Source organism: Enterobacter cloacae complex sp. 677-3DZ2D5B (assembly GCF_004136695.1).
Classification (GTDB): Bacteria; Pseudomonadota; Gammaproteobacteria; order Enterobacterales; family Enterobacteriaceae; genus Enterobacter; species Enterobacter hormaechei_C.
Genome location: NZ_QFLS01000016.1, coordinates 1 through 115,343, shown reverse-complemented (window position 1 = coordinate 115,343; position 115,343 = coordinate 1). Strand labels below are relative to the sequence as shown.

The window sequence follows — 115,343 nt, the reverse complement described above, 5'->3', positions numbered from 1 at the left end:
CCTACGGTGGGCGCACTTCAGATTTCATCGAATCCCGCGAATATGAGCAGCCGCTGAACGTCTACGGTTACTCCAAATTCCTGTTTGATGAGTACGTGCGTCAGATCCTGCCTGAAGCGAACTCGCAAATTGTCGGCTTCCGCTACTTCAACGTCTACGGGCCGCGCGAAGGCCACAAAGGCAGCATGGCGAGCGTGGCGTTCCACCTGAACACCCAGTTAAATAACGGCGAAAGCCCGAAACTGTTCGAAGGCAGCGACGGCTTCAAGCGTGACTTCGTCTACGTGGGCGACGTGGCGGCAGTGAACCTGTGGTTCCTGGAAAATGGCGTGTCCGGCATTTTCAACCTGGGCACCGGCCGCGCGGAATCCTTCCAGGCGGTGGCAGACGCGACGCTGGCGTACCATAAGAAAGGCAGCATCGAGTACATTCCATTCCCGGATAAGCTGAAAGGCCGCTACCAGGCATTCACTCAGGCGGATCTGACTAACCTGCGCGCCGCAGGCTATGACAAGCCGTTCAAGACCGTTGCCGAAGGCGTAACGGAATATATGGCCTGGCTGAATCGCGACGCATAAGTATGAAAATTCTGGTGATCGGCCCGTCATGGGTGGGCGACATGATGATGTCGCAAAGTCTCTATCGCACGCTCAAGGCGCGTTATCCCCAGGCGATAATCGACGTGATGGCACCCGCATGGTGCCGTCCGCTGTTATCGCGTATGCCGGAAGTGAACGAGGCGATCCCGATGCCGCTCGGCCACGGGGCGCTGGAAATCGGTGAACGCCGCAAACTCGGCCACAGCCTGCGCGAGAAACGCTATGACCGCGCCTACGTGCTGCCTAACTCCTTCAAATCTGCCCTTGTGCCCTTCTTTGCGGGCATCCCGCATCGTACCGGCTGGCGCGGTGAAATGCGCTACGGCCTGCTGAACGATGCCCGTGTGCTGGATAAAGAGGCCTGGCCACTGATGGTCGAGCGCTACGTGGCGCTGGCCTACGACAAAGGCGTGATGCGCAGCGCGAAAGATCTGCCGCAGCCGCTGCTGTGGCCGCAGCTCCAGGTAAGCGATGGGGAGAAATCCCACACCTGCAACGCATTTGGCATTTCGTCCGAACGCCCGATGATTGGGTTCTGCCCTGGCGCGGAGTTTGGTCCGGCAAAACGCTGGCCGCACTATCACTATGCAGAGCTGGCGAAACAGCTTATCGATGAAGGCTATCAGATTGTGCTGTTTGGCTCGGCGAAAGATCATGAGGCGGGCAATGAAATTCTCGCCACGCTCAGTACCGAGCAACAGGCCTGGTGCCGAAACCTGGCCGGGGAAACGCAGCTCGAGCAGGCGGTTATTTTGATTGCCGCCTGTAAAGCCGTGGTGACGAACGACTCCGGTTTAATGCACGTCGCCGCCGCGCTGGATCGTCCCCTGGTTGCGCTGTATGGCCCAAGCAGCCCGGACTTCACGCCGCCGCTGTCGCACAAGGCGCGCGTGATCCGTTTAATCACCGGCTACCACAAGGTGCGTAAAGGCGATGCCGCAGAAGGCTATCATCAGAGCCTGATCGACATCACGCCGCAGCGCGTCCTTGAAGAACTCAACGCATTGCTGTTGAGCGAAGAAGGATAACGGATGCGGGTATTGATCGTTAAAACCTCCTCAATGGGTGATGTTCTGCATACGCTGCCGTCGCTGACGGACGCCATGCGGGCCATTCCTGGCATCCGTTTTGACTGGGTGGTGGAAGAAGGCTTCGCGCAGATCCCCACCTGGCATGAAGCGGTTGATCGCGTGATCCCGGTGGCCATTCGCCGCTGGCGCAAAGCGTGGTTCTCCGCACCGATTAAAGCCGAACGCAAAGCCTTCCGCGAAGCGGTGCAGGCCCGGCGTTACGACGCGATCGTCGACGCCCAGGGGCTGGTGAAAAGCGCCGCGCTGGTCACGCGTCTGGCGCACGGCGTAAAGCACGGCATGGACTGGCAAACCGCCCGCGAACCGCTGGCGAGCCTGTTCTATAACCGTCGACACCATATTGCGAAACAACAGCACGCCGTGGAGCGCACCCGCGAGCTGTTCGCGAAAAGCCTGGGCTATGCAAAACCTGAAGCCCAGGGTGACTACGCTATTGCACAGCATTTTTTGCGCGAGACGGAGGAGCATGCCGAGCCGTATCTGGTGTTCCTGCATGCCACAACGCGCGACGATAAGCACTGGCCGGAAACGCACTGGCGAAGGCTGATTGAACTAATGCAACCTTGCGGTATCCATATTAAACTCCCGTGGGGCGCTGAACATGAGCGTCAGCGTGCGGAGCGTCTGGCAGCCGGTTTTTCCCATGTCGAGGTGTTACCCAAACTCACGCTGGCGCAAGTTGCCGCACAGCTGGCGGGCGCAAACGCCGTCGTTTCTGTGGATACAGGGTTAAGCCATTTAACCGCCGCACTGGATCGACCTAATATCACGATTTTCGGCCCGACCGATCCGGGGTTGATCGGGGGTTACGGTAAAAACCAGCATCAGATGGTCAGCCCTACGCAACAAACGAAGGATATTAGCGCAGATGCTATTTTTTCATTTTTACAGGGCAGCCATCGGCTTTCCAACAGGGATATTTAACCCATGAGTTATGTATTTCTGCTGATTTTACTCTTTCCGGTGAAACTCATCCGGAAGCTGTTTCGAAAGGACACGGGCAAGAACCTTGTCATTCAAACAGCCAAAATCGGTGACTTTATTAATGCGACGCCTCTTCTGGCCTGGCTGCAAAAAAGCGATGTGTTGATCAGTCGCAGCGTTGGCGCGCTGGCGAAGCATGATGAGACTATCGAGCAGATCTATTTTATTGAGCAGCATAAGCGCAACCTGTGGCGTAAACTGTGCTTCGCGTGCAGGATCATGAACCGCTACGACAACGTCTACCTGCTACAGCCCAACAGCGTGAACCTCTTTTTTGCCGCCGTCTGCAATGCCAAAAACAAACAATTTTTAAGCATTTACACGCGCAGGTGGTATCACGGGATTTTCTATCTCGCGGCCGACGGTACCGTTGAGCATGGCAAAAAAACGCTTTCGGTGACGAACTACCTGAAACTGGCCGACCGCTCGCTCACATGGCAAGACTCTCCCAAGCACGCCACAAAGCCGCTCTTCAAGCCGACGACCTGGCCGGCTATTCTTGATAAACCTGACGTTATCCGCATCGGCATCAGTATTGCGGCAGGCAATAAAGCCAAAACCGTCCCTCCGGTTATCTGGAAGCGGATTGTTGATCAACTCGCTGATTTACCCTGCGAGTTTTATGTCTTCGGCGCGCCAAACGAACAGTCGTGGATGGATGATATCACCCGCCTTTACGGTGAAATCCCTAATTTTATTAATCTTATTGGCAAAATTTCGCTAGAAGAGCTTCCCTGGGCCATTTCAAAGATGGACTGCTATATCGCGTCTGACTCGGGGAATGTCTATATCGCAGACGCCGTCGGCGTGCCGGTGGTCCTGCTGTTTGGACCGTGTTGTCATTACGAACAGCGTCCGCTTGGCAATGTGATGCTGATCGGGAATGACGACAACATTTGTTCTTATGTGTTTGAAACGCGCTATTACTTCCCGCAAGAACGGGAAGCGCTATTCTCTGTCACTGACTCCGCGTTACACGATCTTCAGCAGTTTGTCCGTACATTACCCAAAGCCCGCTCACTGGCTAGCGCTACCGACGCTCAAGGAAACTAATTTTTATGGCTTTTTTAAGCGTCATTATTGCTGCGCATAACGCTGAAGCTACGCTGCACGCCACGCTTTCAAGCCTGCTGGCAGCAATCGGTCAGGACACTGAAGTCATTATTTTCAATGACAGTTCTGAGGATGCCACGCAGGCAATAATTGAAGAGTGGTCGCCGAAATTTCCTCAGATCATCACGCGCACCGTGAACTTTCGTAACGTAGGCCGGGTACGAAACAGCGCTGTCGCGCTGGCATCGGGAGAGTATATTACGATGCTCGACAGTGACGATTGCTTAAAGCCGGGCAGCCTCGGGGACGCAATAGCCTTCCTGAAAGCGCAACGTCCGGATATGTTACTGACACGTTTGCTTGAGATTCGCGATCCCCGGAAAATGACTTCAGACTGGCAGGGATTTAATCCTGTGCCATTGCCACAACATGAAGCAGTCGCTCGTTTCTTGCGCCATAAAGACTTTCAGGCGCATCTCATTGGCCAGTTTATTCATCGTAGCCTGTACGAGAGTAACCCTATTCCTCCGATGTTATGTTATGAGGATTTCGCTGTCTTCCCTGGAATGCTGATGCAATCGAACAAAATAGTCTATCAACGCCAGGGGCATTATTATTACATCAAGCGTCGCGACAGTTTGTCGAGCACTCTGGACGCCAGCAAAATTTCAACGCTTGTCGAATGCACGTTACAGATGGAAAGAACATTTCCGTCAAGCTACAAGCATCTCGTCAATTGCCACTGGTTTGATATTTACAGCAACCATCGGTCCTGTCTTACAGACCAACAATTGCAGCTCGTGAAACAACGCGTAAAGGCCATGTATACATTGTCTTTTTTCCTCTCCACCGATGTTCGTTTTAGCTATAAAAAAAGGGTTATTGAGGCATTATGGAAAAAATAAAACCACGGCTCTATCAACTGACGATCGCTTTGAGCCTCATCTCTTTGATACTGGCTTTAGTCAGTTCAGGGAAGCAAAGAGAGTTTTTCTATATTGCTATTTACGTCAGTATTATTGGCCTGGCTTTCGAATATAAAAAAATCACTCTGCGACCTTTTACTATAGCGCTGCCCATTCTGCTGATTGGATTACTTAACCTCGGCTGGTATTTACTCTATGAGTATCATAACGAGGGACTCAACCTTTACAGCGACTATCTCGGTGCCAGCAAAAAATTAATTTTAGCGAGTGTCCTGATTTTCTATATTGACCGCTTTAAGTTTTATATCGATAAGGACACCTTCAGGAAATTTTTCTTCTTCGCAACGGCCTTAGGGTTTGTGCTCGCCACAGGGTATGGCTTGTGGCAGGCCTCACAAGGTATGACTCGCGTTGAGATGGCAATTAACCGTGCCACCGTTTCAGCCTATGTTTATTCTGTCCTGTCACTGGCTTTCGTATACAGTCTTTACCTTCAACAGAACGTGAAGCTGTATGTTGTTGCGGGCTTCACTATATTAATCTCTTACTTCGTCATACTGTTGACGGGGACCCGTGCTGCGATGGGTTTATATCTGCTTCTGGCAATTGTGCTCACGCTTTATCATTTCAGAAAGATTCATCTTAAATCCGCCCTCATCTTTCTATGCATTGTTGCAGGCGTTGTAATCGTTAGCTACAAACCATTGATTTCGCCGAAAATAAAACAAACCCAACGTGAGGTTGAACGTTATCAACAAGGTTTTGACCGCACGTCATTGGGCGCACGTTTTTCGATGTGGACTGTCGGGATCGAGAATGGTCTTGCGCATCCGTTAGGGCAATCGCTGGAACAGCGTGAAGCGTGGACGCGGCAGTATATTAAAGACGGACATCCGCACCTTGGCAGTGCACTCGAATACATCAAAGTTCATCTGCATAATGAATTTATTGAGAAATACTCTTTGCAGGGGATCCCCGGCGTAGCGGTAATGCTCTTTTTCTTCGTTTCGATGATTGCGTATGCCCTACGAAACAGAAACGCGCTGCTGCTAACGTCAATGCTTCTTTTGCTTTTGTATGGACTGACGGATGTCATACTGCTCAGTTCAGAAGCCTTAATCTTCTTTATGATTTTGTTTGCGTTAAGTACACCTTTCTCACAAACAAAGCAGCAATAACAAATATGCCCGCCTGGCGGGCATAACTATTTTTTGTACTGGTAAAACTCCGCAAGCGTCATCCCCACGGTCTTATCTGATAACCAGGTAAAGAGCTGCTCCAGATCCTGATACAGTCCCTCAATCGCGGCCTGGTCTTTAAAAGTAGGGCTGCCGCCAGGCATAAATTCCGACGAATGCAGCATGAACTCTACGTAGTCATTCCCCTGAGCCAGGCACTGCTGCGCAACCTTAATCATCTCCTGCGCGTTACCTCCGGACGGGCGTAACCAGTTAACTGACGGAGAACGGTATTTACCGCGCAGACGATCGTAACCCTGCTTCAGGGAATTCAGCCATGCCGGGTGTTTATACTGGATACTCATCGGCACTTCGAGGAGAGGGCTGTTTCCCGGCCGGGAAATGTCGTCTACGTCCAAAAAATAGGCGCGATCGGGAAAATGCTGGTAATTCGTTCCGCCATTACCCTGCGGGGCACCTTTCGCGTTGCGCCAGTTCACGCGCGGCGTAACGGAACAATCTACCTGATACCCCAGCTCAATCAGCAACCGGGCGTAACGGCTGTCGAATGCCCAGCGCCCGGCGCGATGGCTGAGCATTTTTGTCTGGAAAGTCTCTTCCAGTAAGCGGGTCATGAACAGCACTTTCTCACGCATGACCTCGTCTGAAAACTCAATCAGATAAGGCTGCCAGCGCCAGTCATCACCGGTCAGATCGTGCTCCGGAGGGCTATTCCAGGCATGGAGATGCATTCCCACCTCACCCTGGCCGCGGGCTATGACCTCTTTCACGAACTCAATGAATACCGGTTCGACGGCCATCTCGTAGTTGGTCAGCCAGACGGGCTTAAAGCCGAAGCGTTCACAAAGCGCCTGAAACCGCGCCAGGTAGCGCGCGTTTTCCGTTTTGATCACCCGGTGGTTCTGCCAGAGATTATCCCCTTCGGTATCGATCGTGATGATAAACGCTGGTTTTTTCATAATAAGTCCGCAAGACAAAATAGTTAGCGCTATGTTACGCACGCCCGAAAGCAGGAGTAAACCCTTCCAGGGAAATTCCTGACATTATGGAGAAAGAGTGCAAGTCGTTACCAGGTCTATTAGAATTGCCAATAGTACAACGCCGATAAGATGATGATGAATAACTTACCTGACACGCCTGATTTGCGCATTTTACTGATCAAACTTCGCCATCATGGCGACATGTTACTCACCACCCCCGTCATCAATTCATTACGCCAGAAATGGCCTGAAGCCCAAATCGACGTGCTTCTCTATGAAGAGACGCGAGACATGCTCGCCGCGCATCCGGCAATCGGGACGATCTATGGTATCGATCGTAAATGGAAGCAGCTGGGGACGCTGAAGCACCTGCAAAAAGAGTGGCAGTTGCTTCGTGCTTTACGCGCTCAGCATTATCATCTGGTGATCAATCTTGCCGATCAGTGGCGCAGCGCGATTGTTACCCGCTTCACCGGCGCACCGGTTCGGCTCGGGTTCGCTTTTAACAAGCGCAAGAATGCCTTCTGGCGTTTTTGTCACAGTGAACTGGTCTCGGTCGCCAGCCATCAGTCGCTGCACACCGTTGAACAAAATCTCTCCATACTGTCAGCGCTGCCGGTAATGGCCAACCCTACCGTCACCATGGCTTACAGCGCGGATGACTGGCGCCATGCTCACCAAAAGCTGACACAAAAGGGCGTGGGAGACCGCTACATCGTTATTCAACCCACGTCACGCTGGTTCTTTAAGTGCTGGGACGAAGGCAAAATGGCGCAAACTATCGCCGCGTTGCAGCAGGACGGCCACACTATCGTCCTTACGGCGGGACCGGATAAGAAAGAGCTGGCGATGATTGACCGCATTCTTGCCGCCTCCCCGCAGACGGGTGTTGTATCGCTGGCAGGGCAGTTAACCCTGCGCCAGCTGGCCTCGCTAATCGATCACGCGATCCTGTTCATTGGCGTTGACTCCGTACCCATGCACATGGCCGCCGCCCTTCAGACGCCCTGCGTGGCGCTGTTTGGCCCGTCAAAATTGACGTTCTGGTCGCCATGGCAGGTTAACGGCGAGGTCATCTGGGCAGGTAACTACGGCCCGCTTCCCAACCCTGACGCCATTGATACAAAAACGACGGAACGTTATCTCGACGCCATCCCCGTTGATGCTGTCGTCTCCGCCGCAAGGAGATACCTGCAATGAAGCTTCATCGTCTGGCCATTGTGCGCCAAAAATATCGTCCGGATGGAGGAGCAGAACGTTTTGTCTCCAGGGCACTTACCGCGCTGAGCAATCAAAATCTTGAGCTCAACGTCATCACCCGCGAGTGGCAGGGCGAAAAGCAGGACGACTGGCATATTCATATTTGCGATCCACGAAAGTGGGGCCGCATCAGCCGTGAGCGCGGCTTTGCACACGCCGCACGCGCGCTGTGGCAGCAACAGCAGTTTGATATTGTCCAGAGCCACGAACGTATTCCGGGCTGCGATATTTACCGCGCCGGGGATGGTGTACATCGACGCTGGCTGCTACAGCGTACGCGTATTCTTCCCGCCTGGCGTGCGAAGCTGCTTATGCACGATCGTTATCACCGCTACGTGATGAACGCAGAATGTGAAATGTACCAGGCTCCCGAGTTGAAAGCCGTTATCTGTAATGCGGAGATGATCAAACGCGAAATCGTCGAAGACTTTGATATTGACGCAAAAAAGATACATGTGATTTATAATTCAATAGATTCCAGCCGCTTCGTTCCGGCAGAAGAGAGACAACGCGCTGTACTGCGTCAGCAATTTGGCTTACCCGCTGATGCCGTCATTTTCTGCTTCGTGGGTTCAGGGTTTGAACGCAAGGGGCTGGCAAGCGCTATTCGGGCTATAGCAGGAACATCGGCATGGCTGGTTGTGGTCGGTCAGGATAAAGCGGAAAGCCGTTATCGCGACCTCGCCCGTTCATTAGGCTGTGAGGGGCAAATCCGTTTCCTGGGGATGCAAAAAGAGACGCTGCCATTTTATCAGCTTTCTGATGGTTTACTGCTGCCGACGCTGTATGATCCTTTCCCTAACGTCATACTTGAAGCAATGGCCTGTGGATTGCCCGTCATTACGTCAGAGAGTTGCGGTGGTTCAGAATTTATTGAGCAAGGCCAGAACGGGTTTTACTGTGATGCACTTGATATCCACACATTGAAGGAGGCCGTCATGTCCATCCCTTCACTGGAAAAAAATAATAATATGGGGCTTGCGGCGCGTGAACGCGTCAGAGAAGCAACCCCTGAAAAACTATCAAGTCAGCTTATTTCGCTTTATCAAAAATTACTGGATTAATAATGCGCATCCTAATGATTATTGATGGTTTACCCGGTGGAGGAGCCGAAAAAACGGTTCTCACCCTCTCCAGCGGACTGACAGAACTGGGGCATCAGGTCACCCTTTTCTCCTTACGGAAGGTGTGCGACTACGCCATTCCGGAAGGCATCGATTTTCAGATTGTGCAGGATACCTGTAAAAAACCCTGGCGGAAGCTGACCGAGATCCCGCGTCGCGCCCGTTTGCTGGATCGCGCCATCGAGAATGCAGAACGCAGCGGTAAATTTGACGTCGTGTTCTCGCATCTGCATAAAACCGACCGTATCGTGGCGCACAGCCGCGTGCTGGATCGGGATAAGGTCTGGTTCTGCGTTCACGGGATGTTCTCCTTCTCCTATTTGCGCCATCGCAGCGGGCTTTCTCGCTGGTTTAAGCATTATAAAATTCGGCATACCTATGAAAACCGCAACGTGGTGGCGGTTTCCGGCGCCGTGCTGCACGACCTCTCTCAAGTACTCGCGATCCCCCTGCGGCGCAAAGCGGTTATCCATAACCCCTTTGATATCCCTGAAATTCAGCGTCTGGCGGAAGCGCCCTTTGAGATGCAGGGGCAGGATTACATTATCCACGTTGGCCGTTTTCATGAACACAAACGTCACGACCGGCTGCTGCGGGCGTTTGCGCTGAGCAAGATCGACGCATCGCTGGTGTTGATGGGCAAAGGTTCTGACGCGAAAATAAACCAGCTCAAACAGCTTGCCGCTAAGCTGGGAATTGAAAACAAGATCGTCTTCCGCCCGTTCGAAACCAACCCCTACCCGTGGATCAAAGGGGCACGCCTTTTAGTGTTAAGTTCCGACTGCGAAGGTTTTGGTAATGTACTGGTAGAGTCCATTATCTGTCAGACCCCACCGGTGAGTACAAACTGCCCTGGCGGTCCTGCTGAGATCCTTACTGGCCCCCTGGCGCGAGGTCTGACAGCGTTAACCGACGAATCACTGGCGAAAACACTGGCAGAATTGTATGCCTCTCCGCCAGTTGTTGATCGCGAAACGATCGCATCGTTCGGTATTAACGCCATTTGCCAGCAATACATTGCTTTGGTCGACAACCAAAAATAATCAGGTTTCATATGCAAAATTCAGCGCCTTTATTAAGCGTGGTGGTTGCCGTTTATAACGGTGAAGCTTTTCTCGATCAGTTCTTTACCTGCCTTGTAAATCAACACATCGACAGTATGGAAGTCATCATCGTGAATGACGGCTCCACTGACCGCTCGATGCAGATTGTCGAAAAATGGCGCGAAAAGCTGCCACAGATGCGGGTTATTGAACAACCTAATCAGGGCGTGTCTATCGCGCGTAATACCGGCCTGGCGGTTGCGACCGGGCAGTATCTCTCTTTCCCGGATATTGATGATGTCTTCAAACCCGGCATGTACCAGCGTCTGCTGGATATGGCCGTCACGCAGAACCTGGATGTCGCCACCTGCAATGGCAACTACGTCTGGGAAAATAACAAAAAACCGTCTCGCCCTATCTTCCCTGAAGATAAGCTCGCCTCGACGGGCGTCATGAATGGTGCGGTATGGTTAAAAAAGGCGCTAGATTCACGTAAGTTCCTGCATGTGACCTGGCTGAATATCTATCGTCACGATTTTATTCGTCAGCACGGCTTCCGTTTCGAGCCTGGCCTGCGCCATCAGGATATTCCGTGGACGACTGAGGTGCTGCTTGCCGCGGAACGCGTTCAGTACACCAGCGAACGCTTTTACGACTACTACATTCACTCCGCCTCGGTATCGCACACCCCGGATAATGACGACACGCTGATTCGCTCTGCGCGCCATTACATGAAGATACTGAAGATGCTTGATGCCATTAACCAGCGCTACCCGGATAAAGTGAAAAATATCCCGGCCTGCCACTGGCAAATCGCCAAAGAGGGTCTGGGAATTATTCATACCTTCGACAACATGAAGGATGAGGCGAAGAAAGCAATGATAATCAAAGAGTTCTTCGACACCGGGATCTGGAAGCTCATCTGGAAAAGTGCCAAAAGCCCGCGTTTGCGCTGGCGCCTGGGTCGACGCTACTTCCGTTTAAAACGGTATCTGGCATAAGAGATAGCTTTAGCACGCTTAAATGCTTAGAATTTCCCGGCCGAAACTAAAAAAACGGATAATCGCTTGGAATTGTTGTATACCGCCCTGCTCTACATCATTCAGCCACTGGTGTGGCTGCGACTGTTGCTTCGTAGCCGTAAAGCGCCTGCGTACCGTAAACGCTGGGCCGAACGCTATGGCTACTGCCGCAATAAAGTGGCGCCGGACGGTATTCTGCTGCATTCCGTGTCAGTCGGGGAAACGCTGGCCGCCATTCCACTGGTGCGTGCCCTGCGCCACCGTTATCCGTCACTGCCCATCACCGTCACCACGATGACGCCAACCGGCTCAGAGCGCGTGATGTCTGCCTTCGGTAAAGACGTGCATCACGTCTACCTGCCGTACGATCTCCCCTGCGCCATGAACCGTTTCCTGAATACCGTGCGCCCTAAACTGGTGATCGTCATGGAAACCGAACTGTGGCCGAATATGATTTCCGCCCTGCATGCCCGTAAAATTCCTTTGGTTATCGCCAACGCGCGTCTGTCGGAACGCTCGGCTAAAGGGTACGGCAAGCTGGGTAAATTTATGCGTCGCCTGCTCAGCAAAATCACGCTGATCGCCGCGCAGAACGAAGAAGATGCCGCGCGTTTTATCGCCCTAGGCCTGAAGCGCAACCAGCTTGCGGTCACGGGTAGCCTGAAGTTCGATATTTCCGTCACCCCTGAACTCGCCGCCCGTGCGGTAACGCTGCGTCGTCAGTGGGCGCCGCGTCGCCAGGTCTGGATTGCCACCAGCACCCATGACGGCGAAGAAGCCATTATCCTTCAGGCTCACCGCCAGCTGCTGGAAAAATTCCCTGATTTACTGCTGATTCTGGTTCCTCGCCATCCGGAGCGTTTTAAAGATGCCCGCGAGATGGTGCAAAAAGGCGGTTTCAGCTTTACCCTGCGCAGCAGCGGCGAAATCCCCTCTGGCAGCACGCAGGTGGTGATTGGCGATACGATGGGCGAACTGATGCTGCTGTACGGCATTGCAGACCTCGCCTTTGTTGGAGGTAGCCTGGTGGAGCGAGGTGGTCATAACCCGCTGGAGCCGGCAGCCCACGCCATTCCCGTGCTGATGGGTCCACACACGTTTAACTTCAAAGATATCTGCGCGAAATTGCAGCAAGCCGATGGCTTAATCACCGTGACCGATGCGGACTCGGTGGTCAAAGAGGTCTCAACCCTTCTGACTGACGAAGATTACCGCCTGTGGTACGGTCGTCACGCCGTTGAAGTCCTGCATCAGAACCAGGGCGCACTGACCCGTCTGCTGCAACTTCTGCAACCTTACCTGCCGCAGCGGAGCCACTAATGTCAACGCGTCTGTCGGTCGTGATGATCGCCAAAAACGCCGCCGACCTGCTTCCGGATTGCCTGGCCTCTGTTGCCTGGGCTGACGAAATCGTCATTCTCGACTCCGGAAGTACGGACAATACGGCGGACGTTGCCCGTGCAGCCGGGGCAAAAGTCTTTACCGACACCGACTGGCAGGGCTACGGTATTCAGCGTCAGCGTGCGCAGGGTTACGCCACGGGCGATTACGTGTTGATGATCGATACCGATGAGCGCGTCACCCCGGAACTCCGACAGGCCATTCAAACGGTGCTTGCCGCGCCACAGCCTGGCGCGGTCTACAGTATCGCGCGTCGTAACTATTTCCTGGGCCGCTTTATGCGCCACAGCGGCTGGTACCCCGACCGCGTGATGCGCCTCTATGCCCGCGAGCGTTATCAGTACAACGATAACCTGGTCCATGAGTCTCTGGCCTGCGATAACGCTCAGGTCATCCCCCTGACGGGCGATCTGCTTCATCTGACCTGCCGCGATTTCGCCAGCTTCCAGCGTAAACAGCTGAACTATGCCACCGCCTGGGCACAGGAGCGGCATACGCGCGGCAAGAAGGCCACGCTGACCGGCATCTTCACCCACACGCTGGGCGCGTTTCTGAAAACGCTGCTGCTGCGTGGCGGCGTGCTGGACGGCAAACAGGGCTGGTTACTGGCCGTAGTGAATGCCCAGTATACTTTTAACAAATACACCGAGCTGTGGGCGCTGAACCGCGGCTACTCAGAGAAAACGTGAGCCATGAGCACAAAAGCGATTTATCCGGGTACCTTCGATCCGATCACTAACGGTCATCTTGATATCATCACCCGTGCGGCGTGTATGTTCGACAAGGTGATTCTGGCCATTGCCGCCAGCCCGAGCAAAAAGCCGATGTTCGACCTGAACGAACGCGTGCAGCTTGCCACCGATGCGATTTCGCATCTGTCGAATGTTGAGGTCGTCGGATTCAGCGACTTGATGGCAAACTTTGCCCGTGACCGGCAGGCCAATATCCTGATCCGCGGTCTTCGCGCGGTAGCAGACTTCGAATATGAGATGCAGCTGGCACACATGAACCGCCATCTGATGCCGGAGCTGGAGAGCGTATTCCTGATGCCCTCCAAAGAGTGGTCCTTCATCTCTTCTTCGCTGGTGAAAGAGGTGGCGCGCCATCACGGGGACGTTACCCACTTCCTGCCGGTTAACGTCCACCAGGCGTTGATGGAAAAGCTAAAGTAACCCTACTTCTGGCACTGACGGCAGTAAAACGTGGCGCGCTGAGCGTGCTTCGTGGCAATAATCGGCGTCCCGCAGGCTCTGCACGGCTCACCCTTACGGCCATAAACCTGCAACTCCTGCGCAAAATAACCCGGCTTCCCGTCGCTTTGCAGGAAATCCTTCAGCGTCGTCCCGCCCTGCTCAATTGAGCGCAGCAGTACCGCTTTAATAACTCTGACCAGCAGCTCGCACTCCTGCGCCGACAGCGAGGAGGCCAGCCGATCGGGATGGATCCCGGCGGCAAACAACGATTCGCTGGCGTAGATATTCCCCACGCCCACCACCAGCTTGTTATCCATCAGCCAGGGTTTAATCGGGGTTTTCTTTTTCGCGCACTTCTCTTTGAGATAATCTGCGTTAAACGCCTCTGAGAGCGGCTCAGGTCCGAGATGCGCCAGCACGTTGTGTCCTTCCAGCTCTTTGGTCCACAGCCATGCGCCAAAGCGACGCGGGTCGGTGTAACGCAGCACTTTGCCGTTACTCATCACCAGATCAACGTGGTCGTGCTTTTCCGCAGGCAACTCTTCGGTAAGAATACGCAGGCTTCCCGACATGCCCAGATGGATAATGATCCAGCCGTCAGGCAGCTCCAGCAGCAGGTATTTCGCGCGGCGCTGCACGCTCAGGACGGGTTTGTCACTTAACGCGTGGATCTCATCGGACACCGGCCAGCGCAGACGCCCGTTGCGAACGACAGCATGAAGAATAGTCGCGCCAACCAGATGGGGCTCAATGCCGCGGCGGCTGGTCTCTACCTCAGGTAATTCAGGCATGGTTCCTCCGTTGAGATGCAGAATGCAAAAAACCCCGCAGTTGCGGGGTTTTTCAATACAAGGAGACTAAAATTATTTGATTTTAGCTTCTTTGTACAGTACGTGCTGGCGTACAACTGGATCGAATTTTTTCAGTTCCAGTTTTTCCGGCTTAGTACGTTTGTTCTTCGTGGTGGTGTAGAAGTGACCTGTACCAGCAGAAGAAACCAGCTTGATTTTCTCGCGAATACCTTTAGCCATGATTTATTTCCTCTTTAAGTACTTAGTACTTTTCGCCACGGGCACGCAGTTCGGACAGAACTGTATCGATGCCTTTCTTATCGATTACACGCATACCTTTAGCAGATACGCGCAGGGTGACAAAACGCTTCTCGCTCTCAACCCAGAAACGGTGAGAGTGCAGGTTCGGCAGGAAACGGCGTTTAGTCGCGTTCAGTGCGTGGGAACGGTTGTTACCGGTCACCGGACGCTTGCCAGTAACTTGGCAGACTCGGGACATGTCTATTCTCCAAAAATCAAATTAGCTCGAGCTTCGTATGGGGTATCGGCGCCTCGTCAGGCTTTACAGCCCGGTCATCGCATAGTTCTATTGAACTCTCGATTGCCAGGCCCAAATGCCAAACCCGAGATTCTCAAAGGTGGCGTAGTATACGCTGACTCGGCGGTGTGCTCAAGTCCCGAACAGACAAAGATCCCGATGGATCGCGAGAAAAGGCCTAAATCCAGCCACGTTCGGCAAAAGAAATGTACTCTCCGCGGCCAATTATCAGATGGTCCAGCACACGAATGTCCATGAATTGACAGCATTTGATAATACGTTCGGTAATTGCTTTGTCAGCTCTGCTTGGTTCTGCACAGCCAGAGGGGTGATTATGCGCGAGGATCACGCCGGCTGCATTCACTTTTATCGCTTCCCGCACAATTTCACGCGGATGCACCTCAACATGGCTCAATGTTCCCGAAAAAAGGCGGGTATGTTTCAGTACCCGGTTTTTGTTGTCGAGAAAGATCACCATAAAGATCTCCCGCTCCAGATCGGAGAGCTGGCTTTGCAGAAATTCGCGGGTCATGTCGGGGGTGAGGATCGGGTCTTCTTCCTCCATACGCACGTTGTAAAATCGCCGGGCCAGCTCGGCAATGCCCCGCAACTGGGCATATTTCGCCACGCCAATGCCCTCAACGTGCGTAAACGCCTCCAGCTCAGCGGTCAGCAATCCATACAGTGAACCGAAATGGTCTATCAGTTCTTTCGCCAGCGTAAATACCGTTTTCCCCGGCGTGCCTGTGCGTAAAAAGAGCGCCAGCAGCTCGTCGTCCTTTAACAACGTGACGCCATGACGCAGCATTTTTTCACGCGGTAGCAGCAGTTCAGTCTCTTCCATGCCTGGCCTCCTTCTGTTTGCCATTATGCTGCCACAGGCAAATTCGGGGTTCGATGCTGGCATTTCGTTCTTGCGTAACGCCTCGCAAAGTGAATTAAGGACATCATCACCCCGTTTTAGGGATTGTGATAAAATGCCCGCTCTCTGGTGAAACCCAACAGGAAAGAATCATGATGAGCCTGGCCGGTAAAAAAATCGTTCTTGGCGTCAGCGGCGGTATTGCTGCCTATAAAACGCCAGACCTGGTGCGCCGTTTGCGCGAGCGCGGGGCCGACGTACGGGTCGCGATCACCGAAGGCGGCAAAGCCTTTATCACCCCACTGAGCCTGCAAGCCGTCTCGGGATACCCGGTATCCGACAGCCTTCTCGATCCGGCGGCCGAAGCCGCAATGGGCCACATTGAGCTGGGGAAATGGGCCGATCTGGTTATCCTTGCCCCCGCCACGGCAGATTTAATTGCCCGCCTGGCAGCCGGTATGGCGAACGATCTGGTAACGACCATTTGCCTCGCCACGCCTGCGCCCGTCGCGGTTGTGCCCGCAATGAACCAGCAGATGTACCGCAACGCCGCTACCCAGCACAATCTGGACACGCTGGCCTCGCGCGGCCTGCTGATTTGGGGACCGGACAGCGGCAGCCAGGCCTGCGGCGACGTGGGGCCAGGGCGTATGCTCGACCCATTAACGATTGTTGATATGGCCGCCGCCCATTTCTCGCCTGTCAACGATCTGCAACATCTCAACATCATGATTACCGCGGGCCCCACGCGCGAGCCGCTGGATCCGGTGCGTTACATCACCAACCACAGCTCCGGCAAAATGGGCTTTGCGATTGCTGCCGCGGCAGCCAAACGCGGCGCGAACGTCACGCTGGTGAGCGGCCCGGTGTCGCTTACCACACCAGCGTTTGTGCAGCGTATTGATGTGACGACCGCGCTGGAAATGAACGCCGCCGTACTGGCGCATGCTCAACAGCAGCATATTTTTATCGGCTGTGCGGCCGTCGCTGATTACCGCGCCGAAACTATTGCTGACGCCAAAATTAAAAAGCAAGGCGATGAATTAACAATAAAAATGGTGAAGAACCCGGATATCGTTGCCGGTGTCGCCGCACTGAAAACTCATCGTCCTTACGTTGTTGGGTTTGCCGCAGAAACGAATAATGTGGAAGAATATGCCCGGCAAAAACGTACCCGCAAAAACCTCGATTTAATTTGCGCGAACGACGTATCGCTGTCCACGCAAGGATTTAACAGCGACAGCAACGCATTGCACCTTTTCTGGCAGGATGGAGATAAAGTCTTACCGCTTGAGCGCAAAGAACTCCTGGGCCAACACTTACTGGACGAGATCGTTACCCGTTATGATGAAAAAAATCGACGTTAAGATTCTGGACCCGCGCGTTGGCGAGCAATTTCCGCTGCCAACGTATGCCACCTCCGGCTCTGCCGGTCTTGACCTGCGCGCCTGTCTCGATGACGCCGTAGAACTGGCGCCGGGTGCAACGACCCTGATCCCGACCGGGCTGGCGATTCACATTGCTGACCCGTCACTGGCAGCGGTGATCCTGCCGCGCTCTGGCCTGGGCCATAAGCATGGCGTCGTGCTGGGTAACCTGGTCGGCCTGATCGACTCTGACTATCAGGGTCAGCTGATGGTATCCGTATGGAACCGTGGCCAGGACAGCTTCACCATTGAGCCGGGCGAGCGTATCGCGCAGATGGTGTTTGTACCGGTGGTGCAGGCAGAATTTAACCTGGTGGCAGACTTCGACGCTACCGACCGTGGCGAAGGCGGCTTCGGCCATTCCGGGCGCAAATAACCGCCCGACAAACACGCATCTCACAGCGCCATAATGCAATAACAAACCGCAAACGTCAGTTTGCGGGTCGCTGTGTGGTTGCCAGCCTGACAAGTGCTTATTTTCAGGGGTATTTTGTAACATGGCAGAAAAACAAACCGCGAAAAGGAATCGTCGCGAAGAAATACTTCAATCTCTGGCTCTGATGCTTGAATCCAGCGACGGCAGTCAACGCATCACCACCGCAAAACTGGCGGCCTCTGTGGGCGTGTCAGAGGCGGCGCTGTATCGTCATTTCCCGAGCAAAACCCGGATGTTTGACAGCCTGATCGAGTTTATCGAAGACAGCCTGATCACGCGCATCAACCTGATTCTGAAGGATGAAAAAGACACCAGCACGCGTCTGCGTCTGATTGTGCTGCTGATTCTGGGCTTTGGTGAACGTAACCCGGGTCTGACCCGTATTCTGACCGGCCACGCGCTGATGTTTGAACAGGATCGTCTGCAAGGCCGTATAAACCAGCTTTTTGAGCGTATCGAAGCCCAGCTGCGTCAGGTTCTGCGCGAGAAGAAAATGCGGGAAGGCGAGGGATATAATACGGATGAAACCCTGCTGGCAAGCCAGATCCTGGCATTCTGCGAAGGGATGCTCTCCCGGTTTGTGCGCAGCGAGTTTAAATATCGACCAACGGACGATTTTGACGCCCGCTGGCCGTTAGTGGCTGCTCAGTTACAGTAACGCCATCGCCGGATGGCGGCTTCGCCTTATCCGGCCTACGAACGGGTAGGCCCGGTAAGCGCAGCGCCACCGGGCAATTGAATTAAACGCCAAACTCTTCGCGGTATTGACGCACCGCCGCCAGATGATCAGCCATCTCAGGCTTCTCTTCCAGATACGCAATCAGATCTTTCAGGGTGATAATCGACGTCACTTTGCAGTTGTAGTCGTGCTCCACTTCCTGAATAGCAGAGATGTCGCCGCGCCCACGCTCCTGACGATCGAGCGAAATCAGCACGCCCGCAAGCGTTGCACCGTTAGCCTGGATTATCTCCATCGATTCACGGATCGCGGTACCTGCGGTGATCACGTCATCCACCAGCATCACGCGGCCCTGCAACGCGCTGCCTACCAGGTTGCCGCCTTCACCGTGGGTTTTGGCTTCTTTACGGTTAAAGCAGTACGGTACGTCGCGGTCATGGTGCTCCGCCAGCGCCACCGCCGTGGTGGTTGCGATTGGAATGCCTTTGTACGCGGGGCCAAACAGCAGGTCGAAATCAATCCCGGAATCCACCAGCGCTTCGGCATAGAAGCGGCCTAACAGTGCCAGGTCGCGCCCGGTATTAAACAGCCCGGCGTTGAAGAAATACGGGCTTTTACGCCCGGATTTCAGCGTGAACTCGCCAAACTTAAGTACCTGCTTGTTAAGCGCAAACTCAATAAACTGGCGCTGATACGATTTCATGGATTTGCTCCTTTGTCTTTTCAGTCTTACAGGCAAAAAAAAGGCGACTCATTGGTCGCCTTAAAATCAATTTTCTAACGCCGCTTTCTGCGTCGCTACAATAGATTCGATTCCCCCTCGGGCCAACGCCAGCAAGGTGAGCAGTTCTTCGTGGGTGAATGGCTCGCCTTCTGCCGTACCCTGCACTTCAATGATGCGACCATCTTCGGTCATCACCACGTTCATGTCGGTTTCTGCGGCAGAATCTTCAACGTATTCCAGATCGCAAAGCGCTTCGCCGTTAACGATACCAACGGAGACAGCAGCAACCATCCCTTTCATTGGGTTGGTTTTCAGCTTACCGGCGGCAACCAGCTTGTTCAGGGCGTCTGCCAGCGCCACACAGGCACCGGTAATAGAGGCCGTACGCGTGCCACCATCGGCCTGGATCACGTCGCAGTCCAGCGTGATGGTGAACTCACCCAACGTTTTCAGGTCAACCGCGGCGCGGAGCGCACGCGCGATCAGGCGCTGAATCTCCATAGTACGGCCGCCCTGCTTACCTTTTGCCGCTTCACGGGCATTACGGGTATGGGTTGCGCGCGGCAACATACCGTATTCGGCGGTGATCCACCCCTGGCCCTGACCTTTCAGGAAGCGAGGCACGCCCTCTTCAATGGACGCGGTGCAAAGCACCTTGGTGTCACCAAACTCAACCAGCACGGAGCCTTCAGCGTGTTTTGTATAGTTACGGGTCAGGGTGACGGGACGCACCTGGTTGGCGCTACGACCTGCTGGACGCATGATGGATTCTCCGGCTTGAAACGAATGTGGCTGCGCATTATACGGATAAAGGACGCTTATTCCTATCCTGAGAAGCCCCTGAAAGCTATAATCCCCCCATCTCTCCTTTAAAAACGGGAATGTCTATGATCCGCAGTATGACCGCCTACGCCCGGCGTGAAATCAAGGGTAGCTGGGGTAGCGCTACCTGGGAAATGCGCTCGGTAAACCAGCGCTATCTGGAAACGTATTTCCGTATGCCGGAACAGTTCCGCAGCCTGGAGCCTGTGGTGCGTGAGCGTATCCGTACGCGTCTGACCCGCGGGAAAGTGGAATGTAATTTGCGTTTTGAGCCTGATGCCAGTGCACAGGGCGAACTGATCCTGAACGAAAAGTTGGCAAAACAGCTGGTTAATGCGGCGAACTGGGTCAAAATGCAAAGCGATGAAGGCGAGATCAACCCGGTTGATATTCTGCGCTGGCCTGGCGTGATGGCCGCCGGAGAGCAGGATCTGGACGCGATTACCGCTGAGATCCTGGCTGCACTCGACGGCACGCTGGACGACTTTATCGTTGCCCGCGAAACCGAAGGCCAGGCGCTGAAAGCGATGATTGAGCAACGCCTTGAGGGCGTGAGCGCCGAAGTCGCTAAAGTGCGCGCTCATATGCCAGAAGTGCTGCAATGGCAGCGTGAGCGTCTTGTCGCCAAACTGGAAGAGGCGGAAGTCCAGCTGGAAAACAACCGTCTGGAACAAGAGCTGGTGCTGATGGCGCAGCGTGTGGACGTGGCTGAAGAGCTGGATCGTCTGGAAGCGCACGTTAAAGAGACCTACAACATTCTGAAGAAGAAAGAAGCGGTAGGCCGCCGTCTCGACTTTATGATGCAGGAGTTCAATCGCGAGTCGAACACGCTGGCGTCTAAGTCTATCAATGCAGAGGTAACCAATTCAGCGATTGAACTGAAGGTCCTGATTGAGCAGATGCGCGAGCAGATCCAGAATATCGAGTAATTCCTTTCAGGGTGGTATTGCCTCGCATACCACCCATTACTTTTTCTAATCCTTTCTTAGCCCTACTTCCTTTCTATCCCGCCTTATATCAAGCCTGCCTGGCATGCGTTGATAATTTTCTGTAGGGCAAACTCCCTCACCTTAGAAAATCTCAATCGTGATCTTCCGCACAAATCGCTAATCTCCTTCTCTTCATTCCGGAGGGTTTATGCTGCTTCACATTCTTTATCTTATTGGCATTACCGCAGAAGCCATGACCGGCGCGCTCGCTGCCGGACGTCGCCGTATGGACACCTTCGGCGTGATTATCATTGCCACAGCCACCGCGCTCGGCGGCGGGTCCGTACGCGATATCCTGCTTGGCCATTATCCGCTCGGCTGGGTAAAAAACCCTGAGTACGTCATTATCGTGGCAACGGCAGCCGTGCTAACCACGATTGTGGCCCCGGTGATGCCTCATCTGCGCCGCGTGTTCCTGGTGCTGGATGCGCTTGGGCTGATTGTTTTTTCCATCATTGGCGCACAAATCGCTCTCGATATGGGTGAAGGCCCGGTTATCGCCACCATTGCTGCCGTGATCACGGGCGTGTTTGGCGGGGTGCTGCGGGATATGTTCTGCAAACGTATCCCGCTGGTTTTCCAGAAGGAACTGTATGCCGGCATCTCCTTTGCCGCGGCAGTGCTTTATGTCGCCTTGCAGCACTATGTCACCAGCCACGATGTGGTGGTTATCTCCACCCTGCTGTTTGGTTTCACCGCGCGTATGCTGGCATTGCGCCTGAAGCTGGGCCTGCCCGTTTTTCATTACAAACACAATGCGCATTAATGTCAGAACGGGCAGGCGCCGGATAATCAGTTACTCGAGTAGTTGTAACCGTAGTGATGATAGCCGTAGCCGTAAGCGTTGCTTGCCCGCTTAACGACGCCGTTGAGAATCACCCCTTTGGTATTGACGCCACTCTGCTCCAGACGCTGTACACAGACCAGCATCTCCTTCACGCTGTTCATCCCGAAGCGGGCGACCAGCAGCGTGGTGCCTGCGCGACGGCCGACAACCGCCGCGTCGGTGACCGCCAGGATCGGTGGCGTATCGATAATCACCAGATCGTAGCGTTCATTCGCCCAGTCCAGCAGCTGCTGGAAACGCGTATGCATCAGAAGCTCCGCCGGATTAGGAGGGATCTGCCCGCGCACGATGGTATCGAACCCGCCTTTATCGAATGTCTGAACGCCCTGGGTATACTCCGCCTTACCGGACAACATCTCCGACAAGCCGCAGGTATTGTCGAGCTTAAACAGATCATGGGCATACCCGCGACGCATATCCGCATCAATATAGAGCACTTTCTGGCCCGCCTGCGCCACGACGGCCGCCAGGGTACTGCTGACAAAGGTTTTACCGCTGTCAGGCGTGGCGCCAGAGATCATCAGTATATTGTTCGCTGACTCCATCATCGCAAAATGCAGACTGGTGCGCAGGCCGCGAATCGCCTCCACGGAGAGATCGACCGGATTATCCGCCGCCAGGAAGGGGATATGTTTGGTCTTATGGCGCAGCCCTGGGGACATAAAGTCTTTTTTACGCAAACGCATCTTTTTAGCCAGCCATTCTGACAGCGGTACGGTGGCATAGACGTTAATCCCATGCTCCTCCAGCTGCTCCGGCGTTTCAATGCCCATACGCAGCATACTGCGCGCCAGGATCCAGCCCGCAGAGACGAACAGACCCAGGAGAACCCCCAGAACGACGACCAGCGCTTTTTTCGGCTTGACTGGCTGCGGCCGGGTCACGGCCGGATCGATAATGCGGACGTTACCAATTGCGCTCGACCGGGCGATGCTCAGCTCCTGTTCGCGGTTAAGCAGCTGCTGGTAGATAACGCGTCCCGACTCCACATCACGGCTCAGGCGCAACACCTCCTGCTGGGTTGACGGCATGGACGATACCCGTTTATTCAGGCGATTTTTTTCCTGCTCCAGCGTCTGACGTTTCTCAATCAGCGCCCGATAGGTGGGGTGATCTTTTTTGTAGAGCTGCGAAATTTCCGCTTCCCGGAAGGTCAGTTCATTGAGCTGATTGTCCGCATTCACAATCTGCTCCAGCACCGCTTTTGCCTCCAGGTTCAGGTCAACGGAGTCGTTTTGCTGGCGATAGCGGTTGAGCTTCTCCTCGGCCTGGTCCAGCTCGCTGCGCACCTGCGGAAGCTGCTGCTTCAAAAATTGCAGGCTTTTCGCATCCTGCGCCGCCTGGCGAGCCACGTTCTGTTGTAAATAGTTGTCGGCGATGCAGTTAAGCACGCGAGCCATCTCGTCGGGGTCTTCCCCCGTGATGGTCAGGCCAAGCATCCCGCTGTCCTTGCTGCGCTCGCTCACGGAAAAACGCAGCTGTAGCGCGTCAATGGCCTCCAGCTCACTCTGCTGTGTAATCGTAAATTGCGTACCCGGCTTCGCCTGGATATCGGCAATGGTAATGGCGATATTCGCCGCGCTCAGGGGTTGTCCCACAACGCCCTGTAACGTCACATTATCGCCTTCCAGCTGATAGTGGCCCTTCTCGCCGACGGTCAGCGTCAGCTTTTGCGCCCGGCCCGCGACAGGGGGAAGATTGAGCATACGGATATCGACGATGCCAGGCTGTTGGCCGGTGAGCCGCGCCCAGCCGCGTCCGACAAGGGGAAAATAGTTTTCACTTACCTGCGTGCGCAGGTTAAGGTCATCAATCGTTTTACCGAGGATCATGCGCGACTGGAGAAGCTGAAGCTCCGGTGCCGACTCCGGCGAGGAGTCAGGGATGAACTCGCTAAGGTTACTGAGTAGCGCGTTGCCCTGCTTCTGTTCCACCTGTATCAGCGCATCGGCCTGATAAACCGGTGTGGCAAAGAGCGCATAAAGCAGGGCCACCAGCGTGAACAGCGCGGTAAGGATGAGAATGAATTTTCGGTGGTCGAGCAGCTCACCCAACAGGCGCACAAGATCGATCTCGTTATTCGCGGCAGACGCATCATGGGCGTGAAGGTTATTTGTTGACATAAAACGTAACTATCCCGTGTGATTAACTGAGCCGTTTCGCCCATTCCAGACTGGCCTGCTCCAGCAGCCCATAAACATATTCAAATGCGTCCCGGTTTTTACGGTAGGGGTCCGGGATCTCTTTTCTGCCCGTCCAGTGACCAAAGAGCATCATTTTGCCGCGCGCCTCCGGTGCGATAGCCGTGACCTGCTCGATATGTTCCAGCTCCATCGCCAGAATCAGATCGTAGTCGCGCACCATGGCGGGGGTGAGCCTGCGCGCCACGTGGCCCTCAAGCAGGGTGCCGCGTTCGGCGGCGATCTCTGTCGCCTGTGAATCGGCGGTGCGCCCTTCCAGGCCACACGTTCCCGCTGAATCGACCCGGGCAGCGGGAAGCAGCCGGCGCAGCAGCCGTTCCCCAATGGGAGAGCGGCAGATATTGCCGGTACAGATCACCAGGATGGCGTTAAACGTTAGTTTGGCCATGTTCTGATATATCTCCCTGTTTCAGTCAGGTCATGTACGCCGGTAATGGTCGGCACAAGCTGAGAGATCACGCGGTTCCAGCGCACCAGCGGCGCGGTGGTGACATAGACGATGTCGTAAGGCTCAAGCTGAAATTCGGTGCTCAACACCATCGCGGTGGCATCCCGGGCGTTAAGCTGGTAGACGTTGGCGATTTTGCCGTTCTGCTTGCCCTGCAACGGACGAATCACAAAGATTCCGGTGGCGTCGGCCATATCCTGATTCACGCCCTGTGCATTACCCAGCGCTTCCGCCAGCGTCATGCCGCTACGGTCCATCTTCAGGGTGCTCTGTTTACCCACCTCGCCCATGACAAACACTTTCAGGTCGTCATTACGGGGAATGAAGAGAATATCGCCCGGATAAAGGAGTTTGTTCTGGGTGAGATCGCCGCGCTGCATCAGCGCGTAGAGCGAAATGTGCGTGTCCTGGCCGTTGTGGGTCAGCACCACATGGCGCCAGTCCGCCTCAGATGTCAGGCCGCCAGCCGCATTGATCGCATCCATTATCGTCAGCGGAATGTTGGTGATGGGCTGCTGGCCCGACTTAGCCACTTCGCCCGTCACGTAGGCTTTTTGCGAGCGGAATGCCGCGACGCTGACATCCACCTGCGGGCTCTCAATCACCGAGTCCAGCCGGGCGGCGATCTCATCGCGCACCTGGGCCAGCGTTTTGCCGACGACGCGGATTTTGCCGATATAGGGGTAGAAGATCGTGCCATCGGCATTCACCCAGTTGCCCGTATCGCTGGCGCTGCGGTACTGACCTGCGGGGGTGGTCAGCTCCGGGTGGTCCCAGACGGTAACCATCAGCACGTCGCCGACGCCGATGCAATATTGGTAGTTCTGAAGCTGGCGATCCAGTTCAGGATTCGCGCGGGAGTCGACTTTGCCAGGCAGCAACTGCTCCACCAGCCCCGGCGTGAGGGGATAGACGTTGACCATCTTATTCAGATCGTAATTGCTGTCAGGCAGATCGATAATATCTTTGCCCTGGGTGCTAAGTCCCTGGCCCGGTACGATAGTACAACCGCTTAACGCCATCATAGCCAACGCCAGCACGGAAAATTTAACGTTTTTCATTCAGGAAAATCATCTGGTTAAGTAATGCCTGTTTCATCCGGTACTACTGCCCTACCGGGGTTTCGCGTTCTGACGTCATGTCATAGAGCTGATATTTACGGCCTAACATCTGGCCGCCATCACGCGTGAGAGGCGTCCACGAGACTACCGCCCGGTTGCGATTTGGGCCGATCGTCATCAGATCAAGCGGGATCGAGATGTAGAAGCCTTTGCTAAAGCCACCTTCGCCATAATCCTCTTTCGAGACGTTGGTCAACGCCGCCCAGACGCCTACCGTCACGCCGCTGTCGAATCGTTTCGCGACGTCGAGGGTGGCGCCTTTATCCTTCGCCAGGTACTGCCCGACGCTCAGCTTCATTAGCACACTGTTGAGCTTCGCCGGGTTCCAGTAGGCGGTGATAAATCCGGTTGGCACGCTGTAGTCGGTGAAGCGCATCATGTCGTCCCAGTCGCGCTGCTTGACGTAATTCGCATCCACGCCCAGCGCCCAGTCGCTATCCAGCGGGCGCCAGAGCGCCTCTGCTCCCACGCCGCCGTACATGGTTTCGAGGTAGCCGCCATAAATCTGGGCATAGAAGCCGTTCCCCAGCGCATCGACATAGTTGGCTTGTAAGTTGTTGATGTAGACGTCATTGCTGACATAATCGCGAATATGGGTTCTGACGCGCGGCAGGCTGGAGTCAGCGGGAAGTAGCGAGGATTTGAACTTGTCGTAGTTGTTATAGAGGTTGGCGAACACGCCGCCGTCGAGCAGCAGACGATCGGTCAGCCAGTAGCTGGCGCTGGCCATCACCCCCACCTGGAACATATAGAAATCTTCCGGACCGCCCAGCGACTGCGCCAGCGTCGGTTTAACGCTGTAGCTGAAGCGATCGGCGCGAATACGGTAACCACGCCCGAATGCTGTGGTATCCACAGGCTCGACGCGCTGCTGCCTGAGCGCCTCCTCCTGGCCGAGCGGCTGCCCCGCCAACTGTTTGCGCAGGCTGGCGACATCGGTTTGCGTCGTGACGAGCGGCAGATGATCACGCTGCTGGGTGATAGCGATCGTGTCGACCCCGTCGGGCAGGTTATTGATCAGAATACGGTTGGCACGATCCACCGCTTCGCGCGGATCGCGATAGCGATACTGTTCGCCGGTCATGTATAAGGTATTGCCGTGCTGAAGGATCTCCGGCGCATCGAAGCCTGCGTTGTACTTAAGCGCGGTGAGCTGGTTCGCCGCAGAGGTATAGTCCAGCGTCTCGCCTGCCGGTGCCGGTTGCCAGGCCGGTTTCGGGTTATCACGCAACGCGGGGCGCAGGTCGTTAAAGTTGGTCCGCAGGGTGAAGCCAAACATCAGCGTATTGCCGCGCTCGTAGCTGAGGTTGAGATCGGCCCAGTCGGCAACGCGATAGACCGCCCCCACGTTAATATGGCTCGACTGCTTAATGGAGCCGGCAAAATCATCGGCATAATTGTTGCCGTCATACTCAAGCTTCAGGCGCAGGGGCTGCCAGGGCGTCTGATACTGGAGGCCGCCAAACAGAGACGCCGGACCACGAAACATATCGCTAAAGCTGATATCTCCGGCATCATGCGACTCGCCGCGGGTGCAATACTTATTGTTGTCATGGCAAAGCGGGTTACCCACGTTGTCGCTATTACCGGGATATCCCCAAGCTATTCCAAAGGTAAAATCGACCGGTCCGGCCATTTTACTGGCAACCAGATATTCACCATCGAACAGGCCGGTGCCTGCAATATCACGCTTGCCGAGCGCCACCTGCGGCAGGCTATAGTCCTCTTCCCACAGACGAACTTTAAAGTCGAACGACTTATCCTTGTAGCTTTGATCGCCGCTGAAATCCTCGTCGCTGCTGTATTTACGGGTGCGGACGTCGGTATAGCGAATTGTCCCTTCCAGCCACGGGAAGAGCACGACCGAAGAGGAGTAAAAACGGTACTGGTTGTTATCGCGGTAGTTGACGCTGAATTCCCCTTCCCGGCCAAAGCGCGCGTCGGGCATTTGCATCAGGCCGGTGCCGCCAAAATCGGACTGTGACGGTCCGGTCGGATCGGGCCAGGTACGCAGCTCCGCGTGGCAGGCAGAAGAGATCGCCAGAGCAAGGCCGCTCAGTAAAAAAAGTTTGTTCATCAGTCAGGTATCCGCCGCGTCAGGAGCGCAATGATTTGCTCATTCAGACCGGTAAAATCGTCCGGTACCGCCCGGGGATCAAACCCCACCCACAGAACAGCGCCCGGCTCTGCTTCAATATGGCGTGCGTTCCAGTACGCCACCGGCGCAACAACCGTACTGCCGTCAGGATCGATAACGGTTACGTTATTCCTGTCGGCGCCGGCCAGCCGCAACTGCCCCTGTAAGTAGTCCCGGATGCTTGCGCCCGGTCGCCAGGCCCGTTTCCCCGGCGTGACGACCGCCCCCATCAGCGTGACGGTACGGGGCGCAGGAGAGAGCCACAGATCGTAACGGCCCTCAAGGGAGCGATCGCCGCGGGCGTCGGTACGCACGGCATCTGGGTCGAGGCTGACAAACTGCCGCCCGACGATCCGCAGGGAGCGGATCTGTGCAGCGACAGCGCGAATGGTCGCGATCCGCTCGTCATCGGCGCGATTCTGCCAGGCTGAAAGCGACGCCAGCACCTGCTGTTGCGTCTGTTGCGCGCGCAGCGTGGCGGAAGGGGTTGCGATGACAGCCCCCTGCCACCAGACGTTGTTCAGCTGCGGCTGGGTGACCAGCCGGGAGAGCGTATCAGCCGGTTCAGCAGACCACGTTTTGCCCGGCTGATGCACGGTAACGACGCTTGCGCATAAGGCGGACAGGCTGAAGAGAGATAGCCCTACGCCAGGTAACCATTTTCTGAGTCTGTTCATGGGGCGGGCTTCAACATCGTCATGGCGACAGGGAATACGCCCGCGCCGAGCATCTGTTCGCTCTGGCGTACCTGGCCGGTAGCGGAATCAATCCAGAAGGTGTTATGCCAGCGACGATCGAGGCCGTCGGCCTGCACCGCCTCCTGCCAGACCTGACAACGTAGCGTGTTTCCGGCAAGGGTCAGGTTTTCCGTCCCGCTCAGGGAGAAGCGCGAGGTCAGGTGTGCGGAGCGATACCGCCCCTCTTCCTGCCAGCGCACATCACGCGACCACTGGCTGCCGTCGCGGAGCTGCGGCGTGTGGCGCAGCGGATCGTGCTCAAGATTGGTTACCTCAAGCAGGTTATAAGGAAGCTTGAGCGTGTGGATAAGGCGACCGTTATGCGTGACGATCATCGCATTATCCTGCGATAACCATTTACTGTTTCCCTGTTCGATGTATCCGAGAACCACCAGGATCCTCGGGCCATTATCCAGTCGCAGGTACATGGTTGAGTATGGGAGCGCCTGAATCTGCCCGTCCGTTACCGTCACATCCTGGCGCCCGTCCAGACTGGCGTTAAAGGTCTCAATAATGCTCTGCTGGCTCGGCGTACACCCCTGGATCAGCAGAGTCACGATGAGCAGAATAAACAGTCTCACCAGAAATCCTTGATTAAATAACATTGAAATCAATCAAATACCCGGCTTTGATATCGACGCCGGGTCAAGTCGTTGCGCTGTTCAGCGCAAGGCTATATCGCCTTGCGCACCAGCCTTAGCGGGTAACTGTCGTCGTGGAAGTACCATTGCTTGAGTCATCGCCACTGTCGCTTGCCGCGACAACGGCTAACGTCGCTACGCCGGCAATCGCAGCGGTGGTGACAACAGCGGTTGTCCCAATCGCCCCTGCCGCCAGTCCCCCCGTAGTGCCAGCGGTAGTTCCCACCGTTGCTCCGGTTGTTGTTCCGGTTGTTGCTGCGCTGGTGCTACCTGCTTCGGTGGTAGCGCCTATAGCAGGCAAGGCAGTCGCCAGCGTGAGTGCCGTCAGCACTGTACAAAGCGTCCTTTTCATTTTTGGTCCTCATTCAAATGAAGGAAAATATGAGCACCTGGAAACCAGGTCCCGGTTAACGGGCATAAAGCCCGGGGCTGAATTCCGGCCCGACAGGGACGGAAAATCATCCATGTAAAAGCCCTGGGCTCTGAACACCAGCGCATATAAACCGCCAGGATATATTTCGGTACCCTTAATTGCTTCAATTGGAGTTCAGATAGTTAACTCCCTCACGGGGTGCAAAAAGAAAGGAAAACGCAGAAGTGATGCAAAATGCACCCCAGCGGTAACTACCTTAAAAATTTTGGATAAGATAATTCTTATAATAATTTGACGCAATGATTTCCGGCAGAATAAATATGACCAATTGTTAACCAGAAAAAACTCAATATATTATTAATTAAACATTTAACCAACTGAAATTAAAAGCAAAACCACGTCAAGCAAACAGACTACATCACCTATAACGCCTTCATTACCGGCTAGTGTTCTCGATTAATAATGATTGAGATCAATTAAACCAACCTCTCGAGAAAAATAAAAACACAAGCAGAGTAAACCCTGAAATCAGGATCGGGAATAATATTTCCTCAAAATATATTTATCATGAATAATTCATTTATATTCATAATTACTGCGTATATAAACCGCGTCTCATAAATACGCTATTTCACGGCAGCGAAAATGTTTTCCTCCCTCGCCAGTCTGTTCAGGAGCGCATGCAGATTAAAATCCACCGATGTGCTCTGCGGCCAGCCACTTTGCCAGGGCATCAATCTGAGGCTGATGCAGCCAGTTTACGATCGGGCGGGCTTTCTCCTGCCCGACACCCGGTAGCAGCCGCCACTCCGCTTCGCTTCGCTGAATCAGCGCCTGCCAGGTGCGATCCCCTGCCGCCTTGAGCGTCGACCGGGCCAGCGGTATTCCCATCGCGGTGATCCAGCGGATAAAAGGACGCTCCCGCGCCAGGTTAAACTGATGCCACAGCGCAGCGCCATGCGATGCCGATATCCCCGGCGTCGCGGTGAGCTGCGCCTGCGTGAGCTGTAGCCAGGAGAAGAGGTGCTCAAACCGATGCGCCTGATAGAGGGTCCGCCATCCTGATTCGCCCATACCTTCAATATCTAACGCCTGCCTGGAACTTAGCCACGTCAGCCGGGCAAAAAATTGCTCCATGCACTCCGGGGAGGCATAGAAACAGGTTAAGCCGTTATAGCGCGATGAGGGCGACTGTGGTTTACGGCGATCCACATTGCGCCACACCACGTTATCCAGCCGGGGAATACCTTGTCCCGCCAGGCTTACCAGCACCTGATCGCCGGGGGCAATATCCAGCCTCTGCCAGCGGTTAACTGACCCTAAGCTGACGCGCTGTACGTGTTTATCGTCGAGCATCAGCGGCTCAAGCTGCGCAATCGCGGTGATCCGCCCGGTACGGCCAACGGTAAAGTGAATCGCTTTGACTTCCGTCACCTGGGCCACAGGAAGGTATTTCCATGCGACGACCCAACTTCCTTCCCCCGGCAGCCACTCCTCGCCCGGCGGCTCTGCCGAGGCGCGGACCACGATGCCATCCGTGGCGAAGGGCAACGAAGCCTTAAACCAGGCCGTCCGCTGCGCTTCCACGTCAGCCGCGTTTTTAACCGGCAGGGTATAGCGCGCCGTCAGGGTAAAACCAGCCTCCGCCAGCGCGGAAAGGCGTGCTTTCATCACTTTTGGGCCGTTCGGCCAGGCCCAGATAAAAATGCCTGTCTGCTTCAGCGCTGCGCGATCGGTCGCGCGCATCATCGCCCCCGCTACCTTCGCACGCGCGTTCATCCCCCCCATCCGCTGCTGGATATGCCCCTCGCGCAGCAGAAAAAGTTCCCCCTGCAACACGCTGTTGGCAAGCGGCCCGGCCAGTGTTTGCGGAATAGCGGGGATCATTCGCGCCTGTGCCGTCCACTCTTCCCCCTGTAAGCCGTCGCCCCGGCTGATCGCCTGCGCCAGCTTGCCGTTTTTGTAGACCAGGGTGACCGCAACACCATCCACCTTTGGCTGTACCCAGAGATCCTGCTGCGTCGCCATCCAGCGGCTAAGCGCCTGCTTGCTTTCTACCTTATGCACGCCGGTATGGGCGAAGGGATGCTTCACCGTCCCGCTGGCGGCAGGAGGATCGTCGTGCAGCGGCTCATCGTGAAAACAGCGCTGCCACTGCTTTAAGCGGGCGTTAAGCCTGTCGTAAACGTCGTCGCTCACCTCGCTGCTGCCCTGCTTCCAGTAATCTTCATTCCAGCGGGTCAGCTGCGCCTTCAGGGCCGCGATCTCCTGCCCGGCTTTAGCCGGTGACCAGACCGGGCAGATAGCCATCGCCCCGCTGCTTAAGAAGATCATCAGTATGCTTATCCATTTCACCATTATTACCCCTCCCTGTTTTGCGAAGGGTATACCCTGCCCGGGAGCCGCAGACCAGCTGCAAAAATGCATTTTACGAGCGCGCTTCAGCGCATTGTTTTTGTTGCAGCAAAAGGAAGGTAAAAGCTGAAAACGGCACGCAAAATTTAATCATCCGGGGGAAAAAGTGTGACAAAGACTACGTCACACAGCGGCGACGTGTATAATAAGCCCGTATGTAGGACTTCTTCGTTAACACATACAAAAGACTCTCATGGCTCAAGGCACGCTTTATATTGTTTCTGCCCCTAGTGGCGCGGGTAAATCCAGCCTTATTCAGGCACTGTTAAAAACCCAACCGTTGTACGATACGCAGGTTTCTGTTTCTCACACCACGCGAGCACCGCGTCCGGGTGAAGTGCACGGTGAACACTATTTCTTTGTAAATCACGACGAATTCAGAGCGATGATTGGCAGAGACGCGTTTCTTGAACACGCAGAAGTATTCGGTAACTACTACGGTACTTCGCGTGAAACCATTGAGCAGGTTCTGGCGACCGGCGTGAACGTGTTCCTGGATATCGACTGGCAGGGCGCGCAGCAAATTCGTAAGAAAATGCCTGATTCGCGCAGTATCTTTATTTTACCGCCATCGAAAGATGAACTGGATCGCCGCCTGCGTGGTCGCGGCCAGGACAGCGAAGAAGTTATCGCGAAGCGTATGGCGCAGGCTGTTGCAGAAATGAGCCATTACGCGGAATATGATTACCTTATTGTGAATGATGATTTTGATGCCGCGCTGAGCGATCTCAAAACTATCCTTCGCGCAGAACGCCTGCGTATGAGCCGCCAGAAGCAGCGACATGACGCATTAATCACCAAACTGTTGGCAGACTGAACCCACTTTCAGTATCATGCCCAGTCATTTCTTCACCTGTGGAGCATTTTAAGTATGGCACGCGTAACTGTTCAGGACGCTGTAGAGAAAATTGGTAACCGTTTTGACCTGGTGCTGGTCGCCGCGCGTCGCGCTCGTCAGATGCAGGTAGGCGGTAAAGATCCGCTGGTACCGGAAGAAAACGATAAAACCACCGTTATTGCACTTCGCGAAATCGAAGAAGGTCTGATCAACAACCAGATCCTCGACGTGCGTGAGCGCCAGGAGCAGCAAGAGCAGGAAGCCGCTGAATTACAAGCTGTTACCGCTATTGCTGAAGGTCGTCGTTAATTAAACCTGCGGGTCGCCCTTGTATCTGTTTGAAAGCCTGAATCAACTGATTCAAACCTACCTGCCTGAAGACCAGATTAAGCGTCTTCAGCAGGCGTATCTCGTTGCACGTGACGCTCACGAGGGCCAGACACGTTCAAGCGGTGAACCCTATATCACGCACCCGGTAGCGGTGGCCTGTATTCTGGCCGAGATGAAACTCGACTACGAAACGCTGATGGCCGCCCTGCTGCATGACGTGATTGAAGATACCCCTGCCACCTACCAGGACATGGAACAGCTGTTTGGCAAAAGCGTTGCCGAGCTGGTGGAAGGGGTCTCTAAGCTTGATAAGCTGAAATTCCGCGACAAGAAAGAGGCGCAGGCCGAAAACTTTCGCAAGATGATCATGGCGATGGTGCAGGATATCCGCGTCATCCTCATCAAACTCGCTGACCGCACCCACAATATGCGCACGCTGGGCTCACTTCGCCCGGATAAACGTCGCCGCATCGCCCGTGAAACCCTCGAAATCTACAGTCCGCTGGCGCACCGTTTAGGTATTCATCACATTAAAACCGAGCTGGAAGAGCTGGGTTTTGAGGCGTTGTACCCGAACCGCTATCGCGTGATTAAAGAGGTGGTGAAAGCCGCTCGCGGTAACCGTAAAGAGATGATTCAAAAGATCCTCTCTGAAATCGAAGGGCGTTTGCAGGAAGCGGGCATTCCGTGCCGCGTGAGCGGTCGCGAAAAGCATTTGTACTCTATCTACTGCAAAATGGTGCTCAAAGAGCAGCGTTTTCACTCGATCATGGATATCTACGCATTCCGCGTGATCGTCCACGACTCGGACACCTGCTACCGCGTGCTGGGGCAGATGCATAGCCTGTACAAGCCACGCCCGGGGCGCGTCAAAGATTACATCGCCATTCCAAAAGCGAACGGATACCAGTCTTTGCACACCTCGATGATTGGCCCGCACGGCGTTCCGGTTGAGGTGCAAATTCGTACCGAAGACATGGATCAGATGGCGGAAATGGGTGTCGCGGCACACTGGGCCTATAAAGAGCACGGTGGTGAAAGCAGCACCACCGCGCAAATCCGCGCCCAGCGCTGGATGCAGAGCCTGCTGGAGCTGCAACAGAGCGCAGGTAGCTCGTTTGAATTTATCGAGAGCGTTAAATCCGATCTCTTCCCGGATGAGATTTACGTTTTCACGCCGGAAGGGCGCATTGTCGAACTGCCTGCGGGCGCGACACCGGTCGACTTCGCTTACGCCGTGCATACCGATATCGGCCATGCCTGCGTAGGTGCCCGCGTCGACAGGCAGCCTTATCCGCTGTCGCAGCCGCTCTTCAGCGGACAGACGGTGGAGATCATTACCGCGCCGGGGGCACGTCCTAACGCCGCCTGGCTGAACTTTGTCGTGAGCTCAAAAGCGCGCGCAAAAATCCGCCAGCTGCTGAAAAACCTTAAGCGCGACGACTCCGTTAGCCTGGGGCGTCGTCTGCTCAATCACGCGCTGGGTGGCAGCCGCAAACTGGCAGAGATCCCGCCAGAAAACATTCAGCATGAGCTGGAGCGTATGAAGCTCGCCTCGCTGGATGACCTGCTGGCAGAGATTGGTCTCGGCAACGCCATGAGCGTGGTCGTGGCGAAGAACCTGCAACAAGGTGAAACGACAGCCGTTCCTGCCACCACGCAAAATCATGGTCACCTGCCGATCAAAGGCGCTGACGGTGTGCTCATCACCTTCGCCAAATGCTGCCGTCCTATCCCAGGCGACCCGATTATTGCGCACGTCAGCCCGGGTAAAGGGCTGGTGATCCACCACGAATCCTGCCGTAACATCCGTGGCTATCAGAAAGAGCCTGAGAAGTTCATGGCGGTCGAGTGGGATAAAGAGACGGCGCAGGAATTTATCACTGAAATCAAGGTGGATATGTTCAACCACCAGGGTGCACTGGCGAACCTGACGGCAGCGATTAACACGGCCTCGTCCAACATTCAAAGCCTGAATACGGAAGAAAAAGATGGCCGCGTTTACAGCGCCTTTATTCGCCTGACCGCCCGTGACCGCGTGCATCTGGCAAATATTATGCGCAAGATCCGCGTGATGCCGGATGTCATTAAAGTCACCCGTAACCGAAACTAGCATTATGAATTCAAAACGTTACGAGCGAATCTGCGAAATGCTCGCCAGGCGTCAGCCTGATCTGACGGTCTGCATGGAGCAGGTCCATAAACCTCATAACGTCTCTGCTATCGTCCGCACCGCAGATGCCGTCGGCGTGCATGAAGTCCACGCCGTCTGGCCAGGCGCACGTATGCGTACCATGGCCTCCACCGCCGCAGGCAGCAACAGCTGGGTATCCGTGAAAACTCACCAGACTATTGGTGAAGCGGTCTCGCACCTGAAAGGGCGTGGCATGCAGGTTCTGGCAACCAACCTCTCTGCTAAAGCCGTGGATTTCCGTGAGATCGACTACACCCGTCCGACCTGTATTTTAATGGGCCAGGAGAAAACGGGGATCACGCAGGAAGCACTGGATTTGGCCGATCGGGACATCATCATTCCGATGATTGGCATGGTCCAGTCACTCAACGTGTCGGTCGCCTCAGCGCTGATCCTGTATGAAGCGCAGCGCCAGCGTCAGAATGCCGGAATGTACGAGCGCAGCAACAGCATGCTGCCGGAAGAGGAGCAGCAGCGCCTGCTGTTTGAAGGTGGCTATCCGGTGCTGGCTCGCGTTGCGAAGCAGAAGAAATTGCCTTACCCCCACGTCAACGCGCAGGGCGAAATTGAAGCCGATGCCGAGTGGTGGTCCACCATGCAGTACGCGGGATAAATCATGAAAGGCCGCCTGCTGGACGCTATACCGCTCAACAGCCTGACGGGCGTGGGCGCGGCACAAAGCAGTAAACTGGCGAAGATTGGCCTGCACACCGTGCAGGATCTCCTGCTCCACCTCCCCCTGCGTTACGAAGACCGTACTCAGCTTTATAAAATTGGCGATCTGCTGCCCGCTATTTACGCCACCGTTGAAGGGGAAGTGCTGAACTGCAACATCACCTTTGGCGGACGCAGGATGATGACCTGCCAGATCAGCGACGGCACCGGTATTCTTACCATGCGCTTTTTCAACTTCAATGCGGCAATGAAAAACAGCCTTGCCACTGGACGACGCGTACTTGCGTACGGTGAAGCCAAACGGGGCAAATACGGCGCGGAGATGATCCACCCGGAATACCGCGTGCAGGGCGATCTCAGCTCACCTGAGCTACAGGAGACGCTCACGCCGGTCTATCCAACCACTGAAGGCATTAAGCAGGCTACGCTGCGCAAGCTCACCGACCAGGCGCTGGAGCTGCTCGATACCTGCGCCATTAACGAGCTGCTGCCGCCGGAGCTGGCGCAGGGCATGATGAGCCTGCCAGAGGCGTTGCGCACCCTGCACCGCCCACCGCCAACGCTTCAGCTTGTTGATTTAGAGAGCGGTAAACACCCCGCCCAACGGCGTCTTATCCTTGAGGAATTACTGGCTCACAACCTGAGCATGCTGGCCCTGCGCGCAGGTGCGCAGCGTTTCCACGCGCAGCCATTAAGCCAGCGTGATGAGCTCAAAGATAAGCTGCTGGCCTCACTGCCGTTTAAACCCACCGGCGCCCAGGCGCGGGTGACCGCCGAGATCGAACGCGATATGGCGCTGGATGTGCCGATGATGCGCCTGGTGCAGGGCGATGTGGGTTCCGGTAAAACGCTGGTCGCCGCGCTGGCCGCTTTGCGCGCTATCGCCCACGGCAAGCAGGTGGCGCTGATGGCACCGACGGAACTGCTGGCCGAGCAGCACGCCAACAATTTCCGTAACTGGTTTGCCCCGCTGGGAATTGAAGTGGGCTGGCTGGCCGGGAAGCAGAAGGGCAAAGCGCGCCTTGCGCAGCAGGAGGCGATAGCCAGCGGGCAGGTGCAGATGATTGTCGGCACGCACGCCATTTTCCAGGAACAGGTGCAGTTTAACGGCCTGGCGCTGGTGATTATCGACGAACAGCACCGCTTTGGTGTTCATCAGCGTCTGGCGTTGTGGGAGAAAGGTCTGCAACAGGGCTTCCACCCGCATCAGCTGATCATGACCGCCACGCCGATTCCGCGCACCCTGGCGATGACGGCCTATGCCGATCTGGATACCTCCACCATCGACGAACTCCCCCCGGGTCGTACGCCGGTGACAACGGTCGCCATTCCGGACACGCGCCGCAGCGACATCATTGACCGCGTGCGCAACGCCTGCACCCACGAAGGACGTCAGGCTTACTGGGTCTGTACCCTGATTGAAGAGTCTGAGCTGCTGGAAGCGCAGGCTGCCGAAGCCACATGGGAAGAGTTAAAGCTCGCCCTGCCGGAGCTGAACGTCGGTCTGGTTCACGGGCGCATGAAGCCTGCCGAAAAGCAGGCGGTGATGCAGTCGTTCAAACAGGGTGAACTGCATTTACTCGTTGCGACCACGGTTATCGAAGTGGGCGTGGACGTGCCGAACTCCAGCCTGATGATTATTGAGAACCCGGAGCGCCTGGGCCTGGCGCAGCTCCACCAGCTACGAGGCCGTGTGGGCCGTGGCGCGATCGCCTCTCACTGCGTGCTGCTCTACAAAGCCCCGCTGTCGAAAACCGCGCAGATGCGTTTGCAGGTATTACGCGACAGCAATGACGGCTTCGTCATTGCGCAAAAAGATCTGGAGATCCGCGGCCCGGGTGAACTGCTGGGCACGCGTCAGACGGGTAACGCCGAATTTAAAGTGGCGGATTTGTTGCGCGATCAGGCCATGATCCCCGAAGTACAACGCCTTGCGCGTCATATTCATGAACGCTACCCCGAACAGGCGGCAGCGTTAATTGAACGCTGGATGCCGGAAACCGAGCGGTATTCCAACGCCTGACGATCAGCCAAACATCGGCAGCATCAGGTAGAGCTTAATGACCAGCGCGTTGACGATATCAATGAAGAATGCCCCCACCATCGGCACCACCAGAAACGCCATGTGCGACGGACCGAACCGTTCAGTGATCGCCTGCATGTTTGCGATGGCCGTTGGCGTTGCCCCCAGTCCAAACCCACAGTGACCCGCTGCCAGTACCGCCGCATCATAGTTTTTGCCCATCATGCGCCAGGTAACAAAGATGGCATACAGCGCCATAAACACGGCCTGTACCGCCAGGATCGCCACCATCGGCAGCGCCAGCGAGGCCAGTTCCCACAGCTTGAGGCTCATCAGCGCCATCGCCAGGAACAGCGACAGGCTGACGTTCCCCAGCACGGACACTGCGCGCTCAAAGACGCGGTAGAAGCCCATCTGCGCCAGACCGTTGCTCAGGATCACCCCGATAAACAGCACGCAGACAAAGGTTGGCAGTTCGAAAGCCGTTCCCGCCAGCCATTGCGCAACGATTTTGCCCACGGTGAGGCAGATAGCAATCATGGCGATGGTTTCAATCATCACCAGCGAGGTGATACTACGGCCAACGTCCGGTTTTTCAAATGCGGTCGGCACCATTTCATCGTCTGGCCTGCCTTCCGGCGTGGTGGAGTGTTTCACCAGATAGCGCGCCACCGGGCCGCCAATCAGCCCGCCAAGCACCAGGCCAAAGGTCGCGCAGGCCATCGCCACTTCCGTTGCGTTTTCAAAGCCATAGCGTTCGATGAACAGCTTGCTCCACGCCGCGCCCGTTCCGTGGCCACCTGACAGGGTAATCGACCCCGCCAGCAGACCCATCAGCGGATCCAGCCCCAGCAATGACGCCATACCGATGCCGATGGCGTTTTGCATCAGAAGCAGGCCCACCACAACAATCAGAAACACGCCCAGCACCTTGCCACCCGAACGCAGGCTTGCGAGGTTAGCGTTCAGGCCGATAGTGGCAAAGAAGGCCAGCATCAACGGATCTTTCAGGGACATATCAAAATCGATTTCCCAGCCCATGCTTTTTTTCAGTACCAGCAGGGCCAGCGCCACCAGCAAACCACCGGCGACGGGTTCAGGAATGGTGTACTTTTTCAGCAAGGAAACACTGTGTACCAGCTTGCGACCAAGCAGAAGAACCAGCGTTGCGGCAACAAGGGTCGACAACGTATCGAGATGAATCATAAAAGGCTCCTGTTATGCGCGTATTCCATACACACGCGGCGTTATCCTGGGCCGGGTGATGCTCGTCATGAGCCGCCGGCGCGAAAAGTGTAATTTTTTTTTCCTGTTCGTTGTAGAAAAGCTGCTCACACCGGCAGATTTTCTCTCTTTTTTTTGCTGGCAATCGTTTGCTTTTACCAGGTGGTCAGCTAAAATGCCCGCTTTTCCACCGTGGGATTGCCGCCGATGTCTGTTAACACTCTGGAGTCTGCTGATGCGCAACCGATTGCGCAGAAGCAAAACAGCGAACTGATTTACCGCCTTGAAGATCGTCCCCCGCTGCCACAAACCCTGTTTGCCGCCTGCCAGCACCTGCTGGCGATGTTCGTTGCGGTCATCACGCCGGCTCTGCTGATTTGCCAGGCGCTAGGGTTACCGGCGCAGGATACGCAACACATCATCAGTATGTCTCTGTTCGCTTCCGGCGTGGCCTCCATCATTCAAATTAAAGCCTGGGGTCCGGTGGGTTCAGGTTTGCTGTCGATTCAGGGCACCAGCTTTAACTTTGTGGCTCCGCTGATCATGGGCGGTACGGCACTGAAAACCGGCGGCGCAGATGTCCCGACGATGATGGCGGCGCTTTTCGGCACCCTGATGCTGGCAAGCTGCACAGAGATGTTCATCTCCCGCGTTCTGCACCTGGCGCGCCGGGTGATTACCCCGCTGGTCTCCGGCGTGGTGGTGATGATTATCGGCCTGTCGCTGATTCAGGTGGGTCTGACCTCCATCGGGGGCGGCTACGCGGCAATGAGCGACCATACCTTCGGCGCGCCGAAAAACCTGCTGCTGGCAGGCGTGGTGCTGGCGATCATTATTCTGCTTAACCGTCAGCGTAACCCGTACCTGCGCGTGGCATCGCTGGTGATCGCCATGGCGGCCGGTTACCTGCTGGCGTGGGCGCTGGGTATGCTCCCGGAGAACACCACCCCAACCAACAGCGCGTTGATTACCGTGCCAACGCCGCTCTACTATGGCCTGGGCATTGACTGGAGTCTGCTCCTGCCGCTGATGCTGGTCTTTATGATTACCTCGCTGGAAACCATTGGCGATATCACCGCCACCTCCGACGTGTCCGAGCAGCCGGTCTCCGGCCCGCTGTACATGAAACGTCTTAAAGGTGGCGTGCTGGCGAACGGACTGAACTCGTTTGTCTCGGCGGTGTTCAACACCTTCCCGAACTCCTGCTTCGGCCAGAACAACGGCGTGATCCAGCTGACCGGCGTGGCCAGCCGCTACGTGGGCTTCGTGGTGGCGCTGATGCTGGTGGTCCTCGGCCTGTTCCCGGCGGTAAGCGGATTTGTACAGCACATTCCCGAGCCGGTGCTGGGCGGCGCGACGCTGGTCATGTTCGGTACCATCGCGGCCTCCGGCGTGCGTATCGTCTCCCGCGAGCCGCTGAACCGCCGCGCAATCATGATTATTGCGCTGTCTCTCGCCGTAGGGCTTGGCGTCTCCCAGCAGCCGATGATTTTGCAGTTTGCCCCGGACTGGGTGAAAAACCTGCTCTCTTCCGGCATCGCCGCGGGCGGTATTACCGCTATCGTGCTGAATCTCATTTTCCCGCCTGAAAAGAACTGATCCCCACACGGCAGGCTGTCAATGCCTGCCGTGACATCTCTTTACACCATTCCCGCCTTGAGCATTGCGCATAAATCGTGCATAACACCCTTATGTGCGTTTCGCGGGAAGGAAGACCATGAAATTTATTGGAAAGCTGCTTATCTATCTTCTGGTAGCCCTGCTCATTGTAGTGCTCGCCTTTTATTTTCTGCTCCAGACCCGCTGGGGCGCATCGCAGGTCAGCAGCTGGATCACGGTGAATACCGATTACGAGCTCAACTTTGACCTGATGGATCACCGCTTTTCATCCCCTTCTCACATCCTTCTGGAAAACGTTACCTTCGGACGAGATGGCAAACCGGCCACGCTGGTCGCTAAAAAAGTGGATATTGGCTTAAGCAGCCGCCAGATCACCGACCCGCTGCATATGGATGCCATCACCCTGTTCGATGGCACGCTGAATTTATCGCCGCAGACGGCGCCGCTGCCGTTCCAGGCCGACCGTCTGCAACTGAATAACATGGCCTTTAACAGCCCGAATACGGAGTGGGATCTCAGTGCGCAAAAGGTGACCGGCGGCGTCAGCCCGTGGCAGCCCGAGGCGGGGAACGTACTGGGGAAAAATGCGCAAATCCAGATGAGCGCCGGGTCGCTCACCCTCAACGGCATACCGGCCAACAACGTGCTGATTCAGGGACAACTCAACGGCAAAGAGGTGGCGCTGAATACCATCGGTGCCGATATGGCGCGCGGCTCGCTTACGGGCTCGGCTCTGCGTAATGCCGACGGTGGCTGGGTTATCAACACCCTGCGTCTGAATGAGATCCGCCTGCAAAGCGACAAATCGCTGCTGGATTTCTTCGCCCCTCTCTCCACCCTGCCTTCGTTACAGATTGGGCGGCTGGAAGTGACCGATGCCCGTCTACAGGGGCCAGACTGGGCAGTAACCGACCTCGATCTCAGCCTGCGTAACCTCACCCTGAGTAAAGGTGACTGGCAAAGCCAGGAGGGACGGTTATCCATGAACGCCAGCGAATTTATCTACGGCTCGCTGCATCTGTTTGACCCTATCCTGAACGCGGAATTCTCCCCGCAGGGCATTGCGCTGCGTCAGTTCACCTCCCGCTGGGAAGGGGGCATGGTGCGCACCTCCGGCAACTGGCTGCGCGAGGGTCAGGCGCTGGTGCTGGACGACGTTGCGATTGCCGGGCTGGAATATACGCTTCCGGAAAACTGGAAAACGCTGTGGATGGACCCGCTCCCGGCATGGCTGAACAGCGTGACGCTGAAAAAATTCGGCCTGAGCCGCAACCTGGTGATCGACATCGATCCGGCGTTCCCGTGGCAGATCACCTCCCTCGACGGTTATGGCGCTAATTTGCGGCTGGCGCAGGATCACAAGTGGGGCGTGTGGGGCGGTAACGCAACCCTCAACGGGGCGGCAGCGACCTTTAACCGCGTCGACGTGCGTCGCCCGTCGCTGGCGCTGAATGCCAACGCCGCAACGGTAAATATTACCGACCTGAGCGCCTTTACCGAGAAAGGGATCCTGGAGGCGACCGCCACCGTGTCACAGCTGCCACAGCGACAAACCACCGTGAGCCTAAACGGGCGCGGTGTACCACTCAACGTTTTGCAGCAGTGGGGCTGGCCAGCGCTGCCGATTGCGGGCGACGGCAATATTCAGCTCACCGCCAGCGGAAGCGTGCAGGCGAATGCGCCGCTGAAGGCGACGGTGAACGGGAAGCTGAGCGCGGTGAATATGGATAAACAGCAGGTGCAACAGACGATGACGGGTGGTGTGGTGTCGACGGTGGCTCCGGCACAGTAAATAGCCGGGTGGCGGCTTCGCCTTACCCGGCCTACGATCTCATGTAGGCCCGGTAAGCGAAGTGCCACCGGGCATTTTTCCAGCTCAGAGGTGAACCACCACCTCATCCCCCTCGGCTTTCACCACCACACCCCACTCGCTGCCCGCATGTGAACCGCCTTTTACGCCGCCGACCTTCTGCACGTTGCGCAAGCACACCGACCAGTTTTGCGCATCTCCCGTGCCGGTAAAGGTCACGACGTCGCCCTGACGTGACGCCTTCAGCGTAAACAACACGGAACCGTCCGCCGCAGGCACTTCACTCACCGCCGTTGCGCCATCGCTCAGGTTGAAAAGCTGGAAGGCCGTCCCCTCGTGCCACGCATAGTCCGGCTTCTGGTTATTATTGCCGAGCGCCAGCAGCGTGTTGTCGCGCACATAGACCGGCAGGCTCATGAAATCGTGCTGCTGCTTATGCCAGCGGCTACCCTCGATTTCGTCGTTGTGCCACAGGTGCGTCCAGCGCCCTTCCGGCAGGTAAAACTGCACATCGCCCGCCTCGGAGAACACCGGCGCCACCATCATTGAATCCCCCAGCATGTACTGACGGTCAAGATAGTCACACGCCGGATCGTCCGGGAACTCCAGCATCATCGCCCGCAGCATCGGCGTGCCGAACTCACGCGCCAGAGCCGCCTGACGATACAGGTACGGCATCAGCTGGCATTTCAGCTGCGTGAAGTGGCGCACCACATCGCAGGACTCGTCATCGTACGCCCACGGCACGCGGTAGGATTTGCTGCCGTGCAGGCGGCTGTGGCTGGAGAACAGCCCGAACGCGCACCAGCGTTTGTAGACGTGCGCCGGAGCGGTGTTTTCGAACCCGCCGATATCGTGGCTCCAGAACCCGAAGCCGGACAGGCCAATCGACAGCCCGCCGCGCAGGCTTTCGGCCATCGATTCATAGTTGGCGTAGCAGTCGCCGCCCCAGTGTACCGGGAACTGTTGCGCACCCACGGACGCGGAGCGGGCAAACAGCACCGCCTCTTCTTCTCCCACCGTCTCTTTCAGCACGTTCCACACCAGCTCGTTATAGATGTAGGCGTAATGGTTGTGCATCTTCTGCGGATCGGATCCGTCAAACCACTGGACGTCCGTCGGGATACGCTCGCCGAAATCGGTCTTGAAGCAGTCGACGCCGATCTCCACCAGGCCTTTCAGTTTGTCCGCATACCACCTGCACGCGTCCGGGTTGGTGAAGTCGTAGATCGCCAGCCCCGGCTGCCATTTGTCCCACTGCCAGAGGGAGCCGTCCGGACGCTTGAGCAGATAGCCCTTCTCTTTCAGCTCCCGGAAGATCGGGGATTTCTGGCCGATATACGGGTTGATCCACACGCAGACCTTCAGCCCTTTCTCTTTCAGGCGGCGGATCATCCCTTCCGGATCCGGGAAGGTCACCGGGTCCCACTCGAAGTCGCACCACTGGAAGGCCTTCATCCAGAAGCAGTCGAAGTGGAAGACGTGCAGCGGCAGGTCGCGCTCGGCCATGCCGTCGATAAAGCTGTTCACCGTGGCTTCGTCGTAGTTGGTGGTGAACGAGGTGGTGAGCCACAGGCCGAACGACCACGCAGGCGGCAGCGCCGGACGGCCAGTGAAGCGGGTATAGCGGTTCAGCACTTCTTTCGGCGTCGGGCCGTCGATCACAAAGTACTCGAGATATTCCCCTTCCACGCTGAACTGCACTTTGGACACTTTCTCGGAGCCGACTTCAAACGAGACGTTTTCCGGGTGATTCACCAGCACGCCGTAGCCGCGGTTGGTCAGGTAGAACGGGATGTTTTTGTAGGACTGCTCGGTGCTGGTGCCCCCGTCGCGGTTCCAGGTTTCGACCGTCTGACCGTTGCGCACCAGGGCGGTGAAGCGCTCGCCCAGGCCGTAGACCGTTTCCCCCACGCCCAGATCCAGACGTTCAAACACATAGTTGCGATCGGTATTGCTGTCCTGTACGTAGCCGTTGTTTTTCAGCTGGCTGCCGGTAATGCGCTGGCCGTTGCGCAGGAAATCCAGAGCCCAGAACTCGCCTTTGGTAACGCGCACGCTGACGCTGCCGCTTTTCAGCTCGGCAAATTCGGCGTTGTTTTCAATCTCAACTTTTGCATCCTTCAGAACGTTCAGCGGATAGTGCGGGCCGTTGTTCAGCGTGCCCTGGAAGTGCTCGATGCGCACCCCCACAATCCCTTCCTGCGGAGCAAACAGGCGCACCGTGAACATCAACGTGTCGAGCTGCCAGGTGCGTTCGCGCACGTCACGCGGCGCCACATACACCACCAGGTCATTGCCCTGCTGCTCCACGTCGAATACCTGCACCGGACAGGTCACGTTCAGGCCCGGTTGAATAAGCCAGTTTCCATCACTGATTTTCATGCTCTCGTCCTCTTAGTTCTTTAATTCTTTGCTGACCGGCAGGTTTTCAAACTCCTGCTGATTACGGCGCGCGCCCTGTGCCAGCTCGCGCAGGATTTTGGTCAGGAAGGGGGTTTTCAGCGTGTAGTAGCGTTTGGCGATGATGGCGCTCAGCACGTAGCAGATCGCTGGTGCCAGCGTAAACAGGCCGATAATGATACTGATGGTCGCGCTGTTCTGGGTTTTGGCCGCCGCGTCGTAGCCGCCGCCTGCCAGCATCCAGCCGATCATCGCCCCGCCCAGCGCCAGGCCGAGCTTCAGCACGAACAGCGTGCCCGCAAAGCTGATGCCGGTCAGACGTTTGCCGTTGGTCCATTCGCCGTAGTCGACGGTATCGGACATCATTACCCACTGAATCGGCGTCACCAGCTGGTGCAGCACGCCGATAACGAAGATGAAGCCGAACATCAGCACGGTGGCATGCATCGGCACGAAGAACATCGCCACGCTGACCACCGCCAGCGCGGCGTTGGTCCACCAGAAGATGCTCACCTTGCACTTCCAGTCGGTGAGCGGTTTCGCCAGCGCCGAGCCAATCAGGTTGCCGACGCAGTAGGTGGTGAGGAAGGCGACGAACACCTCCGGCGAGCCCACGATCCAGGTGCAGTAGTACATCATCGCGCCGCCGCGCACGCAGACGGCGAGGATGTTGAGGATGGTGAGCACGCCGACAATACGCCACTGGTCGTTTTGCCAGATGTCGCGCAGATCTTCACGCATGGAGGTGGTGCTCGGTGGCACCTGGATGCGCTCTTTGGTGGTGAAGAAGCAGAACGCCAGCATCAGGAACGCGACCACCGACAGCACGGCGATCCCGCCCTGGAAGCCGAACGCTTTATCGTCGCCGCCAATCAGGTTCACCAGCGGCATCATCAGCACCGTGGAGAGCATGCCGCCCGCCGTCGCCAGCACAAAGCGCCACGACTGAAGGGAGATACGCTGCGTCGGGTCGTTGGTGATCACGCCGCCCAGCGCGCAGTACGGGATGTTGACCACGGTATAGAGCAGGGTCAGCAGCGTGTAGGTGATGGCGGCGTAAACCATTTTGCCGTTGAGGCTCAGGTCCGGCGTGGTATACGCCAGCACGCAGACGATGCCGAACGGGATAGCGCCAAACAAAATCCATGGACGGAACTTGCCCCAGCGGCTGCGGGTGCGGTCGGCAATCAGCCCCATGCACGGGTCGGAGATCGCATCCAGCGCGCGGGCCAGCAGGAACATGGTGCCGACAAACCCGGCGGGAATACCAAAAATATCGGTGTAGAAAAACATCATATAAAGCATGACGTTATCAAAAATGATATGGCTGGCGGCGTCTCCCATGCCGTAGCCAATCTTCTCTTTTACTGACAGTACTTCGCTCATATTTTTATCCTTCACGCTGTAGGGGGCGCTGAGACCGGTTACCGTTTTTTAAACCATTGTTTCAGGAGCGGGTATTGCGTTTTCTGGTTAAGAGATTACGTTTCTTGTTTTTTGTGATCGGGATAAAAGTTGATGAGCACGAAATGCTAACCTGAGGATTTTCTTAAGAATTAGCTGAAACAGGGGGATTCAGGTCAAAAGAGAGGTGAAAAAAGTGGTGTGGGGTATGTGGTAAATGCCTGAAAGTAGCTATAATGCGCCCCGCCTCCATGTAGCAATGCAGGCGCGGAAGATCGTCATCTCCGGTGAGGTGGCTGGACTTCAAATCCAGTTGGGGACGCCAGCGTTCCCGGGCAGGTTCGACTCCTGTGATCTTCCGCCAAAATGCTTTCCTATCCGATTACAGATGTAGTATCCATACTATCAGATAAGTTAAATTTTCTTGTTAAAAATTTCTCTTTGAAAAAAGCTCAGAAAATGTCTATTCAACAGTATATTCAGTTTCTACTGTAATACTTCCTATATAATTAGAAAATGTATTTTTATGTTCATCATCTAAATGTGCATTCACATAATTATCATTTGAAGAGTAAAAGTGAACTTTATTACCATCACATTCCATAGTTATATCTCCACATCTATTTTGCGTTATAGTTTTATAGCCAGTATAGTAATTGAGATGGCGAGAAGGAGCTTCACCTATAATTATTATTTGAGGATCTAACTTTTCCAGCCATGAATCCGGTATCTTTCCTGATTCTCTGCCATGATGAGAAGCAAACACTATTGTAGTTTTTTGAAGCTCAATATTATTGCTAATATTTTCCATGAAATCTGTTTCTAAGTCACCAATCCAAAGAAAACTAGGTCCATCTACAATACTATATCTTATAACAGCTGATGTATTATTGTAACTCAACCCTATTTCTGCTTCTAATAAAGCCGATTTAAAGGCGGTATTTTCTGTATCAGGCCATAAAAACTCTAAGCCGGAACTACCTCTTTCATCATCACCATGAGTTGCCCATTTTCTTTTGCAATCTTTATATATATAAAAAGCTTTATTTTCATCATCTCTCAAACGACAGTAATGTTTAAAAGACTCTGTCTCATGTCTCTTTATAGCCTTATTTTTTACCACATAAAAATTAGTAATGCCTAATGCTGCATCAAGATGTTCAATCCCACCAAAATGATCGTCATCAGGATGTGTGCAAATAAAGCGTGTAATCCGTTTCGATGCTGACTTTTCTTTTATTTCAGAAATGATTCTCTGTTGGTTTTCACTTGAGATGTCGCAATCAATTATTGAAAAGTTATCTGAGTTATGTTGGATATAACACATATCTCCATTACCAACAGAAAAGCTTTTGACGATAGCCATTAATATCACTCCAGCAAAAATTATTATTGATAACACTCTATAAAATTACAATATGTTATTGTACAGGGGTTACTTTCCTTTTTTATTCCCCTCCTTTTACACTAAGTAAATTTTCAAATAAACGTTCGGCATATACATAGCCAATTCTTTTGACAGACTCTTCATTAAAATAAAAACCCCAAGAAAAAAGGAGTGTAAAGGAGATTATCAAAGTCAAAGAGGCTGGTAATCCTGGATTAGCAAAATGTATTATTTCTATATGTGGTGGGATTATTGTTAATACTTTAGCAATAATTAATCCATAAATTATACCTAATGAACTTGTTGATAATCCAATGATTTTCATTGCTGTCATATTCCGATGAAATCCATAATATATATTTTCGTTCAAAAGTAACCCTTTATTATTTCTAGTTAACTCCCTTAATCTTCTGGATATACCTATATATATTTCATCTGCCTTTCTAGGATCACTTATCTCCTCTGATTGCGATGGAATTTGAATACCTAACTTTGCGGTTATTGCTTGATGATACCTACTTTTAGTTACAAAATCATAGTGAGCATCACGATGCCTTAACATCAATGTTGTTGGCATCCCCCCCCACTTAATGATGAGGTTCTGTTCAAGTTTTTTACCTAAACCACGAGATATGTTAGCTAATGCAAACATTGCACCACAACTACTTAATATGCCGATAACACTCGTAAGCATTGGGTTTTTAGCACCATAAACACAAATCATAGGGACAGTTAGTGGTAGGGCGACCAAAAGCCCAGGAATTAACCGAGCTTTTCTTTCATAAGGATCTTTAATCAATTGGAAAATAGCTTGCATTGTTCCACGCCAAATATTGTTGATTATGAATAATTCACCGAATGAATACTTCAATATAAATCAATAAATTTAAATCGCCGAAACGTCAAGACTCAAAATAATCTTAGATAATTCCTATGTCAACTAAGATCATTTTCATTATTCAAACGAAATAAACAAGCCTCCTTCACCCACTTACTAAAATTCCCTTTTCCCGCAGCCTTCTCAATTTGCTCCAAAAGCTCATCCTCAAATCGAATGTTCTTCATGGTGCTTTTGGTGCGGTCAAAGTTTGGTTTCTTTTTCTCTTGCATGGTAGGTACCACTTCGGTTAGTTTATCTGCATGTGGTACCTACCACATGGATTATGAATTCTGACAACGCCCAACAGTGTTGGAGCACTAAAGGGCGTCTAACCTCACCAACTATCAAGGAGTTGATTATGGCTGATTCGCATTCTACCCCAGACACCGACCAATCCGGAACCGAGCGTTCGTTAATTGTGGGATACCGCCCGAATGTTTTCGACAAATCTACACCAAAAATCATCCTTTCCGGCAAGTGGCTGCGCGCGGCGGGTTTTGATACCGGACAGCAGGTCACGGTAAAGGTCATGAAAGGGTGCATCGTTCTGGTAGCGTATAACGAGCAGGAGCAAAGGATTCTGGACGATTACAAACGCACTAAAGCAAAGTTATGCCAGATCGAGAACACGCTGGCGAGCCTGCAATTATCATAACCGTTCCCGCTGTTATCAAGTTGGCTGCTGGGCATGCAGCCAACATAAAAAACAATATAGAATGCCAGATTTCTTCCATAACATCCAAAAAGCAATCGAACCCAACATGTAATGCTAACTTACAAGTTCAATATTTGATGACATTCATCATTTCAATACCTGATGCTATTTTTACTTAGCATTTATCTTACGATGGCAACGAAATCATAATTCAATGTTATAACTTTTGGAAATATATTTGAGAAACTTATACATCGCAAAGAGCAATTTTAAGTCCCACTTCCATATTTTATTTTCTATTTTGAAATAAATGTCACAATTTAAATCCATAATGAAGAGTAGTTTCCCTCAGTCTATAAAAGGAGATTGAGATGGCTATACCTGTTTACTTATGGCTTGAGGACGATGCAGGCCGGAGAATTAAAGGCTCTGTCGATGTAAAAGATCGCGAAGGCTCAATAGAAGTTATTGAATTTATGCACTCAATCGAACAACCTATTGATAAGCACTCCGGAAAAATCACTTCAAAACGTATTTGTAGCACCTATGCATTCATGAAAGAGATTGATTCCTCATCCTCATATCTATACAAGGCCTTGAGCACAGGACAAACACTAACAAGAGCAGAATTTATATTTTACAGGATCAACTATAACGGGCTCGAAGAGGCTTACTTTAAGACAACTTTAGAAAATGCAAGAGTAGTTCAAATTGAACCACTCATGTTTGACATTAAACTACCGCAAAACGAACGCTATACACATTGTGAATATGTAGATCTAACATATGAAAAAATAACATGGCATTACTTAGATGGAAACATCATTCATTCTGATACCTGGAAGGAACGCGCTTAAGGAGAAAGTATGTCCTGGGAATATAATGTAAAAGAGCACAAATTTTATCTTGATGGTGTTTATCAGTTCGATGCAGATTATGCAGGAGCAAGTGGTTACAAAAACGATCCATCTCAAGAATGTGTAAAAAACAGTGGACCTCTACCTCGAGGGAAATACACAATTGGTTCCCCTCATAATTCTGCCCACACAGGAAAATATACCCTCAGCCTCACGCCCTACTCGACAAATGATATGTGTGGCAGAGACTCATTTAAAATTCATGGCAAAAGCAGTTTGCACCCTGATGACTCTTCAGAGGGCTGCATTATTGCTCCTTTGAGTGCGAGAAGAAGCATCTGGAAAAGCAACGATACGGTGTTGATTGTCAAATGAAGCGTTTAATTTGTTCATTGCCATTACTCGTTGCAGTCAGTTCGCACGTCTCAGCATCTGAAATGACCGGCTTCGCAACACAGTATTACGATGAAGACGGCTCGCTGACGGAAATTTCAACCATAGTGCCCCTTTCCCCGACCATCACGATCGGCAAGAAAACGGTTCAGATGGAAGTTACTCATCTGTCTCAGATTTTCAGTACATACGTGGAGAAAGACAGCTCCGCGCACTGGATCTGCCTTCATGACGACGATGGCACCAATTATTGGTTCATTTCAGATAACGAAATGGGTGCAGGGCTGTTAACTGCGCTAGCCATATCCAGGGATGGCATCCATAAAGAGTGTGTGAATACAACGGAACGAGTCAGTGTCTCAGTCTCTGGCGTTCCATTGTTAAATGCCACTCACAGGGATTTAGTTGAATTGTTCGGCAAAAAAACAATCGGCAACAGAAAAAAGATCCTGCTTTATCAGGAGACACCTGTACAGGATGGATTTGTTCAGAACAATACCGTCTCTTATTACTTTGATGGCGAAAAATTGCGCGGCGTAATTATCGGGCAAATAACCAGTAACTAGCTTGCAGGCTCCCTCTTTTACAGAAGAGGGCGTTAAGCCTGTCCACTCAACCGCATATGCAACAGCGGAAACGGATTCCCCTGCCCGTCCAGTGCCGAGCGCCCGACCTGCTCAAACCCCATATGACGATAAAACGCCACCCCCTGCGGATTCTGCTCGTTCACATCCACTTCATTTACGCCGAATTCTGCAATGGCATATTGCAGCAGCATTTTCCCGATACCCTTCCCCCGGCTCGCATCATCCACAAACAGCATTTCAATGCGATTTTTATCCACGCCCAAAAAGCCGTGAATAATACCCACGTCATCCCGGGCAATCACAACCCTGAGATTAGGCAAATATGCGTTGAGCAATAACGGACGCAGCGCCGCGATATCGCTTTCCTGCAAAAAGCGGTGCGTGGCGCGTACGGACGACTCCCAGACTGCGACGAGGCGTTCAAATTGCGAGGGGTGTGCGGCTTCTATTTTCATGGTGATATTCCGGTTGAGTAAAGTTTCAGGGCAGCAATGTAATGATATTCAGCTCTGCGACGTGCGCCACACGCCAGGCGTACAACCATACTCCGTCTGGAAATGACGAATAAAGTGCGCGCAGTCGCTGAATCCCATCCGCTGCGCAATATCCGTCACGCTTTGCTGCGAGTTCTTCAGCAGCCAGCAAGCATAGCGCAGCCTGGCGCTACGGATAAATTCGCGGGCCGTTTTGCCGAATTCTGCGTGGAACAGACGGTTGAGCTGGCGTTCACTCAATGCCACTTCTCGCGCAAGCCCGGCGGTGGTGAGCGGCCGGGTCAGGAACTGTTCAATCAGCATGACGGCGCGGCGCAACCGCGAGTCAGGGATAAGCGCAAGATTCGCCGGACGCGGGGTGGCAATTTCATGCGGAACGAGCGACAAACGCTGGCAGGTGGTGCTGGCGATATCATCCCCGGCATGGGCGCGGATAAGCTCAGTTGCCAGCGTCAGGGTGGAAATACCGCCCGGGCAGGTCAGCACATCGCCATCGTCGATGAAATCATACCCTTGCTCAGCATAAACCAGCGGGAAAGCCTGCCGAAATGCATCAAGGTGGAAAGGATGGATGGACGCTCGTCGTTCATTCAGCAATCCTTCCTGTGCGAGGACAAAACTGCCGGTGCCAATGCCAATGAGCGGAACCCCGGCATGGTGGGCATGTGCCAGATACGCTTTATCCCCCTGATACCCTAAGTCCAGATACTGCAATTCACCGCCGATAACAGCAAGGTAGTTAAAACTGTCCGGCGGCGCATGGGTGGAATCCGGTCTCATGATAATCCCTGCATTGCTGATAATCGGGATATCAGGAAATTCACTTATCAGGCTGATTTTAAATGCTAATTTATCCTGAGCTTTCGCTGCATAACGCAGCGCCTCCAGCAATCCGGAGACGGCCAGGAGTGAATAACGGGGCCATAATATCAACCCAATATGCAGACACTTTTCCGGTACTGATTTCCCCCTATCGGAGGAGTCAAATACACTTTTCATTTACTTGCCAAATTTAAAATTAATTACATTATCGCAACATGATCTGTCGCACTTTATATTTCTAAGATAATCCTGATATTTTAAATCAAGCATAAATGAGAAGGGAGGAAAATATAATGTTTTTCTCGTTTATATCATTCTTTTTTTGAACCACGACACACATATGTCGGTAATGTTCCTAAGGTAAAGATATAGTTACCATTATGTTGTTCATTGATCCGCATATAAATACTCTTGCCCGGATAGACAAAAAATTGCGGTTCATATTTTTCCAGCCAGCTGTCGTCAACATTATCGTCCGGGAACGTCATATTTTTTTCTGACGTCAGCAAATAGAGATGATCTTGCCTCTCCACCCGAAAGGAAATTTTCCTGTCGATGGTTTTACCCGGATCGCTCTTTGCCCGGCCATTCATGCTCAGGGTGCCGAATTTCCCGTCGAAGGTGTAATTCAGCCAGACCGTCAGCGTCTCATCCGGATGGTGCTGGACCAGATTAGCCTGGCATGAAAAAGGCTGAACGTAAGTTCGGTGCCACAGGTAATAGCCCGTCAGCACGCCTGCGGTGACGAGGCCCGTCACGATGATATACAGCATCTGCCGAAAACGAGTCATGCTAGCTATCCTTCAGGAAATAATCAGATATACAGCGGTTCGGTTCTTTCATTGGCCGGTCGCAGCGAATAACCGACGCACGAGGAAGCAGAGCGTACCAGCTGATGTAAACCCAGGGATATTGCGCGCATTCAGCCTTGAATTGTTCCACATAGGTCAGCGCGGAAGCGCGTTCAGCGTGAGTCTGAATGTCATTCGCAAGATAAACGCGACAGGCTCCGACGGATGCCGCAAAACGGTAATCCTCAACAAAACGGTTTTCTGTGGCGTTCATATATCCCGTCACGCCTGCCCCGGCCAGGACGATCAATAGCCCCATGACAACAGCCAGCCAGCGCGTGGGCTTCCTGACAACGGGCGTTGCTGGCGCGGAGGATGCAGAGACCTCCTCGATCGCTGGCGCCTCCACACATTGTTCCTCTGCGGGTTGAGGCGCGACAGGTGAAGACTCTCTGACGGTTATTTGCGTGTCGCTTGCCAGCGTCAACCCAATCCGCGGAATGGTAACGATAGGGTCAGTTTCAAAACCAATCTTTTTGAGCCCTTTGCGCAGGATGGAGATGTTCTGGTAATAGGTATTGGAGGAGACAAGCATGCCGCGGCTTTGCCAGACAATATCAAGGAACTCTTGCTGAGTGACAATCGACCCCGCTCTGTCGATTAATAACAACAGGCATCGGCCTGCTGGCGAATTTAACACAACCACACGGTCAGGATTGTTGATATCACGTAACGTGCTGGCCGCAGGATGAAATTCGACGATATTATTTATAATGTAATGCTTATGCATAGGGGCAGTATGAATTCTCCGGTTAACAGATGTTGAACCTGGGTCACCGCATGTATGGGATGACATTCACGTCGGGATTAATGTGACTGATTAACGGCATGCTGTATATCTTCGCCATTGGCGAAAAATCTTAATTTATATTTCATCCCTTAAGCTTCACTGAACCTGCATAAGAACTCAACCCTTGTAGAATGCGGCTTGCAGAGCCACTTCATCCGCGATCATCCTCATTATGATGTTTTGTGAAGTGAATTTCCGCTCCACAGAAGTATCTGACTACCGGCAGCATCTCATTTATCAGAGCCTCACCTTTTGGCGCACCCCTCGCCTCTTGACATTGACAAATATCTACATAAAAAAACATTGTACGCCACGGACATGCGTGTCTGAAATATTCAGCACCCTTAAGCCTTAAGTTTTCTCTACCTGAACAATATCAATAACTTATATGGTTTTTGTATGCTTTTCAGTCGCCTTTCTATCAGTTTTTATCGATGATAACATTCGTAAATTGTTATTCCCCGTCAGCAACTTCACACCCGCACTGACACCAGACGACAAACTCCTTACAAAACATTTATCAAAGCTAAATTTTCATTAAAAATAGCGGCTATCATAATTTACAGAAAGCGAAGCGGAATAAGACCAATCAGAGGGAAGCGTCGTAACCGGTCTCGATCTTAGTAATTAATACAATTTTAGATTAATTCAGATTACCTCTTTATTGGCCGACGTATAGTAGGCCTACACTATGCAATACGTCATTGCTTCGAGAATACTGGCGATAACCTTATAAATAATTCGCCTGATTACCATTATAAATCGAGGAATGACATGACGAACAATAGCCAAATAACACAGCATATAACTGTTGCACTGATGGGCGGCGATCATTATGCAAGAAACGGCATTAAAACATTATTAAGCAGCATCCGCGACGACCTTCACATCATTATCATCGAAGGAGGTTATCAGGAACTGGATAAGGCGCTGTCGTCGATTCGTATCGATATCTTATTTATATCTGGCGCAGAGAAATACCATACAGGGTATGACTCACTGAAATATTTAAAAAAAATCAAAGCCACGCAGCCTGAAGTGATGATCTGCCTGTACTCAACCTCTGCCCATTCCCTGTTATGGGTCCGGGAAGATATTGATGCCTATATCTCGCTACAGAACACGGTTTATCAGTGGCGGATAAAGCTAGCAAAAATGGTCGATAGCCATTATCGGCCCCAAAAGCAGCCAGCGGCGTTATCGCTGACGCCTGGAGAAAGGAGGGTATTAAAGGAACTCAGGAACGGACTGGATATACGTTACATCGCAGAACTGGAGAAACTTTCTTATCGCCGCGTAAGCGCCTTAAAAAGCTCAGCGATAAGGAAACTCGGGCTCAGGAATAAGACAGATTTGCTGGTCTTTTTAACCAGTTAGACCTGCCGCTTTCAGAGCAAATCTCGTAATAAAAAAACCAAGGAACTATGAAATGAAAGCACGCCTTACTTGCCATTCTCTGCTGGCATTAAGCATTGCCGCCCTGCTGCCAGCGGGCTCAGCACTGGCCGCCGCCACCAGCGGCGGCACGGTTAACTTCAGCGGTAAAGTGGTGACCTCCGCCTGTGCCATCAGCGCCGGTAGCGCCAATATCGACGTCGACATGGGGGAAGTGCGTACCGCCACGCTGGCTGCCGCAGGCAGTGAAGCCAGTACCGCAAAAGCCTTCTCCATCACCCTGGAGGATTGCGAAATCGCCGATACCTCCGCGTCCACGGAAAATAACCCCATCGCCGCAACGACCGTGGCTATCACCTTCACCGGTACGCCGGACAGTACCGATGTGAATAGCCTGGCCGCGGGAGTAAACGGCGGCGCGGGCTCGGCGCAGCATGTCGCTATCCGTCTTTATGACGAACAGGGCAACGTCGTCAGGCTGGGTGAGCCGGCAGCAGCGATCCCCCTGCGTGCGGGGGCGAACACCCTGAACTTCAGCGCGAAATATTACTCCCCACTGGGCAACGCCACGGCGGGTGATGCCAGCGCGGTCGCCACCTACACCGTGACCTATTCGTAATCTTCAGGCCCGGTCTGCTGGCCGGGTCTGACTCAGCTTTCAGGAGACGCACTATGCGCGTAAACACATGGATTTGTCTGGCTGGCACGTTATGTTCATCCGCCGTGTACGCAGGCGGCGTGGGGTTAGGCGCAACGCGGCTGGTCTACATCGGCGCGGCTACGCAGACGATGATGCAGGTAAGAAATACCCACCCTGATGCCACGTTCCTGATCCAGTCATGGATGGAAGACGAGAAAGGGAGCCGTACCAACGACTTCGTCATCACGCCGCCGCTGTACGTCATGAAGCCCGCCAGCGAAAGCGCGGTGAAAATCATGTTCAGCGGTGACGCCCTGCCAGCCGATCGCGAGACGCTGTACTGGATGACGGTCAAAGCTATCCCACAGCAGGTTAAAAACGGTTCCGGCAATTCGCTGCAATTCGCCTCTGCCAACCGCATCAAGGTCTTTTATCGCCCGGAGCGGCTCAGGGAAGGTGCAGGGGAGGCATGGAAAAACCTTGCCGGCGCCTACCGCGCGGGCAAGGTCACGCTGACCAACCCAACGCCGTATTACCTCACCACCATTAACGTGAAAATTGATGGCAGGCCGGTATCGCCCGTCATGGTACCGCCGAAAGCCAGCGTGACGCTGGCAGACACCTTCAGCCATGCGAGCAGCATGAGCTACCAGACGATTAACGATTATGGGGCCTGGACGCCCGTCACCCGCACGTCATTGTCCCAATAATAAAAACAGTAAGGCGTGACCACATGAAAATTAAAATCCTGTGCGCCACGGCGATCGCCCTGGTGATTCGGCAAGCCGTGGCTGCCGAAAGCGAGCTGCAATTTAATCCTGCGTTTCTCAACGGCGAGCGCGCCAACAGCGCCGATCTCGCCTGGGTCAACGCCGGGAGCGCGTTGCCGCCGGGCGAGTACAATCTTAACGTGTATATCAATACCCAGTTCGCGTTCACAGGTAACGTCACGTTTCGCGTCGCTGAAAGCACCGCTGGTGAAGCCCTGCCGTGCCTTACGCCTGCACAATTCGCCGCACTTGGCATCGACAGCCGTCAGGCTAAAGGGGGTGAGCTGCCGCCTGCGCAGCGCTGCATTTTTTTAACCCAGTCATTCGCCGATACCCGGTTTGATTTTGACCAGAGGACGCTTACCCTCAACTTCACCGTACCGCAAAGCGCGATGCGCGCTCTGCCGCGCGGATACGTCAGCCCGGAGAGCTGGGAGTCCGGCATCCCTGCCGCGTGGCTGAACTATGTGGTCAATGGCGCGAATAATGACTACCGGGGCGAGACGCGCACGCGGGAACAACAGCTGTTTGTGAGCCTGAACAGCGGCGCCAACCTGGGCGCATGGCGGCTGCGTGATTTCACCACGTGGACCAAAGAGAGTAACGAGCTCACCCACGTCCAGACCTGGCTACAGCGGGATATCCGCGCCCTGCGTGCCCAGGTTTATGCCGGTGAAACGTTCACCTCCTCGCAGGTGTTTGACGCCGTTGGCCTGCGTGGGATTGCCCTGAAGACCGATGACAATATGTTGCCCGCCAGCCTGAGCGGTTACGCGCCTGAAGTGCGCGGCATCGCGCGCAGCAATGCCACGGTGACGGTTCGCCAGAACGGTAACGTCATCTATCAAACCTCCGTTCCGCCGGGGGCGTTTGTGCTGAAAGATCTCTATCCGACCTCTTCCGGCGGCGACCTCGCGGTCACCATTCAGGAGAGCGACGGTAGCCAGACGCAATACACTCTGCCCTTTGCCAGTGTGCCGAATCTGGTGCGTAACGGTCAGGTCAAATATGCTCTGGGGGCGGGGAAATACCGTCCTGCGGGCGATCAGATCTCGCCCTCCTTCGCGCAGGGCGAGCTGTTCCTGGGCTGGCGATACGGCCTCACGTTTTATGGCGGGGCGCAGTTTTCCGATCGCTACACCGGCCTGGCCTTCGGGATCGGGCAGAATCTCGGCCGCTTTGGCGCCTACTCCCTCGACCTCACCCATGCCCGCAGCCAGCTGGCTGATAATCAGCACTACACCGGGGATTCGGTGCGCCTGCGGTATAGCAAGCTGCTGAACGATATCGGTACGCGAGTCAATTTCTTCTCGCTGCGTTACTCAACGGCAGGGTTTTATACCCTCAGCGATACCACTTACAAAGGCATGGCGGGCGGAGCGCCAGAACAGACCGTGGAAGACGATGGCACCGTCACCACTCACTACGACACGGTTTACAACCTGCATATGTCGCGTAAGGCAAAAAATCAGCTGCTGTTGTCGCAGCCGATGGGCGAATACGGCGCGCTGTCGCTGTCCTGGGATCAACAAACCTACTGGAATACGTCAAAAACCACGCAAAGTTTGCAGTTCGCGTGGAACGCGACGTTTCGTAACCTGTCGCTTGGCATCAGCGCCCAGCGTAGTTCTGGCCTGTACGACAACAAGAAAGACAATATCCTCGCGTTGTCCCTGTCGGTGCCGCTGGGTAACCCGGCGCTGTCGACCCGTCTCCGTTTTACCGCTACCCATGCGGATCCCGCTGGCACCACCGCCAGTACCGGTGTCAGTGGTTATCTGCCGGGGCAGGAGAATCTTTTCTATAGCGTCAACCAGCGCTACAGCGCGCAGCAGCACTACGGCGGCGATGCCGCGCTGCAATACGAGGGCGCGTGGGGAGACTATAACCTGGGCTACAGCTACGCCGGTGACTCCCGCAACCTAAGCTATGGGATGAGCGGCGGAGCGGTGCTGCATGAGGATGGTCTGACGCTGAGCCAGCCGCTCGGGAACACCAATATTCTGGTGAAAGCCCCGGGCGCCAGCCATGTCGCCGTGCTCAACCACAAGGGCATCAAAACCGACAGCCGGGGCTATGCGGTGATCCCGTACGCCACGCCGTATCGCGTTAATCAGGTTGCGCTGGATGTCACCACCGTGGGCAATGACGTGGAACTTGAGAACGCCATCGCCAATAAAATTCCCACCGACGGGGCACTGGTTCGCGCCACCCTCACCACGCGTCAGGGAGCAAAAGCGATGTTTATCGTACGTCACGCTAAAGACGTGCTCCCCTTCGGCACGCTGGTCTCGTCAGAGGATGACAAAGCCAGCGGTATCGTCGGCGACGGCGGCAGCGTGTATCTGACCGGCCTGTCAGCGCAGGGAACCTTGCATGCCGTATGGGGACGCGACAGCGCCCAGCGCTGCACGATCCGCTATGCGTTGAACCCGCAGAATTATCACGCCCGCACCGGGCTTTATTCCCAGGAGGCCATATGTCAGTAACCGTCCGTTTCCTCCCCCTGATCCTGCTGATGGTCATCACCGTCCCCGCGCGCGGCTATGACGTGCTGGTTTCCGTGACCGGCAACGTGATCGGCAATACCTGCATTGTCTCGGAAGATTCGAAGGAGCAAAACGTGCCGCTGGGCACCCTCGGCGTGAAGCAATTTAGCGAGGCGGGGGCGGTCAGCAATATCAAAACGCCCTTCACGCTCACCCTTGAAGCGTGCGGCCCCACCTTTGCTGGCGTGAAAATCCGCTTCAGCGGTACGCCGGATGACGAGAACCCGCAGCTTCTGAAAGTCGCTGACGGCGGCGCGACCGGCGTGGCAGTGCAGATACTGGATAAAGACAGCGTACTTATCCCGCTGGACACCCAAACCGCTGCTTACGGCGCGGCGGGGGATGACAGCGTAAAAATGACCTTCTATGCGCGACTGGCCGCCACGGGTGCGCCGGTCAATGCCGGAGACGTTTCGGCAGTGGCGACCTGGACGACGGAGTATCAATAATGCGTTTACTGTTTTTAGCCCTGTTTTTCATGTCCTCTCAGGCGCTTGCCCTCTCCTGGACATCGGATATCACCCTTTCGCCAACGCCCATGTCGTGGTCCGGCCCGGCAGACTCCATCGTGCCTGGAAAGACGATCGGCTCTGAATGGAGCGCCACTGCGAGCGTCTCGGAAGTGTTCTGGTGCGGCCTGGTATTTACCTGCTCCAAAGGGACGCTGGAGCCGAGCAGCAGTATAACCGCCACCGGCATCACGGTTATTCTTGATGGCGCAAATTACATGGTATTTGAAACGGGCGTGCCCGGCATCGGCTTCATTCTTGGGCTCAAAGATTATAACGGCACCACCTATGTGCCGATGCAGACGGGCATTACGCAGAGCTATCCGGCCGATGGGACTAACGGTTACGCCACCGCACTGGGCTGGTCAGCAAAAGTGACGTTTATCAAGACCGGCGTTCCGCTGAAATCCGGCGTATACCAGACCCCGACCATTAACGCGGCGATCCTGACGGCCTATAACAACGAAGTGAAAACCGCGCAGGTGATCATCAACCCCACCACCATCACGGTGACGGCAAGCGGCTGCACGGTAGGCACAAAAAGCGCCAACGTCGACCTGGGCACCATTGATGTTCACACGCTGCCCAGCGTAGGCAGCACCTCGCCGTCGGGGGAGTTTAACGTCAGCCTGACCTGCGATGAGAACGTGGCGGTTAACGCAGTGATGACCGATCAGACCACACCGTCAAATACCTCGTCGGTCGTGACGCTGACCGGGGACTCCACGGCCTCCGGCATTGGCGTACAGTTTTTCTATAACGGTACCGGGCCGCTGATGATGGGGCCAGACAGCTCGGCCGCAGGCACGACGGGACAGTTTTTCATCCAGACCACCAGCGCAGCACAAACGCTATCCCTGCCGTTCCAGGCGCAGTACATCCGAACCGGAGACCTGGTCCCCGGCTCGGCCAATGCCCTGGCAAGCATCACCTTTTCGTATCAGTAGGTTAGTGCTTCACCCACACCAGTTGATCGACCCGGAAGCCCAGACCGCGTGCGGTGTTCAGGTAGTCCTGTTTTACCGCATCCGGAATGGTCGGGGTGCGCGATAAAATCCACAGGTAGTCACGGTTCGGGCCGCTGACCAGCGCGTACTGGTACTTATCGTCCAGCTTGATCACGTTATAGCCGCCGTAGAACGGGCCGAAGAACGATACCTTCAGCGCAGCCGTAGTCGGTTCGCCGGTAAAGTACGCCTTTCCTTCGCTCTCATTCCATTTGTTCTTCACCGGATCATAGCCGCGGTTCAGTACGCTGATACCGCCATCGCTGCGCTTGCCGTACGTCGCGGTGACCTGTTCCAGACCGCGCTCAAAGCGGTTTTCCAGTCGGGCGACTTCATACCATTTGCCGAGATAGCGGCTGGCATCAAAGCCGGTAATGGGCTGCACGCCTTTCGGCGGCGTGGGAGATTTACAGGCAACCAGAGTCAGCGCAATGGCGACACCGGTAACTACAGGCCATAGCCTCATGAGAACTCCTTTCATTTACGCGGTTGGAAGTTAAGTGTAGCGCACCCGTGCGGCGCTTCATCCCGTCGGAGAATATTCGTAGTATATTGAGACAACTCCTTCTCTTCGGATGCAGACATGGCTTACTCCATCGGCGAATTCGCCAGACTCAGCGGCATCACCGCCACCACGCTGCGGGCGTGGCAGCGACGCTATGGCTTGCTCAAACCCGAGCGTACGGACGGCGGTCACCGCCTGTACAGCGATGAGGACGTTCAGCAGGCGCTGAAAATCCTCGACTGGGTAAAAAAAGGCGTACCTATCGGTCAGGTTAAATCACTGCTGGAACGCCCTGTGCCGCGCCGCGCCAATAACTGGCAAACCCTGCAACAGGCCATGATGCAAAAGTTGCAGGAGGGGAAAATTGAATCCCTGCGTCAGATGATTTACGACGCCGGACGCGAATACCCAAGGCCAGAGCTGGTCACTAACGTGCTGCGTCCGTTGCGCAGCCAGATATCGGCCAACGTCGCCGCCGCCATGACGCTGCGTGAGATCCTCGACGGCATCCTCATCGCCTATACCTCGTTTTGCCTTGAGGGCGATAAAAAAGCGCCGGGCGATAACGTTCTCATCAGCGGCTGGTACCTCAACGACCCGTGTGAAATCTGGCTCGAAGCGTTAACGCGCACCGGCCAGGGCCACCGCATCGACATCCTGCCGGTTCCCCCTGCCGCGCTGGCCCCGGAAATTTTCCCGGATCGCAAATGGCTGCTGGTCACCAGCGGCAAACTCACCGCCGCGCGGAAAAAGCAGGTTGCGCAGTGGCAGCAGCAGGTTTCCCTTGAGGTAATTATCCTCTGATTATTTTCTGCTGTGGCAATCTTCACGAAAAGTTGAATATTTTTTCGCGCAGCGAGTGCTAACGTTTTCCTGTCACCGACAACTCAACAGGAAAACACGATGAAAAAGACACTCCCTCTGATGATGCTGGCTGCAATGGCTTTCGCGCCTGCCGCATTCAGCGCCCCGGCAGGCACCCTGAGCGTCCACGTTCTGGACCAGCAAACCGGTATGCCGCCAGCGGATGTGACCGTTACGCTGGAGAAGCAGGAGCAGGACAAGTGGACCCCGATTGCCAGCGGTAAAACCGACCACGACGGGCGCATTAAATCGCTTTATCCGCAGGATCAGGATATGGCACCTGGCGTGTATAAAGTGACCTTCAAAACCGCCGATTACTTCCACGGCAAAAAGCTGGACTCCTTCTTCCCGGAAGTGCCGGTGCTGTTCACCGTCACCCGCACCAATGAAAAACTGCACATCCCGCTTCTGCTCAGCCAGTACGGTTACTCAACCTACAAGGGCAGCTGATTGCTCTTGATTTTAAAGACGATTAAAAAATAATCCCGCCAATACTTGGACAAACTCGCATTGTTGTGTAACTTTTAGATATGAGATCGGGAGGTGCACACCATGACAACAAAACCTGTGCTGGGTATTAGCGGATGTTTGACCGGTTCCGCCGTTCGCTTTGACGGCGGGCATAAGCGTATGGGCTTTGTGATGGATGAGCTGGCGCAGTGGGTCGCTTTCCGCCCGGTATGCCCTGAAATGGCTATCGGCCTGCCCACGCCTCGTCCGGCGCTGCGCCTGGTGATGACCACCGACGGCGAGACAGAAATGCGGTTCAGCAAAGCGCCCCACGATGACGTCACGCAGAAGATGGCCGCATTTACGGCAAATTATCTGCCGAAAATCGGCGATCTGTCGGGGTTTATCGTCTGTGCAAAATCCCCCAGCTGCGGCATGGAGCGCGTGCGGCTGTACGACGAAAACGGCAACCGGGGCCGCAAGGAGGGTGTCGGGCTGTTCACCGCCGCCCTCCTTGAAACTTTCCCCTGGCTGCCCGTCGAAGAAGACGGTCGCCTGCACGATCCGGTACTGCGGGAAAACTTTGTTGAGCGCGTTTTTGCCCTCCACGAACTGAACGTAATGCGTAAAAATGGCCTGACGCGCCGTGCTCTGCTGGACTTTCACAGCCGCTATAAGCTTCAGCTTCTGGCGCACCATCAGGCAGGCTACCGTGAAATTGGCCCGTTCGTGGCATCACTGCACGAGTGGGACGATCTGGACGCGTTTTTCGTGGCCTATCGCGACAAACTGATGACCATCCTGAAAAAACCTGCTTCGCGGAAGAATCACACTAACGTGCTGATGCACATTCAGGGCTATTTCCGTAACCAGCTGAACAGCCGCCAGCGCGGGGAACTGCGTGATGTGATCCTGCATTACCGGGACGGACTGCTGCCGATCCTCGCGCCGCTGACGCTGCTTAAGCATTATCTGGCTGAATACCCTGACCGGTATCTGATGACGCAAAACTACTTTGATCCCTATCCTGATGATTTGGGTCTGCGTCTGGCCGTTACCTGATAAGAAAGAAGCGAAGGCCCCATTGACCCACAGAGGCCCAAAGCTGTACCCCGTTTAGACGACACCCTCACTGTCGTCTTTTTTTTGCGCTCAGCGTAAAATACTGTGATTCTGTACAGGTTAAGCGTGCACAGCGGAGTAACCCGATGATCAAAAATCTGCATATTCAAAACTACCGCTCAATTCGCGATATGTCGCTTGAGCTGGAACAACTCAATATCGTGTTCGGCCCCAACGGCACCGGAAAATCCAATATTTATAAAGCGATTTACCTGATGCACAGCGCGGCGCAGGGGCAATTCTCCCAGGCGCTGGCAAACGAGGGCGGCATTTTGAAAGTGTTCTGGGCGGGCAAAACCCGCAGCGACCAGCTGCGGCGCATGAACCTGGCGGTGGAAACGGAAACCTATGAATATGAGCTTCAGGTCGGGTTCGTGGAAAAGCTGCCCTACCCCTCACAGTTTCAGCTCGATCCGGTGATCAAAGAGGAATCTATCTGGCTGAGCGGCCAGCACCGTCGTCCGTCGTCACAGCTGATGAAGCGTAAGAACCAGGCCGTATTCCTGAACAACGTACATCACGAAAAAGTGACCCACAGCGGTACGCTGTATGAGAACGAGTCAGTGTTCGGTCAGCTCGGTGAACCGCACCTCTACCCCGAAGTGTCGCAGATGCGTGAGTCCCTGCGTAACTGGCGCTTTTATCATGAGTTTTCCGTTTCATCCGGCTCGGCGATCCGCGCGCCGCAGGTGGGTTTCCGCTCCCCGGTGCTGGCCAGCGACGGCGCGAACCTGGCCGCCGCGTTTCAGACCATTGTCGAAATTGGCGACGAGCTGCTGCTGATGCGCATTCTCGACCAGGCCTTCCCCGGCTGCGTGTTTTACAGCGACAACACCGGCGGGCGCTTCCGCATGATGATGCAGCGCGAGGGGCTGAGCAGACCGCTGGAACCGGCAGAGTTCTCCGACGGCACGCTGCGTTTTTTATGCCTGGCGGTGGCGCTGTTAAGCCCGCGCCCTCCCGCATTTATCGCCCTCAACGAACCGGAAAACAGCCTGCATCCGCAGATGCTGCCCGCCCTGGCAAGCCTCATTGCCGAGGCCAGCCGCTATTCGCAGATCTGGCTCACCAGCCACTCGCCGGAGCTGGCGCATTTGATTGAGAAGCACCGATCGTTTTCGCTGTATCAGCTGTCGATGGCGGAGGGGGAGACACGGATGGAGCGGCTGGGGTAATGCACTTCTTTTATGCTGTCACCACTTTCAAGGTCGCCATCAACGACGAAGATGATTTCCGTCGGTATATACCTTCGGCGAATTCTGCGCTCGCGACAGATTATCCAATTTATTGTTGCCAGTTTCTGATGTCAGGATAATCTGTAAACGTTGGTTATCAGATGAGAAAATTAAAATGGATATTGTAATTTTCCCTGGTCAGAACGCCCGCGCATGGGCTGAAACAATGATAAATCTTGAAGCCCGCAAGCTCATCAATACTGCGAATATTGTCGGAGGGCAACATCTCAGCGACGGACTCGCACGGATTAAATTTATGGATGATATTCGGCAGTTTGTGATGCAACAATTTAGTGCTACCCGGGCAGCCAGAAGTGATGAGGAGTGCATGGAATGCCTGAAAAACATCCGGGCTGAGAACGAAAGTCTTCTTGAGCAAAGCAGAATGCTTCGCTCCCGTACAGCTCAGCTTTTTGCTCAGATTGAACTGGTTAAAGAAAATAACAAAGTCGTCGGTTACGTTATTTCATCGATTAAGGTTGTGCTTTCAGGGTTACAGATTGTTGCAGGTGTTGGTGCAATGATGACAATGAATCCAGTGGGTGCGCTTGCAGGAGCGATTCTGGTTATGGATGGTGCAAATGCCATTTCAAAAGAAATTAACAGAACGCTTCAACATCAACCAAACTCCGAAGGTATGCTGGCAGATGGCGTCATGGATATCGCTCAGTTTATGGGATTTAAACGTGAATCAGCACTTGGGGTATTCAATAGCGTAAGCCTGGCAGCAAGCGTCTATACGGTATTTGGCGCCATCCGGAAACCCGAATCATGGCGTCTGTTTCGTTATCTCCCGCTGGATTTCTACCGCAAAGTCGACGGAATGAATCGCGCAGCGCTCACTATGAAAATTGTCGGCTGGGGTGTCTCTGCAAAAGTCTCGTTTGATTTAATTTCTAATGCGTCTGGACAGAACTAATGTATTTCTTTCTGAAGCGCCAGGCTTTGTAGGTAATGATCGGGGGTTGAAAAAACCAGGCAATAATCAATACGATGAAAAGAGAAATGCCACCGGAAACAATATTATAATGTTCAGCGAAAAAAAGAAGCGCCAGGAAAATCAGGGCCACAGTCGCAGTAATACACAGAACCATGATAAATCGCTTACCTAACTCAAGCACTACCTCGAGCAGGGATGAACCATAACGGCTAATGTTTCGGTTCAGATACGCTAATTCTTTTACGGTGAAACCTGATTCAAGTAACTGCGTTTCAATATTGTTCATGCCACTACCTTTTCTTCTGGAAAGTAACGTGGATTATCTTAACCGGAAGAGAAGTGCTTGTAACCCGTCTGATGCATATCCATTGCCGCCAGCTTTAAAGGCAAAGAAGCCGCCCACGTCTTTTTATTCCATCGCGCCAGCATTATTTTTCGCTGCATACGGCTTAACGCGAAACGTCTTACGCCACTCCGCCGGACTGACACCAAAGCGCGCCTTAAACTGCTGCCGATACGTCACCGCTGATAAAAACCCCACCTGCTCAGCGACGCTTTCGATTGGCAGACTGCCGGACTCCAGCAGGATCTGGCTGCGCCGCAGGCGCTCGGCGGTAAGCCAGTCGGCAACGCTCATGCCCGTCGCCTTGATAAAATGGCGGGTCAGCGTGCGTCGGCTCATCGACACCACGTCCGCCAGCGAATCCAGGTTATGCGGCTCGGAAATGTGCTGCTGAAGGTAGTCAATGAGACAGTTAATCCGCCCGTCGCGGGTATCTTTCGGCACAGGTTGCGCAATAAACTGCGCCTGCCCGCCCTCGCGGTGCGGCGGGACGATCATCCGGCGGGCAATCTGATTGGCGACGACGCTGCCAAAGCGCTGGCGGATGATGTACAAACAGCAGTCGAGCGCGGCGGCGGTACCCGCCGAGGTGATCACATTGCCGTCATCCACGTAGAGGGCGTTGATGTCCAGTCGAACGTCCGGAAACAGCGTCTGAAACTGGTGTTCAAACTCCCAGTGGGTGGCGGCCCGTTTGCCGCTGAGTATGCCCGCATAGCCCAGTACAAACGAGCCCAGACACAGCCCAACAATTTCCGCCCCGTTGTCTCTGGCCTGAACCAGGCTGTCGAGCAGCGTCTGAGGCGGGCGCTCCAGCACGTGCTGCCAGTAGGGTACAACCACAATTTCAGCCGATGCGATTGCAGAAAAATCCTGCGTCGCATGCAGGGCAAAACCGTCTTTCGAGGTCAGGAATCCCGGTTTTTCAGCGCAGATCGTAACGTTAAAGCGCTTTTCCCCGGATACCGTATCGCCAAACAGAATGCAGGGGACGGAGTAGTGGAACGGGCTAAACCCGTCCACCGCGACAATAGCAACGTTAACAAGCGGCATCTGTCTCTCCTTTCCCCTTTAACACTCAGAATATAACGGTTTCGCCGTCCTGAGGAATGCTCACCGCGTCACTTATCTCGTTGGCGTCAACATACTCGCGCAGCGCGCGGCGGGTCAGCAGGCAGTGGTTGATAGCTTCCATATGGGTCGCCACGATTTTCGCCTGCGGCAGCAGGAAATGCACGTTAAGCAGATCTTCTTCCCCCATGATAATCGGCCCAAACCCAATGACATGAGCGTAACCGGCGTTGAGCACGACGATATCCGGCTGGTGCTTTTGCAGATCGGCCGCCACCGCATCGCGCCAGATGGTATCCCCTGCGATATAAAGCGTCTTCTCATCGGGATGACGGAACACCACGCCGCAGGCTTCCCCCAGAAACTCTGCCAGCTCCGGCACGGCGTAAGCGCGGTCAGTACCGTGCTGGCCGCCGTGGGTTTTCACTATCCGGATATCGCCGTATGTTGTTTCCCCGGTCATGATCGTCAGGTTGGTAAATCCCTGGCTGCGCAGCAGCGCGGCATCGCTATCATTTTGCACGTAGATCGGCTTGCCTTTGGCGATCAGCTCAACGGCGTACTGATCCCAGTGATCGGCATGGGTATGGGTGACGATCACCGCGTCAGCATCCAGAAGCGTTTGAACGTCAACGGGAAGCTCGACCATCGGGTTGCGAATATCAGCCCGCGCCGTGCCGGGAAAACCCGGATAAGTGCCTTTTGGCGCCAGCATTGGGTCGATTAAAAAGCGTTTTCCCGCGTAAGTGATCAGTTGGGTGGCATTGCGAATTTGCGTAATGTTCATGGGCTATCCTCCGGTTGGTATGAGAAGGAGAATAGCCCCAGGGTGCCGTTAAGAATGTGGGCCAAAGGGCGATGATCGATGAAATCGGGTCAATCGATAAACCGCTTGCGCACCCTTTCCAGCGGGGCAATCAGCAGATTGATAAGCGGCTTACGATCGATAACGATATCGGCGTTCACCGTCATCCCGCCCATCAGCATGCGCTTTTTCTTGTCCGGGTCGGTAAACCAGGAGGGGACGCGCACTTTAGCCAGGTAGTAGTTCAGCCCTTCCTGGAGCGGGATCAGCGCCGAATGGGCATCAATGTTTACCTCATAGAAATCGGACAGCGTCGCCTCCACGGAACCGTATTTGTCCACGGGCCAGGAGTCGAAGCGCAGCTTGACCTTATCGCCTTTCGCCACGCGCCCCACCCCCGTTGCCGGAACATACAGGTACCCCTCCATCGTCGCCGCGGTATTTTTACGGATCACCACCACCACCTCGCTATTTTGCGTAATGGCCCGGCCAGGCGGGAAGTTAATCGCCACCACGTAACCATCGGCAGGGGCCAGCATCGCCATGGTGGAACTTCCCCGGCTGGACAGGTTGCGATCGATTTCGCTGATGCGGTTTTTCACATACAGCTGCTCTTCGCTCAGAGAGTCAATTTGCGACTGGGTGCTGTCGGTCAGGCTGGTTTTGCGTGCCTCAAGCTCAAGAATAGTGCTCTCCTCCAGCGTCAGGTTGAGCTGCGCATTGAGCACATCATTGTGGCTTTTATCGAGATCCACTCTGGAGACATAGCCCTTCCCGGAGACGGATTTCCACGCCTCGTAGGTGTCGGTGCTGTTTTTTAACAGCGCGCGCAGCTTCTTCACCTTATCGCGGGAAACGGCGATCTGCTTGTCGGTGAGAGCCAGCTGCTGCGCCAGATTTTTGCGATACGACGCAATCGAGTCCTCAATGGCCTGAATGCGCTGCTCGCTGCGCTTCTTCTCCGCTTCCATCTGCTGGCGGTCAAACTGCACCACCGAGCCCTGCTTGCCGCCATAGTCCTGCGACACGGTGAACAGCGGATCGTTTTCCTTCACGTACTGACCGGGCCGGACGGCAAAATCGACAAGGGTACCGGACTCTCTGGCGCGGACTTCCACATCGCCCTGCGCCGGGATCAACACCCCGCGTGCCAGCGTGGTTTCCGAAAAATTAAAGACAATCGCAAAGACCAGCAGGCAGAGAAAAAAGGCGATGAACAAGGTCAGCACGGCTTTCAGCCGTGGCGCGTTGATGTGATAGCTTTTTGAGAAGTGATGCGGGATCAGCGCCCGCCGCTGTCCGCTTCGGTTTTTTAATTTCACGATATGTCATCCATGATAAATCACTGAAAGATCATCCCATGCACTCCAGAGCGTGGGGGTTTTGCGCAGCGCGTTCAGCGTGTCGGCGGCGGCCTGACGGTAATCCTCCGGCGCATACGCCTGACTCTCCAGCCCAAACTCCGCCGCGTGCAGCGAACAGATCGGCAGCAGCGTTCGGACGCTGTAGCCATAGCGCGATAAAAACCGCGTTGAGACGTCCGTTAACCACGCCTTTTGATCCCCTGCCTGGGTGGAGAACAGCGGCGCATCCGGCAGGCGTTCGTCCATCAGCAGCACCGTCACCAGGCGGTGAGGGGCGAAAAACGAGCTGGCGCGTCGGCCTTCGTGCGCGGCCATCAGCTTATGCAGCGCAGGGTGACGGGTAATAAACTGAAAGCGCACATCGGCTGGCGCGGTGGCGAGCAGCGCATCCACGATCAGACCAAAGCCCGCCCAGCGCATGCCCAGTAGCAGGGTGCGAGATGAACTGTAAAATGCCTGCTCCCGCGTCCACTGCGCCACGTACCCGTGCAGATCAAAACGAACGTTGCGCGCCCAAAGCGCGGGCGGGAAGATCTGCTCCACGAAGTTAAACCCGCTCAGCTCATGCGCATTCTGATGCAGAAAATCAGCCGGAACATCGGCCTCCGGGCAGCGCATAAACTGGCTGTAGTTTTGCGTGATCCGGTTTGCCAGCAGCGTGCGCCCGGCCTGGCGCGCGCAGAGTCGCGCATAGAGACGCGGCAAAAGCATCATTGCTCACTCTCCCGCAGGGTGCCGTTTTCCATGGTATAGAGACGCCCCTGACAGCCCACCACGTCCGGCGAGTGGGTGACAAACACCAGGCCAATCCCCAGGCTACGCAGGTTCGCCAGCACTTTCTGCGCGGTCGTTTTATCCAGGTTCGCCGTCACTTCGTCACAGAGCAGAAGCTTAGGCTGGCTGTACAGGGCGCGCGCCAGAACCAGACGCTGCATCTCCCCGGCAGAGAAAAAGGTGTTCCCCGGCAGCATCTCCGTTTCGTAGCCGTGCGGCAGCCGGGCGACGACGTGGTCCACCTCCGCCAGCCGACACGCGGCAATGACCTGCTCTTTATCCGGTGCGCTGTCAAAGCAGGCGATGTTGTCCAGAATCGAGCCGGTGAAGAGAATATCGTCCGCATGGACGATGCGGATGTGCTGACGCAGCGAGGAAAGATCGCACTCCTCAATGGGGATCTTATTGATCCGCAGCGTGCCAGACGATGCCAGCAGCATGCCGGAGATCAGACGCAGCAGCGTGGTTTTTCCCGACCCGCTCTGGCCCACAATCACCGCTTCTTCGCCCTGCTTCAGGGTCATGTTGATATGCTGTAGCGTGGCCTCCCGGCCAGGATAGGCAAATGAGACATCCTCAAATTGCAGACAGACCGGCGAGGTGACAATCCGCTTCCCAAACTGGCTGGTTTCAGAGGGGGCAAACAGCAGGTCGCCCACGCGATCCAGCGGCCCCTTGAGAGCATTTTTGTCCAGCAGCTTCTGCGCCACCTGCACCATGGCATCGGAAAAATAGCGCTTATAGCTGATATAGGCGTAAAGCATCCCGATGCTCATCTGCCCTTCCAGGATCAGCCACGCGCCAAAGCAGACCACCAGCAGCTGCTCGGCATTGATCACCAGCAGCGAAGCCACGTCAAAGCGGGCCAGTAGCCGCTCTTTACGCATCAGCCCGGCGATGTGCTCGCGCTGGGATTTGTCCATCACCGCATCCCGGGCCTGCTCCATGTTGTTCGCTTTGAGCGTTATGATCCCTTTCTGCGTCTCCACTAGCAGGGACTCATACTGGGCGGTGCGCTCGATGGAGTCATCCACCGCGCGTTGATAGGGGCCGATCAGCGAAAAGCGGATCAGGAAAAACACGCCCATCAGCAGCATTGTCAGCAGCGCAATTTTGACGTTATACAGCAGCATAAACAGCAGGCTGGTGACGGCGATCAGGCTGGAAAAGAGAATTTGCACGTAACCATTGCTGATGAACTCCGCGCAGGCGTGGAGCGATTTCTCAATAGCCAGCACGATGCCCGGCGGGCGCGAGCGGAACCAGCTGGTCTGGGTGCGCAGCATGTAGTGGCGCACGGACTGGCTTAAATCGTCATAGGCAATGTTACGCATCAGGATCTCAAGCAGCTGCTTGAGGAATTTACCGATGACTTCAAAGATAAAGACGATAGCGAAGATCGCGGTGAGCAGGATCACCAGATCGCTGTCGCTGCGGGAAATGGCCTCATCCATAATCAGCTGCACGTAGGTGGGGCTTGCCAGCATGGTGATGAGAGTAAAAATACAGAGCACAAACAGCAGCAGCTGGCGCTGGAACAGGCTCGGAGATTTATTGGCTAAACGGCCAAGCGTGAGCGTTTCATCCGGGGATTTCTTTTCGAAGCACGGCGTGGGCTTAAGCTCAAGCACATAGCCGGAAAAGAGTTTTTCCGCCTCTTTCAGACGGTAACGACGCACGCCGCTGGCCGGGTCGTGAACGGTCACGCTGCGGCTGTCGATCTTCACGATGACCACGAAATGGTTGCCGCGCCAGAAGGCGATGAGCGGCAGCTCAGACGTTTCTATTTCAGTGATTTCGCCTTTAAGCACCCGGCCAGACATATTTTTATCGCTGGCAAGGGTCATCAATTCCGCCATTGAGGTTCCCGCATCGGCGGAAACGGAAATCTCCCGGCGCAGCTGGCTGACGGAGACATGGTGGTCGTAGTGCCCCAACACCATCGCCAGGCAGGCCAGTCCACATTCGGTAAATTCATGCTGGCGAATAACAGGGGTCTTACCCTGTTTTTTATACTGAAAGAGCGAAAACATAATGATCCGTGGCTGAAATAAAAAAATGGCCCGGCAATGCGGGCCATGCGTACAACGTGCTTCTCGCTTAGGCGCTGAAGAAACCGCCGATGAAGCCGCCCACCAGGCCGAATACGCCGCCGATGGTGCCGCCCAGCGCGCCTAACATCTGGCTGCCCGCGTTATAGCCCGCGCTTGCGCCCTGAATAGCGGCAGCAAACGGATCCCAACCACCGATGATGGCCTGTGCTTTTTTGAAATCGATAACTTGCATGATACTTTTCCTGTTAACGTGAATTAGTTGTAGCTACCAACCAGCGCGCCCAGGAAGCCCATTGCGCCACCCAGAACTCCGCCAACCACACCGCCAACCATGCCCATGATGCTGGCGCCAGTGTCGTAACCCAGCTGTGCACCTTTAACCAGACCAGCGAACGGGTTTAACGCGCCGCCAATAATGTCTTTCGCTTCTACGAATGAAATCGCTTTCATTTTTATCTCCTGTAGTGATGGATCTTTAGCATGATGCTAAAGGCTAATTTCCTTTTATGAAGGAAAGCGGTTGCTACGGGCAGGTGGTCAGCGGAATGATTTTATTGCCATAAATAATCATCCGCCTTGCAGCCTGCCCGGCATTATCTATTTCCAGCCGTTGCCCCGGTGGAATATATTTTGAATTGTTGTATTGCGTACTGCACCCGACCGAGGAAACATATTTAAAATAGGTATTCCCGGTATTACTCACCACCCCGTTGCTAAACGCATAATCAAAATGTCGTGTCCATGGGCGGACAATCAAAATAGCCTCAAGCGAGACCACCACATCCGACTGGATGCGCTGGCCTTTGCGCGTGATCACCTTTGCCTGGAGCGGCGTCTCGGTGAATTTTACGCGATAGTATCGCTCTTTGTTGTCATGCGGGCCGGTATAATAAAATTTAAAACCCGCGCGTTCACCGCTCCCCAGCGTTAATTGCTTAGGCGAATACATGACTTCGCCGTCTTTTATTTCGGTTTCTTTTCCCTTCTCTTTAGGAACGTCTACCTGAATAAGCGACACGGTATAATTCTGACGCTCGCTGGTATCGTTTTTTATCGGCTGAAAAACAACTTCTCTTTCGGGAAGAAAATCAATATTCAGACTTTCGATAATTAAAGCATTTGCCCCTGTGGAAATGAAGCAATTTATTGCAAAAATAGCCAGGAATTTTCCAGTCATGGTTGATTAATTCCAGGATGCGCTAACATCTATTCTTCCCTGCGCGGTCACTTCACCAAACCAGCTATTTCCGTCATAGGTGGTTTTCGATACCGGATTATCCATAACGAACTGGAGGATCAGCGGTGTTTTCCAGAGCCACATATCGGTCACGCCGGAACTCATTTTGTCCCACTCTTCCGCATGGGTGGCCGGCGCCGGGATCGACAGTACTTCGCCTTTACAGTTGTGCGCCATCAGCGTCTGGCTTTTCCCCACCAGCACGTTGCCCGGAATGGGAACCGTAAAGCCGTTGCCGCTAAAAGCGCAGTAGTCCACCCCATTCAGGCTTTGGGTAGGCCCGGTGACTTTTACCGTGACCGCAATCGCCGCATCTTTTTGCGCCCCGCTGTAGGTGATGGTGTAGGGGATCTCAATGGGCGCTTCGCCGATAATGCCTTTCCCTGAGCCGCCCAGACCGTCAGGATCGAGGGTGTAATCCGGGTTGTCTGGCACAATTTCCAGCCCGGGTTCGATCGGGTTAATCACCAGGCCGCCCCCCGGCTGGAAGCAGAAATCCGCCGCCAGCGAGCTGTTGCCGGGCGTCAGACACAGGCTGACGATATTGCCAATGTTGCTGCCGTCCCCCGCCTGCGCCACGCTCAGAATTAACGCTTTCGGCAAAAAGATTTTAAGGTACGCTTTGCCGCCGTTTTTCTGCGGCGCTGCAAGGAAGGTGTTCGCCAGGACACGCGTATCGCTCAGGATACCGCCGGAGATACTGTACCAGGTGTTTTCATCGAAGGTCAGCTCGGCGGCAAGCCCGGTGCCGCCGCTCATGTGCGATTGCAGCACGCTGTTGACGCGGGAAGAGGTGAGCGCCAGCCCTCCGTTGTAACCGGAGATATCTTCCCCAACAAATGTGTATTCGAGCAGGTCGCACAGGACGCCAGAGACCGTGTTACGGGTGTACTTGGTGCAGGTGGCCCCCGTTGATCCATCGACAATCGTCACCTCGCCGCTGATCGGGTCAATACCCAGGTTAAGCGCTCTGGAGTTGGTCATGGTCAGCGTGCCCACCTTGTGAAGCGTATTGGTGGTGGTCACTTTGTTGATGGAGCTGATTTGCGGCGTGGAGGTGATGGTCACTTCATCCCCTGGCGCGGCGTTGAGCAAATAGTTAAAGAACGGATCGCCCAGTACCCAGCGCCCGTATGACGTGCCGGGCTCCATCACCGGCGGCTTAACCACCATCGACGTGTCGGTATAGCTGGTCGTCGGGGTGTACCCCGTGTTGCCGCAGGACGAGGAACACGCCGTCCCTTTAAAGAACGGAGAAGCGCTGGAACCGGTCACCGAAAAGTCGATAGTTAACGCGCTGCCTGCCGGGCCGTTGAAGCTGTTGTCCGGGATGTAAGTGGCGATACCGTTATTCGTTTTCGCACTCAGGGTCGGCCACTCGCGCGAACCGTGTAAAAACGCGGTCGACGTGCTGTTCAGACTAAACAGCCCTGCGCTGTTTCCCGTACCGTTATTGTCCGGGTTATTAATGGCGAAATAGGGCAGCTCCTGCGCCAGGGCCGCCGCGCTTATCAGCAGTAAATTAAGAGCGAATATCTTTTTCATCGTCACGTTCCTGCGTTCCTTTTGCTTCCTGCCAGACGAAATCGCCTTTGTCGCAGGAGATGTCCCCAAGCCACAGCGCACCGCGGTTAGACTCGATGTCCAGGCGCACTTCGCAGACGCTGTCGTCCGGCGTGGCGATACTCAGGACAGGGTTGTTCTTATCAACGTCGATCACGAAGCGTCCGTCGTTTTCCGTCCGGGTCAGCCCGACGTGGTTTTTGATCTGCATGGCGCCAATCGGGGCCCCGTTTGCATCCACAAGACGACCAAACAGAGTGACGATTTTCTTCACCTGCGGCTTCATCACCACGGTATTGCCCGGATAAACCGTGATATGGCGACGCGCATTCGCGCCAATCTCATAGCTTTCCGTACCGGTTTCACTGTTCATCACTTCCAGGTCATAAGCCTGGTATGCCGGCAGCGACAGCCAGGTCTTATCCCCTTTGATGCGTTCTGCCCGGCCGTTAAGCTTCAGGGTCAGCGCTTCATCAGATTTGAGACCGGTACTGACAATCACCCCTGCGCTTTCGGTGCCTTTCCCGGCGGCGATGGCCTCTTTGGACCAGCCCACGCTGCCGTCACTGGTCAGCGTGGAGTTCCAGCCTTTACTCATGCCGCTCTGGACGCTGAGGATGTTGCTGTTCCACGGCGTGTCGAAGTTCACGCTGCCGCCGCCGCTTACGCTGCGATCCTGGCGGCTATTAAAGGCTTTTGAGACGTTGGCAGTAGCCGATTTCAGGTAATCGCCTTCAAACTGGCGGCTGGCGCTGACGTTCAGCGCCGTGCCGGTATCGCGATTGTGGGAAACGCCAACCGACACGGTATTGCCGAGCGGTATAGCGAAATCGAGCATCACGTAACGATCTTTCTCTTCGTAATACCCGTCGTATTTGTTGCGCGACATTCCCACCCGCAGGCGCGCCGTACCGTAGCGACCGGCGTATAACCCCTGGGAGTAGTCCAGCTGATAGCGTTTATAGCGATAGAGGTCGTCCTCCTGGCGCATCAGGCTCAGGTTGCCCGCCGAGGGCAGACCGAACGACGGCAGGCTAAAGGAGGCGCCCCAGGTATTGCCCTTGCTCTCATAGATATCGAGGAACTTGCCACTGGAGAGCTGTTCATGGGAGTACCACACCGAGCCGATCTGCCACGGCAGGCTGAGATTCGCCCCATAGTTGGCGCGATAGGTTCCGTCGGAGGCGGCCATGGTCTGGGTATTCACCGAGAAATAGCCCGTCAGGTTCAGGGAGGCCCACAGCTCGCTGACGATGTGTTCCCGCATCATGTAGGTGGAGGCGTTCCAGTCGACCATCCCGCTGCGCTTGCTGAACGAGGCTCCCACCAGCGACATGGTGTCTTTATGTTTGGTGTCGTAATCGTAGTAGTAGGTGTTGTCCTGCTCGTTTTTGCGTTTCGCGTATTTTTTATAATTGACGACGGATTTATCGCGGCTATACATCCCGCCCCACATCTGCCAGCGCAGCGTTTCCGACACGTTGCTGGAGAACGGCTTATTTACGGTGTACATGCTACGCGACACGGTGCGGCTTCCGCTCACCACCTCAACTTCGATGCTGTAGATCCCGTAGGGCAGGCTGCTGGTGTCAATTTCATGGTTGCCGACGTCAAAGCGCTGAATGCCGATAAGCTGCCCGTCACGACGAATACGGGCCTCGCCCGCCGTGGGGAAATAGACCACCACCGGCGTCAGAGAGAGCGTGTTATCGCGTTTGCGGGAGTTGGCCTGGTTGCCCATGGAAACGCCGTAGACTTCACCGCCGGAAATCCCGCTGACGCTCGCCAGAGACTGCATCGCCCAGCCGTTCAGCATGCCTGCGGCGTAGCGCATCCCCTGATAGTCGCGCTCCCACATAACCGCATTCATCTGGGTATCGCTGCTGCTCTCGTTGACGTAGCCAGAGCCGTCGATCAGCACATGATCGACGCCCATTGAGATCCAGTTTCTCGCGTTCAGATAGCCCGACGACCAGCTGTCACCGTAGCCGCTCTCGGTGTGATACGCCCCGAGGTTGTAGGAGAACGTGCCGCTCAGGTCGTCAGACTCCGGCGCATCAATGTCCACCTCACGCGGGCGAATATTCACCCCGTAGTCGCTCTGCGACAGATTCAGCAACAGGCGCATTTTTTTCTGATCCAGTTCGAACGCCGAACCCGCGCTAACCGGAATACGCATCTGGTCATCAAACTGCTTATCGTTAATGCTTTGCAGTAACGCCCGCATCTCTTTTGACAGACGAATGCCGTTATCAGACTCCTGGACCTGAACGTCCCTCAGCCCCAGCTTCAGATCTTTTGCAAAGAGCGTCACGTCACCGATACGAACATATTCACTCGCCGTGCCTTCGTGGTTCCCTTGTTGTGCTGAGTGTGGACGCGTATTCACCAGATAGACGGGAATTTTGATCCCCTGCTCCAGCAGTGCATAAAGCGAGTCGGGAAAACGGTAATTAGCGATAACCACGGAGCTTGAGGCTGCATGCGCAAGCGCGGGCAGCGTGCCGGATGCGCAAGCCATCATCACCGGCAACACTAATTTATTTTTCACCATGCATCCTTACTTAACAGGAATGAACTGTTTCAGGTCCCATATTCCGAGATGAAAATGGTTATCCGTAACGTTGATATCCTCGATAGCGCGCGAGGTCTCTGGCATCAGGTAGAAGTTTTTGCTACACGGCGTGCCGGGGGATTCCGGATTCGGCTTCAGGCAGGTCCCGGTCGCATTGACGCGAAACGAGGTGTTCCCTTTATTGGTTATTTTTCCCGCCACATAGACGAAATCAATCTTCTTATCCCGGGGCTGAACCACCAGAATGGTGCTCACCACCGCGCGCGTCATCCCGGTGCCGTTTTTTGGCGAACCGCTGTCCACCTCTTCGCTTACCCCTTCATCCGTGAAGGTAATGCGGTAGTAACGCTCTTTGTTATCGGCGTTCCCGTGATAGTAAAATTTGACGATATTGCTGGTACCGGCGGGCATCACCATGCGCGTGGGCGTCAGCAACAGTTCGTCCACTTTCTCCGGATTAATGACGATCCCTTCATCCATTGGGCTGCTGATCCGCTGTGCGCGAACAGAAACAATACGCACGCTGTCTGCTTCGTTTTTTATTTCCTTGGCGGTGGAGTCAGCATCCGCAGAAATAATGGTGGTGACTTTTCCCACATTAATGGCCAGCGCGGAGGAAGAGATAAATAATAAAAATAAGAAGGCGGATTTGAGGTTAAACATGCTATTTCCCTAAACAGGGGCTTGCGCCCCTGGATCGATCAGGCCTTAGCCCCAGGTTGCGCGGAACGCAACAGACACGGTCCCTTCCCACAGGCTGTTGGTCAGGTCTTTGAACTCTTTCGCCGTACCGGCATTGTCCTGAGCGGAGTCAACGTAGAAGACGAATTTGTCCTGGCCGGTAATTTCGGTATCTGCCGTCGCGCCTGCGCTGGTGGTCAGGTTCCACAGGCCAGAAGAGACGCCGGTGTTAGAAGAGGAATCAACCAGCGTGGTCCATGCGGTTGATTTCGCCCCCACGGTGCCACCGATAGAGCCCAGGTCGTTACCGCCCCAACGCGCACCCACTTTCAGCTTGGTCGCTTCACCACCCACGCTGAACAGCGTGTTGTTTGAATCGTCGAGGATAGCTTCGAGTTTGAAGCTGGTCGCCGTAGAGTGATCGCCACGGATAGCCACATCAAACAGACCGGTGTCGGTGTTGAAAGATTTGGTGTTGGCGCTGTAAACAAAGTTCAGAGCACGCGTTGGCGTAACAACCAGATCGGATTCGCTGTCTTTGGTCGCGGTTGCCTGCCATGTGGCAGAAGCCGTCGTTTCTGCTGCATTAACTGCGCTCAGGGCAGAAACAGACAGCAGGGAGCCCAGAACGATAGCGTTCAGTTTGTTCATTTATTTAGTCCTTCAAAAAAGAATCCACGTGTATAAAAAGGGGAGCCCCTTTTTCGAGGCGGAGTATAGACAGCCGCAAAATAACGAGGCAATACAGAAAAATTCACTCGACGGAGAGCAACAATAAAAATATAAATAAATTTCTCGTATCTTATTGTTACGTATTGAGTAAATTACTCACTTTCCCGAGTAATAGATAAATATCGATTTTTTAATAAAGAGAAATATCAGGACGTCGGGACAGCCACACACATCATTACAGGCAACACCAGCCCCTTAATTAACCACGCATGTTTTTTTACGCTGGTAATATAGAAGAAGTTGATATTATCAAGTAACATTTCGTTTACAACGCCATCCGGCGCCGCATCATCTTCAGATTTATTCAGCTTTTTATCCTTAATATAAAAGATATTGCTTCCATCGACTTTTTCCACGCTGAGCGTGTAATTTCGGTCAATCAGGTAGCTTTTGCCCTCTTTCTTGAGCACGCCTTTATGAATAACCGTCACAACATCTTTGTTGTTAAACAGGAAAAGCGTGGTTAGCGACATATCGGTTGACTCACCCGTGGAATATGTTTTCCAGGAAATGGTATCTGACTGGCAGCCAAACCCCTCATCCTGCGTTCTGGTAAAATAGATCCATAACAACGCGATGACAGACAGCGCCAGTACGATACTGAACAGTACACTCATTTTAGTCCTTGACATATTTTAACTCCCGGTCAGGCTTCTGTAAGAAATGCAGTTCTTATAATCGTCGATACTGTCCTGCTGATAACAGATGGCCAGGAAATAATTTTCTATCTGCGACTTTTTAAACCTGGAATAGTAAGCATCTGCAACCTGATGTTGACAGTCGATATGTTGACTGGCGATGACCTCTTTTACGTGATTAAAGTAGTGCTGTCGCGGCTGATACATATTCTTATCGATCAGGTATACCGTACACCGGTCCACTTTACCGAGCAGATGCATATCAGAATCTTTCAGGCTCTCGGCATAGGAATCCCTTTGGTGCAACAGTAAAACAGCGGTGCCGATAACGGTAATCAGTAATAAGGTGCAGAGAGAAATAAAGAGTCTGTGCAGCGATATTAATTGTTTAGGCGGATCGGCATCTTTCTTATGCGCTAACGTATCGAATGATTCAGAAGCAGATTGTTCACTAAGCGTTGAAACAACCGGCGGCCTGACCGTGTGGTGTTCAATATGCGCGGCAAGGCTAAATCCCTTGCCACGTATCGTTTTTATCAGTAAAGGGTCGCATCCTAATGTACGAAATGCTTTTCTGATTTCACTTATGGCAACATTCAGACTCACCGAAGAACCAGAGAAACCATGATCCTCCCAGACCTTCTTTATCAGGTCGTCTCTGTCGAGAGTTTTACCATTATTGATGATAAGTTCATAAAGCAGACGACCCGCCTGGTTAGATAACTTAATGGATGACTCTTCCTCTCCATTAATCATGATCATACCGGTGTCGACTTCATAAAGCATTGTAAGATCAATGAGATACTTCATATTATTATTACGCCATTGTTAAAATTATGTGCATTTGCCAGGCAATAATAAGTCTAAAGTTTGTGTGGTCAAGTCGCGTGATATTAATTGAGAGATGAATTCATAAAGCTTCATTAATTAACAATTATTAAATCATTAATAAAAATATTTGAACCAACGCATTTAGGTTAAAACATTAAAAAAAACTAACACACAAGATTATAATCTTAAACTTTAGAAATTATTGGAATAATGTTTTGTTATGTACTTTTTTAGTGCAACATAATATCGTCAAAGCATTCTCCCGAGTCGCCATGCGTCTAGCCGGTACATCAGGGACATGTGTAGCCGATTAACATTCATTTTAAATAACACAAATCTTCATGGAGTTTATCATGTTCAAATCGATCATGACCGTATCACTGCTGGCCGCCGCTATTGCCTCTACCAGCGCAGTGGCCGCAGACAATTCGGCGGGTGGTATTATTAACTTTACCGGCGCTATTACCGATACAACCTGTACCATTAACGGCGGTAAAAGCGCAGACTTTACCGTTGCGCTTTCCCCTATTTCGGTAAAAGATGCGGGCACCACGGTTGGCCTGATCACTAAGAATAAAAAATCTATTGCGCTGACTTTCTCAGGTTGTTCACCAGCAGCCGGAACGACCGGCACCCCGCTAAAAGTGTATTTCTCCAGCGCGGATAATATTTCCACTGACGGTAAATACCTGCTGAATAACAGCGTGAACGAAAGCGATGCCAGCGTGGCACGTAATGTCGGTTTTGCGTTAGTGGAGCCAGGTTCGTCTACGCCAATTACCCTGAACCAGCCTTACACCACAGATATTATGGGTACAGCGACCGCGCCAGATTCCGAGACGCTGACGCTGGATGTTTATTATTATAAAACGAACGCCGCTGCCGCCACCGTGGGCGAGTTAAGCTCCAACGTAACGTATACCATTTCCTACCTGTAATAATGATTATTCAGGCTCTGTTTTCGCAGAGCCTGTATTTAAGGTTGCAATCATGCGCAAGGCAATTTTGCTGGCAGGCTTACTGCTAAGCACCGGTCACTCATGGGCCAATATTGTCATTAATGGCACCCGTGTCCTTTATCCTGAAAATAACAAAGAGGTGATCGTCCAGTTAATGAATACGGGCGATGCGCCCGCTCTGGTGCAATCCTGGATAGATGACGGTGATATTAATTCCACGCCGGAAACAGCCAATGTGCCGTTTTTGCTGTCGCCGCCAGTGATAAAGGTTAACGAACATAATGGCCAACAGCTTCGTATTAAAAAGCTGCCGTCCAGCTTGCCTGCGGATCGCGAATCCGTCTTTTTCCTGAATGTTCTCGACATTCCGCCCAGACCTGAAAATCTGCAAAATCAGAATACCGTTCAGCTGGCGATTAAATCCCGTATCAAACTTTTTTACCGGCCCGCTGCGCTGAAAGGCACGCTGGATGACGCGGTGGCGAAACTGACGCTCGCCGCCGAAGGCGATCGCTTTCGCATTACAAATAACAGTCCGTTCCATATTACGGTCGCCAATATTTCGCTGGGTAAAACGAAATTGCTCCAGGAGTCCCCTATGGTTTCCCCGTTTGGGCAGCTGACGGTCGCCGCAAAAAATACGGTTAAGCGCGGACAGACCTTCCAGCTGATGTATGTGGACGATCTTGGCGCGTATAAAACCCGGACTTTCACCAGTCAGTGATCGGAAAGACTCACCATGAAAATGAAACAAAACAGACTCTGTCTGCTGGCAGTCTGCACGCTTCTGCTTTCGCATAAATCAGGGGCCGTCTCGTTTGATCCCTCCCTGCTTGCTGGCGCATCCGGTGAGTCCGATCTGTCTCGCTTTTCCGAAAACAACGCCATGCCTGCCGGCAGTCAGGAGATGGATATCTACGTAAACGGCAGCTGGAAGGGACGTTATACCGTCATCTACGGCGAGCAGCGTGACGACATCCGCATTGCCTGGAAAGATGCCCGGTCGCTTGGCATCAACACCACGTCCGTGCCTGCGCCCGCCATTGCGCACGGGCAGGTTCAGCTGCGCGATCTGGTTCAGGGCGGTGAAGTCAAAACCGATACCAGCACCCTGAGTCTGGCGCTTACCGTTCCGCAGGCGGCCGTGCTGCGTACTGAAGAAGGTTACATTGCCCCCCAGTTCTGGGACGAGGGGATACCGGCGCTGATGCTCTCGTGGAACACGACCTGGTACAACACCCGCGCGAAAGGCGCTGCGAAAGACACAAATGATGATTTTTATGCCGGGCTGGATTCCGGCGCCAACCTGTTCGGCTGGCAGTTTCGCGACAGCAGCGCCTGGCGGAAAACGGCCAGCGGAGAGAGTAGCTGGCAGAATAATACCCGCTACCTGCGCCGTCCCCTGGCCTCGCTGAAATCCAACCTGACGCTGGGTGACTTTTATATTCCTGGCGATCTGTTTGATTCCCTGCGCGTGCGCGGCGTGTCGCTGGCGTCGGACATGAAGATGCGCCCAAATTCACAGCAGGGTTTTTCACCGGTGGTTCACGGCGTGGCACGGACGAACGCCCTGGTGAAAGTTATCCAGAATGGCAACGTGATCTATCAGGAGAATGTGCCGCCGGGCCAGTTTACCCTCGACAGCATTCAGCCTACCGGCTCCGCGGGCGATTTGCTGGTGGTGGTGCGTGAAGCGGACGGTTCACAGCAGTCCTTCACGGTGCCGTTTTCCGCCGTACCCGGGATGCTAAAAGAAGGGGTGAGTCAGTACAGCGTGGTGGCGGGTAAAGTGCATCAGAACACGCTCGATGCCGAACCCGCATTCATGCAGGCCACGCTGCGCTACGGGTTTAATAACCTCATCACCGGGTATACCGGGACGATTATTAGCGATAACTACCAGGCCGGGCTTGTCGGTACCGGGTGGAACCTTCCCTTTGGCGCGGTCTCGTTTGATGTCACCCACGCCAAAACCACCCTACAGGATCGCACCAGCAGCGGTCAGAGTTATCGCGTGTCGTACAGCAAATTTATCGATACCACCGCCACCAACTTCACCCTGGCGGCCTATCGCTATTCCACTAAAGGCTATTACAGCTTCAGCGACGCGCTCTATTCGCGCGAAGGGTATCAGCGCCTGAGAGCGCAGTACGACGACTATGAAGATCGGTTTGGCGTTGCGCCCGACATGTCGCTAAGCACCTGGGACGCCCTGCGCGCGGCGCAGCCCAAGAATACCTTTACGCTTAACCTTAATCAGCGCCTGCTCAATAACTGGGGCACGGTGTTTGTCTCCGGCACACAGCGCGATTACTGGAACTCACAGCAAACCACGCGCGAATACCAGATGGGCTATTCCAACGCCATCGGCCGCGCCAGCTATACCCTGTCGGCCAGCCGGGTACGGAACAGGGACAGTGAAGAAGAGACGCGCCTTTACCTCTCCCTCAGCCTGCCGTTCTCGCTGTTTGATAATAATGCGTGGATCACCTCCAGCCTGACGGCCAGCGATTCGCATTATGAGCAGAGCAATATCAGCATGAGCGGGAACGCGCTGGCGTCGAACCGCCTGAGCTATACCCTCTCCGGCAGTAATGCGCGGGGGGGTAAAAATGCGGCAAGCGTTAACGCCGCGTACCGTTCGAACTTCGCAACACTCGGTGGCTCTTACAGCGAATCCTCCGACTACCGCCAGACCGGGCTCAGCGGACGCGGCAGCCTGGTGGCCTACCCGTGGCACGTTCTCGCCTCAAACGAAACCGGCACAACCATGACTATCGTCGATGCGCCAAAGGCGGAGGGGCTGATGGTGAACGGCGATGAAAGCATTATGACGAACCGCGATGGCGTGGCGCTGGTGCCTTACGCCACCCCGTATCGCAAAAACGCCATTACGTTAACTGAAACTGAAAACAGCGCTGGCGCGGAAGTGATCGGCAATATGGCTAACGTGGCTCCTTACGACGGGGCGGTGAGCTATATCCGCTTTGAAACCGACAAGCGCCAGTCATGGGTACTTCATGCGACGCGCGCCGACGGCAAACCGCTGCCCTTTGGCACCGAAGTGCTGGATGAACATGGTGAATCTGTCGGGTATGTCGGACAGGCCAGCGTACTGTATATCCGTGCTGAACAGCCGCCACGCGCGCTCAACGTGCATCTCCGCGGCGGAAAGTGCGAAATCTCCTCCCCGGCCTGGGGGCTGAACAGCCCCTCATCGGTTTGCCATTAATTACGGATTATCAAAATGTTACGATCATTCATGTTCCTGCTCCTCACCAGCGTTAGCGGGATGAGCTATGCCACCTGCTCCGGCAGCAGCATCGTTTATGGCACACCGATTACCATTGATTTATCGGATAAGCTGAGCCCGGCCACGCCCACATGGACCGGCAGCTTCACCACCCAGTACAGCGGCTCGTTCAACTGTACGACGGGTAATAGCGAATTTTCTTACACGCCGATCCTCTCGACCGACAGCAAATACGCGACCATCCTCGGATTCAGCAACAACAAGTATATGGTGCGGGCGGAGATCACCAATCCCCCGGCCAATAAAACCCTGTCTGCCAGCGGTAGCCATACGGCGTCTGAGCTGAATACACCGTTTACGGTTCGCTTCACCCTCGTTAACCAGAGCGGCACCACCCTGACGGGGGATACGGCGAACATGAGCGACGTTCTGTTCGTCAGCGACATGAGCGGGTTATCTATCTGGGAAATCATCACCTGGCCAATCAATCAGGTCATCAAGATAGCGCAGTGGTTATTCAGCGGGTTCAAGTGGCCTTACGACAACCGCGATATGTTTGGTCAGCCGATGATCATCAAATACGCGCCAAAACTGACTACCTGTTCCTTTGATAATGCGGGGCTGACCGTGGCGCTGCCGACGCTCGGCATTCCCCAGCTCAGTGCATCCTCACAGCCGGGGCTGACGCCTTTTTCACTGAACATGAGCTGTCAGAACGTCGGGGTTAATGGCAATTCCGATCGGGCAATTGAGATGTTTCTGTCCAGCACGCAGCTGCTTTCGACCGACAGCTCGGTGCTGATCGACAGCAGCAGTAGCACGGCGCAGGGCGTGGGGCTCCGCCTGATAAAACGTGACGCCCCGCAAACGCCGGTGACCTTCTCTACCTCGACCACCAGCCGTGGCAACGCCACAATGATCTTCAGCGTGGCGGCTGGCGCGGCGCTGGACGAACATTTCACCCTTCCGATGGCGGCGTACTATTACGTGTGGGCACCCGCCCAGGTGAGCCAGGGTAAGATCAATACATCGGCTACGCTGAATATTATCTACCCCTGATGTGGACTATTCCTCCATCTTTCCAACCGCCTGCACATACTTAATCAGTTCGCTGTGGTTGGAAAGATTCAGCTTTTTCATCGCATTATGCTTCTGCGTCGCAATAGTACTGACCGAACGGTTTCGATGACGGGCAATCTCCGTCGTTGAAAATCCTTCCACAATAAGATGAAGCACCTCCCACTCTCTGGCCGAGAGGATGGAGCGCGCCCGGGAGCCGGACCGCATTACCCGCCTGAGCCACGAAGAGATCGACGGTTTTTGCCCGTCCGCCATGAGCAACGCGGGTAATTCCTTTTTCAGTTCAGTCAATTCATCCTGCTGACTGATGGTTAATTCAAATTTCATCTCCAGAACTTTTTTTAACAGCCCGTAAGGCAGCTCGGGCACCAACAGAACACGCCTGACGTGATGGGTTTTACATAAAGATGTAAAACGGCTGCTGACCTCCGCACTCCACTCTTTATGATTAAGCAGATAATTAAATTCAGTGAAGAAAACATCCACGTTATTATCCGCCACCGCCGCCAGCGCCTGTTCTGTGGAATCGACCTGAGTAATGTTCAGTACGTAATCGGGTAAAAGATCCTGGAGCGCCCGGAATATTATCTCTTTAAATATATTTATTTTGTAAAACACCATTACCCTTACGATACGTTCAGTATTATTCATGTCTTTTCTAAATTCTCGTGACCGGAGGAAAATGATAATAGTTTATGTACTCACCACTCACAACCTCTTCGCGCCAGGATTTTATCCTTCTCAGGCTTAAAAATCTGAACAAGGACATTAAATTCATAGAAAAAATTCTATTTTATTCTGCGCGCCGTTTCCCCTTGCAGATAAAGCCTTGTCGATAACTCTGCCACGATCACAATTTTTCTTACAGGAATAGCATTAAGCCACTGAAAAATCGGTGGATTAACCCCATTAATTAACCGCCCGATGCTTATTATCCGCTCATTTACAGAATAAAAATCTGGCATGAATATTATTAGAAGATTAAAACAATTGCATATACCATTAAAACCCTTTTTCAATTTTATCTTCCTCTAATAATTGGCATCAGCTTTACTCGACGGTTTGTATTGGCTTACATTGATGCCATCGCATCGCGTTATTTAAAAAAGTGCTCGCTATTCTTTTAATAAGAGAGTGCGAACCGCCATTTTCTCTTATATGGACTGTTTACTCAGCGAAAGGAGAATGCCAATGCAAAATAAAAAAACAATTCACGTTGCCGTTGTTGACAGCTGCGAATTCACGATGATTGGCCTGCAATCGCTTGGAAAGCGTGAGCCTGATGAAAAACACGACGTTATTTTCCATGGGTTTACCCATATCGAAGAACTTGCTATGAGTGAACAACTCTTTGATATCATCATTTATGATCCGTTGAATACGCGTCATTTCCGGGTGACGACGAATGACGACATTCTCTGTATTAAACAGAAACAAGTGACAGCGAAGATCTATATCTATTCGTTATCCGCCGGCTATTTGAAATTCAAACATGTTGATGGAGTCATCAGCAAAAGAGTCTCCCTGGGGGATATCAAAGCGCTGTGGCAAATACTGATGAGCCAGACGCCGCAAGAGTCTGGCCGTTACAACGTAGGCATGACGACCCGCTTACGCACCCCGGCGAGGCTGTCCAGCGAGGAGGCAAGCGTATTGCGCGGCTATTCCTGTAATCTCAAAACCAAGCAAATCGCCCGTCAGCTGGGGTGTAACGTCAGGCTGGTTTACTTTTATAAGAACAACGCCATGAACAAGCTTAAGGCCGTGCGTGGTCCCTCGTTTTACCAGAGCATTCGCTGGATCCTGAATTAAAAATTTGACCGTGTGTCGTTTGCCTTTTGTTCCCGTGTCCGCGGGAACCTTTTTTCATTTCCTGAAGGCTGTTCCATGTATACCGTTCTTCCCTCTCCCCTGTTGCAACGTATCTCAGGGCTGCGATTCCAGCCGCTTGTCGATCTTCATTCGGGCCAGGTGTTCGCGCATGAAGTTCTCGTGGAGATCCATAACGTCAATCTTGAGGTGCTGTTTGCCTCGCTGCCCTCGCGCAGCGCGCTGCAAATCTTCTTCTGGCAGGCCAACACCCTGTTACAGATACCCGCCCGGGACGCTTACTGGCTAAACCTTCCGGCAGAACACCTTCTCAACGAACGCGCTATCCGGTTGTTGCTGGCGTTACGCCATCAGCAGCGGTTAACGATTGAAATTCAGGATCCCCTCACCATCACACGGCTGAGCGAGGATGAGCAACGTCGCCTTCATGCCACGCTTGTTCGGTTAAAAGAGGCGGGATGGCAAATCTGGCTGGACGATTTAACCCGGGAGTTGGCGGAGGCGTTCGCGCGACTTGCGCTGCCGCTGGATGGGGTGAAAATTGACCGCTCAGCGCTGCGCGAGCGCGCGCCGCTTGCCCCGTTTGTACAGGAGGTCAGGGCAGGTATCGCGCAATCAATTCTTATAGAAGGCATCGAAAACTCGCGGGATCTGGCGCGCGCCCGCGCGTCCGGCGCACAGTCTGGTCAGGGTTTTCTGTGGCCCGAAAGCCGAACCGATGCCCGCGTAACGCTTTGACGGCCAGCGGAGCGCTGGCCTTTTTACCGGGGCTTACCAGCCCGGCACCGCGCCACCGTTAAAAAGGGTCTCTGCCGCTTTCGCCACTTCCGGCGACTGATAGGACTGGATAAATTCCTTCACGTTTTCAGCGTCTTTGTTGTCTTCACGCGTGACCACAATATTCACATAGGGTGAGTTTTTGTCTTCAATAAAGACGCTGTCGTGTACCGGAGACAGCCCCGTTTGCTGGAGATAGGTGGTACTGATGATGGCCACATCCACTTTCGGATCGTCCAGCACGCGCGGCAGCTGCGCCCCTTCCAGCTCCATAATCTGTAAGTTTTTCGGGTTCGCGATAATATCCAGCGCCGTTGGCAGCAGGCCAACATCCGGTTTAAGGGTAATCAGCTTCTCTTTTTGCAGCAGCAACAGCGCGCGACCAAGGTTGGTGGGATCGTTTGGAATCGCAATGGTTGCGCCGTCCTTCAGCTCAGACACCGATTTAATCTTTCGGGAGTAACCCGCCATCGGGAAGACGAAGGTATTGGCCACGGCGACCAGCTTGTAATTGTGCGCCTTGTTATCTTCTGCAAGGAAAGGGCGATGCTGGAAGACGTTGGCGTCCAGTTCGCCCTGGTTGGTGGCATCGTTGGGTAGCAGCGAGCCGCTAAAGCCCACCAGCTCAACATCCAGACCGTATTTTTCCTTTGCCACCTTTTTGGCGACTTCCGCCACGTCCTGCTCAGCGCCATTGATTACGCCGACTTTAATGTGTCTGGCATCATTGCCGCCCTGGTCACAGCCCGCGAGCAGCAGGCCAGTCAGGAGAAGCACACCCATTCGAAGTTTCACGAGACAGTTCCTTTTGAAAGACGTTTTGAAGACTATATCGACAACGAGACGGCAGGCTAAAAAACGAAAAGGAATCAGTAAGACGGTTAAGTTATATGCGGCCTGTTGCCGGGTGGCGCTGCGCTTACCCGGCCTACGTGACGGGGGAAGTGTAGGCCCGGTAAGCGTAGCGCCACCGGGCGATGGGCATCAGGCTACGGTAGTCCAGGCGCAAGCAGAACCGCTAACCTCACGCCTGCCGACGCAGCGGCGCTTCGCGCAAAAACCACGACAACACAAACGCCAGCACCATAATCCCCGCCGCCAGCATGAACACCGCATGGATCGCCGAGCCGAACGCATCCAGATAGTCCAGACGCAGGGCATCAGGCAGATGGTGTATGGCAACGGGATTAAGTTCACGCGGCAGTTCCGCCCCTTCAGGCAGCCTGTCGATCAGACCTGATTGCAGAATATGGGTGAACACCGCGCCAAACAGCGCAACGCCAATCGCCCCGCCAATGGAGCGGAACAGCGTCACCCCAGACGTCGCGACGCCGTATTGATCGGCTGACACGCTGTTTTGCACCGCCAGCACCAGCACCTGCATCACCAGTCCCAGCCCCATGCCCAGCACGCCGGTAAACAGGTAAAGCTGCCAGGTTGGAGAGGTGATTGAAATGCGCGTCAGTAACATCATCCCCACCACGCCGAGCAGCGTGCCGAGGATCGGGAACAGACGATATTTCCCGGTACGGCTGATGATGCGCCCGCTGATGATGGAGGTGAGCAACAGCCCCCCCATCAGGGGGATGAGCTGCAAACCGGCCTGCGTCGGCGTGGCGTCTTTTACCACCTGTAAATAGAGCGGCAGGAAAGTGACGGAGCCAAACAGCGACATGCCGATAATAAAACCGATCAGGCTACAGAGCAGGAAGCTGCGGTCGCGGAAGAGCGACAGCGGGATAATCGGCTCCCACGCCAGCCGCTCTTCGTAGATAAACCCGGCGATCCCCGTCAGGCCGAAGGCCAGAATGCACCACAGCTGCGGGTCGCTCCATTGGCGGATCGTCCCCCCCTCGGTGGTAAACAGAATGATGCACAGCAACGCCATGCTGAGGTAAATCGCCCCCAGGTAATCAATCTCATGCTTGCTGCGCCGCGCGCTGCCGTGGAAAACCGCGCCAATCACCAGCAGCGCAAACAGCCCCAGCGGCAGGTTGATGTAGAAAATCCAGCGCCAGGATGCGTGCTGAACGATAAACCCGCCGATCAGCGGCCCTATCACCGTCGCCAGGCCAAACACGCCGCCAAACAGCCCCTGATAGCGACCCCGATCGGCAGGCGGGATCACGTCCGCCACGGCAGCCATGCTGATCACCATCAGACCCCCGCCCCCCAGCCCTTGCAGGGCGCGCATCAGCACCAGCTGGGTCATGTTCTGCGCCAGACCGCACAGCGCGGACCCCACAAGGAACAGCACAATCGCGATTTGCAGAACGATTTTTCGGCCAAACAGATCGCCGAATTTGCCGTACAGCGGCACCACGATGGTCGAACTGAGGATATAGGCCGTTACCACCCACGAGAGTTTATCCAGCCCGCCCAGCTCACCCACGATAGTCGGCAGCGCGGTGGAAACAATGGTTTGATCCAGCGCCGAGAGCAGCATCACCAGCAGGAGTGCGCTGAACAGCAGCTTAATCGACGGCGCCTTTTTCGCAGGTTGAGTCATTACGTCGGACTCCATAAGACATCACTTGAAATTAATTAATCGTATAATTAATATTTGTGGAAGTGATGAATAAGATCAAGAGATACGGTGACCATGTCAGCACAAAAGGACAATTCTGAACCCCGCCGCCCCGGTCGGCCACGCGGCGGCAAGCGCGTTACCGCCAGCCGTGAACAGCTGCTGGATATCGCCCTGAATCTCTTTTCCCGCCAGGGGATCGCCAATACGTCGTTGAACGCTATTGCCCGCGAAGCAGGCGTGACGCCCGCCATGCTGCACTACTACTTCAACTCCAGAGAACAGTTGCTGGATGCGATGATTGAGGAGCGCTTCCTGCCGTTACGCGAGCGGATCGGGGCGATTTTCGCCGACAACCGGGATTCGCCGGTGGATGCCCTGACGGAAATGGTCAGGGTGCTGGCCGAACTGGCGGAAAAGTATCGCTGGTTTGCCCCGCTGTGGATGCAGGAGGTGATTGGCGAGATGCCGGTACTGCGCACCCATTTGCAGGCACGCTTTGGCGATGAGAAATATCACACCACGCTGGCAATCATCAAAGGCTGGCAGCAGGAAGGAAAGCTGAATCCGGCGCTGGCCCCCGAACTGCTGTTCACTACGCTGCTGAGCCTGGTGCTGGTGCCGTTCTCCCGCATGCGCAATGACGAGAGGCTTAGCGCCCTCTCGCCGGAGATCGTGGTGCGCCACGTGTTAGCCGTGATAGGCACCGGGATCGGCGGTTAAAGATTTTTGGACAGATAGTGTCTCTGCATTCCCTGATAAGGGTAATCCTGCAAGGACATCTGCACCTGATAACCCTGTTTTTCATAGAACGGACGCGCCTGGAAGCTGACCGTATCCACCAGCGCGTGACGACAGCCTTTGCGACGGGCCTCCTCTTCAGCCGTTTTGATAAGCTGGCTTCCCACGCCCGTTCCCCGCACGCTGTCGCTGACCCACAGATAGTCGATGTTCAGCCAGTCGCCTTTCCGTACGCCGATTAACCCGCCCAGCATGACGCCATTGTCGTCTCGCATATATACGCCAATATCGCCACTAAACGTCGCCAGATCTAAATACTGCGCGTTATAGGCTCTTAGCCCCGTTAATAATTCTTCTTTTTCTTCAGCCGTGACTTTATCTGTAATGCTCAGGTGCATAAATCTCTCCTTATTTTCAGCGCAATCTGAATATCTCACAGCTTAACCTTCATAAAAACTCCTTATTTCCTCCATTGTTTAAACAAGGAAATATTCATTCAATATGTAAATAAAAAAAACCTTTCCAATAGGCTCCGAAAACGTATAATGAGAACGATCATTCTCACTTTTTACGGTAGCCGACGATGAGCACAAAGCTGGAAGAACGACAAAAACTACGGCAGGACGAAATCATCACCGCCGCGCGCCGCTGCTTTCGCGCCAGTGGATTTCACGCTGCCAGCATGTCGCAGATCGCCAGCGAAGCCAGGCTCAGCGTCGGACAAATCTATCGCTATTTCAGTAACAAAGACGCGATCATTGAAGAGATGATCCGGCGCATTATCGACTCACGTATTGAGGAGATGCAGGGCAAAACCCTGGTTGAAGGGATGCCGCAGGCGCTTGCCTGGCGCCAGACGCTTAACGAAGATGATGACGCGCTAATGCTCGAAATGTCCGCAGAGGCCACGCGCAATCCGCTGGTGGCAAACATGCTGATCGAAGCCGAAGCCCGCATGTTCGCCAACGCTTGTGAGCACCTTAAAAAGCAGTTCCCCCACCTGAGCGATGAGCATATTCGCTGCTGCGTGGAGATTACCGCTGTGATGATCGAAGGCACGATTTACCGTCGACTCACGCCTTTAAAAGTACCGTCAGAACAATTAGAGCCCATATACCAGAATATTTTAAATATGCTTTTCTCTGCGAAGTAATCGCATGTGAATAATTAGCGGAAATAAGTAATTTCCCTTTTTTCATTTCTGGCTCAGCCAGAGATGCGGGATCGCTGTGCTTTTAATTAGCCCTCCTCCCTGTTAAGCGATTAACAGGGCAGGCTTCGTTCACCCTGGAAAAAGATTATGAAAACCATAACAACCTCCATCGCAGCATTACTCCTCCTGACAGGGTGCGATAATGCGCAAACATCTGCTCCTCAACGTCCTCTTCCGGAAGTGGGGATTGTCACACTCATGAGCCAGCCGGTGTCCGTCGTTAGCGAGCTGACCGGCCGCACCGCCGCCGCGATGAGCGCCGAAGTGCGCCCTCAGGTGGGCGGCATTATTCAGAAACGGCTCTTCACCGAAGGCGATACGGTCAAGGCCGGGCAGGCGCTGTATCAGATCGATCCTTCCAGCTACCGCGCCGCTTATAATGAAGCTGCCGCCGCACTGAAACAGGCGCAGGCGCTGGTGCAGGCCGACTGCCAGAAAGCCCGACGCTATGCGCAGCTGGTGAAGGACGACGGCGTATCACGTCAGGATGCGGAAGACGCGAAGTCCACCTGTGCGCAGGACAAGGCCAGCGTCGAGTCAAAGAAAGCCGCGCTGGAAAGCGCCCGCATTAACCTCAACTGGACCACCGTCACCGCGCCGATTGCCGGACGTATCGGCATCTCCTCTGTGACCCCCGGCGCGCTGGTGACCGCCCAGCAGGATACCGCGCTGGCCACCATTCGCGGGCTGGACAGTATGTACGTCGATTTAACCCGTTCCAGCGCCGATCTGCTGCGTTTACGCAAGCAAACCCTCGCCAGCAACAGCGATACGCTGAACGTGTCGTTGATCCTCGAAGACGGCAGCAGCTACAGCGAAAAAGGCCATCTGGCGTTAACCGAAGTGGCGGTGGATGAGTCTACCGGCTCAGTTACCCTGCGCGCCGTCTTCCCGAACCCGCAGCATCAGCTTCTGCCGGGCATGTTCGTCCGCGCCAGAGTGGATGAAGGCATCATGAATGACGCGATCCTCGCCCCGCAGCAGGGCATCACTCGCGACGCCAAAGGCACCGCCACCGCGCTGGTGGTGAACGCCAGCAACAAGGTCGAACAGCGTCAGCTGGAGACGGGTGACACTTACGGCGACAAATGGCTGGTGCTGAGCGGTTTGAAGGCTGGCGATAAGCTGATTGTGGAAGGCACCGACAAAGTCACCGCCGGGCAGGAAGTGAAAGCTGAAGAGATGAAAACCAACGGAGGAAACGCCTGATGTTTTCCCGTTTCTTCGTGCGTCGCCCGGTCTTTGCCTGGGTTATCGCCATTCTCATCATGCTCGCCGGGATACTGGCGATCCGCACGCTGCCCGTTGCGCAGTACCCGGACGTTGCCCCGCCGTCGATCAAAATATCCGCCACCTACACCGGCGCCTCCGCACAAACGCTGGAGAACAGCGTGACGCAGGTGATCGAGCAGCAGCTCACCGGGCTGGATAACCTGCTCTACTTCACCTCCACCAGCAGCTCGGACGGGTCGGTGAGTATTAACGTCACGTTTGAACAGGGAACCGATCCGGACACCGCTCAGGTACAGGTGCAGAACAAAGTCCAGCAGGCGGAATCGCGCCTGCCGACCGAGGTGCAGCAGTCCGGGATCACCGTCGAAAAATCCCAGAGCAACTTCCTGCTGATCATGGGCGTATATGACAAAACCGACACCGCCAGCAGCTCGGATATCGCCGACTGGCTGGTGAGTAATATGCAGGATCCGCTGGCGCGCGTGAATGGGGTCGGTAGCCTACAGGTGTTCGGTGCAGAATACGCGATGCGCATCTGGCTCGACCCGGCGAAGCTGGCGTCGTACTCGCTGATGCCCTCCGACGTGCAGAGCGCGATTGAAGCGCAGAACGTGCAGGTTTCCGCCGGTAAAATCGGCGCGCTGCCCTCGTCGAACGCCCAACAGCTGACCGCCACCGTCCGCGCTCAGTCGCGTCTGCAAACGGTCGATGAGTTCAAAAAGATCATCGTCAAGAGCCAGTCCAACGGTGCGGTGGTGCGCATCAGCGACGTCGCGCGCGTGGAGATGGGCAGCGAAGATTACACCGCCACCGCGAAGCTGAACGGCCACCCGGCGGCGGGTATGGCGGTGATGCTCTCACCGGGCGCCAACGCGCTTAACACCGCCACGGCGGTAAAAGATAAGATCGCCGAGTTCAAAAAGTCGATGCCGGAAGGCTACGATGTGGCCTACCCGAAAGACAGCACCGAGTTCATCAAGATCTCCGTTGAGGACGTGATTCAGACCCTGTTCGAAGCCATTATCCTCGTGGTGGTGGTGATGTACCTGTTCCTGCAAAACATCCGTGCGACGCTGATCCCGGCGCTGGCGGTGCCGGTGGTGCTGCTGGGCACCTTCGGCGTGCTGGCGCTGTTCGGTTACTCCATCAACACCCTGACGCTATTTGCGATGGTGCTGGCGATAGGGCTTTTGGTGGATGACGCCATCGTGGTGGTGGAAAACGTCGAGCGTATTATGCGCGACGAAGGGCTGCCCGCCCGGGAAGCGACCGAAAAATCGATGGGCGAAATTTCCGGCGCGCTGATCGCCATTGCGCTGGTGCTCTCTGCGGTATTCCTGCCGATGGCCTTCTTCGGCGGCTCTACCGGGGTCATTTACCGCCAGTTCTCGGTCACCATTATTTCGGCGATGTTCCTCTCCGTGGTGGTGGCGCTGACCCTGACGCCCGCGCTGTGCGGCTCGATCCTGAATCACACCGCTCCGCACAAAAAGGGCTTCTTCGGCGCGTTTAACCGCTTCTACAGTAAGACCGAGCACAGCTATCAGAACAAGGTGCTGCGCGCCCTGCGCCGTTCCGGTGGCATGCTGGTGATCTACGCCCTGCTCTGCGGCGCGATGGGGTTCGCCATGCTAAAACTGCCGGGCAGCTTCCTGCCAACCGAAGACCAGGGTGAAATCATGGTGCAGTACACCCTGCCTGCCGGCGCAACCGCGGTGCGTACCGCCGAGGTAAGCCGCCAGGTACGCGAGTGGTTCCTCACCAAAGAGAAAGCCAATACCGACGTGATCTTCACCATTGAAGGCTTCAGCTTCAGCGGCAGCGGCCAGAACGCCGGGATGGCGTTCGTCTCCCTGAAAAACTGGTCAGAGCGCAAAGGCGATGAGAATACCGCCCAGGCCATTGCCCTGCGCGCCACGCAGGAGCTGAGCACCATTCGGGATGCCACAATTTTCGCCATGACGCCCCCGGCGGTGGATGGTTTAGGCCAGAGCAACGGCTTTACCTTTGAGCTGATGGCCAGCGGCGGCACCGACCGCGACGCGCTGCTGAAACTGCGTAACCAGCTGATTGGCGAAGCCAACCAGGACAACTCGCTGCACGCCGTGCGCGCCAACGATCTGCCGCAGATGCCGCAGCTTCAGGTGGATATCGATAACAACAAAGCCGTGTCGCTGGGGCTGTCCCTGAGCGACGTCACCGACACCCTCTCCAGCGCCTGGGGCGGGACCTACGTGAACGACTTTATCGATCGCGGCCGCGTGAAAAAGGTCTACATCCAGGGCGACAGCGACTATCGCGCCGTGCCGTCGGATCTCAACAAGTGGTATGTGCGCGGCAGCGACAGCACCATGACACCGTTCTCCGCCTTCGCCACCACCCGCTGGGAGTACGGCCCGGAAAGCCTGGTGCGCTACAACGGCTCGGCGGCGTATGAGATTCAGGGCGAAAACGCCAGTGGCGCCAGCTCCGGCACGGCGATGAGCAAAATGGAGCAGTTGGCAAACAGCCTGCCGTCCGGCAGCACATGGGCGTGGAGCGGTTTGTCGTTGCAGGAAAAACTGGCGAGCGGCCAGGCGATGAGCCTTTATGCCCTCTCGATCCTGGTGGTGTTCCTGTGCCTGGCAGCGCTGTATGAGAGCTGGTCAGTACCGATTTCGGTCATCATGGTGATCCCGCTAGGGGTGCTGGGCGCGGCGGTTGCCGCCTCCCTGCGCGGCCTGAACAACGACGTCTATTTCCAGGTGGCGCTGCTGACCACCATCGGTCTGTCGTCGAAGAACGCCATTCTGATTGTCGAGTTTGCCGAAGCCAAAGTGGCCGAAGGCTACTCCCTGACGCGCGCCGCCCTGCGGGCCGCCCAGACGCGTCTGCGTCCGATCATCATGACCTCGCTGGCGTTTATCGCAGGCGTGACGCCGCTGGCGATTGCCACCGGCGCCGGGGCCAACAGCCGCGTGGCGATCGGTACCGGTATTATCGGCGGGACGCTGGCCGCGACGCTGCTGGCCATCTTCTTTGTTCCTTTATTCTTTGTACTGGTGAAACGTCTGTTCTCCGGTAAGCACGCAAACCGGAGGTCATAATGTTTCGTGTAACCGTATTAACGTTAGCGCTGCTGAGCGCAGGCTGTGTGTCGTTAGACCCAACGTATCAGCGCCCGGACGCCCCCGTCCCGACGACGTTGCCGGGCGCCCATGGCGAAGCCAACGCCGTGGTGAGCCAGTGGCAGCAGGTGATGAATGATGCGCGGTTGAAAAGCGTGGTGACGATGGCGCTCAACAGCAACCGCGACGTGCAAAAAGCGATTGCGGATATCGACGCCGCCCGTGCCCAGTATGGCGAAACGCGCTCGTCCCTGTTCCCGACGGTGGACGCGGAACTGAGCCACACCCGCAGCCGCACGCTGGCGAGCGGTGTCGCGACAAGTGACGAAGCCAACGGCGCGGTCTCCAGCTTCGAACTGGATCTGTTTGGCCGCAACCAGAGCCTGTCGCGTGCCGCGCGTGAAACCTGGCTTGCCAGCGAATTCACCGCGCAGAACACGCGCCTGACGATGGTCAGCGAGCTGACCACGGCCTGGGTGACGCTGGCGGCGGATAACAGCAATCTGGCGCTGGCGAAGTCCACCCTGGACAGCGCCGCAAACTCACTCAAGATTGTGAAGCGCCAGCAGGAAGTAGGCGTGGCAGCGGCAACGGACGTCAGTGAAGCGATGGCGGTTTACCAGCAGGCGCGCTCCAGCGTGGCGAGCGACCAGACGCTGGTGATGCAGGACAAAAACGCTCTCAACCTGCTGGCGGGCGATACGGTGCCCGAGAACCTGCTACCCGGCACGCTGGAGAGCCTGAGCGACAACGCCATCACGCTGATCCCGGCGGGCGTTAGCTCCAGCGCGCTGCTGCGTCGTCCGGACATTCAGGAGGCGGAACACAACCTGCTGAGCGCCAACGCCAACATCGGCGCGGCGCGCGCCAACTTCTTCCCGACCATCTCGCTCACCGCCAGCGCGGGCGTCGGCAGCGATTCGCTGTCGTCCCTGTTCAGCCACGGGATGAAGGTCTGGTCGTTTGCCCCTTCCATCACCCTGCCGCTGTTCAGCGGCGGCAACAATATGGCGCAGCTGCGCTATGCGGAAGCCGAGAAAAAAGGGTTAATTGCGACCTATGAGAAAACCATCCAGAGCGCGTTCAAGGACGTGGCCGACGCGCTGGCCCGGCGCGAAACGTTGAGTGAACAGCTTGATGCCCAGCGTGAATACGTGGCGGCGGAGCAAAAAACGCTGGATGTGGCGACGCGCAGTTACAAGGCTGGCGCGGGCGATTATCTGACGGTGCTCACCGCGCAGCGGTCGCTGTGGTCGGCGCAGGAATCACTGATTGCCTTGCAGCAAACCGACCTGGAAAACCGCATCACGCTGTGGCAATCGCTGGGCGGCGGGATTCAGTAACATCACTGCCGGGCGGCGCAACGTTGCCCGGCCATCAGAGTAAATACCTATGGCAAAAGTCTCTTTTTCTTTCGCGGCCATCCTTGGCCTGCTGACGGCGATCGGGCCGCTGTGTTCCGATTTTTATCTTCCGGCGCTGCCGGAGATCGCCACCCAGCTCAACACCTCCACAACGCTGACGCAGCTTTCTCTTACCTCGGCGCTGATTGGCCTGGGGCTGGGACAACTCTTTTTCGGCCCGCTAAGCGATCGCATCGGACGTAAAACGCCGCTGCTGTTCTCACTTTTGCTGTTTGTACTGGCTTCAGTGCTTTGCGCCAGCACGCAGAATATTTACGCCCTGATCGGCTGGCGATTTGTGCAGGGCGTTGCCGGGGCGGGCGGCTCCGTACTTGCCCGCTCCATCGCCCGCGATAACTATCATGGCACGATGCTAACGCAGTTTTTTGCCCTACTGATGACGGTCAACGGCATCGCGCCCGTGGTGTCCCCGGTACTCGGTGGCTATATCGCGTCGCATTTCGACTGGCGGATGCTGTTCTGGGTAATGGCAGGGGCGGGTCTGGCGCTGCTGATCGCCAGCCAGCTTTTTATCCGCGAGTCCCTCACAGAGAAACAGGGCAGGGGATCGCTGACGCAAACCGCCAGGACGGTACTTAAAAATCGTCGCTTTATGCGCTACTGCCTGATCCAGGCCTTCATGCTGGCGGGGCTGTTCGCCTATATCGGGGCATCCTCCTTTGTGATGCAAAACGAGTATGGCCTGAGCGCCATGCAGTTCAGCCTGCTGTTCGGTGTGAACGGTATCGGCCTGATCGTCTCAGCGCTGATTTTCTCCCGTCTGGCACGCCGCCATCTGGCGGAAAGATTGATGCGAACAGGCCTCGTTCTGGCGTTGTCCTGCGCGGGGCTGACATTGCTCTTTGCGTGGATGCAGCTTTCCGTTCCGGCACTGGTTGCACTCTTTTTCACCGTCGCATTTAACAGCGGGATCAGCACCATTGCGGGTTCAGAAGCGATGAGCGCAGTCGACACGAAGGAGTCCGGCACAGCGTCAGCCATTCTGGGCATGCTGATGTTTTTATTCGGCGGGATCGCAGCGCCTCTCGCGGGTATCGGCGGAGAAACGATGCTGAAAATGAGTCTCGCGGTGTTAGTAAGCTATGGCATTGCACTGGCGATCGGATCCCGCACGCAGAATGCGTAAATTCATACTTTTGGCTTGAATCGCGTTGATGAATGTAACGATATATTTCAGGGGAAGCATGTGACTTTCAAAGGAGGTTTCGATGAAATCTGCACACCTGGTTTGCCTGCTCGTTTGCCTGATTTTCGCTGCGTTTGTTCACGCGCAGGAGAAGAGCGCTCCGGAGAAAGAGGCCCAGATAAAACAGCAGGTCCTGAAAGATGTAAAGAAAACCTGTACCCCGCAGAAAAAGCAGAGCGATAAGGCCTGGCAGGCGATGATTTTGTCGTCTGAGGCCAATCAGCTGCTGATCAAAAACGCCATCACCGCCGTGAAGCGTGACAACCTGGACGCCTACTGGGATGCAGTCAGTCAGGTGGATTGTATGGAAGATTACTGAGGGTTGAGCGCCGGGTGGCGCCGCGCTTACCCGGCCTACATTACACGTTTAACGCTTCCGCACATCCGGAATAATTAAATCCCCGCGCAGCACGTAGGACCCCAGCATCTGCGTTTTCTCTGTCAGCCAACTCACGATACGCGCCGCCATGGCGTCCATGGAATACTCAATGGCCGGGATCACTGGGATACCCGGCAGATGCAGCGAACCGCCGAGGCTAAAGACCATGATGTCTTCCGGTACCGATTTATTAAACGCCTGTAACTGCGGGATCACCCGCTGGGCTTCCTGCTCATCCGCCACCAGCAGCGCGTTGAAGTTCAGCGTGGACGCGTTGTTGAGTAATTCCTGAAGCGCAACGGACGATGAAGTTGCGTCCATAAACACGAGGTTGCGATTAAAGGGCAGGAAGTTTTTCTCCAGCGCATGTTTGTAACCCAACAGCACCTGATCGGCAAAGCCGCTGCCGTGCGGGTGGATGAGCGCTATCTGGCGACGCCCCTGGCTGGTGAGATAGTTGCAGGCCGTTTCAGCCGCGAACGCGTGATCGAACTGAATGCTGTTGGCGTTATCGGCTTCCATACAGTCGACCAGAATCACGTTGTCCATGTCCACGTCCAGCGGGAAACGCGCGCCAATCACCAGAATGTCATCACATAAGCCGCAGGAGAGTTCTTCAAGGGCGTTCATCACTTCTGTTTTCGTGTGTGCGAAACGCAGCAGCAGATGTTTTTGATGCTGGCTGAGGTGTTTTTCCAGCGCGTACAGGTAACCGGTGGTCTGGTTAATGTTTTCCTGCGCGCAAATCACCCCAATGCAGCCCGTCGACTGGCTGAGCAGCGACTGGGCGATCACGTTGGGACGATAGTTCAGCTCGTCCACCGCTTTCAGAACAGCCTGGCGGCTGGCTTCTTTAACGCCACGCGACCCGCTCAACACCCGTGATACCGTGGCTTTGGACACCCCGGCCAGACGCGATACATCGTTGATTGTAGACATCTCTCTCCCCTGTCAGACGCAACTGGCGTCTGTAATTTCCATCACCGCTACGGCTCACATTATAGCCAGAACGGAGTATATCCGTTTCCGTTTTCCATGGAAACCGATTTTCCGTTTCCACTCAATTTGATGCCAAAACAGCCAAATTATGTGACCCACATCCGGTTAATTAGCCTCATAAGTAATGGATCTTGATGGTTGTCACACTTCTGTCTTTTATAAATGGAAACCGGTTTCCGTATCATGTCCAATCATCCTCGCAATAACTTTTTACATTTTGAGGATGGTTGTCGATGTTCAAGATTATGCTGTGCTGCTCTGCCGGGATGTCCACCAGCCTGCTGGTCAGCAAAATGATCGATGTAGCAAAAGAACGGGGCTTACCCGTGAAGATAGATGCGTATGGCGTATCCGAATTTGATACGCAGTTTCCGCACTATCAGGTGGTGCTTCTCGGACCGCAAGTGAAATACATGTTAAAGACACTCTCAGACAAGGCAGCGACGCAAGGCATTCCGGTGCAGCCCATCGACATGATGGATTACGGCATGCAGCGTGGCGATAAAGTACTGGACTATGCTCTGTCGCTTATCGAAGCGGCACACTAAAAGGTGTTCACATGAGTTCGTTATATCAATCTATGGTCGCGGTCATTGAGCAATCAATTACCCCGCTGGCCGCGAAGCTGGGTCAGCAAAAGTATGTGATTGCCATCCGCGACGGCTTTACCGCCGCGCTGCCGTTTATGATCATCGGCTCGTTTATGCTGGTGTTTATCTTCCCGCCGTTTTCGGCGGATACCACCAACAGCTTCGCCCGCGGCTGGCTGGATTTCTCCGAGACCTACCGCGAACAGCTGATGCTGCCCTTTAACCTCAGCATGGGCGTGATGACCTTCTTCATCTCGGTGGGGATTGGGGCGAGCCTGGGGCGTCAGTTTAACCTCGATCCGGTGATGTCCGGCCTGCTGGCCTTTATGGCCTTCCTGCTGGTCGCAGCACCCTATGCCGATGGCAAAATTTCGACCCAGTATCTCTCCGGCCAGGGGATCTTCACTGCGCTTATCACCGCGATCTACTCCACCCGCGTGTACGCGTGGCTGAAGCAGAACAACGTCACCATCCGCCTGCCGAAAGAGGTGCCGACCGGCGTGGCGCGTTCGTTTGAGATCCTGATCCCGGTGATGGTGGTGATCGGGACGCTGCACCCGCTGAACCTGTTCATTGAAGCGCAGACCGGCATGATTATCCCGCAGGCGATCATGCACCTGCTGGAGCCGCTGGTCTCGGCGTCTGACTCCCTGCCCGCGATTCTGCTCTCCGTGCTGCTGTGCCAGATCTTCTGGTTCGCGGGTATCCACGGGTCGCTGATTGTCACCGGCATCATGAACCCGTTCTGGATGGCGAACCTCTCTGCAAACCAGGCGGCACTGGCGGCGGGCGCGGCGCTGCCGCACGTTTATCTGCAAGGTTTCTGGGATCACTACCTGCTGATTGGCGGCGTAGGCTCGACCCTGCCGCTGGCGTTCCTCCTGCTGCGTAGCCGCGTTACCCATCTGCGCACCATCGGCAAAATGGGCGTTGTGCCAAGCTTCTTTAACATCAACGAACCGATTCTGTTCGGCGCGCCGATCATCATGAACCCGATGCTGTTTATCCCGTTCGTGTTCGTTCCGCTGGTCAACGCCTGCCTGGCGTACGGCGCAACTAAACTCGGCTGGCTGGCTCAGGTGGTTTCGTTAACCCCGTGGACCACGCCCGCGCCGATTGGCGCCTCGTGGGCGGCGAACTGGGCGCTGAGCCCGGTGGTGATGTGCCTCGTCTGCATGGTGATGTCGGCGCTGATGTACCTGCCGTTCCTGCGCGCCTATGAGCGTACGCTGATTAAAAACGAAGAGCAGAAAGCCCAGGCTGCAACCGTGGGTGCCGCTGAAGCCACAAGCAATTAAGTCAAAGAGGAAGGGTCATGAAATACGCATTTCCCGATAACTTCTGGTGGGGCAGCGCAAGCTCCGCTCTCCAGACGGAAGGGACACGAGAGGGTGAAACCACGTGGGACTACTGGTTTGCCCGCGAGCCGAACCGTTTTCACAACGGCGTGGGGCCGCAGCACACCTCCACGTTTTATCAGCACTGGAAAACGGACATTCAGCTGTTAAAACAGCTGAACCACAACAGCTTTCGTACCTCGATTAGCTGGGCGCGCCTGATCCCCGACGGCATCGGTGAAGTGAACCCGGACGCGGTCGATTTTTACAATCAGGTTATTGATGAGCTGAATGAACAGGGCATCACGCCGTTTATCACCCTGTTCCATTTCGACATGCCGATGGCGATGCAGGAAATTGGCGGCTGGGAAAACCGTGACGTAGTGGACGCTTACGCCCGCTATGCGCAGATATGCTTCGAGCTGTTCGGGGACCGCGTGCTGCACTGGTTTACCTTCAACGAGCCGATTGTTCCGGTGGAAGGCGGTTATCTGTATGACTTCCACTACCCCAACGTAGTGGATTTCCGCCGGGCGGCCACCGTGGCGTATCACACGGTGCTGGCCCATGCGAAGGCGGTTCAGGCCTACCGCGCCGGGCACTACGCGGGGGAGATCGGCATCGTGCTGAACCTGACGCCGTCGTATCCGCGTTCGCAGAACCCGGCAGACGTGAAGGCGGCGCACGTTGCGGATCTAATGTTTAACCGCAGCTTCCTCGACCCGGTCCTGCGCGGCGAATACCCGGCGGATCTGGTGGCGCTGCTGAAATCTTACGACCAGCTGCCCGCCTGCAAGCCGGAAGACGGTTTCCTGATTGCGGAAGGGAAAATCGACCTGCTCGGCATTAACTACTATCAGCCGCGTCGCGTGAAGTGTCGCGACAGCGCGGTGAACCCGCAGGCGCCGTTTATGCCGGAGTGGTTCTTTGATAATTACGAGATGCCGGGCCGCAAGATGAACCCGTACCGCGGCTGGGAAATCTACGAGCCGGGTATTTACGATATTCTGGTTAACCTGCGCGACCATTACGGCAACCCCCGCTGCTTTATTTCGGAAAACGGCATGGGTGTCGAAAATGAGCAGCGCTTTATTGAAAACGGCCAGATTAACGATCAATACCGCATTGATTTTATTTCTGAGCATTTATCGTGGCTGCACAAAGGTATTAGCGAAGGCTGCAATTGTCTTGGCTACCATATGTGGACATTTATTGATAACTGGTCGTGGTGTAATGCGTATAAAAACCGCTACGGTTTTATTCAGCTCGATGTAGAGACGCAGCAGCGCACCATTAAAAAAAGCGGAGAGTGGTTTGCCGCCACCGCCTTAAATAATAGTTTTGATAAAGAGTAATGATGATGATCGCACTAGAAGAAGCCGTAATGGAAATTATCGTCAACGCCGGCCAGTCCCGCAGCCTGTGCTTTGAAGCCCTGCACGCGGCGCGTCAGGGCAACCTTGACGAGGCCAAAAGCCTGCTGCGCGAAGCCGACGGCTATGCGCGCCAGGCGCACAAGATGCAGACCAAACTGATTGAGCAGGACGCGGGCGAAGCCCGCCAGCCGATGACATTAATTATGGTGCACGCGCAGGATCATTTAATGAATTCGCTATTAGCGCGTGAATTATCTGAAGAGATTATTCATTTATATCAGAGATAGTCTATGGCGAAATAATTTAATGTAATACCTCTGTACCTAAAACTAGAAATCCACTTGTTCTGATGATAGCGACATATTCTGTCAGATCGGAGCGGGATGGTTATTGTCTGAATAAAATTAAACTATATTGAGATAACCATGAATACGATTAAAAAACTTCCATTAACCATGGCGGTTATCGCCGCGCTTTGCCCAATTTCCGTCCTCGCTCAGGAATTCACTCAGGAGCAAATCGACGCCATTGTGGCGAAAGCGGTGGATAAAGCCCTGGCCGAGCGTCAGGCTAAAATGGATGCGGCGGTCGCGAAAAAAGCGGACGTGGTGACCGAGCCGCAGAGCGCGGCGCAATCCCCGGATATGGCGATCCCGTTCGGGGTTAAATTTACCGGCTACGCCCGCTACGGCGCGCACTTCCAGGCTGCCGATCAGAAATACGTGGCTGTCGATGGCTCCTACAACGGCGCGTCCGCGATCGGTCGTCTGGGTAACGAAGGCAACGGCGGCGAGTTCCAGCTCTCCAAAGCTTTCAAGGGCGAAAACGGCGCCATCTGGGACATCAACGTGATGATCGACCACTGGGGCGACGAAGTTAACCTCAAGAAAGCCTACGCCGGCGTGACCAACATTATGGCCTCCAACCCGAACGCCTACTTCTGGGCGGGTCGCGACTTCCACCAGCGTCCGCAGCAGGGCATCAACGATTACTTCTGGATGAACCACGACGGTCAGGGCGCCGGGGTGAAGAACTTCGATATCGGCGGCGTGCAGTTTGACGTCGCTGCCGTGGCGGCAGTGGAATCCTGTAGCCCGGAAGTGATGGAAGACGAAGCGAACCCGTCACGCATCACCTGTACCGGCGGGTCCGGCACGGGCGACAAAGGTAACTACGCGGCCACCTCTAAAATCCACGGCATGAAGCTCGGTCCGCTGGATCTGGAGCTGTACGCCAACTACGGCTTTGATTCAAAAGCGGTAGAGAGTGACGAGCGTCTGAACGCCTGGCAGGGCGGCGTGGTGCTGAGCCACACCAACGACAGCGGCGTGAACAAGGTGATCGCCCGCTACTCCGATAATTCTGACAACAGCGTGTTCAATAAAACCGAAGACCTGACCACGGTCTACGCCAGCTTCGAAGGGCTGTACAAATTCACCCAGGCGACGCAGGTGGAGTACATCCTCGCCTTCCACGATTACGACAATAGCCGCGATAAGACCGACAACCGCAAGAACTACAATGCCATCGTGCGCCCGATGCACTGGTGGAACGACGTTCACTCCACCTGGCTGGAAGCGGGCTGGCAGCACGTGGATTACGACAACGGCGGCGACAACAAGGGCTGGAAGCTGACCCTGTCGCAGAACATGTCTATCGCCATGGGGCCGGAGTTCCGCCCGATGCTGCGCTTCTACGTGACCGGCGGCAAGGTGGATAACGAACGCACCGCGCGCGTGAACAACACCAAAGATGAGACGCTGGACGACTTCAACGTCGGCGCGATGTGGGAGGCGTGGTTCTAAAGTAAAAGCAAAACGGCAACGAAAGTTGCCGTTTTTAATGTTCGCTCCCTCTCCCCGTGGGAGAGGGCCGGGGTGAGGGCATCAGGCCGCACACAACCATGCTATGCTGTTGACCGAATTAACGACAACATAACAGGGGAGAACATGGGTTCCACACGCAAAGGGATGCTCAATGTCCTGATCGCCGCCGTTTTATGGGGCAGTTCCGGGGTTTGCGCGCAGTACATCATGGAGAAAAGCCACATTTCTTCGCCTTACCTGACCATGGTTCGTCTGCTGTTTACCGGCGTGATCCTGTTGACGCTCTCCTTCGTTCACGGCGACAAGATTTTCTCGGTCATCAAAAACCGCAAAGACGCCCTCAGCCTGCTGTTTTTCTCGCTGGTTGGCGCGCTCACCGTGCAGCTCACCTTCCTGCTGACGATTGAAAAATCCAACGCTGCGACGGCCACCGTGCTCCAGTTTCTGTCGCCGACCATTATCGTGGCATGGTTTGCGCTGGCGCGGAAAACGCGTCCCGGCATATTTGTCTTATCCGCGATTTTCACGTCGCTTGTGGGTACCTTCCTGCTGGTCACCCACGGCGACCCGACGTCGCTCTCCATCTCGCCTGCCGCGCTGTTCTTCGGTATCGCCTCAGCGTTTGCCGCGGCGTTTTACACCACCTATCCATCGACGCTGATTGCCCGCTACGGCACGCTGCCGATTGTCGGCTGGAGTATGTTGATTGCGGGATTAATGCTGACGCCGTTCTACGCCGGACGCGGCACCACCTTCGTGATCGACGGCGGCCTGCTGCTGGCGTTTTTCTACCTGGTGGTGATTGGCACCGCGCTGACGTTCAGCCTGTATCTGAAAGGCGCACAGATGATCGGCGGGCCGAAAGCGAGCATTCTGAGCTGCGCCGAACCGCTGAGCAGCGCGCTGCTGTCGGTGGTGTTGCTGGGGGTGGCATTCACCCTGCCGGACTGGCTGGGGACGCTGTTGATTGTGTCGTCGGTGGTGTTGATTTCGATGGATTCACGCAGAAGGGTTAAGGCATCGGCGTAGCCTGATGCCCTCACCCCAACCCTCTCCCACGGGAGAGGGAGAAAAGCACTACTTCGCCTTAACCTTCCCCGCCACCAGCAGCGCCGTCAGCAGCATCAGCGTGCCGGAAATCACCAGCGGTGACGTCAGCCCCAGATGGTCGAGCGCTACGCCGCCCACCGCCGCGCCGCAGGTGTTCGCCAGCTGGATCACCGCTACCTGAATCGACCCGGCTTTTTCCGCCTGATCGGCAAGCGAGCGGGTGATCCACGTCGACCAGCCCACCGGCACCAGCGCAAAGGCAAAGCCCCAGATAATCGCGATGGCAGACGCCACCCACTTATCGCTGCCCCACAACACCAGCACCGCGGCGCTGATCGCCAGCACCAGCGGGGCACCCGCCAGCGCCACCTTCAGGGAGCGCTTCAGGAACTGAGACGACAGTGAGGTGCCGACAAAGCTGGCGATACCGAAGCTCAGGAGCACCAGCGTCAGGCCGTCCACGTCAAAGCCCGCCATGGTCATATACACCGGGCGGATATAGGTGAAGAAAGCAAACTGCCCGGCAAAGGCCATGAAGATGGCGGTCATCCCCGCCAGCACGCCCGGACGTTTCAGCAGCGCGAACATGTTCTGTTTGTGGTGCGCCGCCTCACCCGGCAGGGACGGCAGCGCTTTCCACACCCAGATAATGCACAACACGCCCATCACCGCCGCCGCGTTGAACACGTTACGCCAGCCGATAATCCCGCCGAGGAAGCTGCCCAGCGGCGCGGCAATCACCAGCGCGATGGAGACCGCGCCGAAGATGACGGACAGGGCCTTCGGCACCGTACGCGCGGGCACCAGGCGCATGGTCAGCGAGGCGGACATCGCCCAGAAGCCGCCTAATCCCAGCCCCAGGCAGGCACGGCCGAGCAGCAGCAGGGTGAAGCTTTCAGCGAAAGAGACCAGCAGGCAGGAGAGCGTCAGCAGCACGCTGAACAGAATGACCACTTTACGACGGTCAATGGTGCCGATCGCCTGAGTGATAAACAGGCTGGCGAACATCGCCACAAACGCGGTGACGGTAACGGACTGCCCCGCCACGCCCTCGGAAATGCCCAGATCCTGCGCCATCGGCGTCAGCAGGCTCACCGGTAGAAACTCAACGGTAATCAGGCAGGCGACGCAGAACGCCACGGAGAAAACCGCCGACCAGTTGGGGCGCGACACCTCTTTGGTCTGCGGTGTGGTCGTGGGCTGGGTATGTTCTGTCATGGCATCACCTGAAGATAAAAACGTGCGGAAAAGTCGCGCAGTTTATCATCAAAAGTGTGACGAATTTAACGTTTCGACAACTTTTCTTGCATCGCTGCATTCGCCAGCCCAACGATCCACTCCTGGTGCCCGTTGATCATCGGATTCGGCACGGTGCGAGCAAGTTCCTGTGCAGGAACGCCTTTCTGCGACTCCTGAGTCAGAATACGGACGCGGTTTCCCGGCAAGTCTTCAAACAGCCAGGCGTGGATCACATCCAGACGCGAGCTGGCATCGCCCTCCACCCAGCCGTGCCAGGCGATCCGTGCGGCTTCGCCGTCAACGGGCGGAACATACTCCGTGACCTGCGCCTCAACCGGGAAGCCAAAGGTCGTAAAGCGGAAGCGGGCGTTGGCGCTCAGTTCCGGACCGCTGCCGTCGTGAAAACGAATATCTTCGGCGTTGCTGTAGTAGTTCGGCCACAGGGTAGTGTCGTTAAGCTGCGCCCAAATCTCTTTTGCGCTCAGCCCGGCGACGATGATTTCGTTGGATGCAAAGTTATCGGTTGTGCCTGGCAGGTAGTCGTTTGGCCAGATAATGGCGGATTGTTTCATGGTTCACCTCAGCAGCGAGTGGATGAAGTGATGGTGCGCCTGCGGCAGATATAAATCTAATGACGATGCTTTATACTCTTCATCACGTTTCGTGATATCAGTGCAGATAAAACACGCCCTCTTCCGGGAGGAAAAGCTGGTTATAGCGCAGCTGGAAGGCGTCAAGCTCCTGCGGATCGGGCTCTATCTCGCGCATGAAGCCGAGCGCGAGGCGGATTTGCGCATCGGTGATCGGTGCGGCCAGGCGGGCTTTACGCAGCATGCGGTGCCAGGTATGCAGATTCTCTTCGCTCCCGTCGACGATGCAGACCTGCCAGATAAGCAGGACCTGGGCGGCGTTTTGCAGGTGCGCTTCGTCTGGGCGCTCAAGGTAGCGGATAAACTCATTGCCCGGCGTTTTACCGAACTGGTCGATCATCGATTCTACCGGCATCGGGGTGATACCCAGCCGTTCGCTCAAGCGTTTGATGGCGCGGCGGGAATCCGAGGTCAGGACACGAAACCCAACTACAAACACCACGGCAAGCGTTGCCAGCATTATCCAGACCATGCGTTCTCCTTAGACTAGCCGCCCATCATAGCGGGAAACGCAACGCGTCGACAGCGGGCAGCGCCATAATAGTGAACGGAAAAGAGGTAGCAAAACATCATGAAAGCGGATCTGCGCACGCTGGATCTAAACCTGCTGAAAACGCTTGACGCTCTGCTGGATGAACGCAGCGTCACCCGCGCGGCGGCGCGTCTTGCTCTGACCCAGCCCGCCGTGAGCGGCATGCTCAACCGCCTGCGGGACTACTTCGACGATCCGCTCTTTATCCGCGCCCCGCACGGCATGGTGCCAACCACGCGCGCGGAAGCGCTGGCCGCTCCGGTGAAGCGCATTCTCGCGGATATCGACGTGCTGCTTCAGCCCGTTGCCTTTGACCCAAATACCGCTCGCCTCACCTTCACTCTTGCCGCTACGGATTATGCACTTCGGGCGGTTGTTGTGCCGTTTATCGCCGCCCTTAAAACACAGGCGCCTGGCATACGCGTGCGCGTGGTGCCCGTTACCCCCGGTAGCCTTGTCAGCCAGCTTGAGCAGGGCGCTATTGACGTAGCGCTTATCACCCCCCACACCACGCCCGATGAGCTTCACAGCCGTGCGCTTTATGATGAACGGTACGTATGCATGATGCGCGCCGATCATCCAAACGCCGGAGAGCCAATGACGTTAGACCGATTTTGCGCCCTTGAGCATGTGCTGGTCTCTTACGAGGGAGACGGCTTTCGCGGGGTAACCGATAGCGCGCTGGAGAAAATTGGCCGGACGCGGCACGTGGGGCTCTCGGTGAGCCACTTTTTGGTTCTGCCGGACGTGCTGGCCCTCAGCGATATGATTGCCGTCGTGCCGTCACGCATCGCGGAAAATCAGACGGGGATGTTCATCTGCGAGACGCCAGTTCCCGTGCCAGGCTTTACCAAGAGCATGGCCTGGCACGGCAGAACGCACCGCAATCCCGCGCAGGCGTGGCTGCGCGGGCTGTTGCTGCAAACCAGTCAGCGGGCCTGAAGCCCCTTAAGCAGCGCCTCGTGGAAGCGCTCAGGATCCTGCATCTGCGGCGCGTGGCCCATGTCGTTAAATTCCACCAGCGTAGCGTGCGGGATGCGCTTCGCCGTCTCCTTTCCCAGCACCGCATAGTTGCCGAGCGTTTTGCGGATCTCAGGCGGGGCGAGATCTTTCCCGATGGCGGTGTTGTCCTTCGTGCCGATCATCAATAATACCGGCATTTTCAGCTCGTTAAATTCATAGACGACCGGCTGGGTATAAATCATGTCGTAGAGCAGCGCCGAGTTCCACGCCACGCGCGCTTTGCCTGGCCCGTTGTTTAACCCGGCAAGCATGGTGACCCAGCGCTCGTACTCCGGCTTCCACTCCCCGGCGTAGTAGGTGTTTTTCTCGTACTGACGAATGCCGTCGGCGCTGACTTTCAGCTCGCGCTGGTACCACTGGTCAACCGTGATATGCGGCACGCCGCGCGCTTTCCAGTCTTCAAGCCCTATTGGGTTCACCATCACCAGCTGCTGCACCTGCTGCGGCCACATCAGCGCGTAGCGGGTCGCCAGCATGCCGCCGGTCGAATGGCCGATAACCGTGACGCGATCGACGCCCAGCGTTTTCAGCAGCGCGTGGGTGTTATCCGCCAGCTGCTGGAAGGTGTACTGATAATGCTCCGGCTTGGTGGATTTGCAGAAGCCGATCTGGTCGGGTGCGATCACGCGATACCCGCTGGCTGAAAGCGCGCGGATCGTGCCGTCCCAGGTACCGGCGCAGAAGTTTTTGCCGTGCATCAGCACCACGGTGCGGCCGTTGGGTTTTTCCGGCTTCACGTCCAGGTAAGCCATATCCAGAGGCTGGTTCTGCGAGGTAAAGGTAAAGTGTTTTACCGGCCAGCCGTAGTCAAAACCTTCCAGCTTCTCGCCGTAGGTGGGGGCATCCGCGGCCATTGCGGGGGAGGCCAGCGCCATCAACAGCGCCAGGCAGGACAATCGTCGGGTCAACATGCAAGCTCTCCGTTAGCAAAAAGGGCTAAGGCTGCACGAAAGGCGGCAGCAAAAAAACTGTAGAGCATGGAGAAGGGCGGGTGTGTAAAGCGGGGTAAAGGTAGTATGAAATATCGTTCTTATCACTGCTCGCAAACCATCCAGGGACGATACCATGAACTTCCGAGCGCTATCGTTCAGCCGTGCCTGCTGGTGGCGTTGTCATCATCCGTCTTCCGGTACGGTGCTGCGTAGCTGTAGTGCTTGTCTTACTGCGTACGCTCACTGTAGCATCCAGCAGCATGGTGGCTGTCCGGTAGTTATAATCCCGCGTGGCGACGGTACGGTGGCAACACTGTGCCAGTGTCCGCACATCCCAGACCGATTCTGCCGCCCCGTCAAGCAGATCCGATAGCTCGCGGTGCGGCAGACGCACATCAAACCGGTAGAATAAAATATTCAGTCCACAAAACTTAGATAAAGTTTTTTATTGCCAAACTCTCCGATCAATCTATCGCCATATATTTGCTTATCAATGCCTATATAAAACAACCTTTCATCTTTCGAAATGCAACTATCTATCTTACCTTTAAGACATAACTGATAATCACCTACCCAGTACTTAACTTCCTCACTATCATGAGGAGGCTCAGTCTTGTTTTTTATAAAAAGTATATAATCGCATTTATTAACAAAAGGCTTCCACTTATCCAAAATGAATGTTTTCTCTCGACTCCATAATTTAGCAAGGTTTGATTTCGTCAGCGGAGCATTATCTACCAATACAATAGTTGATTTACATTCACTACCCCAGCGCTTGTCATAAGTTATATCTTGATATATCCCAGATACTTTTGCTGGTTTTAAAAACAAATAAATCACGCTTATTATAACGCCGATAATTATCACTAAAAAAATATATTTAAACTTCATTTATCACCCTTCAACAACCATTGAAAACTCAGCCTCGTTAATGAATGGCATATATCCAAATTCCGTATAACGCTGAAGAATGAACCATGAACAAAACCATGGAAAGTCTTCAAACCATTTCCCATTAACATCAGCAACATCTAAACCAAAGTGATCCTGTATTTGAAATGAAATTTCGGCTTTAAATTTACCGTCACTAACATCTATATAATTAAGATAAATTTGCGTGGAATAAGTATCATGGATAGTTATTCCTAAACCATTAAACCAATCATAGTTATCGAATTTAGGAAGCTTAACACCATTCCTTATTTTTTCATTTAACACGTTTAAGTCATTAACCGAAAGACTCATATAACCATTGTCATCAAGTAATGATTTAATAAACCCCTTAATTTTATTAACACATTCCACTGTAGTTACATGTTTAGAAAATGCCTTATTCAAAAGATTATGCTTTAAAACCCCACCTTCGTTCGCTTTAAACTTTTTGAGCATGATATTTATAAGACTTGAATATTCTCCCCAAGCAGTCCAGTACCCCATACTATCCATGCTCTTAAAATGCTCATCAATAGTCTTGTCAAAATTGAAAAAGTTAACTTTAAACTCCTGCCCCCAAATGTCAACTTTGTTCATTTTTCCCTGAGCGAGTATCTGCTCTTTCGCCATATCACCGTACCGCATATCATCAGCAGTGAAGTCATTCATTTTTTTGATGGTTTTAAAGATCAAACGGCGCTCTGCTTTTTGTATCTGCGTGATAAATACTCGGGGTTCAAAATGCCAAATCTGACCACTGAGTTCCTTCTGTACCTCAGCAGGCAATTTATCAAAGAAGCATAACGACTTTATGTGTTCCTTGAGTTCATTGTAATCATCATCGGTCAATGGCTCGGGTAGATGATCTGTTTTTGTTTTTACCCATGAAAAACGCGCATCGAATGTTGAAAAATCCCACTCGAATGGAAACTTGCAAATTGAGTGTTTAAGCAGATCTTTTGCATCATCATTCTTTTTTTCTGCATATAACTTTTTTATAATTTTTGAATTACACTGGCTATCGCTGGATGCGTCGTCATCAATCAGAGACCATCCTGCCCAGTCAGGTAGTTCGGCCTCGCTGTAAGTCATTATATTATTAGTACAGACATCGACCCACCCACTTCCACCAGGGATCGCAATCTTAACCCACTGACTGTATCCCATGGCATTTTTCAGGGAATCAACCCCTGATGCTTCGCTGATATAATTGACGCCCACAGCAACACTGCCGATGTGGTCATAGAAACCATCATTTTTTTTTCGCAGCGTTTTTGTATCTCCCCCACTGTTGATAATATATAAATCTTCCGTCGTAAGGTTCGCTGGAGCGTGCACAAAACCTTTAGGAATATCCCCATAAACAGGAGTACCCGCTGGGAAATAATAGTACTCACTACCGTATACAGGCTTTACCCTTCCCGGGAACGCAATATTTATCCCTCCATCAATTCGACCACACAGTACATCGAGCATTTTTTGCTCGCAACAAATCTGGAAGTGGAATGCATTTTTTCCATCCACGACACCCGACGTACCTAAGACTTGCTCACGTTTTATACGCTGTCCAATATTAGACAAAATTTCAAATCGAACCTGCTTCAGGTGCATGGTCAACGAATAAAAAACAAACTCGACAGGATCTTCGCCAATCAATATCTTATGTCGGATCAGTACACACCCATCGTCCGTTTTCCCATTATAAGCCAGTGGCTTTTTATCTTTGTTTTCGGATGGAGACCTGGCATAAATAATAGTACCGTCAGCAATTGCCCGGATGGGGTTGGCCTGTGCACTGGAAATATCTGTATGAGGAATATGTATGCCCCCGTGCCATGCACCCACAGGATTTACGGGATAATTACGTGCAGTATCGACAGGCATGCACTGAAAAACCCAGTCGCTGAAAATGCCATTCGGGGAATATGGTAATAAAATAGGAGGGGAAATATGCATCGTTCAATCCTTGATTATGAGAACAGAATTTTTTTAATGGACTGTAAATCTGTGACTTCGCCAGCAACAGAAGGTAAATCAGTTTCAATTGTATTTTTCCCCGCTGCCATTGTCCGTTTAACCTTCCGTATATACATCGCGGTCGTACCATACTCTACCTTCCCCGCCTCCAGCCGCTGGTAACTCCCGCCCCCGATGAGCGTGATGCGCTTCTTGCCCGCAAACGTGATGTCGCTC

General features: G+C 54.5%; 113 protein-coding genes, 1 tRNA gene and 1 pseudogene (1 of these 115 running past the window's edge). 61 read left to right on the top strand and 54 right to left on the bottom strand.

Annotation, left to right across the window (positions count from 1 at the left end):
• The 6 genes in view from rfaD to DD597_RS20610 are tightly spaced (at most 5 nt apart) and all read left to right on the top strand, a layout consistent with a single transcriptional unit that may run on beyond the window.
• Positions 1-578, top strand: partial view of an ADP-glyceromanno-heptose 6-epimerase gene (gene rfaD, locus DD597_RS20635; protein ID WP_003860858.1) — the 3' portion only. It extends 355 nt beyond the left edge of the window; the window shows 578 of its 933 coding nt (coding positions 356-933); its start codon lies off the left edge, out of view; its stop codon occupies positions 576-578.
• A gap of 2 nt (positions 579-580) precedes the next feature.
• Positions 581-1,627, top strand: a complete 1,047-nt coding sequence (gene rfaF / locus DD597_RS20630; RefSeq protein ID WP_003860863.1) for an ADP-heptose--LPS heptosyltransferase RfaF — start codon at positions 581-583, stop codon at positions 1,625-1,627.
• A gap of 3 nt (positions 1,628-1,630) precedes the next feature.
• Entirely contained in the window at positions 1,631-2,614 is a 984-nt protein-coding gene (gene rfaC / locus DD597_RS20625; RefSeq protein ID WP_022646632.1) for a lipopolysaccharide heptosyltransferase RfaC, read from the top strand.
• A gap of 3 nt (positions 2,615-2,617) precedes the next feature.
• A complete protein-coding gene (locus DD597_RS20620; protein ID WP_022650153.1) occupies positions 2,618-3,727 on the top strand; it encodes a glycosyltransferase family 9 protein in 1,110 nt (369 codons plus the stop codon).
• 5 nt (positions 3,728-3,732) lie between these two features.
• The gene (locus tag DD597_RS20615) at positions 3,733-4,632 is read left to right on the top strand and encodes a glycosyltransferase family 2 protein (RefSeq protein ID WP_048243326.1); all 900 of its coding nucleotides are present in this window, start codon (positions 3,733-3,735) and stop codon (positions 4,630-4,632) included.
• The gene (locus tag DD597_RS20610; RefSeq protein ID WP_023315170.1) at positions 4,620-5,831 is read left to right on the top strand and encodes an O-antigen ligase; all 1,212 of its coding nucleotides are present in this window, start codon (positions 4,620-4,622) and stop codon (positions 5,829-5,831) included. Before DD597_RS20615 ends, DD597_RS20610 begins: the two co-directional genes overlap by 13 nt.
• A gap of 26 nt (positions 5,832-5,857) precedes the next feature.
• On the opposite strand, the gene DD597_RS20605 is transcribed toward DD597_RS20610, so the two are convergent.
• Positions 5,858-6,811 (bottom strand): polysaccharide deacetylase family protein, encoded by a 954-nt coding sequence (locus DD597_RS20605; RefSeq protein ID WP_129256552.1) that lies wholly within the window; start codon positions 6,809-6,811, stop codon positions 5,858-5,860.
• A 150-nt stretch (positions 6,812-6,961) separates the two neighbouring features.
• On the opposite strand from DD597_RS20605, the gene rfaQ reads away from it, so the two are divergent.
• The 7 genes from rfaQ to coaD all read left to right on the top strand — a co-directional run bounded on the left by rfaQ (position 6,962) and on the right by coaD (position 13,854).
• On the top strand, positions 6,962-8,032 hold the full coding sequence (gene rfaQ, locus DD597_RS20600; RefSeq protein ID WP_003860870.1) for a putative lipopolysaccharide heptosyltransferase III: 1,071 nt from the start codon (positions 6,962-6,964) through the stop codon (positions 8,030-8,032).
• Positions 8,029-9,156, top strand: coding sequence for a glycosyltransferase family 4 protein (locus tag DD597_RS20595; protein ID WP_032661037.1), 1,128 nt, complete (start codon positions 8,029-8,031; stop codon positions 9,154-9,156). The genes rfaQ and DD597_RS20595 overlap by 4 nt, the downstream gene beginning before the upstream one ends.
• Positions 9,157-9,158: 2 nt before the next feature.
• Positions 9,159-10,259, top strand: coding sequence for a glycosyltransferase (locus tag DD597_RS20590; RefSeq protein ID WP_023323973.1), 1,101 nt, complete (start codon positions 9,159-9,161; stop codon positions 10,257-10,259).
• An 11-nt stretch (positions 10,260-10,270) separates the two neighbouring features.
• Positions 10,271-11,260: a glycosyltransferase gene (locus tag DD597_RS20585; RefSeq protein WP_023315167.1), complete on the top strand. Its 990-nt coding sequence runs from the start codon at positions 10,271-10,273 to the stop codon at positions 11,258-11,260.
• 66 nt (positions 11,261-11,326) lie between these two features.
• Entirely contained in the window at positions 11,327-12,601 is a 1,275-nt protein-coding gene (waaA, locus tag DD597_RS20580; RefSeq protein WP_003860874.1) for a lipid IV(A) 3-deoxy-D-manno-octulosonic acid transferase, read from the top strand.
• Entirely contained in the window at positions 12,601-13,371 is a 771-nt protein-coding gene (locus tag DD597_RS20575) for a glycosyltransferase family 2 protein (RefSeq protein ID WP_063931837.1), read from the top strand. Before waaA ends, DD597_RS20575 begins: the two co-directional genes overlap by 1 nt.
• Before the next feature lie 3 nt (positions 13,372-13,374).
• Positions 13,375-13,854: a pantetheine-phosphate adenylyltransferase gene (gene coaD / locus DD597_RS20570; RefSeq protein ID WP_015570040.1), complete on the top strand. Its 480-nt coding sequence runs from the start codon at positions 13,375-13,377 to the stop codon at positions 13,852-13,854.
• A gap of 2 nt (positions 13,855-13,856) precedes the next feature.
• On the opposite strand, the gene mutM is transcribed toward coaD, so the two are convergent.
• The 4 genes from mutM to radC all read right to left on the bottom strand — a co-directional run bounded on the left by mutM (position 13,857) and on the right by radC (position 16,048).
• Entirely contained in the window at positions 13,857-14,666 is an 810-nt protein-coding gene (mutM, locus tag DD597_RS20565) for a bifunctional DNA-formamidopyrimidine glycosylase/DNA-(apurinic or apyrimidinic site) lyase (protein WP_003860879.1), read from the bottom strand.
• Between the two features lie 72 nt (positions 14,667-14,738).
• On the bottom strand, positions 14,739-14,906 hold the full coding sequence (gene rpmG, locus DD597_RS20560) for a 50S ribosomal protein L33 (protein ID WP_003024094.1): 168 nt from the start codon (positions 14,904-14,906) through the stop codon (positions 14,739-14,741).
• Positions 14,907-14,928: 22 nt separating this feature from the next.
• Positions 14,929-15,165: a 50S ribosomal protein L28 gene (gene rpmB, locus DD597_RS20555; protein ID WP_002436699.1), complete on the bottom strand. Its 237-nt coding sequence runs from the start codon at positions 15,163-15,165 to the stop codon at positions 14,929-14,931.
• A 217-nt stretch (positions 15,166-15,382) separates the two neighbouring features.
• Positions 15,383-16,048, bottom strand: a complete 666-nt coding sequence (gene radC, locus DD597_RS20550; protein WP_006812419.1) for a DNA repair protein RadC — start codon at positions 16,046-16,048, stop codon at positions 15,383-15,385.
• 173 nt (positions 16,049-16,221) lie between these two features.
• Here radC and coaBC point away from each other — a divergent pair, with 173 nt between their 5' ends.
• The 3 genes from coaBC (at position 16,222) to slmA (ending at position 18,587) form a co-directional block, all read left to right on the top strand.
• Positions 16,222-17,433 carry a bifunctional phosphopantothenoylcysteine decarboxylase/phosphopantothenate--cysteine ligase CoaBC gene (gene coaBC / locus DD597_RS20545; RefSeq protein ID WP_086532025.1) on the top strand — a complete coding sequence of 404 codons (1,212 nt, stop codon included), beginning with the start codon at positions 16,222-16,224 and terminating at the stop codon, positions 17,431-17,433.
• Positions 17,411-17,869, top strand: coding sequence for a dUTP diphosphatase (gene dut / locus DD597_RS20540; RefSeq protein ID WP_015570042.1), 459 nt, complete (start codon positions 17,411-17,413; stop codon positions 17,867-17,869). Before coaBC ends, dut begins: the two co-directional genes overlap by 23 nt.
• A gap of 121 nt (positions 17,870-17,990) precedes the next feature.
• Positions 17,991-18,587: a nucleoid occlusion factor SlmA gene (slmA, locus tag DD597_RS20535; protein WP_003860901.1), complete on the top strand. Its 597-nt coding sequence runs from the start codon at positions 17,991-17,993 to the stop codon at positions 18,585-18,587.
• An 82-nt stretch (positions 18,588-18,669) separates the two neighbouring features.
• Here slmA and pyrE read toward each other — a convergent pair whose 3' ends face one another.
• The gene (pyrE, locus tag DD597_RS20530) at positions 18,670-19,311 is read right to left on the bottom strand and encodes an orotate phosphoribosyltransferase (protein WP_045342685.1); all 642 of its coding nucleotides are present in this window, start codon (positions 19,309-19,311) and stop codon (positions 18,670-18,672) included.
• A gap of 66 nt (positions 19,312-19,377) precedes the next feature.
• The gene (gene rph / locus DD597_RS20525) at positions 19,378-20,094 is read right to left on the bottom strand and encodes a ribonuclease PH (RefSeq protein WP_015570044.1); all 717 of its coding nucleotides are present in this window, start codon (positions 20,092-20,094) and stop codon (positions 19,378-19,380) included.
• 125 nt (positions 20,095-20,219) lie between these two features.
• On the opposite strand from rph, the gene DD597_RS20520 reads away from it, so the two are divergent.
• Together DD597_RS20520 and DD597_RS20515 are read left to right on the top strand one after the other, a co-directional pair.
• Positions 20,220-21,083: a YicC/YloC family endoribonuclease gene (locus DD597_RS20520; RefSeq protein ID WP_003860907.1), complete on the top strand. Its 864-nt coding sequence runs from the start codon at positions 20,220-20,222 to the stop codon at positions 21,081-21,083.
• A gap of 208 nt (positions 21,084-21,291) precedes the next feature.
• Entirely contained in the window at positions 21,292-21,909 is a 618-nt protein-coding gene (locus tag DD597_RS20515; protein WP_015570045.1) for a trimeric intracellular cation channel family protein, read from the top strand.
• Positions 21,910-21,935: 26 nt separating this feature from the next.
• On the opposite strand, the gene etk is transcribed toward DD597_RS20515, so the two are convergent.
• From etk to ligB, 8 genes are all read right to left on the bottom strand, one after another.
• Positions 21,936-24,113, bottom strand: a complete 2,178-nt coding sequence (gene etk / locus DD597_RS20510; RefSeq protein ID WP_045332964.1) for a tyrosine-protein kinase — start codon at positions 24,111-24,113, stop codon at positions 21,936-21,938.
• A 22-nt stretch (positions 24,114-24,135) separates the two neighbouring features.
• Positions 24,136-24,579: a protein-tyrosine-phosphatase gene (locus DD597_RS20505; RefSeq protein ID WP_015570047.1), complete on the bottom strand. Its 444-nt coding sequence runs from the start codon at positions 24,577-24,579 to the stop codon at positions 24,136-24,138.
• Complete coding sequence (locus DD597_RS20500) at positions 24,567-25,700, bottom strand: polysaccharide export protein (RefSeq protein ID WP_003860914.1); 1,134 nt, start codon at positions 25,698-25,700, stop codon at positions 24,567-24,569. Before DD597_RS20500 ends, DD597_RS20505 begins: the two co-directional genes overlap by 13 nt.
• Positions 25,701-25,743: 43 nt before the next feature.
• Entirely contained in the window at positions 25,744-27,837 is a 2,094-nt protein-coding gene (locus tag DD597_RS20495) for a YjbH domain-containing protein (protein ID WP_072163320.1), read from the bottom strand.
• Entirely contained in the window at positions 27,837-28,574 is a 738-nt protein-coding gene (locus tag DD597_RS20490; protein ID WP_045332966.1) for a capsule biosynthesis GfcC family protein, read from the bottom strand. The genes DD597_RS20495 and DD597_RS20490 overlap by 1 nt, the downstream gene beginning before the upstream one ends.
• On the bottom strand, positions 28,571-29,215 hold the full coding sequence (locus DD597_RS20485) for a YjbF family lipoprotein (RefSeq protein WP_023323966.1): 645 nt from the start codon (positions 29,213-29,215) through the stop codon (positions 28,571-28,573). The genes DD597_RS20490 and DD597_RS20485 overlap by 4 nt, the downstream gene beginning before the upstream one ends.
• Positions 29,216-29,330: 115 nt before the next feature.
• Positions 29,331-29,627, bottom strand: coding sequence for a hypothetical protein (locus DD597_RS20480; RefSeq protein WP_022650140.1), 297 nt, complete (start codon positions 29,625-29,627; stop codon positions 29,331-29,333).
• 708 nt (positions 29,628-30,335) lie between these two features.
• On the bottom strand, positions 30,336-32,006 hold the full coding sequence (ligB, locus tag DD597_RS20475) for an NAD-dependent DNA ligase LigB (RefSeq protein ID WP_129256551.1): 1,671 nt from the start codon (positions 32,004-32,006) through the stop codon (positions 30,336-30,338).
• Positions 32,007-32,256: 250 nt separating this feature from the next.
• Here ligB and gmk point away from each other — a divergent pair, with 250 nt between their 5' ends.
• Genes gmk through recG form a run of 5 tightly spaced genes read left to right on the top strand, consistent with a single transcriptional unit; the run spans position 32,257 to position 38,123 of the window.
• Positions 32,257-32,880, top strand: coding sequence for a guanylate kinase (gmk, locus tag DD597_RS20465; protein ID WP_006177710.1), 624 nt, complete (start codon positions 32,257-32,259; stop codon positions 32,878-32,880).
• A gap of 54 nt (positions 32,881-32,934) precedes the next feature.
• Positions 32,935-33,210 (top strand): DNA-directed RNA polymerase subunit omega, encoded by a 276-nt coding sequence (rpoZ, locus tag DD597_RS20460; protein ID WP_000135058.1) that lies wholly within the window; start codon positions 32,935-32,937, stop codon positions 33,208-33,210.
• Between the two features lie 19 nt (positions 33,211-33,229).
• Positions 33,230-35,344, top strand: a complete 2,115-nt coding sequence (gene spoT / locus DD597_RS20455; RefSeq protein WP_003860921.1) for a bifunctional GTP diphosphokinase/guanosine-3',5'-bis pyrophosphate 3'-pyrophosphohydrolase — start codon at positions 33,230-33,232, stop codon at positions 35,342-35,344.
• Positions 35,345-35,348: 4 nt separating this feature from the next.
• Positions 35,349-36,038 (top strand): tRNA (guanosine(18)-2'-O)-methyltransferase TrmH, encoded by a 690-nt coding sequence (gene trmH, locus DD597_RS20450; protein ID WP_003860922.1) that lies wholly within the window; start codon positions 35,349-35,351, stop codon positions 36,036-36,038.
• Between the two features lie 3 nt (positions 36,039-36,041).
• A complete protein-coding gene (recG, locus tag DD597_RS20445) occupies positions 36,042-38,123 on the top strand; it encodes an ATP-dependent DNA helicase RecG (protein ID WP_015570052.1) in 2,082 nt (693 codons plus the stop codon).
• A gap of 3 nt (positions 38,124-38,126) precedes the next feature.
• Here recG and gltS read toward each other — a convergent pair whose 3' ends face one another.
• Positions 38,127-39,329 (bottom strand): sodium/glutamate symporter, encoded by a 1,203-nt coding sequence (gene gltS / locus DD597_RS20440; RefSeq protein ID WP_099543946.1) that lies wholly within the window; start codon positions 39,327-39,329, stop codon positions 38,127-38,129.
• A gap of 225 nt (positions 39,330-39,554) precedes the next feature.
• Here gltS and xanP point away from each other — a divergent pair, with 225 nt between their 5' ends.
• The gene (gene xanP / locus DD597_RS20435) at positions 39,555-40,946 is read left to right on the top strand and encodes a xanthine/proton symporter XanP (protein ID WP_003860925.1); all 1,392 of its coding nucleotides are present in this window, start codon (positions 39,555-39,557) and stop codon (positions 40,944-40,946) included.
• A gap of 118 nt (positions 40,947-41,064) precedes the next feature.
• On the top strand, positions 41,065-42,759 hold the full coding sequence (locus tag DD597_RS20430; protein WP_109948576.1) for an AsmA family protein: 1,695 nt from the start codon (positions 41,065-41,067) through the stop codon (positions 42,757-42,759).
• Between the two features lie 84 nt (positions 42,760-42,843).
• Here the strand turns inward: DD597_RS20430 and yicI are convergent, their stop codons facing one another.
• Positions 42,844-45,162, bottom strand: coding sequence for an alpha-xylosidase (gene yicI, locus DD597_RS20425; RefSeq protein ID WP_129256550.1), 2,319 nt, complete (start codon positions 45,160-45,162; stop codon positions 42,844-42,846).
• A gap of 12 nt (positions 45,163-45,174) precedes the next feature.
• A complete protein-coding gene (locus tag DD597_RS20420) occupies positions 45,175-46,566 on the bottom strand; it encodes a glycoside-pentoside-hexuronide family transporter (RefSeq protein ID WP_129256549.1) in 1,392 nt (463 codons plus the stop codon).
• Between the two features lie 287 nt (positions 46,567-46,853).
• On the opposite strand from DD597_RS20420, the gene DD597_RS20415 reads away from it, so the two are divergent.
• Positions 46,854-46,948, top strand: a tRNA-Sec gene (locus tag DD597_RS20415).
• 99 nt (positions 46,949-47,047) lie between these two features.
• Here the strand turns inward: DD597_RS20415 and DD597_RS20410 are convergent.
• The 3 genes from DD597_RS20410 to DD597_RS20400 form a co-directional block, all read right to left on the bottom strand.
• On the bottom strand, positions 47,048-47,950 hold the full coding sequence (locus DD597_RS20410; RefSeq protein WP_129256548.1) for an MBL fold metallo-hydrolase: 903 nt from the start codon (positions 47,948-47,950) through the stop codon (positions 47,048-47,050).
• 82 nt (positions 47,951-48,032) lie between these two features.
• Complete coding sequence (locus DD597_RS20405; RefSeq protein WP_129256547.1) at positions 48,033-48,788, bottom strand: hypothetical protein; 756 nt, start codon at positions 48,786-48,788, stop codon at positions 48,033-48,035.
• Between the two features lie 119 nt (positions 48,789-48,907).
• Positions 48,908-49,081: a YlcI/YnfO family protein gene (locus DD597_RS20400; RefSeq protein ID WP_129256546.1), complete on the bottom strand. Its 174-nt coding sequence runs from the start codon at positions 49,079-49,081 to the stop codon at positions 48,908-48,910.
• A gap of 128 nt (positions 49,082-49,209) precedes the next feature.
• Here DD597_RS20400 and DD597_RS20395 point away from each other — a divergent pair, with 128 nt between their 5' ends.
• From DD597_RS20395 to DD597_RS20380, 4 genes are all read left to right on the top strand, one after another.
• Positions 49,210-49,506 carry a SymE family type I addiction module toxin gene (locus tag DD597_RS20395; RefSeq protein ID WP_032660962.1) on the top strand — a complete coding sequence of 99 codons (297 nt, stop codon included), beginning with the start codon at positions 49,210-49,212 and terminating at the stop codon, positions 49,504-49,506.
• A gap of 371 nt (positions 49,507-49,877) precedes the next feature.
• Entirely contained in the window at positions 49,878-50,363 is a 486-nt protein-coding gene (gene tssD, locus DD597_RS20390) for a type VI secretion system tube protein TssD (protein WP_129256545.1), read from the top strand.
• 9 nt (positions 50,364-50,372) lie between these two features.
• Complete coding sequence (locus tag DD597_RS20385; RefSeq protein WP_072031505.1) at positions 50,373-50,738, top strand: tlde1 domain-containing protein; 366 nt, start codon at positions 50,373-50,375, stop codon at positions 50,736-50,738.
• Positions 50,735-51,322 carry a hypothetical protein gene (locus DD597_RS20380; RefSeq protein WP_232969570.1) on the top strand — a complete coding sequence of 196 codons (588 nt, stop codon included), beginning with the start codon at positions 50,735-50,737 and terminating at the stop codon, positions 51,320-51,322. Before DD597_RS20385 ends, DD597_RS20380 begins: the two co-directional genes overlap by 4 nt.
• A gap of 32 nt (positions 51,323-51,354) precedes the next feature.
• Here DD597_RS20380 and DD597_RS20375 read toward each other — a convergent pair whose 3' ends face one another.
• The 4 genes from DD597_RS20375 to DD597_RS20360 form a co-directional block, all read right to left on the bottom strand.
• On the bottom strand, positions 51,355-51,798 hold the full coding sequence (locus DD597_RS20375) for a GNAT family N-acetyltransferase (protein ID WP_045332974.1): 444 nt from the start codon (positions 51,796-51,798) through the stop codon (positions 51,355-51,357).
• Between the two features lie 48 nt (positions 51,799-51,846).
• Complete coding sequence (locus DD597_RS20370; RefSeq protein ID WP_263740538.1) at positions 51,847-52,617, bottom strand: GlxA family transcriptional regulator; 771 nt, start codon at positions 52,615-52,617, stop codon at positions 51,847-51,849.
• A gap of 353 nt (positions 52,618-52,970) precedes the next feature.
• Positions 52,971-53,450 carry a hypothetical protein gene (locus tag DD597_RS20365; RefSeq protein WP_017693981.1) on the bottom strand — a complete coding sequence of 160 codons (480 nt, stop codon included), beginning with the start codon at positions 53,448-53,450 and terminating at the stop codon, positions 52,971-52,973.
• A 1-nt stretch (position 53,451) separates the two neighbouring features.
• Positions 53,452-54,240: a winged helix-turn-helix domain-containing protein gene (locus DD597_RS20360; protein WP_129256544.1), complete on the bottom strand. Its 789-nt coding sequence runs from the start codon at positions 54,238-54,240 to the stop codon at positions 53,452-53,454.
• 834 nt (positions 54,241-55,074) lie between these two features.
• Here DD597_RS20360 and DD597_RS20355 point away from each other — a divergent pair.
• The 6 genes from DD597_RS20355 to DD597_RS20330 are packed head-to-tail and all read left to right on the top strand — an operon-like array spanning position 55,075 to position 61,110.
• Entirely contained in the window at positions 55,075-55,677 is a 603-nt protein-coding gene (locus tag DD597_RS20355; protein ID WP_032608176.1) for a helix-turn-helix transcriptional regulator, read from the top strand.
• 52 nt (positions 55,678-55,729) lie between these two features.
• Positions 55,730-56,314, top strand: coding sequence for a fimbrial protein (locus DD597_RS20350; protein ID WP_003860947.1), 585 nt, complete (start codon positions 55,730-55,732; stop codon positions 56,312-56,314).
• A gap of 53 nt (positions 56,315-56,367) precedes the next feature.
• Complete coding sequence (locus DD597_RS20345) at positions 56,368-57,045, top strand: fimbria/pilus periplasmic chaperone (RefSeq protein ID WP_045335988.1); 678 nt, start codon at positions 56,368-56,370, stop codon at positions 57,043-57,045.
• Positions 57,046-57,068: 23 nt separating this feature from the next.
• The gene (locus DD597_RS20340) at positions 57,069-59,594 is read left to right on the top strand and encodes a fimbria/pilus outer membrane usher protein (RefSeq protein WP_129256543.1); all 2,526 of its coding nucleotides are present in this window, start codon (positions 57,069-57,071) and stop codon (positions 59,592-59,594) included.
• A complete protein-coding gene (locus DD597_RS20335) occupies positions 59,585-60,103 on the top strand; it encodes a fimbrial protein (protein ID WP_022650129.1) in 519 nt (172 codons plus the stop codon). Before DD597_RS20340 ends, DD597_RS20335 begins: the two co-directional genes overlap by 10 nt.
• The gene (locus DD597_RS20330; protein WP_032608174.1) at positions 60,103-61,110 is read left to right on the top strand and encodes a fimbrial protein; all 1,008 of its coding nucleotides are present in this window, start codon (positions 60,103-60,105) and stop codon (positions 61,108-61,110) included. The genes DD597_RS20335 and DD597_RS20330 overlap by 1 nt, the downstream gene beginning before the upstream one ends.
• 1 nt (position 61,111) lies before the next feature.
• On the opposite strand, the gene DD597_RS20325 is transcribed toward DD597_RS20330, so the two are convergent.
• Positions 61,112-61,636 (bottom strand): lipocalin family protein, encoded by a 525-nt coding sequence (locus DD597_RS20325; protein WP_003860954.1) that lies wholly within the window; start codon positions 61,634-61,636, stop codon positions 61,112-61,114.
• Between the two features lie 117 nt (positions 61,637-61,753).
• Between DD597_RS20325 and DD597_RS20320 the strand changes: the two genes are divergently transcribed.
• The 5 genes from DD597_RS20320 (at position 61,754) to DD597_RS20300 (ending at position 66,265) form a co-directional block, all read left to right on the top strand.
• Positions 61,754-62,479 carry a MerR family transcriptional regulator gene (locus DD597_RS20320; protein WP_023323942.1) on the top strand — a complete coding sequence of 242 codons (726 nt, stop codon included), beginning with the start codon at positions 61,754-61,756 and terminating at the stop codon, positions 62,477-62,479.
• Between the two features lie 99 nt (positions 62,480-62,578).
• Positions 62,579-62,989, top strand: a complete 411-nt coding sequence (gene uraH, locus DD597_RS20315) for a hydroxyisourate hydrolase (RefSeq protein ID WP_022650126.1) — start codon at positions 62,579-62,581, stop codon at positions 62,987-62,989.
• A gap of 102 nt (positions 62,990-63,091) precedes the next feature.
• Complete coding sequence (locus DD597_RS20310; RefSeq protein ID WP_129256542.1) at positions 63,092-64,051, top strand: DUF523 and DUF1722 domain-containing protein; 960 nt, start codon at positions 63,092-63,094, stop codon at positions 64,049-64,051.
• Positions 64,052-64,197: 146 nt separating this feature from the next.
• On the top strand, positions 64,198-65,286 hold the full coding sequence (locus DD597_RS20305) for an AAA family ATPase (protein ID WP_006812462.1): 1,089 nt from the start codon (positions 64,198-64,200) through the stop codon (positions 65,284-65,286).
• Positions 65,287-65,461: 175 nt separating this feature from the next.
• Positions 65,462-66,265, top strand: coding sequence for a DUF4225 domain-containing protein (locus tag DD597_RS20300; RefSeq protein ID WP_039268673.1), 804 nt, complete (start codon positions 65,462-65,464; stop codon positions 66,263-66,265).
• Here the strand turns inward: DD597_RS20300 and DD597_RS20295 are convergent.
• From DD597_RS20295 to DD597_RS20225, 15 genes are all read right to left on the bottom strand, one after another.
• On the bottom strand, positions 66,243-66,572 hold the full coding sequence (locus tag DD597_RS20295; protein ID WP_023315117.1) for a hypothetical protein: 330 nt from the start codon (positions 66,570-66,572) through the stop codon (positions 66,243-66,245). The genes DD597_RS20300 and DD597_RS20295 overlap by 23 nt on opposite strands.
• A 123-nt stretch (positions 66,573-66,695) precedes the next feature.
• Positions 66,696-67,682, bottom strand: coding sequence for a GlxA family transcriptional regulator (locus DD597_RS20290; RefSeq protein ID WP_022650122.1), 987 nt, complete (start codon positions 67,680-67,682; stop codon positions 66,696-66,698).
• Between the two features lie 25 nt (positions 67,683-67,707).
• Positions 67,708-68,487 (bottom strand): MBL fold metallo-hydrolase, encoded by a 780-nt coding sequence (locus DD597_RS20285; protein ID WP_022650121.1) that lies wholly within the window; start codon positions 68,485-68,487, stop codon positions 67,708-67,710.
• An 89-nt stretch (positions 68,488-68,576) separates the two neighbouring features.
• Entirely contained in the window at positions 68,577-69,827 is a 1,251-nt protein-coding gene (locus DD597_RS20280) for an HlyD family secretion protein (protein WP_129256541.1), read from the bottom strand.
• A gap of 6 nt (positions 69,828-69,833) precedes the next feature.
• A complete protein-coding gene (locus DD597_RS20275; RefSeq protein WP_045332981.1) occupies positions 69,834-70,583 on the bottom strand; it encodes a hypothetical protein in 750 nt (249 codons plus the stop codon).
• Positions 70,580-72,676: a peptidase domain-containing ABC transporter gene (locus DD597_RS20270; RefSeq protein ID WP_045332982.1), complete on the bottom strand. Its 2,097-nt coding sequence runs from the start codon at positions 72,674-72,676 to the stop codon at positions 70,580-70,582. The genes DD597_RS20275 and DD597_RS20270 overlap by 4 nt, the downstream gene beginning before the upstream one ends.
• 67 nt (positions 72,677-72,743) lie before the next feature.
• On the bottom strand, positions 72,744-72,929 hold the full coding sequence (locus tag DD597_RS20265; protein WP_001196016.1) for a hypothetical protein: 186 nt from the start codon (positions 72,927-72,929) through the stop codon (positions 72,744-72,746).
• Positions 72,930-72,952: 23 nt separating this feature from the next.
• On the bottom strand, positions 72,953-73,147 hold the full coding sequence (locus tag DD597_RS20260) for a hypothetical protein (protein WP_022646586.1): 195 nt from the start codon (positions 73,145-73,147) through the stop codon (positions 72,953-72,955).
• A 73-nt stretch (positions 73,148-73,220) separates the two neighbouring features.
• Complete coding sequence (locus DD597_RS20255) at positions 73,221-73,874, bottom strand: hypothetical protein (protein ID WP_006812468.1); 654 nt, start codon at positions 73,872-73,874, stop codon at positions 73,221-73,223.
• Between the two features lie 6 nt (positions 73,875-73,880).
• On the bottom strand, positions 73,881-75,479 hold the full coding sequence (locus DD597_RS20250; RefSeq protein WP_048210827.1) for a hypothetical protein: 1,599 nt from the start codon (positions 75,477-75,479) through the stop codon (positions 73,881-73,883).
• The gene (locus DD597_RS20245) at positions 75,457-78,051 is read right to left on the bottom strand and encodes a CS1-pili formation C-terminal domain-containing protein (protein ID WP_032634353.1); all 2,595 of its coding nucleotides are present in this window, start codon (positions 78,049-78,051) and stop codon (positions 75,457-75,459) included. The genes DD597_RS20250 and DD597_RS20245 overlap by 23 nt, the downstream gene beginning before the upstream one ends.
• 6 nt (positions 78,052-78,057) lie before the next feature.
• Entirely contained in the window at positions 78,058-78,735 is a 678-nt protein-coding gene (locus DD597_RS20240; RefSeq protein ID WP_022650117.1) for a hypothetical protein, read from the bottom strand.
• 45 nt (positions 78,736-78,780) lie between these two features.
• Positions 78,781-79,404 carry a common pilus major fimbrillin subunit EcpA gene (locus DD597_RS20235; protein WP_048209840.1) on the bottom strand — a complete coding sequence of 208 codons (624 nt, stop codon included), beginning with the start codon at positions 79,402-79,404 and terminating at the stop codon, positions 78,781-78,783.
• 227 nt (positions 79,405-79,631) lie between these two features.
• A complete protein-coding gene (locus DD597_RS20230) occupies positions 79,632-80,102 on the bottom strand; it encodes a hypothetical protein (RefSeq protein ID WP_003860998.1) in 471 nt (156 codons plus the stop codon).
• Between the two features lie 18 nt (positions 80,103-80,120).
• Positions 80,121-80,933 (bottom strand): winged helix-turn-helix domain-containing protein, encoded by an 813-nt coding sequence (locus DD597_RS20225; RefSeq protein WP_022650116.1) that lies wholly within the window; start codon positions 80,931-80,933, stop codon positions 80,121-80,123.
• 374 nt (positions 80,934-81,307) lie between these two features.
• Here DD597_RS20225 and DD597_RS20220 point away from each other — a divergent pair, with 374 nt between their 5' ends.
• From DD597_RS20220 to DD597_RS20205, 4 genes are read left to right on the top strand one after another with little or no spacing between them, the layout of a single operon-like run.
• Positions 81,308-81,892: a fimbrial protein gene (locus DD597_RS20220; protein WP_022646579.1), complete on the top strand. Its 585-nt coding sequence runs from the start codon at positions 81,308-81,310 to the stop codon at positions 81,890-81,892.
• A gap of 52 nt (positions 81,893-81,944) precedes the next feature.
• Entirely contained in the window at positions 81,945-82,637 is a 693-nt protein-coding gene (locus tag DD597_RS20215; protein ID WP_001223973.1) for a molecular chaperone, read from the top strand.
• A gap of 15 nt (positions 82,638-82,652) precedes the next feature.
• Positions 82,653-85,145, top strand: coding sequence for a fimbria/pilus outer membrane usher protein (locus DD597_RS20210; protein ID WP_023323937.1), 2,493 nt, complete (start codon positions 82,653-82,655; stop codon positions 85,143-85,145).
• Between the two features lie 15 nt (positions 85,146-85,160).
• A complete protein-coding gene (locus DD597_RS20205; protein ID WP_129256540.1) occupies positions 85,161-86,225 on the top strand; it encodes a fimbrial protein in 1,065 nt (354 codons plus the stop codon).
• Positions 86,226-86,231: 6 nt separating this feature from the next.
• Here DD597_RS20205 and DD597_RS20200 read toward each other — a convergent pair whose 3' ends face one another.
• On the bottom strand, positions 86,232-86,867 hold the full coding sequence (locus DD597_RS20200; protein WP_015570092.1) for a LuxR C-terminal-related transcriptional regulator: 636 nt from the start codon (positions 86,865-86,867) through the stop codon (positions 86,232-86,234).
• A 570-nt stretch (positions 86,868-87,437) separates the two neighbouring features.
• Between DD597_RS20200 and DD597_RS20195 the strand changes: the two genes are divergently transcribed.
• Both DD597_RS20195 and DD597_RS20190 read left to right on the top strand, forming a co-directional pair.
• Entirely contained in the window at positions 87,438-88,058 is a 621-nt protein-coding gene (locus tag DD597_RS20195) for a LuxR C-terminal-related transcriptional regulator (RefSeq protein WP_015570093.1), read from the top strand.
• Between the two features lie 75 nt (positions 88,059-88,133).
• The gene (locus DD597_RS20190; protein WP_015570094.1) at positions 88,134-88,814 is read left to right on the top strand and encodes an EAL domain-containing protein; all 681 of its coding nucleotides are present in this window, start codon (positions 88,134-88,136) and stop codon (positions 88,812-88,814) included.
• 33 nt (positions 88,815-88,847) lie between these two features.
• Here the strand turns inward: DD597_RS20190 and nlpA are convergent, their stop codons facing one another.
• Together nlpA and DD597_RS20180 are read right to left on the bottom strand one after the other, a co-directional pair.
• Positions 88,848-89,648 carry a lipoprotein NlpA gene (gene nlpA, locus DD597_RS20185; RefSeq protein WP_063137071.1) on the bottom strand — a complete coding sequence of 267 codons (801 nt, stop codon included), beginning with the start codon at positions 89,646-89,648 and terminating at the stop codon, positions 88,848-88,850.
• Between the two features lie 229 nt (positions 89,649-89,877).
• On the bottom strand, positions 89,878-91,377 hold the full coding sequence (locus DD597_RS20180) for an MDR family MFS transporter (protein ID WP_032608159.1): 1,500 nt from the start codon (positions 91,375-91,377) through the stop codon (positions 89,878-89,880).
• A gap of 78 nt (positions 91,378-91,455) precedes the next feature.
• Here DD597_RS20180 and DD597_RS20175 point away from each other — a divergent pair, with 78 nt between their 5' ends.
• Positions 91,456-92,103 (top strand): TetR/AcrR family transcriptional regulator, encoded by a 648-nt coding sequence (locus DD597_RS20175; RefSeq protein ID WP_045336006.1) that lies wholly within the window; start codon positions 91,456-91,458, stop codon positions 92,101-92,103.
• Here DD597_RS20175 and DD597_RS20170 read toward each other — a convergent pair.
• Positions 92,100-92,519 carry a GNAT family N-acetyltransferase gene (locus tag DD597_RS20170; protein ID WP_022650109.1) on the bottom strand — a complete coding sequence of 140 codons (420 nt, stop codon included), beginning with the start codon at positions 92,517-92,519 and terminating at the stop codon, positions 92,100-92,102. The two genes, DD597_RS20175 and DD597_RS20170, sit on opposite strands and share 4 nt — an antisense overlap.
• A 185-nt stretch (positions 92,520-92,704) precedes the next feature.
• Here DD597_RS20170 and DD597_RS20165 point away from each other — a divergent pair, with 185 nt between their 5' ends.
• The 6 genes from DD597_RS20165 to DD597_RS20140 all read left to right on the top strand — a co-directional run bounded on the left by DD597_RS20165 (position 92,705) and on the right by DD597_RS20140 (position 100,603).
• Positions 92,705-93,274: a TetR/AcrR family transcriptional regulator gene (locus tag DD597_RS20165; RefSeq protein WP_022646570.1), complete on the top strand. Its 570-nt coding sequence runs from the start codon at positions 92,705-92,707 to the stop codon at positions 93,272-93,274.
• 147 nt (positions 93,275-93,421) lie between these two features.
• Positions 93,422-94,543, top strand: coding sequence for an efflux RND transporter periplasmic adaptor subunit (locus tag DD597_RS20160; RefSeq protein WP_023315101.1), 1,122 nt, complete (start codon positions 93,422-93,424; stop codon positions 94,541-94,543).
• Positions 94,543-97,653: an efflux RND transporter permease subunit gene (locus tag DD597_RS20155; protein WP_129256539.1), complete on the top strand. Its 3,111-nt coding sequence runs from the start codon at positions 94,543-94,545 to the stop codon at positions 97,651-97,653. The genes DD597_RS20160 and DD597_RS20155 overlap by 1 nt, the downstream gene beginning before the upstream one ends.
• On the top strand, positions 97,653-99,017 hold the full coding sequence (locus DD597_RS20150) for an efflux transporter outer membrane subunit (protein WP_129256538.1): 1,365 nt from the start codon (positions 97,653-97,655) through the stop codon (positions 99,015-99,017). The genes DD597_RS20155 and DD597_RS20150 overlap by 1 nt, the downstream gene beginning before the upstream one ends.
• 49 nt (positions 99,018-99,066) lie before the next feature.
• Entirely contained in the window at positions 99,067-100,224 is a 1,158-nt protein-coding gene (locus tag DD597_RS20145; RefSeq protein ID WP_022650105.1) for a multidrug effflux MFS transporter, read from the top strand.
• Positions 100,225-100,306: 82 nt separating this feature from the next.
• Positions 100,307-100,603, top strand: a complete 297-nt coding sequence (locus tag DD597_RS20140) for a YicS family protein (protein ID WP_003861030.1) — start codon at positions 100,307-100,309, stop codon at positions 100,601-100,603.
• Positions 100,604-100,651: 48 nt separating this feature from the next.
• On the opposite strand, the gene DD597_RS20135 is transcribed toward DD597_RS20140, so the two are convergent.
• Entirely contained in the window at positions 100,652-101,602 is a 951-nt protein-coding gene (locus DD597_RS20135) for a LacI family DNA-binding transcriptional regulator (RefSeq protein WP_003861033.1), read from the bottom strand.
• A gap of 293 nt (positions 101,603-101,895) precedes the next feature.
• On the opposite strand from DD597_RS20135, the gene DD597_RS20130 reads away from it, so the two are divergent.
• The 6 genes from DD597_RS20130 to DD597_RS20105 all read left to right on the top strand — a co-directional run bounded on the left by DD597_RS20130 (position 101,896) and on the right by DD597_RS20105 (position 107,820).
• On the top strand, positions 101,896-102,210 hold the full coding sequence (locus DD597_RS20130) for a PTS sugar transporter subunit IIB (RefSeq protein ID WP_003861034.1): 315 nt from the start codon (positions 101,896-101,898) through the stop codon (positions 102,208-102,210).
• Positions 102,211-102,221: 11 nt separating this feature from the next.
• Positions 102,222-103,550, top strand: a complete 1,329-nt coding sequence (locus tag DD597_RS20125; protein WP_003861036.1) for a PTS cellobiose transporter subunit IIC — start codon at positions 102,222-102,224, stop codon at positions 103,548-103,550.
• A gap of 17 nt (positions 103,551-103,567) precedes the next feature.
• Positions 103,568-104,944, top strand: a complete 1,377-nt coding sequence (locus tag DD597_RS20120) for a glycoside hydrolase family 1 protein (RefSeq protein WP_045346064.1) — start codon at positions 103,568-103,570, stop codon at positions 104,942-104,944.
• Positions 104,945-104,949: 5 nt separating this feature from the next.
• Entirely contained in the window at positions 104,950-105,252 is a 303-nt protein-coding gene (locus DD597_RS20115; protein WP_014168006.1) for a PTS lactose/cellobiose transporter subunit IIA, read from the top strand.
• 138 nt (positions 105,253-105,390) lie between these two features.
• Positions 105,391-106,770, top strand: coding sequence for a carbohydrate porin (locus DD597_RS20110; protein ID WP_022650103.1), 1,380 nt, complete (start codon positions 105,391-105,393; stop codon positions 106,768-106,770).
• 144 nt (positions 106,771-106,914) lie between these two features.
• Positions 106,915-107,820 carry an EamA family transporter gene (locus DD597_RS20105; RefSeq protein ID WP_023315096.1) on the top strand — a complete coding sequence of 302 codons (906 nt, stop codon included), beginning with the start codon at positions 106,915-106,917 and terminating at the stop codon, positions 107,818-107,820.
• Between the two features lie 48 nt (positions 107,821-107,868).
• Here DD597_RS20105 and nepI read toward each other — a convergent pair whose 3' ends face one another.
• From nepI to DD597_RS20090, 3 genes are all read right to left on the bottom strand, one after another.
• Positions 107,869-109,059 carry a purine ribonucleoside efflux pump NepI gene (nepI, locus tag DD597_RS20100; RefSeq protein ID WP_023326393.1) on the bottom strand — a complete coding sequence of 397 codons (1,191 nt, stop codon included), beginning with the start codon at positions 109,057-109,059 and terminating at the stop codon, positions 107,869-107,871.
• Between the two features lie 65 nt (positions 109,060-109,124).
• Complete coding sequence (locus tag DD597_RS20095; RefSeq protein WP_003861040.1) at positions 109,125-109,652, bottom strand: SRPBCC domain-containing protein; 528 nt, start codon at positions 109,650-109,652, stop codon at positions 109,125-109,127.
• Positions 109,653-109,749: 97 nt separating this feature from the next.
• Positions 109,750-110,202: a DUF1198 domain-containing protein gene (locus DD597_RS20090; protein WP_003861042.1), complete on the bottom strand. Its 453-nt coding sequence runs from the start codon at positions 110,200-110,202 to the stop codon at positions 109,750-109,752.
• 99 nt (positions 110,203-110,301) lie between these two features.
• On the opposite strand from DD597_RS20090, the gene DD597_RS20085 reads away from it, so the two are divergent.
• On the top strand, positions 110,302-111,204 hold the full coding sequence (locus DD597_RS20085; protein WP_023323928.1) for a LysR family transcriptional regulator: 903 nt from the start codon (positions 110,302-110,304) through the stop codon (positions 111,202-111,204).
• On the opposite strand, the gene DD597_RS20080 is transcribed toward DD597_RS20085, so the two are convergent.
• The 5 genes and pseudogenes from DD597_RS20080 to DD597_RS20060 form a co-directional block, all read right to left on the bottom strand.
• Positions 111,192-112,196, bottom strand: a complete 1,005-nt coding sequence (locus DD597_RS20080; RefSeq protein WP_129256537.1) for an alpha/beta fold hydrolase — start codon at positions 112,194-112,196, stop codon at positions 111,192-111,194. The genes DD597_RS20085 and DD597_RS20080 overlap by 13 nt on opposite strands.
• 169 nt (positions 112,197-112,365) lie before the next feature.
• Positions 112,366-112,611 carry a hypothetical protein gene (locus tag DD597_RS20075; protein WP_126296865.1) on the bottom strand — a complete coding sequence of 82 codons (246 nt, stop codon included), beginning with the start codon at positions 112,609-112,611 and terminating at the stop codon, positions 112,366-112,368.
• A 23-nt stretch (positions 112,612-112,634) separates the two neighbouring features.
• Positions 112,635-113,108 (bottom strand): hypothetical protein, encoded by a 474-nt coding sequence (locus DD597_RS20070; RefSeq protein WP_045895476.1) that lies wholly within the window; start codon positions 113,106-113,108, stop codon positions 112,635-112,637.
• A gap of 3 nt (positions 113,109-113,111) precedes the next feature.
• Positions 113,112-115,106, bottom strand: coding sequence for a DUF3289 family protein (locus tag DD597_RS20065; protein ID WP_129256536.1), 1,995 nt, complete (start codon positions 115,104-115,106; stop codon positions 113,112-113,114).
• Positions 115,107-115,120: 14 nt separating this feature from the next.
• Positions 115,121-115,343, bottom strand: a pseudogene (locus tag DD597_RS20060) (type VI secretion system tip protein VgrG); the annotation flags it as partial.

Coding starts and splice junctions, on each gene's coding strand:
- DD597_RS20360 (WP_129256544.1), bottom strand. CDS start 54,240: ATGCATAAGCATTACATTATAAATAATATCGTCGAATTTCATCCTGCG.
- DD597_RS20095 (WP_003861040.1), bottom strand. CDS start 109,652: ATGAAACAATCCGCCATTATCTGGCCAAACGACTACCTGCCAGGCACA.
- DD597_RS20290 (WP_022650122.1), bottom strand. CDS start 67,682: ATGCCGCTTGTTAACGTTGCTATTGTCGCGGTGGACGGGTTTAGCCCG.
- DD597_RS20515 (WP_015570045.1), top strand. CDS start 21,292: ATGCTGCTTCACATTCTTTATCTTATTGGCATTACCGCAGAAGCCATG.
- DD597_RS20255 (WP_006812468.1), bottom strand. CDS start 73,874: ATGACTGGAAAATTCCTGGCTATTTTTGCAATAAATTGCTTCATTTCC.
- DD597_RS20395 (WP_032660962.1), top strand. CDS start 49,210: ATGGCTGATTCGCATTCTACCCCAGACACCGACCAATCCGGAACCGAG.
- slmA (WP_003860901.1), top strand. CDS start 17,991: ATGGCAGAAAAACAAACCGCGAAAAGGAATCGTCGCGAAGAAATACTT.
- DD597_RS20340 (WP_129256543.1), top strand. CDS start 57,069: ATGAAAATTAAAATCCTGTGCGCCACGGCGATCGCCCTGGTGATTCGG.
- DD597_RS20105 (WP_023315096.1), top strand. CDS start 106,915: ATGGGTTCCACACGCAAAGGGATGCTCAATGTCCTGATCGCCGCCGTT.
- DD597_RS20155 (WP_129256539.1), top strand. CDS start 94,543: ATGTTTTCCCGTTTCTTCGTGCGTCGCCCGGTCTTTGCCTGGGTTATC.
- DD597_RS20090 (WP_003861042.1), bottom strand. CDS start 110,202: ATGGTCTGGATAATGCTGGCAACGCTTGCCGTGGTGTTTGTAGTTGGG.
- xanP (WP_003860925.1), top strand. CDS start 39,555: ATGTCTGTTAACACTCTGGAGTCTGCTGATGCGCAACCGATTGCGCAG.
- coaD (WP_015570040.1), top strand. CDS start 13,375: ATGAGCACAAAAGCGATTTATCCGGGTACCTTCGATCCGATCACTAAC.
- DD597_RS20495 (WP_072163320.1), bottom strand. CDS start 27,837: ATGAACAAACTTTTTTTACTGAGCGGCCTTGCTCTGGCGATCTCTTCT.
- DD597_RS20420 (WP_129256549.1), bottom strand. CDS start 46,566: ATGAGCGAAGTACTGTCAGTAAAAGAGAAGATTGGCTACGGCATGGGA.
- DD597_RS20245 (WP_032634353.1), bottom strand. CDS start 78,051: ATGGTGAAAAATAAATTAGTGTTGCCGGTGATGATGGCTTGCGCATCC.
- DD597_RS20085 (WP_023323928.1), top strand. CDS start 110,302: ATGAAAGCGGATCTGCGCACGCTGGATCTAAACCTGCTGAAAACGCTT.
- DD597_RS20180 (WP_032608159.1), bottom strand. CDS start 91,377: ATGGAGTCCGACGTAATGACTCAACCTGCGAAAAAGGCGCCGTCGATT.
- DD597_RS20175 (WP_045336006.1), top strand. CDS start 91,456: ATGTCAGCACAAAAGGACAATTCTGAACCCCGCCGCCCCGGTCGGCCA.
- DD597_RS20490 (WP_045332966.1), bottom strand. CDS start 28,574: ATGAACAGACTCAGAAAATGGTTACCTGGCGTAGGGCTATCTCTCTTC.
- DD597_RS20140 (WP_003861030.1), top strand. CDS start 100,307: ATGAAATCTGCACACCTGGTTTGCCTGCTCGTTTGCCTGATTTTCGCT.
- DD597_RS20190 (WP_015570094.1), top strand. CDS start 88,134: ATGTATACCGTTCTTCCCTCTCCCCTGTTGCAACGTATCTCAGGGCTG.
- DD597_RS20260 (WP_022646586.1), bottom strand. CDS start 73,147: ATGAAAGCGATTTCATTCGTAGAAGCGAAAGACATTATTGGCGGCGCG.
- DD597_RS20160 (WP_023315101.1), top strand. CDS start 93,422: ATGAAAACCATAACAACCTCCATCGCAGCATTACTCCTCCTGACAGGG.
- tssD (WP_129256545.1), top strand. CDS start 49,878: ATGGCTATACCTGTTTACTTATGGCTTGAGGACGATGCAGGCCGGAGA.
- DD597_RS20125 (WP_003861036.1), top strand. CDS start 102,222: ATGAGTTCGTTATATCAATCTATGGTCGCGGTCATTGAGCAATCAATT.
- DD597_RS20275 (WP_045332981.1), bottom strand. CDS start 70,583: ATGATGCTTTTGCCGCGTCTCTATGCGCGACTCTGCGCGCGCCAGGCC.
- DD597_RS20205 (WP_129256540.1), top strand. CDS start 85,161: ATGTTACGATCATTCATGTTCCTGCTCCTCACCAGCGTTAGCGGGATG.
- DD597_RS20320 (WP_023323942.1), top strand. CDS start 61,754: ATGGCTTACTCCATCGGCGAATTCGCCAGACTCAGCGGCATCACCGCC.
- gmk (WP_006177710.1), top strand. CDS start 32,257: ATGGCTCAAGGCACGCTTTATATTGTTTCTGCCCCTAGTGGCGCGGGT.
- mutM (WP_003860879.1), bottom strand. CDS start 14,666: ATGCCTGAATTACCTGAGGTAGAGACCAGCCGCCGCGGCATTGAGCCC.
- rfaC (WP_022646632.1), top strand. CDS start 1,631: ATGCGGGTATTGATCGTTAAAACCTCCTCAATGGGTGATGTTCTGCAT.
- DD597_RS20575 (WP_063931837.1), top strand. CDS start 12,601: ATGTCAACGCGTCTGTCGGTCGTGATGATCGCCAAAAACGCCGCCGAC.
- DD597_RS20305 (WP_006812462.1), top strand. CDS start 64,198: ATGATCAAAAATCTGCATATTCAAAACTACCGCTCAATTCGCGATATG.
- DD597_RS20225 (WP_022650116.1), bottom strand. CDS start 80,933: ATGAAGTATCTCATTGATCTTACAATGCTTTATGAAGTCGACACCGGT.
- rpmB (WP_002436699.1), bottom strand. CDS start 15,165: ATGTCCCGAGTCTGCCAAGTTACTGGCAAGCGTCCGGTGACCGGTAAC.
- DD597_RS20355 (WP_032608176.1), top strand. CDS start 55,075: ATGACGAACAATAGCCAAATAACACAGCATATAACTGTTGCACTGATG.
- DD597_RS20610 (WP_023315170.1), top strand. CDS start 4,620: ATGGAAAAAATAAAACCACGGCTCTATCAACTGACGATCGCTTTGAGC.
- recG (WP_015570052.1), top strand. CDS start 36,042: ATGAAAGGCCGCCTGCTGGACGCTATACCGCTCAACAGCCTGACGGGC.
- DD597_RS20220 (WP_022646579.1), top strand. CDS start 81,308: ATGTTCAAATCGATCATGACCGTATCACTGCTGGCCGCCGCTATTGCC.
- nepI (WP_023326393.1), bottom strand. CDS start 109,059: ATGACAGAACATACCCAGCCCACGACCACACCGCAGACCAAAGAGGTG.
- DD597_RS20210 (WP_023323937.1), top strand. CDS start 82,653: ATGAAAATGAAACAAAACAGACTCTGTCTGCTGGCAGTCTGCACGCTT.
- DD597_RS20120 (WP_045346064.1), top strand. CDS start 103,568: ATGAAATACGCATTTCCCGATAACTTCTGGTGGGGCAGCGCAAGCTCC.
- DD597_RS20375 (WP_045332974.1), bottom strand. CDS start 51,798: ATGAAAATAGAAGCCGCACACCCCTCGCAATTTGAACGCCTCGTCGCA.
- rfaF (WP_003860863.1), top strand. CDS start 581: ATGAAAATTCTGGTGATCGGCCCGTCATGGGTGGGCGACATGATGATG.
- DD597_RS20585 (WP_023315167.1), top strand. CDS start 10,271: ATGCAAAATTCAGCGCCTTTATTAAGCGTGGTGGTTGCCGTTTATAAC.
- rph (WP_015570044.1), bottom strand. CDS start 20,094: ATGCGTCCAGCAGGTCGTAGCGCCAACCAGGTGCGTCCCGTCACCCTG.
- rpoZ (WP_000135058.1), top strand. CDS start 32,935: ATGGCACGCGTAACTGTTCAGGACGCTGTAGAGAAAATTGGTAACCGT.
- DD597_RS20070 (WP_045895476.1), bottom strand. CDS start 113,108: ATGAAGTTTAAATATATTTTTTTAGTGATAATTATCGGCGTTATAATA.
- DD597_RS20150 (WP_129256538.1), top strand. CDS start 97,653: ATGTTTCGTGTAACCGTATTAACGTTAGCGCTGCTGAGCGCAGGCTGT.
- DD597_RS20365 (WP_017693981.1), bottom strand. CDS start 53,450: ATGACTCGTTTTCGGCAGATGCTGTATATCATCGTGACGGGCCTCGTC.
- radC (WP_006812419.1), bottom strand. CDS start 16,048: ATGGAAGAGACTGAACTGCTGCTACCGCGTGAAAAAATGCTGCGTCAT.
- DD597_RS20195 (WP_015570093.1), top strand. CDS start 87,438: ATGCAAAATAAAAAAACAATTCACGTTGCCGTTGTTGACAGCTGCGAA.
- DD597_RS20605 (WP_129256552.1), bottom strand. CDS start 6,811: ATGAAAAAACCAGCGTTTATCATCACGATCGATACCGAAGGGGATAAT.
- DD597_RS20330 (WP_032608174.1), top strand. CDS start 60,103: ATGCGTTTACTGTTTTTAGCCCTGTTTTTCATGTCCTCTCAGGCGCTT.
- DD597_RS20335 (WP_022650129.1), top strand. CDS start 59,585: ATGTCAGTAACCGTCCGTTTCCTCCCCCTGATCCTGCTGATGGTCATC.
- DD597_RS20130 (WP_003861034.1), top strand. CDS start 101,896: ATGTTCAAGATTATGCTGTGCTGCTCTGCCGGGATGTCCACCAGCCTG.
- DD597_RS20410 (WP_129256548.1), bottom strand. CDS start 47,950: ATGGCTATCGTCAAAAGCTTTTCTGTTGGTAATGGAGATATGTGTTAT.
- DD597_RS20285 (WP_022650121.1), bottom strand. CDS start 68,487: ATGAACATTACGCAAATTCGCAATGCCACCCAACTGATCACTTACGCG.
- DD597_RS20065 (WP_129256536.1), bottom strand. CDS start 115,106: ATGCATATTTCCCCTCCTATTTTATTACCATATTCCCCGAATGGCATT.
- etk (WP_045332964.1), bottom strand. CDS start 24,113: ATGTCAACAAATAACCTTCACGCCCATGATGCGTCTGCCGCGAATAAC.
- DD597_RS20370 (WP_263740538.1), bottom strand. CDS start 52,617: ATGAGACCGGATTCCACCCATGCGCCGCCGGACAGTTTTAACTACCTT.
- DD597_RS20430 (WP_109948576.1), top strand. CDS start 41,065: ATGAAATTTATTGGAAAGCTGCTTATCTATCTTCTGGTAGCCCTGCTC.
- DD597_RS20115 (WP_014168006.1), top strand. CDS start 104,950: ATGATCGCACTAGAAGAAGCCGTAATGGAAATTATCGTCAACGCCGGC.
- DD597_RS20480 (WP_022650140.1), bottom strand. CDS start 29,627: ATGAAAAGGACGCTTTGTACAGTGCTGACGGCACTCACGCTGGCGACT.
- rpmG (WP_003024094.1), bottom strand. CDS start 14,906: ATGGCTAAAGGTATTCGCGAGAAAATCAAGCTGGTTTCTTCTGCTGGT.
- DD597_RS20385 (WP_072031505.1), top strand. CDS start 50,373: ATGTCCTGGGAATATAATGTAAAAGAGCACAAATTTTATCTTGATGGT.
- DD597_RS20325 (WP_003860954.1), bottom strand. CDS start 61,636: ATGAGGCTATGGCCTGTAGTTACCGGTGTCGCCATTGCGCTGACTCTG.
- DD597_RS20080 (WP_129256537.1), bottom strand. CDS start 112,196: ATGTTGACCCGACGATTGTCCTGCCTGGCGCTGTTGATGGCGCTGGCC.
- DD597_RS20270 (WP_045332982.1), bottom strand. CDS start 72,676: ATGTTTTCGCTCTTTCAGTATAAAAAACAGGGTAAGACCCCTGTTATT.
- DD597_RS20300 (WP_039268673.1), top strand. CDS start 65,462: ATGGATATTGTAATTTTCCCTGGTCAGAACGCCCGCGCATGGGCTGAA.
- DD597_RS20350 (WP_003860947.1), top strand. CDS start 55,730: ATGAAAGCACGCCTTACTTGCCATTCTCTGCTGGCATTAAGCATTGCC.
- DD597_RS20250 (WP_048210827.1), bottom strand. CDS start 75,479: ATGAAAAAGATATTCGCTCTTAATTTACTGCTGATAAGCGCGGCGGCC.
- DD597_RS20590 (WP_023323973.1), top strand. CDS start 9,159: ATGCGCATCCTAATGATTATTGATGGTTTACCCGGTGGAGGAGCCGAA.
- rfaQ (WP_003860870.1), top strand. CDS start 6,962: ATGATGATGAATAACTTACCTGACACGCCTGATTTGCGCATTTTACTG.
- DD597_RS20235 (WP_048209840.1), bottom strand. CDS start 79,404: ATGAACAAACTGAACGCTATCGTTCTGGGCTCCCTGCTGTCTGTTTCT.
- trmH (WP_003860922.1), top strand. CDS start 35,349: ATGAATTCAAAACGTTACGAGCGAATCTGCGAAATGCTCGCCAGGCGT.
- DD597_RS20505 (WP_015570047.1), bottom strand. CDS start 24,579: ATGGCCAAACTAACGTTTAACGCCATCCTGGTGATCTGTACCGGCAAT.
- pyrE (WP_045342685.1), bottom strand. CDS start 19,311: ATGAAATCGTATCAGCGCCAGTTTATTGAGTTTGCGCTTAACAAGCAG.
- gltS (WP_099543946.1), bottom strand. CDS start 39,329: ATGATTCATCTCGATACGTTGTCGACCCTTGTTGCCGCAACGCTGGTT.
- uraH (WP_022650126.1), top strand. CDS start 62,579: ATGAAAAAGACACTCCCTCTGATGATGCTGGCTGCAATGGCTTTCGCG.
- DD597_RS20170 (WP_022650109.1), bottom strand. CDS start 92,519: ATGCACCTGAGCATTACAGATAAAGTCACGGCTGAAGAAAAAGAAGAA.
- DD597_RS20345 (WP_045335988.1), top strand. CDS start 56,368: ATGCGCGTAAACACATGGATTTGTCTGGCTGGCACGTTATGTTCATCC.
- DD597_RS20380 (WP_232969570.1), top strand. CDS start 50,735: ATGAAGCGTTTAATTTGTTCATTGCCATTACTCGTTGCAGTCAGTTCG.
- DD597_RS20295 (WP_023315117.1), bottom strand. CDS start 66,572: ATGAACAATATTGAAACGCAGTTACTTGAATCAGGTTTCACCGTAAAA.
- coaBC (WP_086532025.1), top strand. CDS start 16,222: ATGAGCCTGGCCGGTAAAAAAATCGTTCTTGGCGTCAGCGGCGGTATT.
- DD597_RS20110 (WP_022650103.1), top strand. CDS start 105,391: ATGAATACGATTAAAAAACTTCCATTAACCATGGCGGTTATCGCCGCG.
- yicI (WP_129256550.1), bottom strand. CDS start 45,162: ATGAAAATCAGTGATGGAAACTGGCTTATTCAACCGGGCCTGAACGTG.
- dut (WP_015570042.1), top strand. CDS start 17,411: ATGATGAAAAAAATCGACGTTAAGATTCTGGACCCGCGCGTTGGCGAG.
- DD597_RS20240 (WP_022650117.1), bottom strand. CDS start 78,735: ATGTTTAACCTCAAATCCGCCTTCTTATTTTTATTATTTATCTCTTCC.
- DD597_RS20500 (WP_003860914.1), bottom strand. CDS start 25,700: ATGAAAAACGTTAAATTTTCCGTGCTGGCGTTGGCTATGATGGCGTTA.
- DD597_RS20520 (WP_003860907.1), top strand. CDS start 20,220: ATGATCCGCAGTATGACCGCCTACGCCCGGCGTGAAATCAAGGGTAGC.
- DD597_RS20265 (WP_001196016.1), bottom strand. CDS start 72,929: ATGCAAGTTATCGATTTCAAAAAAGCACAGGCCATCATCGGTGGTTGG.
- DD597_RS20165 (WP_022646570.1), top strand. CDS start 92,705: ATGAGCACAAAGCTGGAAGAACGACAAAAACTACGGCAGGACGAAATC.
- DD597_RS20230 (WP_003860998.1), bottom strand. CDS start 80,102: ATGAGTGTACTGTTCAGTATCGTACTGGCGCTGTCTGTCATCGCGTTG.
- DD597_RS20310 (WP_129256542.1), top strand. CDS start 63,092: ATGACAACAAAACCTGTGCTGGGTATTAGCGGATGTTTGACCGGTTCC.
- ligB (WP_129256551.1), bottom strand. CDS start 32,006: ATGGTGAAATGGATAAGCATACTGATGATCTTCTTAAGCAGCGGGGCG.
- DD597_RS20405 (WP_129256547.1), bottom strand. CDS start 48,788: ATGCAAGCTATTTTCCAATTGATTAAAGATCCTTATGAAAGAAAAGCT.
- DD597_RS20615 (WP_048243326.1), top strand. CDS start 3,733: ATGGCTTTTTTAAGCGTCATTATTGCTGCGCATAACGCTGAAGCTACG.
- DD597_RS20135 (WP_003861033.1), bottom strand. CDS start 101,602: ATGTCTACAATCAACGATGTATCGCGTCTGGCCGGGGTGTCCAAAGCC.
- DD597_RS20145 (WP_022650105.1), top strand. CDS start 99,067: ATGGCAAAAGTCTCTTTTTCTTTCGCGGCCATCCTTGGCCTGCTGACG.
- DD597_RS20400 (WP_129256546.1), bottom strand. CDS start 49,081: ATGCAAGAGAAAAAGAAACCAAACTTTGACCGCACCAAAAGCACCATG.
- DD597_RS20620 (WP_022650153.1), top strand. CDS start 2,618: ATGAGTTATGTATTTCTGCTGATTTTACTCTTTCCGGTGAAACTCATC.
- DD597_RS20200 (WP_015570092.1), bottom strand. CDS start 86,867: ATGGTGTTTTACAAAATAAATATATTTAAAGAGATAATATTCCGGGCG.
- DD597_RS20215 (WP_001223973.1), top strand. CDS start 81,945: ATGCGCAAGGCAATTTTGCTGGCAGGCTTACTGCTAAGCACCGGTCAC.
- DD597_RS20595 (WP_032661037.1), top strand. CDS start 8,029: ATGAAGCTTCATCGTCTGGCCATTGTGCGCCAAAAATATCGTCCGGAT.